Annotated in this window: 101 protein-coding genes and 2 pseudogenes (2 of these 103 only partly in view); 48 read left to right on the top strand and 55 right to left on the bottom strand. The window is 64.4% G+C overall.

Annotated elements, in window-relative coordinates; translation table 11 throughout:
* Positions 1-325 carry the 5' portion of an SRPBCC family protein gene (locus QZM67_RS08520; RefSeq protein WP_301801833.1) on the bottom strand. 98 nt of this gene lie to the left of the window's left edge, so the window shows 325 of its 423 coding nt (coding positions 1-325); the start codon lies at positions 323-325; its stop codon lies off the left edge, out of view.
* Positions 326-408: 83 nt separating this feature from the next.
* Here QZM67_RS08520 and QZM67_RS08515 point away from each other — a divergent pair, with 83 nt between their 5' ends.
* The 3 genes from QZM67_RS08515 (at position 409) to QZM67_RS08505 (ending at position 5,187) form a co-directional block, all read left to right on the top strand.
* Positions 409-543: a hypothetical protein gene (locus QZM67_RS08515; RefSeq protein WP_301801830.1), complete on the top strand. Its 135-nt coding sequence runs from the start codon at positions 409-411 to the stop codon at positions 541-543.
* A 590-nt stretch (positions 544-1,133) separates the two neighbouring features.
* Positions 1,134-4,460 (top strand): hybrid sensor histidine kinase/response regulator, encoded by a 3,327-nt coding sequence (locus tag QZM67_RS08510; RefSeq protein ID WP_301801828.1) that lies wholly within the window; start codon positions 1,134-1,136, stop codon positions 4,458-4,460.
* Between the two features lie 103 nt (positions 4,461-4,563).
* Positions 4,564-5,187 carry a response regulator transcription factor gene (locus QZM67_RS08505; protein WP_175025568.1) on the top strand — a complete coding sequence of 208 codons (624 nt, stop codon included), beginning with the start codon at positions 4,564-4,566 and terminating at the stop codon, positions 5,185-5,187.
* Between the two features lie 30 nt (positions 5,188-5,217).
* Here QZM67_RS08505 and QZM67_RS08500 read toward each other — a convergent pair whose 3' ends face one another.
* Positions 5,218-8,874 carry a transporter substrate-binding domain-containing protein gene (locus tag QZM67_RS08500; protein ID WP_301801825.1) on the bottom strand — a complete coding sequence of 1,219 codons (3,657 nt, stop codon included), beginning with the start codon at positions 8,872-8,874 and terminating at the stop codon, positions 5,218-5,220.
* A 66-nt stretch (positions 8,875-8,940) separates the two neighbouring features.
* Positions 8,941-9,846 carry an EAL domain-containing protein gene (locus QZM67_RS08495; protein ID WP_301801824.1) on the bottom strand — a complete coding sequence of 302 codons (906 nt, stop codon included), beginning with the start codon at positions 9,844-9,846 and terminating at the stop codon, positions 8,941-8,943.
* Positions 9,847-10,399: 553 nt separating this feature from the next.
* Between QZM67_RS08495 and QZM67_RS08490 the strand changes: the two genes are divergently transcribed.
* From QZM67_RS08490 to QZM67_RS08455, 8 genes are all read left to right on the top strand, one after another.
* Positions 10,400-10,897 (top strand): CS1 type fimbrial major subunit, encoded by a 498-nt coding sequence (locus QZM67_RS08490; protein WP_301801823.1) that lies wholly within the window; start codon positions 10,400-10,402, stop codon positions 10,895-10,897.
* A gap of 441 nt (positions 10,898-11,338) precedes the next feature.
* Positions 11,339-13,489: a TcfC E-set like domain-containing protein gene (locus QZM67_RS08485; RefSeq protein WP_301802202.1), complete on the top strand. Its 2,151-nt coding sequence runs from the start codon at positions 11,339-11,341 to the stop codon at positions 13,487-13,489.
* 22 nt (positions 13,490-13,511) lie between these two features.
* Positions 13,512-14,201 carry a pilus assembly protein gene (locus QZM67_RS08480; protein ID WP_301801822.1) on the top strand — a complete coding sequence of 230 codons (690 nt, stop codon included), beginning with the start codon at positions 13,512-13,514 and terminating at the stop codon, positions 14,199-14,201.
* Complete coding sequence (locus tag QZM67_RS08475; protein ID WP_301801821.1) at positions 14,189-14,665, top strand: hypothetical protein; 477 nt, start codon at positions 14,189-14,191, stop codon at positions 14,663-14,665. Before QZM67_RS08480 ends, QZM67_RS08475 begins: the two co-directional genes overlap by 13 nt.
* Before the next feature lie 14 nt (positions 14,666-14,679).
* Entirely contained in the window at positions 14,680-15,720 is a 1,041-nt protein-coding gene (locus QZM67_RS08470) for a hypothetical protein (protein WP_301801819.1), read from the top strand.
* 139 nt (positions 15,721-15,859) lie between these two features.
* A complete protein-coding gene (locus tag QZM67_RS08465; RefSeq protein ID WP_301801817.1) occupies positions 15,860-16,909 on the top strand; it encodes a hypothetical protein in 1,050 nt (349 codons plus the stop codon).
* A 32-nt stretch (positions 16,910-16,941) separates the two neighbouring features.
* On the top strand, positions 16,942-17,478 hold the full coding sequence (locus tag QZM67_RS08460) for a hypothetical protein (protein WP_301801815.1): 537 nt from the start codon (positions 16,942-16,944) through the stop codon (positions 17,476-17,478).
* Position 17,479: 1 nt separating this feature from the next.
* Entirely contained in the window at positions 17,480-18,136 is a 657-nt protein-coding gene (locus QZM67_RS08455; RefSeq protein WP_301801812.1) for a hypothetical protein, read from the top strand.
* A 384-nt stretch (positions 18,137-18,520) separates the two neighbouring features.
* Here QZM67_RS08455 and QZM67_RS08450 read toward each other — a convergent pair whose 3' ends face one another.
* A complete protein-coding gene (locus QZM67_RS08450; protein WP_301801810.1) occupies positions 18,521-19,363 on the bottom strand; it encodes a hypothetical protein in 843 nt (280 codons plus the stop codon).
* A 337-nt stretch (positions 19,364-19,700) separates the two neighbouring features.
* Here QZM67_RS08450 and QZM67_RS08445 point away from each other — a divergent pair, with 337 nt between their 5' ends.
* The 4 genes from QZM67_RS08445 to QZM67_RS08430 all read left to right on the top strand — a co-directional run bounded on the left by QZM67_RS08445 (position 19,701) and on the right by QZM67_RS08430 (position 23,097).
* On the top strand, positions 19,701-19,985 hold the full coding sequence (locus QZM67_RS08445; protein ID WP_301801808.1) for a hypothetical protein: 285 nt from the start codon (positions 19,701-19,703) through the stop codon (positions 19,983-19,985).
* Between the two features lie 191 nt (positions 19,986-20,176).
* Positions 20,177-20,440 carry a hypothetical protein gene (locus tag QZM67_RS08440; RefSeq protein WP_301801806.1) on the top strand — a complete coding sequence of 88 codons (264 nt, stop codon included), beginning with the start codon at positions 20,177-20,179 and terminating at the stop codon, positions 20,438-20,440.
* Between the two features lie 413 nt (positions 20,441-20,853).
* On the top strand, positions 20,854-21,168 hold the full coding sequence (locus tag QZM67_RS08435) for a hypothetical protein (protein ID WP_043183771.1): 315 nt from the start codon (positions 20,854-20,856) through the stop codon (positions 21,166-21,168).
* A gap of 558 nt (positions 21,169-21,726) precedes the next feature.
* On the top strand, positions 21,727-23,097 hold the full coding sequence (locus QZM67_RS08430; RefSeq protein ID WP_301801802.1) for an MFS transporter: 1,371 nt from the start codon (positions 21,727-21,729) through the stop codon (positions 23,095-23,097).
* 310 nt (positions 23,098-23,407) lie between these two features.
* Here QZM67_RS08430 and QZM67_RS08425 read toward each other — a convergent pair whose 3' ends face one another.
* Positions 23,408-23,596: a hypothetical protein gene (locus QZM67_RS08425; protein WP_043183775.1), complete on the bottom strand. Its 189-nt coding sequence runs from the start codon at positions 23,594-23,596 to the stop codon at positions 23,408-23,410.
* A 135-nt stretch (positions 23,597-23,731) separates the two neighbouring features.
* Positions 23,732-23,863 carry a hypothetical protein gene (locus QZM67_RS08420; protein WP_301801800.1) on the bottom strand — a complete coding sequence of 44 codons (132 nt, stop codon included), beginning with the start codon at positions 23,861-23,863 and terminating at the stop codon, positions 23,732-23,734.
* Between the two features lie 119 nt (positions 23,864-23,982).
* Between QZM67_RS08420 and QZM67_RS08415 the strand changes: the two genes are divergently transcribed.
* Positions 23,983-26,094: a radical SAM protein gene (locus QZM67_RS08415; RefSeq protein WP_301801799.1), complete on the top strand. Its 2,112-nt coding sequence runs from the start codon at positions 23,983-23,985 to the stop codon at positions 26,092-26,094.
* A 108-nt stretch (positions 26,095-26,202) separates the two neighbouring features.
* Complete coding sequence (locus QZM67_RS08410) at positions 26,203-26,742, top strand: DUF4303 domain-containing protein (protein WP_175025996.1); 540 nt, start codon at positions 26,203-26,205, stop codon at positions 26,740-26,742.
* Between the two features lie 194 nt (positions 26,743-26,936).
* Here QZM67_RS08410 and QZM67_RS08405 read toward each other — a convergent pair whose 3' ends face one another.
* Together QZM67_RS08405 and QZM67_RS08400 are read right to left on the bottom strand one after the other, a co-directional pair.
* Positions 26,937-29,267 carry a bifunctional diguanylate cyclase/phosphodiesterase gene (locus QZM67_RS08405; protein ID WP_301801797.1) on the bottom strand — a complete coding sequence of 777 codons (2,331 nt, stop codon included), beginning with the start codon at positions 29,265-29,267 and terminating at the stop codon, positions 26,937-26,939.
* A 53-nt stretch (positions 29,268-29,320) separates the two neighbouring features.
* Positions 29,321-31,372 (bottom strand): bifunctional diguanylate cyclase/phosphodiesterase, encoded by a 2,052-nt coding sequence (locus QZM67_RS08400; RefSeq protein ID WP_301801795.1) that lies wholly within the window; start codon positions 31,370-31,372, stop codon positions 29,321-29,323.
* Positions 31,373-31,526: 154 nt separating this feature from the next.
* Here QZM67_RS08400 and QZM67_RS08395 point away from each other — a divergent pair, with 154 nt between their 5' ends.
* Positions 31,527-31,733 carry a hypothetical protein gene (locus tag QZM67_RS08395; protein WP_301801793.1) on the top strand — a complete coding sequence of 69 codons (207 nt, stop codon included), beginning with the start codon at positions 31,527-31,529 and terminating at the stop codon, positions 31,731-31,733.
* A gap of 100 nt (positions 31,734-31,833) precedes the next feature.
* On the opposite strand, the gene QZM67_RS08390 is transcribed toward QZM67_RS08395, so the two are convergent.
* From QZM67_RS08390 to QZM67_RS08380, 3 genes are all read right to left on the bottom strand, one after another.
* Positions 31,834-32,085 carry a hypothetical protein gene (locus QZM67_RS08390; protein ID WP_301801791.1) on the bottom strand — a complete coding sequence of 84 codons (252 nt, stop codon included), beginning with the start codon at positions 32,083-32,085 and terminating at the stop codon, positions 31,834-31,836.
* Between the two features lie 109 nt (positions 32,086-32,194).
* The gene (locus QZM67_RS08385; protein ID WP_301801788.1) at positions 32,195-33,892 is read right to left on the bottom strand and encodes a M4 family metallopeptidase; all 1,698 of its coding nucleotides are present in this window, start codon (positions 33,890-33,892) and stop codon (positions 32,195-32,197) included.
* A gap of 688 nt (positions 33,893-34,580) precedes the next feature.
* Complete coding sequence (locus QZM67_RS08380; RefSeq protein ID WP_301801786.1) at positions 34,581-35,795, bottom strand: MFS transporter; 1,215 nt, start codon at positions 35,793-35,795, stop codon at positions 34,581-34,583.
* Between the two features lie 461 nt (positions 35,796-36,256).
* On the opposite strand from QZM67_RS08380, the gene QZM67_RS08375 reads away from it, so the two are divergent.
* Entirely contained in the window at positions 36,257-36,787 is a 531-nt protein-coding gene (locus QZM67_RS08375) for a toxin (protein ID WP_175025999.1), read from the top strand.
* Positions 36,788-36,805: 18 nt separating this feature from the next.
* Here QZM67_RS08375 and QZM67_RS08370 read toward each other — a convergent pair whose 3' ends face one another.
* The 4 genes from QZM67_RS08370 to QZM67_RS08355 form a co-directional block, all read right to left on the bottom strand.
* A complete protein-coding gene (locus QZM67_RS08370) occupies positions 36,806-37,555 on the bottom strand; it encodes an SDR family oxidoreductase (protein ID WP_301801784.1) in 750 nt (249 codons plus the stop codon).
* Positions 37,556-37,750: 195 nt separating this feature from the next.
* On the bottom strand, positions 37,751-38,158 hold the full coding sequence (locus QZM67_RS08365) for a VOC family protein (RefSeq protein ID WP_301801782.1): 408 nt from the start codon (positions 38,156-38,158) through the stop codon (positions 37,751-37,753).
* Positions 38,159-38,367: 209 nt separating this feature from the next.
* The gene (locus QZM67_RS08360) at positions 38,368-38,862 is read right to left on the bottom strand and encodes a hypothetical protein (RefSeq protein WP_175026002.1); all 495 of its coding nucleotides are present in this window, start codon (positions 38,860-38,862) and stop codon (positions 38,368-38,370) included.
* Between the two features lie 85 nt (positions 38,863-38,947).
* The gene (locus QZM67_RS08355) at positions 38,948-39,748 is read right to left on the bottom strand and encodes a hypothetical protein (protein ID WP_301801780.1); all 801 of its coding nucleotides are present in this window, start codon (positions 39,746-39,748) and stop codon (positions 38,948-38,950) included.
* Positions 39,749-39,935: 187 nt separating this feature from the next.
* On the opposite strand from QZM67_RS08355, the gene QZM67_RS08350 reads away from it, so the two are divergent.
* Entirely contained in the window at positions 39,936-40,397 is a 462-nt protein-coding gene (locus tag QZM67_RS08350) for a hypothetical protein (protein ID WP_301801777.1), read from the top strand.
* Between the two features lie 296 nt (positions 40,398-40,693).
* On the opposite strand, the gene QZM67_RS08345 is transcribed toward QZM67_RS08350, so the two are convergent.
* Together QZM67_RS08345 and QZM67_RS08340 are read right to left on the bottom strand one after the other, a co-directional pair.
* The gene (locus tag QZM67_RS08345) at positions 40,694-45,049 is read right to left on the bottom strand and encodes a YadA-like family protein (protein ID WP_301801775.1); all 4,356 of its coding nucleotides are present in this window, start codon (positions 45,047-45,049) and stop codon (positions 40,694-40,696) included.
* 872 nt (positions 45,050-45,921) lie between these two features.
* A complete protein-coding gene (locus QZM67_RS08340) occupies positions 45,922-46,188 on the bottom strand; it encodes a hypothetical protein (RefSeq protein WP_175026006.1) in 267 nt (88 codons plus the stop codon).
* Between QZM67_RS08340 and QZM67_RS08335 the strand changes: the two genes are divergently transcribed.
* Positions 46,183-46,989, top strand: a complete 807-nt coding sequence (locus QZM67_RS08335) for a response regulator (RefSeq protein ID WP_301801771.1) — start codon at positions 46,183-46,185, stop codon at positions 46,987-46,989. The two genes, QZM67_RS08340 and QZM67_RS08335, sit on opposite strands and share 6 nt — an antisense overlap.
* Before the next feature lie 22 nt (positions 46,990-47,011).
* On the opposite strand, the gene QZM67_RS08330 is transcribed toward QZM67_RS08335, so the two are convergent.
* Positions 47,012-49,174: a TonB-dependent siderophore receptor gene (locus tag QZM67_RS08330; protein WP_301801769.1), complete on the bottom strand. Its 2,163-nt coding sequence runs from the start codon at positions 49,172-49,174 to the stop codon at positions 47,012-47,014.
* Between the two features lie 373 nt (positions 49,175-49,547).
* Between QZM67_RS08330 and QZM67_RS08325 the strand changes: the two genes are divergently transcribed.
* Positions 49,548-49,730 carry a hypothetical protein gene (locus QZM67_RS08325; protein WP_301802220.1) on the top strand — a complete coding sequence of 61 codons (183 nt, stop codon included), beginning with the start codon at positions 49,548-49,550 and terminating at the stop codon, positions 49,728-49,730.
* Here QZM67_RS08325 and QZM67_RS08320 read toward each other — a convergent pair.
* Positions 49,705-50,730 (bottom strand): annotated as a pseudogene (locus QZM67_RS08320) (AraC family transcriptional regulator). The gene QZM67_RS08325 and the pseudogene QZM67_RS08320 overlap by 26 nt on opposite strands.
* Before the next feature lie 352 nt (positions 50,731-51,082).
* On the opposite strand from QZM67_RS08320, the gene QZM67_RS08315 reads away from it, so the two are divergent.
* From QZM67_RS08315 to QZM67_RS08290, 6 genes are all read left to right on the top strand, one after another.
* On the top strand, positions 51,083-52,330 hold the full coding sequence (locus QZM67_RS08315) for a dienelactone hydrolase family protein (RefSeq protein WP_301801766.1): 1,248 nt from the start codon (positions 51,083-51,085) through the stop codon (positions 52,328-52,330).
* Positions 52,331-52,370: 40 nt separating this feature from the next.
* Positions 52,371-53,159 (top strand): SDR family oxidoreductase, encoded by a 789-nt coding sequence (locus QZM67_RS08310; RefSeq protein WP_175026012.1) that lies wholly within the window; start codon positions 52,371-52,373, stop codon positions 53,157-53,159.
* A 66-nt stretch (positions 53,160-53,225) separates the two neighbouring features.
* Positions 53,226-54,464 carry a styrene monooxygenase/indole monooxygenase family protein gene (locus QZM67_RS08305; RefSeq protein WP_301801763.1) on the top strand — a complete coding sequence of 413 codons (1,239 nt, stop codon included), beginning with the start codon at positions 53,226-53,228 and terminating at the stop codon, positions 54,462-54,464.
* A gap of 5 nt (positions 54,465-54,469) precedes the next feature.
* Entirely contained in the window at positions 54,470-54,997 is a 528-nt protein-coding gene (locus QZM67_RS08300; protein ID WP_301801761.1) for a flavin reductase family protein, read from the top strand.
* Positions 54,998-55,033: 36 nt separating this feature from the next.
* Positions 55,034-55,990 carry a transporter gene (locus QZM67_RS08295; protein ID WP_301801759.1) on the top strand — a complete coding sequence of 319 codons (957 nt, stop codon included), beginning with the start codon at positions 55,034-55,036 and terminating at the stop codon, positions 55,988-55,990.
* A 135-nt stretch (positions 55,991-56,125) separates the two neighbouring features.
* Complete coding sequence (locus QZM67_RS08290; protein WP_301801758.1) at positions 56,126-57,388, top strand: serine hydrolase; 1,263 nt, start codon at positions 56,126-56,128, stop codon at positions 57,386-57,388.
* A gap of 561 nt (positions 57,389-57,949) precedes the next feature.
* Here the strand turns inward: QZM67_RS08290 and QZM67_RS08285 are convergent.
* From QZM67_RS08285 to QZM67_RS08215, 15 genes are all read right to left on the bottom strand, one after another.
* A complete protein-coding gene (locus QZM67_RS08285; RefSeq protein WP_301801756.1) occupies positions 57,950-58,918 on the bottom strand; it encodes a type II secretion system F family protein in 969 nt (322 codons plus the stop codon).
* 36 nt (positions 58,919-58,954) lie between these two features.
* The gene (locus QZM67_RS08280) at positions 58,955-59,932 is read right to left on the bottom strand and encodes a type II secretion system F family protein (protein ID WP_301801754.1); all 978 of its coding nucleotides are present in this window, start codon (positions 59,930-59,932) and stop codon (positions 58,955-58,957) included.
* Positions 59,933-59,965: 33 nt separating this feature from the next.
* Complete coding sequence (locus QZM67_RS08275) at positions 59,966-61,333, bottom strand: CpaF family protein (RefSeq protein WP_122949891.1); 1,368 nt, start codon at positions 61,331-61,333, stop codon at positions 59,966-59,968.
* Positions 61,334-61,352: 19 nt separating this feature from the next.
* Positions 61,353-62,561, bottom strand: coding sequence for an AAA family ATPase (locus QZM67_RS08270; protein WP_175026019.1), 1,209 nt, complete (start codon positions 62,559-62,561; stop codon positions 61,353-61,355).
* A 22-nt stretch (positions 62,562-62,583) separates the two neighbouring features.
* Positions 62,584-63,027: a TadE/TadG family type IV pilus assembly protein gene (locus QZM67_RS08265; protein ID WP_175026020.1), complete on the bottom strand. Its 444-nt coding sequence runs from the start codon at positions 63,025-63,027 to the stop codon at positions 62,584-62,586.
* Positions 63,024-63,557: a TadE/TadG family type IV pilus assembly protein gene (locus QZM67_RS08260; RefSeq protein ID WP_301801750.1), complete on the bottom strand. Its 534-nt coding sequence runs from the start codon at positions 63,555-63,557 to the stop codon at positions 63,024-63,026. The genes QZM67_RS08265 and QZM67_RS08260 overlap by 4 nt, the downstream gene beginning before the upstream one ends.
* Positions 63,558-63,570: 13 nt before the next feature.
* The gene (locus QZM67_RS08255) at positions 63,571-64,842 is read right to left on the bottom strand and encodes a pilus assembly protein TadG-related protein (protein ID WP_301801748.1); all 1,272 of its coding nucleotides are present in this window, start codon (positions 64,840-64,842) and stop codon (positions 63,571-63,573) included.
* Positions 64,843-64,867: 25 nt separating this feature from the next.
* Positions 64,868-65,164 carry a hypothetical protein gene (locus tag QZM67_RS08250; RefSeq protein WP_089452634.1) on the bottom strand — a complete coding sequence of 99 codons (297 nt, stop codon included), beginning with the start codon at positions 65,162-65,164 and terminating at the stop codon, positions 64,868-64,870.
* Positions 65,165-65,184: 20 nt separating this feature from the next.
* A complete protein-coding gene (locus tag QZM67_RS08245) occupies positions 65,185-67,122 on the bottom strand; it encodes a type II and III secretion system protein family protein (protein ID WP_301801746.1) in 1,938 nt (645 codons plus the stop codon).
* Between the two features lie 104 nt (positions 67,123-67,226).
* Positions 67,227-68,066 carry a Flp pilus assembly protein CpaB gene (gene cpaB, locus QZM67_RS08240; RefSeq protein ID WP_089452632.1) on the bottom strand — a complete coding sequence of 280 codons (840 nt, stop codon included), beginning with the start codon at positions 68,064-68,066 and terminating at the stop codon, positions 67,227-67,229.
* 35 nt (positions 68,067-68,101) lie between these two features.
* Complete coding sequence (locus QZM67_RS08235; protein ID WP_089452631.1) at positions 68,102-69,502, bottom strand: ATPase; 1,401 nt, start codon at positions 69,500-69,502, stop codon at positions 68,102-68,104.
* A 32-nt stretch (positions 69,503-69,534) separates the two neighbouring features.
* Positions 69,535-70,074 carry a prepilin peptidase gene (locus QZM67_RS08230; RefSeq protein WP_301802201.1) on the bottom strand — a complete coding sequence of 180 codons (540 nt, stop codon included), beginning with the start codon at positions 70,072-70,074 and terminating at the stop codon, positions 69,535-69,537.
* 28 nt (positions 70,075-70,102) lie between these two features.
* The gene (locus tag QZM67_RS08225; RefSeq protein WP_301801742.1) at positions 70,103-70,309 is read right to left on the bottom strand and encodes a Flp family type IVb pilin; all 207 of its coding nucleotides are present in this window, start codon (positions 70,307-70,309) and stop codon (positions 70,103-70,105) included.
* Positions 70,310-70,400: 91 nt separating this feature from the next.
* Positions 70,401-70,583: a Flp family type IVb pilin gene (locus tag QZM67_RS08220; RefSeq protein WP_122949902.1), complete on the bottom strand. Its 183-nt coding sequence runs from the start codon at positions 70,581-70,583 to the stop codon at positions 70,401-70,403.
* 139 nt (positions 70,584-70,722) lie between these two features.
* Positions 70,723-70,914 (bottom strand): Flp family type IVb pilin, encoded by a 192-nt coding sequence (locus tag QZM67_RS08215; RefSeq protein ID WP_175020665.1) that lies wholly within the window; start codon positions 70,912-70,914, stop codon positions 70,723-70,725.
* A 1,050-nt stretch (positions 70,915-71,964) separates the two neighbouring features.
* Here QZM67_RS08215 and QZM67_RS08210 point away from each other — a divergent pair.
* The 5 genes from QZM67_RS08210 to QZM67_RS08190 are packed head-to-tail and all read left to right on the top strand — an operon-like array spanning position 71,965 to position 76,527.
* The gene (locus tag QZM67_RS08210) at positions 71,965-73,203 is read left to right on the top strand and encodes a glycosyltransferase family 87 protein (RefSeq protein ID WP_301801739.1); all 1,239 of its coding nucleotides are present in this window, start codon (positions 71,965-71,967) and stop codon (positions 73,201-73,203) included.
* Positions 73,203-74,582 (top strand): glycosyltransferase family 87 protein, encoded by a 1,380-nt coding sequence (locus QZM67_RS08205; protein WP_301801738.1) that lies wholly within the window; start codon positions 73,203-73,205, stop codon positions 74,580-74,582. Before QZM67_RS08210 ends, QZM67_RS08205 begins: the two co-directional genes overlap by 1 nt.
* A gap of 24 nt (positions 74,583-74,606) precedes the next feature.
* Positions 74,607-75,653 carry a glycosyltransferase family 2 protein gene (locus QZM67_RS08200; protein ID WP_089452626.1) on the top strand — a complete coding sequence of 349 codons (1,047 nt, stop codon included), beginning with the start codon at positions 74,607-74,609 and terminating at the stop codon, positions 75,651-75,653.
* 15 nt (positions 75,654-75,668) lie between these two features.
* Entirely contained in the window at positions 75,669-76,052 is a 384-nt protein-coding gene (locus tag QZM67_RS08195; protein WP_301801735.1) for a GtrA family protein, read from the top strand.
* 49 nt (positions 76,053-76,101) lie between these two features.
* Complete coding sequence (locus tag QZM67_RS08190; protein ID WP_301802218.1) at positions 76,102-76,527, top strand: hypothetical protein; 426 nt, start codon at positions 76,102-76,104, stop codon at positions 76,525-76,527.
* Here QZM67_RS08190 and QZM67_RS08185 read toward each other — a convergent pair whose 3' ends face one another.
* The 3 genes from QZM67_RS08185 to QZM67_RS08175 are packed head-to-tail and all read right to left on the bottom strand — an operon-like array spanning position 76,528 to position 80,111.
* Entirely contained in the window at positions 76,528-77,688 is a 1,161-nt protein-coding gene (locus tag QZM67_RS08185; RefSeq protein WP_175020669.1) for a thiolase family protein, read from the bottom strand.
* Positions 77,689-77,742: 54 nt separating this feature from the next.
* The gene (locus tag QZM67_RS08180; RefSeq protein WP_301801734.1) at positions 77,743-79,122 is read right to left on the bottom strand and encodes an MATE family efflux transporter; all 1,380 of its coding nucleotides are present in this window, start codon (positions 79,120-79,122) and stop codon (positions 77,743-77,745) included.
* Positions 79,123-79,133: 11 nt separating this feature from the next.
* Positions 79,134-80,111: an alpha/beta fold hydrolase gene (locus tag QZM67_RS08175; RefSeq protein WP_301801732.1), complete on the bottom strand. Its 978-nt coding sequence runs from the start codon at positions 80,109-80,111 to the stop codon at positions 79,134-79,136.
* 109 nt (positions 80,112-80,220) lie between these two features.
* On the opposite strand from QZM67_RS08175, the gene QZM67_RS08170 reads away from it, so the two are divergent.
* Positions 80,221-80,787, top strand: coding sequence for a TetR/AcrR family transcriptional regulator (locus QZM67_RS08170; protein WP_301802200.1), 567 nt, complete (start codon positions 80,221-80,223; stop codon positions 80,785-80,787).
* Positions 80,788-80,992: 205 nt separating this feature from the next.
* Here the strand turns inward: QZM67_RS08170 and QZM67_RS08165 are convergent.
* The 3 genes and pseudogenes from QZM67_RS08165 to QZM67_RS08155 all read right to left on the bottom strand — a co-directional run.
* Positions 80,993-81,425 (bottom strand): annotated as a pseudogene (locus tag QZM67_RS08165) (integrase core domain-containing protein); the annotation flags it as partial.
* Between the two features lie 60 nt (positions 81,426-81,485).
* Positions 81,486-83,231, bottom strand: coding sequence for a DKNYY domain-containing protein (locus QZM67_RS08160; protein ID WP_301801729.1), 1,746 nt, complete (start codon positions 83,229-83,231; stop codon positions 81,486-81,488).
* Positions 83,232-83,430: 199 nt separating this feature from the next.
* Positions 83,431-84,306 carry a LysR family transcriptional regulator gene (locus tag QZM67_RS08155; protein ID WP_301801728.1) on the bottom strand — a complete coding sequence of 292 codons (876 nt, stop codon included), beginning with the start codon at positions 84,304-84,306 and terminating at the stop codon, positions 83,431-83,433.
* A 164-nt stretch (positions 84,307-84,470) separates the two neighbouring features.
* Between QZM67_RS08155 and QZM67_RS08150 the strand changes: the two genes are divergently transcribed.
* Positions 84,471-85,415, top strand: coding sequence for a hypothetical protein (locus tag QZM67_RS08150; RefSeq protein ID WP_175020673.1), 945 nt, complete (start codon positions 84,471-84,473; stop codon positions 85,413-85,415).
* A 48-nt stretch (positions 85,416-85,463) separates the two neighbouring features.
* On the top strand, positions 85,464-87,167 hold the full coding sequence (locus tag QZM67_RS08145) for a hypothetical protein (RefSeq protein ID WP_301801726.1): 1,704 nt from the start codon (positions 85,464-85,466) through the stop codon (positions 87,165-87,167).
* Positions 87,168-87,375: 208 nt separating this feature from the next.
* Here the strand turns inward: QZM67_RS08145 and QZM67_RS08140 are convergent, their stop codons facing one another.
* Complete coding sequence (locus QZM67_RS08140) at positions 87,376-87,900, bottom strand: GNAT family N-acetyltransferase (protein WP_301801724.1); 525 nt, start codon at positions 87,898-87,900, stop codon at positions 87,376-87,378.
* 149 nt (positions 87,901-88,049) lie between these two features.
* Positions 88,050-88,832: a DJ-1/PfpI family protein gene (locus QZM67_RS08135; protein ID WP_301801721.1), complete on the bottom strand. Its 783-nt coding sequence runs from the start codon at positions 88,830-88,832 to the stop codon at positions 88,050-88,052.
* A gap of 195 nt (positions 88,833-89,027) precedes the next feature.
* Here QZM67_RS08135 and QZM67_RS08130 point away from each other — a divergent pair, with 195 nt between their 5' ends.
* The 3 genes from QZM67_RS08130 (at position 89,028) to QZM67_RS08120 (ending at position 93,274) form a co-directional block, all read left to right on the top strand.
* Entirely contained in the window at positions 89,028-90,230 is a 1,203-nt protein-coding gene (locus QZM67_RS08130) for an AAA family ATPase (protein WP_301801719.1), read from the top strand.
* A 4-nt stretch (positions 90,231-90,234) separates the two neighbouring features.
* Positions 90,235-91,938: a cobalamin biosynthesis protein CobT gene (locus QZM67_RS08125; RefSeq protein ID WP_301801717.1), complete on the top strand. Its 1,704-nt coding sequence runs from the start codon at positions 90,235-90,237 to the stop codon at positions 91,936-91,938.
* A gap of 244 nt (positions 91,939-92,182) precedes the next feature.
* Entirely contained in the window at positions 92,183-93,274 is a 1,092-nt protein-coding gene (locus QZM67_RS08120) for an alpha/beta fold hydrolase (RefSeq protein ID WP_301801716.1), read from the top strand.
* A 46-nt stretch (positions 93,275-93,320) separates the two neighbouring features.
* On the opposite strand, the gene QZM67_RS08115 is transcribed toward QZM67_RS08120, so the two are convergent.
* The 4 genes from QZM67_RS08115 to QZM67_RS08100 form a co-directional block, all read right to left on the bottom strand.
* Positions 93,321-95,090 (bottom strand): histidine kinase, encoded by a 1,770-nt coding sequence (locus QZM67_RS08115; RefSeq protein ID WP_301801714.1) that lies wholly within the window; start codon positions 95,088-95,090, stop codon positions 93,321-93,323.
* A gap of 79 nt (positions 95,091-95,169) precedes the next feature.
* Entirely contained in the window at positions 95,170-96,591 is a 1,422-nt protein-coding gene (locus tag QZM67_RS08110; protein WP_301801712.1) for an HD domain-containing phosphohydrolase, read from the bottom strand.
* Positions 96,592-96,728: 137 nt separating this feature from the next.
* Positions 96,729-97,178, bottom strand: a complete 450-nt coding sequence (locus QZM67_RS08105) for a GNAT family N-acetyltransferase (protein ID WP_301801710.1) — start codon at positions 97,176-97,178, stop codon at positions 96,729-96,731.
* Between the two features lie 83 nt (positions 97,179-97,261).
* Positions 97,262-97,699: a tol-pal system YbgF family protein gene (locus QZM67_RS08100; RefSeq protein ID WP_175020682.1), complete on the bottom strand. Its 438-nt coding sequence runs from the start codon at positions 97,697-97,699 to the stop codon at positions 97,262-97,264.
* Positions 97,700-98,004: 305 nt separating this feature from the next.
* Here QZM67_RS08100 and QZM67_RS08095 point away from each other — a divergent pair, with 305 nt between their 5' ends.
* Together QZM67_RS08095 and QZM67_RS08090 are read left to right on the top strand one after the other, a co-directional pair.
* On the top strand, positions 98,005-99,306 hold the full coding sequence (locus QZM67_RS08095) for a hypothetical protein (RefSeq protein WP_301801707.1): 1,302 nt from the start codon (positions 98,005-98,007) through the stop codon (positions 99,304-99,306).
* Between the two features lie 11 nt (positions 99,307-99,317).
* Complete coding sequence (locus QZM67_RS08090) at positions 99,318-99,941, top strand: ABC transporter ATP-binding protein (RefSeq protein ID WP_301801705.1); 624 nt, start codon at positions 99,318-99,320, stop codon at positions 99,939-99,941.
* A gap of 249 nt (positions 99,942-100,190) precedes the next feature.
* Here QZM67_RS08090 and pntB read toward each other — a convergent pair whose 3' ends face one another.
* From pntB to QZM67_RS08065, 5 genes are all read right to left on the bottom strand, one after another.
* Positions 100,191-101,603 carry a Re/Si-specific NAD(P)(+) transhydrogenase subunit beta gene (gene pntB, locus QZM67_RS08085; RefSeq protein ID WP_301801703.1) on the bottom strand — a complete coding sequence of 471 codons (1,413 nt, stop codon included), beginning with the start codon at positions 101,601-101,603 and terminating at the stop codon, positions 100,191-100,193.
* 13 nt (positions 101,604-101,616) lie between these two features.
* Entirely contained in the window at positions 101,617-103,218 is a 1,602-nt protein-coding gene (locus tag QZM67_RS08080; protein ID WP_301801700.1) for a Re/Si-specific NAD(P)(+) transhydrogenase subunit alpha, read from the bottom strand.
* Positions 103,219-103,505: 287 nt separating this feature from the next.
* Positions 103,506-104,060 carry a GNAT family N-acetyltransferase gene (locus QZM67_RS08075; protein WP_301801698.1) on the bottom strand — a complete coding sequence of 185 codons (555 nt, stop codon included), beginning with the start codon at positions 104,058-104,060 and terminating at the stop codon, positions 103,506-103,508.
* 415 nt (positions 104,061-104,475) lie between these two features.
* The gene (locus tag QZM67_RS08070; protein ID WP_175020688.1) at positions 104,476-105,279 is read right to left on the bottom strand and encodes a lipid II flippase Amj family protein; all 804 of its coding nucleotides are present in this window, start codon (positions 105,277-105,279) and stop codon (positions 104,476-104,478) included.
* A 110-nt stretch (positions 105,280-105,389) separates the two neighbouring features.
* Positions 105,390-106,295 carry a LysR substrate-binding domain-containing protein gene (locus QZM67_RS08065; RefSeq protein ID WP_301801694.1) on the bottom strand — a complete coding sequence of 302 codons (906 nt, stop codon included), beginning with the start codon at positions 106,293-106,295 and terminating at the stop codon, positions 105,390-105,392.
* 166 nt (positions 106,296-106,461) lie between these two features.
* On the opposite strand from QZM67_RS08065, the gene QZM67_RS08060 reads away from it, so the two are divergent.
* The 6 genes from QZM67_RS08060 (at position 106,462) to QZM67_RS08035 (ending at position 110,787) form a co-directional block, all read left to right on the top strand.
* A complete protein-coding gene (locus QZM67_RS08060) occupies positions 106,462-107,004 on the top strand; it encodes a sugar ABC transporter (RefSeq protein ID WP_301801692.1) in 543 nt (180 codons plus the stop codon).
* Between the two features lie 7 nt (positions 107,005-107,011).
* A complete protein-coding gene (locus tag QZM67_RS08055) occupies positions 107,012-107,338 on the top strand; it encodes a hypothetical protein (RefSeq protein WP_301801689.1) in 327 nt (108 codons plus the stop codon).
* Positions 107,339-107,356: 18 nt separating this feature from the next.
* Positions 107,357-108,202, top strand: coding sequence for an MBL fold metallo-hydrolase (locus tag QZM67_RS08050; RefSeq protein WP_301801688.1), 846 nt, complete (start codon positions 107,357-107,359; stop codon positions 108,200-108,202).
* 217 nt (positions 108,203-108,419) lie between these two features.
* Positions 108,420-109,166 carry an SDR family oxidoreductase gene (locus QZM67_RS08045; protein ID WP_301802199.1) on the top strand — a complete coding sequence of 249 codons (747 nt, stop codon included), beginning with the start codon at positions 108,420-108,422 and terminating at the stop codon, positions 109,164-109,166.
* Positions 109,167-109,319: 153 nt separating this feature from the next.
* Positions 109,320-110,174, top strand: a complete 855-nt coding sequence (locus QZM67_RS08040; protein WP_301801686.1) for a DJ-1/PfpI family protein — start codon at positions 109,320-109,322, stop codon at positions 110,172-110,174.
* A 130-nt stretch (positions 110,175-110,304) separates the two neighbouring features.
* The gene (locus QZM67_RS08035) at positions 110,305-110,787 is read left to right on the top strand and encodes a nuclear transport factor 2 family protein (protein WP_301801685.1); all 483 of its coding nucleotides are present in this window, start codon (positions 110,305-110,307) and stop codon (positions 110,785-110,787) included.
* A gap of 93 nt (positions 110,788-110,880) precedes the next feature.
* On the opposite strand, the gene QZM67_RS08030 is transcribed toward QZM67_RS08035, so the two are convergent.
* Positions 110,881-111,828 carry a GlxA family transcriptional regulator gene (locus QZM67_RS08030; RefSeq protein WP_301801684.1) on the bottom strand — a complete coding sequence of 316 codons (948 nt, stop codon included), beginning with the start codon at positions 111,826-111,828 and terminating at the stop codon, positions 110,881-110,883.
* Positions 111,829-112,082: 254 nt separating this feature from the next.
* On the opposite strand from QZM67_RS08030, the gene QZM67_RS08025 reads away from it, so the two are divergent.
* Positions 112,083-112,694, top strand: a complete 612-nt coding sequence (locus QZM67_RS08025) for an N-acetyltransferase (protein ID WP_301801683.1) — start codon at positions 112,083-112,085, stop codon at positions 112,692-112,694.
* A 579-nt stretch (positions 112,695-113,273) separates the two neighbouring features.
* Here QZM67_RS08025 and QZM67_RS08020 read toward each other — a convergent pair.
* From QZM67_RS08020 to QZM67_RS08010, 3 genes are all read right to left on the bottom strand, one after another.
* Positions 113,274-114,431 carry a cytochrome P450 gene (locus QZM67_RS08020; protein WP_301801682.1) on the bottom strand — a complete coding sequence of 386 codons (1,158 nt, stop codon included), beginning with the start codon at positions 114,429-114,431 and terminating at the stop codon, positions 113,274-113,276.
* Positions 114,432-114,669: 238 nt separating this feature from the next.
* Positions 114,670-115,044 (bottom strand): adenosylmethionine decarboxylase, encoded by a 375-nt coding sequence (speD, locus tag QZM67_RS08015; protein WP_301801681.1) that lies wholly within the window; start codon positions 115,042-115,044, stop codon positions 114,670-114,672.
* Positions 115,045-115,343 carry the 3' end of an MFS transporter gene (locus QZM67_RS08010; RefSeq protein ID WP_301801679.1) on the bottom strand. It continues 916 nt past the right edge of the window, so 299 of the gene's 1,215 nt are visible here — the last part of the coding sequence; its start codon lies off the right edge, out of view; it ends in the stop codon at positions 115,045-115,047.

The following is a 115,343-nucleotide window of genomic DNA, read 5'->3' as shown; positions in this document are numbered from 1 at the left end:
GTCCATCGACTTCGCAGCGATACGTGATCAGCGTGCCGCGCTCGGTCGGCGACAGTTCGTGACGAACGCGAACAACCACGCCAGCGTCAGGTACTTCGGTGACATCCTCGAAGCCCTTGTCAGCCTCAACCCACGCGAAGCGGAACGGCAACCTCGTCGAGTCCGGCAGAACCATCACAGCAGTCGTGCCAGCCTGAAACGCCCCGTGCATCTCGATTCTCAGGACACCTTCGTTCCATTCCGACCACTTCTCCGGCTCCGCCAGAACGCTGAAGACCCGTGCCGGTGTCGCGGCACATTCGCCTGTAACCTCAACTGTCCACATGCCCGCTCCTTTTTTTCTAAATAGTATGCGCACATACTATTCTGAGCCGGGTTCCGCCGTCAACCATCTCACGGCCAGCAGCCGTGAGCCACGGTACCTCGTTCATCAAGCGCACCATCTTCAGCGTGCCGATGCTGGCGTACTCCGACGGCTTGATGACGACCATGTTGCCGACGTGCAGTGCGGGCACGATCTCGTGGAAGCGGCGTGGCGCGTAGTGAGGAACGCTTGCATAAACAGTCGGTGGAATTGCCAAGAACGCCTTGTTTTTCGAGCTGACGTTAACTGAACCGTCCAGACCCAACGAGCCGCCATCAGACTTGTTCCGGAAAAATTGAGATATTTCCCGCTTGCACCAGGATCCGTCTCATTGACCCGGAATCCCGACCCACTGATCATTCAATCAATATTCTTCGGCGTGAACCTTCAAACGGGTTGGAGCGCAGAAGCGTGAGTGCAGCGAATCGGCATGGATGCCGCAGACATTCCGTGCCGCCGACAATTCGCTGGCCTGCCTGAATCGTCTACGAACACATCCACTCCCGACCTTGGGCGTGGCATCGCCGCGAGGCGACGGCATCGCGAACGAACCGATGGCTCATCGAGCAAACCGGCTTGCAACCGCCGCGATTTGCCCGGTCATCGGCGGCCGCCACGTCAGCCCAGTGTGTCTGGAGACGCGAAACTGTTCTCGCGAGTCACGAGCGACGGACTTGACGGCAGATCATGAACCTTACAAATATGTTACAATTGCCCGTTTGTAATGAGTGTTTGCGGGCGAAAGGGCACGTGATCAGAGGCGGTGCCCATGCAAAGTATTCGAAGTACCAATGTCCAGAAACTGGCGCAGAGCGCGCAGCGGCTGAACGTCGGCCTGCTGGTCGTCATCGTCCTCGCGTTCTTTTTCCTCGGCACGACCTATTGGGCCGTATCCCGCGTGTTGCAGGTGGAGCAGGCGAAGATCGATCGCCACTTCGAGCGGCTCATCGGGAATATCGTCGAGCATGAGCGCTTTCTGCTCCAGTACGTCCGTGCCACCAAGCCGGCGCCGCAATCGGCCTCGCAGACGGAGCGCCGGCAGCCGCGCGTGGACCTGGCTTTGCTTCAGGTCATGCCCCACGGCGACGTGGATGTCTATGAGGGGCAGCAGTTCGTCTTTTCGCAAAAGTTCGCGCTGGCGCTGCCCGGCGGCCCTTCCGTACCGTTGACATCCGAGGCGCGCGCGCGGCAATTCCAGCTCGGCGTGCTCTCGACCAGCTTCTACTCGGGCTTCTGGAGCGGTTCTCGATACCCCGCCCCGCAGATGCTGATGATCGACCTGGACAGCCCGGCCGGCATGGCGGTGCCGGCCATGGATGCCCGGCCGAACCAGCCGATCCCGGCGCGCGAAGGCATGCTGCGCGTGCTCAAGGGCATCCGCGATCGGTTGCACGACGATCCGCCGGCGCCCGGCATGCCGGAGGTCCACTGGCGCAAAGGCGGCGACTTCGTCCGCGGCACGACGCCGAAACTGCTGGCGTACGTCTACGATACCGTGCCGGAGAGCATGTGGTGGCAAGACGACTCGCCGCGTCGCATCGTCGCGGCGGTCGTGCTGGATCTGGAGAGTATCGGCCGGGAGCTGGGCGTGACGGCCGTTCCATCGATCGATCTGGCCGGTCCCGACGGCCAGGTCCTGTTGGGCGACGGCGATTACGTCCGGCAGTATGCGAACGGCATCCATCTGCTGGCCGATGGGCTCATCGTCAAGCGCACCGGCGGCACCGGACGGGGCTGGCAGGCGGTCTATCACATCCCGTATCAGCAACTGATCCTGGACGGGTACTGGTCCCTCGCCAAGCTGCTGCTGGCGCTGCTGACCGTCCTCGGATCGGGCTGGCTCCTCACGCGCTGGTACCGTCAGCACGTCGTCACGCCGGCCAGCGACGCGCATCAGGCACTGCAGGAAAGCCATGCATTCAATCACGCCATCATCCAGACCGCCCCGGTTGCGTTGTGCGTGCTTGGCGACGGGGGGCGCAAGGTCGTCACGCAAAATGCGCTGGCGACCGAATGGCTGGGCGGCCCCGACGACATCAGGACCCTGACGCGCCACTGGCACATGTTCGAGGACGGCGAACCGGTTTCCGGCGAGGCCTGCGCGGTCGTCGGTCCGTTGTTCCTGCACGCGCGTTACGCGCCCACGCAATACCAGGGCGCCAGCGTGCTGCTGTGCGCGTTCCACGACATCACCGCCCACCGCGTGGCGGAGTCCGCGCTGCGGCGCGCCAGCGCGGCGGCGGACGCCGCCAACGAGGCGAAGAGCCGCTTTCTTGCGACCATGAGCCACGAGATCCGTACCCCGCTGTACGGTGTGGTCAGCACGCTCGAGCTGCTCGGCCTGACGCAGCTGAATGTATGCCAGCAAGGTTACGTCCGGACCATCGGTCACTCGGCCGACATCCTGCTGCAGTTGATCAGCGACATCCTCGACATCTCCAAGATCGAGGCCGACCAGATGCCGCTCGAAGCCGAGGCCTTTTGTCCGCAAGACGTGGCGGACGAAACCTTGCGCAGCTACGCGGCCAGGGCGCACGAGAAGGGTCTGCAGTTGTACGGCTGCATCGATACCGACGTGCCGGCACGGGTGATCGGCGACAGCACGCGTATTCGCCAGATCCTCGGCAACCTTGTCGGTAACGCGATCAAGTTCACCAGCGCCGGTCGTGTGGTGCTGCGTCTGCGCCGGGTACACGACGATGCAGACGACGCGAAGCGCGAGGTCCGATTGCAATGGGAGGTGGTGGACACCGGCGCCGGCATGTCGAAGGCGCAACAGGCGCGGCTGTTCGAGCCGTTCTATCAGGTCGAGGACGGTCGCCCGCAGGTCGGCGGCACGGGGCTCGGACTGTCGATCTGCTGGCGCCTGTGCCGGTTGATGGGCGGCGCGCTCGACGTGGCCAGCGTGCCCGGCCTCGGCAGCCAGTTCAATTTCAGCGTCACGCTGGACCTGCCGCTGGCGGACACGGCACCCGCCGGGACGCCGTCGCCCGGCCAGACCATCTACGTGCGCGCCCCCACGCCGGAGCTGACCGATAGCGTTTGCCGCTGGCTCGCGAAGCAGGGCGGGCATGCCGTTGCCGTGCCGCCGGGCGCAGGAGACGGGGCAGCGGACGATACGGACCTGCTGCTGGAGCTGCTGCCCGAATGGCTGCCGCCGATGACGTGGCGGGGCGTTCGCGTGCGAGCCACGCACGACGCGGCACTCCGGCCGCAGCCGTGCGCCGAGGGCTGGCAGGTCAACCTGCACTGCCGGGCGGGCGTGCTGGAGGCACTGGCCGTGGCCGCGGGCAGTGCCTGGTCGGCCGACGAAGACGATGTGCCTGCGCCGGCGTGGCAACCGCTCGGCCTGCGTGTGCTGGTAGCCGAGGACAATCCGATCAACCGCATGCTGCTGACGGCCCAGCTCGAGCAACTGGGCTGCACGGTAACGGTGGCGGCCAACGGCGAAGAGGCGTTGCACGCTCAGCGATCCAGCCCGTGCGACGTGGTGCTCACCGACGTAAACATGCCGGTGCTGGATGGCTATCGACTCGCGAGCGCCTTGCGCGAGCAGGATGCCGCGCTGCCCATCATCGGCGTGACCGCCAACGCCATGCGCGACGAGGGCGAGCGCTGCCTCGCCGCGGGCATGAACGCGTGGCTGACCAAGCCGATGCGTTTGCAGACGCTGCACGAAAAATTGTGCAAGGTGGCACGCGCAAATGGCTCGGTAATCGCTGTACGGCCGGAAACGACGAACGCGATCGAGCACGGCTGCGTGCAACGCAAGGGCGGGTACGCGCCGGACGTGCGCGCCGTTCATGCACCGTCCGCCGACGGGCTGAAGGTGCCGGCACTCATGCGCGAGGTATTCCTGTCTACGATGCGCGAAGACCTCGATGCCGTTCGAGCTTCTATTCACCGCGACGATCCGGCGCAAGTGCGAGCCCTGCTGCATCGTATGCATGGCGGACTGTCGGTGGTTGGCGGCCAGGTGCTGGCAAACGCCTGCAGCAGACAGCAGGAGGCGCTGGCCGACGGCGCACCGCTGGCCGGTAATCAGGCACTGCGGACGCTGGTCGTGCGAATCGAGTCGGCGGTGATGCGCTTGTAGAAGTGGAGCCGGGGGCAAAGTCTCGTGTGCCGAGCGACAGGGAAAACGGGTTGGCCATGGTGCTGTTCGCACAGTTAAGAATATAGGAAGGAGTCCAAAAAAAATGAGCCGAATCATTATCGTTGACGATCATCCGGTGGTCCGCCTCGGCGTGCGTCTGATGCTCGAGAAGGAGGGGTACAGCGTCGTTGCCGAATGCGACAGCGGCACCGCCTGCATCCAGGCGGTGCGCGAGCACGCCCCCGACCTGCTGATCCTCGACCTCGCGATCCCGAAGATCGACGGCTTCGCGGTGATCTCGCACCTGAAAGCCACCGGACAAAACGTCAAGATTCTCGTTCTTACGTCGAGCAATGCTTACAACGCGATGCGCTGCCTGCAGGCGGGTGCAGCCGGTTTTGTCTGCAAGGACGATAACCTGGCCGAAATGGTCGGCGCGGCCCGCGCCGTCCTGTCGGGCTATACCTATTTCCCGGAAAGCACGCTGCTTCAACTGCAGGAGAGCGGCGTCAGTGCCAGCGAAGAACATGTGCTGGCCGGCCTGACCGATCGCGAGGTCTCCGTGCTGCGCATGCTCGCTCGCGGCATGCGCAACCAAGAGATCGCCAAGGACCTGATGCTCAGCCACAAGACCGTGAGCACCTATCGCGTGCGCCTGATGAGCAAGCTCAACGTACCGAACTTCGTCGCCCTCGTCGAATTCGCGAAGCGCAACGGCATCGCCTGATCGCTTGGCGCCGTCGGGACGCTCGCCGCGTCAGATAACGGGCAGGGTTGACCGGAGTTGACCGAGCACATCGTCGAGGGTGTCGATCTGCGTCCGGACCGCCGCGATGGCGGCGCGCACGTGCAGGGCCGACACCTCGGGCACGCGACACGCGACACGCAACTGCGAGCATGAGTTCGCCAGCGCGTCGGCCTTCAGTATCTCGGCGGCACCTTTGAGGCGGTGCGCGACGACGGCGAGCCCCGGTAGGTCGAGGGCGTCGCCGAGTACCGCCAGCGACGCCCGATCCTGGGCGTTGGCCCGCAGCATCTCGTCGATCAGCCGGCGCGTCATCTCCGGATTGCCGTCGGACATCTGCATCAGCTCGGCAACCGTGCGATTCGCGTCTTCCGCGCCGGGCCGCCGGGCGCGCAGTGCCTTGTCGAGGTCATCGAGGCCAACCGGCTTGATCAGGCAGTCATCCATGCCGGCCGCGAGGCTGTCGGCGATCTCGTCCTTGCGCGCGTCCGCAGTCAGGCCCAGGATCAGGCAGGGTGCAAGCGCGCGCCCGGCTTCCTCGCGGCGGATCGCACGCGCCAGGGCCGAGCCGTTCATGCCGGGCATGTGACGGTCGGTGACGACGATGTCGAACGGGTCGGCACGCCATGCCCGCAGGGCCTGGCGCCCGTCCTTGGCGGCGATGGCCTGATGGCCGAGGAACGCGAGTTGCTGGCACAGCAGCAGGCGGTTGACGCCATGATCGTCCACCACCAGCACGCGCAGGCTGCCGGCATGTGACTGTATGGGCGACGCGATGACGGTACCGGCGTCGGTGTCGGCGCCGTGGCTGGGTGGCAGCACGTTGAGCATGAGCGTCACGTCGACCCGGGTACCCTTGCCCTCCGCGCTGCGCAGCGCCAGCGTGCCGCCCATCATCTCGCACAGCGACTGGCAGATCGCCAGGCCCAGACCCGCGCCGCTCACCTGCGCACCGGTCTTGCGGGAGGGATTGACCTGCGAGAACGGGCGGAACAGATTCCGTTGGTCGGCCTCGGCGATGCCGATGCCGCTATCTTCCACCGACAGCGACACACGCATCTGCTCCAGGCCGGCGGGGGTGCCGCCGAGCCGGATACGCACGAAGCCGCGCTCGGTGAACTTGACCGCGTTGCTGACGAGGTTGGACAGGATCTGCTTGAAGCGCATCGGGTCGACGAGCACGTCGGCGTTGAGGCTCGAATCCATTTCCAGCGCCAGCGCAATGCCGTTCTGCCGCGCCGGTCCCTCGAAGACGCGTGCCACGGACTCGGCCAGATCGCGCAGCTTCGCCCGCGTCGGTGTCAGGCTCAGGTGGCCCGACTCGATGCGAACGATGTCCAGGATGTCGCTGATCAGCGTGAGCAGGCCGTTGGCCGCCGTGTGGGCGGTCTCGATCGCGGCATAGTCGAACACGCCGTTGCGCGCGTGTCGCAGCGCCAATTCCAGCGTGCCGATCACCGCACTCATCGGGGTGCGGATCTCGTGGCTCATGGTGGCCAGGAAGGTCGTCTTGGCGCGGCTTGCCTGGTCGGCCTGGCTGCGGGCCGTCATGAGTTCGTCGATGATGTGCCGTTGCCTGGTGATGTCCTGCCAGCCGCAGACGACGCCCTTCATCGCGCCGGACGCATCACGGAACGGTTGCACCCAATGGTCGATCCAGCGCTGCTCGCCACGCAGGTTGACGGCCAGCTCGCGGCGCAGCGGCTTGTCCTCGGCGATGGCGCGCAGATAGCAGGCCTGAACGTCGGGGGCAGCTTCGAACAGTCCCGCCGGCAACGCGGCCGCGGTCTTGCCCAGCGCGTCGTGCGCCGTGATGCCGAGCACCGCTTCGTAGCGGCGATTGAAGGACAGCAGCCGGCCCTCGGTATCGCGTACATAGACGGGGTCCGGCAACCCGTCGGTGAAGGTCCGCATGAACTGCAACTGGTCGGACAGCGCGCGCTCCGCGCGCAGGCGCTGGCGGATCTGTCGGCGCAAGTTGGCGACCCAGACCGCGAAGAGCGTCATCAGCGCCACGGCGCTGGCAACGATCGCGACAATGGTCTGGCGGTAGTCGCGCCAAGTCTGCCCCGTCATCGCGGCGTTGGGGCGCCAGCGGTTGGCAATGGCCTGCAGTTCGTACGGCGCATAGGCCTGGAGCGCCTTGTTCAGGATCGACTGCAGTTCGGTGTCGCCGCGCCGCATCGCGAACGTAAGCGGTGCGCTGTCGTCCGCGATCATGCCGCTGACGGACAGCTTGCCTTCGTAGAGCCGTGCGATGTAGTAGCGCGCCGTGATCAGCGACAGCACCGCGGCATCGGCCTTGCCATCGGCCACCATGCGCAACGCATCGAGCCCGGTCGACGTCTCGGTGATCCGGGCCTTCGGATAGCGGGCGCGGACCCGTTCGGCGGCAATGTGCCCCTTGGCGATCGCCACGCGCTTGCCCGGCATGTCGGCGAGGGTGTCGGCCGTCACCGGCGCCGACGTGCGCGCGATCAGGACGAAGGAGGTCGCGAGGAACGAGCGCGTGAAACGCAGGCGATCCTCCCGCTCGATGCTCGGGACGAGCACGGTGAGGTCGGCCTGGTCGGCAGTCAGCGACCGGGTCAGGCTATCGAAGCTGCCTGCGCGCTCGACCTTGAATCGCAACCCGGTGCGCAGCGAAATCAGCTGCAGCAGGTCGGCGACCACACCGTTGAAATGCCCGCCGGCATCGAAGAAGGCAATGGGCGCGAAGTCGTCGTTGACCATCACCCTGACCACCGGGTGGCGCATGGCCCAGCGCTGTTCGTGGGTATCGAGGCTCACGCGCTCGCCCGGCAGTATGACGCTTTCGCCGGTCCATCGCTTGGCGATGCGGTCGAGCCGCGCCTGGCCAAGCGACGCGATGGCGGCGTCGACGATGCGTGCAAGCGGCGTACCGTCCCGTCGCATGGCGAAGCCGAACCCGAACCCGCCCGGGGCGGGCGAATAGAAGCGCTCGAACCGGACGTAGTTGAAGAAGCTGCGGTTGATCAGCAACGACGCGGAGAGCGGATCGCCCAGGTACAGGTCGGCGTTGCCGAAAGCGAGCGCCGCCATGGCCTGATCGCGGGACGGATAGCGCACGAACCGCGCGCGCGGATGACGCGCGTGCAGCATCGTACTCAGGTCGCGCAGGTAGTCCTGCGGCATGGCGACGGTCAGGCCCGCCATGTCGGCGGGCAGGCGCCGGTCGTCACCCTGGCGCCTGAACAACGACGGCTGGTCCGACGCATAGGGACGGCTCACGACGAGCGACCGGCGAGGCAGATCGGCGCGACTGGTGCTGGCCAGCAGGTCGATCCGCCCGCCCTCGAGCGCATGCAATGCCTGCTCGCGGTCGGGGAAGACGCGGATCTCGGCATCCACGCCCAGTTGCTGCCGCATCAGGGCGATCACGTCGGCGGTGATGCCTTCGAATTCCGTGCCGTGGAGCATATCGAGCGGCGGTACACCAGGGGCCGTCACGCCGATCGCCAGGGTGTGCTTTTCCCGAAGCCAGTCCCGGTCTCGCGCCGACAGCGGGACCGCGGGGCTTTCGAGCTGGAGCTGGCTATCCAGCGGCTTTTGCACACCGTCCGCGCGTTGTGTCCACGCATCGGTCGTCAGCGTCGCCAGGACGCAGGCAAGCAATACGCGTAAAAGCAGGGCGCGGAAAGTGGACATCGCTCGGAATCGTGATGAAGGACGCGCGTCGTTGACGTGTCGCGACGCGCCGAAGGCAGGCGTGTGTCAGCTGGCCAATAAGCTGGCCGATAGAGCGGTCGTATCGTCGCGACGCAGGTGTGCCACAAGTTTGTCGTGCGGCAATGGAGGTGCCAGCAAGAAGCCTTGGCCCACCTCGCACCCCATGTCGATCAGGCACCGGCGCTGTGTGTCCGTTTCGATCCCCTCGGCGACCAGTTCGATGCCCAGCTCGCGCGCCAGGGATAGCGCTGCCCGCACCACGGCGCGACTCGTGCTGCTATGGTCGAGTGCGCGGACGAAGACGGCGTCCAGCTTCAACTGACTGAATGGATACCGGCACAGGCGAGCTAGCGACGAATGGCCCTGACCCAGGTCGTCCATGGCCAGGCCACAGCCCATGCTGCGCAGCCGCTCCATGTTCGCAAGGAGCGGGGCAAGTTGCGCGGGTGCAAGCCCAGGGCCGCTCTCGATCACTTCGAACGTGAGTCCTGCCGCCGGCAAACCGGTCTTCGCCAACGCCTCGCGAATGTCGTCAACGAAGGTCGCGCCCGCGATCTGGCCGAGCTGGACGTTGAATGCAAGGCGAACGGGCGGCGCCCGTCTCATCATCAATTCCTGCTGCAAGGCGAGACCTTGTTCGAACATCCGTGCGAACAGCCGTGCCAACAGTGCGTCGGCGTGGCGATGAGCCTCCAGCAACGGCAGGAAGCTGACGGGTGTCAGCAGCCCCAACCGAGGATGGGGCCAGCGTGCCAGGACTTCGGCACCACAAATGCAACCGTCCAGCAGACGGAAGATGGGCTGGTAGTAAGGGCTGAACGCGTTGCTGGCGAGGCCTTGATCGATTTCGCCGGAGGTTGGCCCAGGAAGCGAATGGTGATGCGCGATCCGGATGTCGCTGTCGGGAGGGGGAGAGTTTTGCACGGCGAGGCAATGTCCAAAAGAGAACATGATCCGTGGACTCAGCGTCCCACTGCCATGAGACACATCCTAAATTGGACGGGAAATATCTCAATTCGATTCAGATAAATCTGATCGAACCCGTCTGGCGGAAAGCAGGGTGGTGGATGGCTGTGAGCCGGCAGCCGCTTTCGTTGCCCCCCGCTACCGATCACATCGGGAACCTCACTCAGAAGTGCCCGCCCTCATTGCGGCCCAGACTTTCCATGGCAGATCACACCCGAAGCGCGTCGTCTTACCTTGCGCATCTTCCCGTGTCCCATGCATATCAACTCCGCATATCAGATACATCGGCGCTGCAATCAGATTAGTCTCATTTCGCATTTTCACCTCACCTCCGATAATGACGGCAAATAATAGAATTAAATAAAATAACAATATTTACCAGTCGAGAAATGGGCCGACCGGGAAATTGCCCCTCATGGCAAGCCGGATTAAAGGCGGACAAATTATTTCGTCTTGTTTTGTTATCGGAGGGATTGAAGAAATACTTTAAGTTCACGCTTTCTTGTTTTTTACAATTAATTTTTCGGGGTTTTAAAAAATGAATGCAACCAAAATCGTTCTGGCGCTGTGCATGGGCGCCACTCTCGTCGGTGCGGCCCACGCCGATCCGGTATCGAAGACGATCACGCTGACCGCGCAAATCAACGACGCCATTTTCGTCTCGAAGCCGGACGGTTCGACCTGGTACTCGACGGAAGAACTGAATGCCGATGACTACCACCAGAACCATTTCAGCAAGACGCTGCAGGTCCGTGTCTATTCGACGAAGGCGGATTTCAATGTCTCGCTCGCTCAGCCGCTGCAAATGACGAGCGGCAAGCACATGATGCTCAACCCGTCGGTCGTGCTGGGCGACAAGGATTTCTCGAAAGGCACCGCCAAAGTCACGCAGACGACCCCGGGCGCCGACGCCGGTACGTTCGACCAGACGTATGACCTGAAAATCGGTGTCGATAGCCCGACGGTGCCCGCCGGCGAAAGCCGCAACGGCAGCTACAGCGGCGACCTCGTGATGCTGTTCGAGCCGACGCCGTAACGGATGTGTCGTATCGGCGCTTTTCTCGCAGAAGCGCCGATACGGGCTGGCGGGTTCACGCCGCACCGACGGCCGGCTGTTTCGATGCGTCTGGTCGTCTGACACCCGATCCGTTGTTTGTGCACGGCTATCCCGGACAACCTGGTGCCGGATAGTCGTGCCTGCGATGTCGCCATTTCAAGAAAAGTCTTCCGAGGATTATCGGTTTCGACACGTCGGCGTGTGACTTGAACACTCGACCGGCGCCTCGTCTCGCGTTTCTTATTCATTTCAATTTAAAAAATATAATTTATCGTCCGGGGAATTCGTAGCGTGGCCTCTTGTCAAGCTCCATTCAAGTTTAATCCGATGTGGTTAAGCTTGGCTGCAATCCTTTCGTCGCACGCTTTGGCGGAAGTCAAGGTAACGTATGGCGTCCCCGACGGATTCAATGCCGTCGAAATGGATGGCAGCGCGAATTTCGTCGGGACGTTCAATGGCAAAACGCTGCCCGGGTTCATCCGCTACTCGTCGACGGAAGCCGCGCTTGATTTCGATTCCGTCAAATACGCCGCGAACGGTATTTCACCCGACGACGTCAATACGATCCGGCGGGTCATTTCCAGGATTGACTACAAACAATGCAGCAACGGCTGCGACGTCGAGATCGACGGCTACTACGTTTCAGTCGACAAGCTGAGGCGATCGATTTCGATCCGCGACTCGCGGGACGATTATCTCGAACCGGCCACGACGCTGGGCATCGTCCACAACCAGTCGGTGGACTTCCGCGCGTCCACCAACGGTTATCGCTCGCTCAATGTGAACGGCGCGAGCTGGGTCGGCCTGCCGTCGCGCAGCTTCGGCTACGTCAACTGGTATGCGAACCACACCGATTCGCGTGGCGCCGGCAGCGGCATGGCGGACGTATCGACGTATTACCTGCAGAAGAATTTCGCCGGCACCTACATCCGGGCCGGCCGCCAGGACAACATCGACTACACGTCGGGATCGGTCAGCACGCTGCTCTCGCCGAGTTTCGACCAGTTTGTCACCATCGGCAGCCAGGGCAACCTGCAGGGCGAACGCAATGCGGGCTCGTTGATTCTCTACGCGAGCGCGGAAGGCAATTACGAGTTCTATCGCAACGGCCGGCTGATCATGAGGCGGCCCGCTGTTCTCGGCCGCAACGAAATCAGCTTTGCCGATCTTCCCGGCGGCTATTACCCGGTCGAGATTCGCCTGGTCGATCGCAACGGCAATGTGATTCGATCCGAAACCCGCGATGTCAACAACGTCAACTTCGCCGCCGCGGGGGGCGGCAATATGTGGCGTATCACCGCCGGCCGGGAAATGGGCGAGGGCGGTGCGCTGCTGGAAGGCGCACTGAGCCACAATTTCAAGCAGTTCTACCTGAATGCCTCCGTGCTCGCCGGTCATGGCGGGAACTGGGCGTTCGAGGCCAATGCGACACGGCCCATGAAACTGGGCGCACTCGACCTCACGCCGACGATCGGCGTGCTCGGCGGGGAGCGAGCGGTCGGCGGCTACGCCAACCTCTCGATGGCAAGCGACATGCTCGGCAACCTGGCGGCCAGCGTCTACCTGCGCAATGACGTATCGCGGCTCTATCGGGGTACGCCAAGCACCAGCGTGTCCTACAGCCGCAATGTGGGGCGGGGGATGACCGTCGGCTACAACTTCCGCAAGTCGGATTTCGGCACGACGCAACAGCTCGAGTTTCGCTCGAACTATCGGCCGAACGGATTGTGGACCACCTATGCGCTCGGGGTTCAGAAAGGCAGCTTTACCCGCAACGACAACGGGTTCGGCGTGTATTTCAACATGACCATCATGCTCGAGAAGACCCAGGCGAGCTTCAACGTGGCCAATGCCGGCGGACAGTTGCAGGTGAGCGGCGATTACCGCAAGGATTTCCAGGACAGCTTCGGCACGACGAGCGTCGGGGTCACGGGCAGCCGCGTCGCGTCGAATTACGCGGTGAACGCGTACGCGAGCCGCTCCGGGACCCGCGGCGACGCGACATTGAACCTGGGGCAGGACAACACGGCCGGCAACCTCGCCTTCAACTATCGCGGCATGGTCGCCGCGAACCAGGACGGGATTGCCTTCGGCCGCTACAGCGGAAGCGGCAGCGCGATGCTGTTGACCACGCCGGACCTGCCCGGCACGCACTACGGTTTCATGGTCGAAGGGAGTCCTGTCGGCGGCAACAGCCGGTATGCGGTTCCGCTCAATGCCTATAGCGACGTGCCGTTCGCGCGCGTGCTGAGCAGCAGCGAGCAATTCGACATGAACGTCGAAGTACCGGCGAACATCGTGCGAGCCCACCCAGGGCAGGTGTATTCGGCCAAGGCGAGGGTCGACATCAACATGATCTACAGCGGATTCCTCAAGGATACCGAAGGAAAGCCGGTCAGCGGCAAGATCGTCGAGACCGGCGACACGGTCCATCGAAACGGCCTGTTCTCCATCGTCAGCAAGAAGCTGCTCGGCCGCATCACGGTCGACGGAAACGGGCGCCAGTACGCGTGCGACCTGAAGACGGAGGCGGGCAACGACTTCCCCTGCAAGCCGCTTGATATCCAGTGATTCGAAAAAACGAACGGACGACATGCATTTCAAACCCAAACACACCGCGATCATCCTGGCAGGGCTGCTGCTCACGGCTGCCCTGCAGGCCCGGGCCGAAGGCGAACTCATGGTCATGCCGGCCACGACCCGCGTTTTCCACCACTACGATCAAAAGGTCACGGTGAAGAACGCGGGTGACGCGCCGCTCTATCTGTCCATCTTCTTGCAGAAGGTCATGAACCCCGGCATCCGGCCGGAAAAGAAGGTCGACCTGGGCGAACTCGATCATCCGGGCGTGCTCGCGAGCCCGGACAAGGTGACGCTGGGCCCCAACCAGACGCGTGAGATCACGCTCACCTCGTTGGCGGAACCGGAAAGCGAAGCGGTATACCGGCTTTACGTCGTGCCGGTCAGGTCACTGAAAGTGGTCGATGCGCCAAAAGACAAGATTACCGCGCCGATGTCGGTCTCCATCGGCTATGGCGTGCTGGTTCATCACATGCCTCCGCCCGGCAAGCAGCGCTCGGGCTGGACCCATCGTTGCGAGCAGCACGGGCTGACACTGGAGAACACCGGCAACGTGCGCGAAGCGTTCACGGATGTCTCCTGGCAAAACGGGCAGCCGCCGCGATCCGTGTCCTTGTATCCCGGAACGCCGCAGCACTTCGATACCACGCGCATGACGCTGAGCGTAGACGGCAAGCCCCAGACGCTGGAATGCCCGCAATGACGCGCTGGCAGCGATGGGTGCCGGGCCTGCTCGTCGCACTGGGCTGCACGACCAGCATGGCCGCGGGCGTGCTGAAGCTGTCGCGCACCGAACTGACGCTGGAACCCGGCAAGCCGCGCGGCGAGTTGATCGTCGAAAACGTCGGGGACACGTCGCTGTACCTCGACGTGCTGCAGGAATGGGTGGCCAATCCGGGGCAGATGCCCGAGCGCCGGGTACCGGTCGGCAACGTCGCGTCGCCCGGGTTGCTGATCGTTCCCGATCGTCTCGCGCTGTCCCCGGGGCAGAAGTACCGGATGACGCTGAAGGAACTCCATACGCCGCCACACACGCAGGTGTGGCGCGTGACGTTTCGGCCCAGAGAGCGCATCAGCATCGACGCACCACCGACAGGCGATATGCCCGCTCCGGTGTTCATCACCGTGGGTTACGGCGTCGTGATTTATCAGCTGAGTGGAAATTAGACGAGGGAAAAACGATGGGTTACGCGTTTGGCAAAAAATGGAGCGTCGTGCCGTGGGGCAGGCTCGTGCTGCTGTTGTTGCTCCTGATACGGTCGGCATGCGCAAGCGCGTGGGTTCTCGAAACGGGCCCCGTGAGCAACGGCTACAGCCAGTGCTCGTGGACCGATAACGGCAACGGAACCGTCACGCTCGGCGTGACGATCGGTTTCAACCAGGCTTCATCCAAGGATGTGGCCACCTCTGGCAATGGCGGGAATGCCTATTTTTACTCGCGAGGGATACAGATCTATCTCTACGATAAAAACGGAAACATTCAATCGAGCAGTCTGGCGGCCAGTTCCGTGACGATGAACGGAGTAAAGTATGGCACCGCATCGCAACCCGGTAACTACGCGATCTACGAGAATCTGAATCAGGCTCCGTGGACGGACGGACGCCCGTTCACTGCGAACGTGACGGTAACGATATCCAAGACGAGAATTGGCGATTGGCCAGGCGTCTCCATTCGCGCAGCAAACTACACAAGCGGCAATGACGTTGGCGAAATCACGGGGGCAGCCTATGTCACGACAGACAGGACTGGGGGATGCACGTATCTCGATCCAACCGTAAAGCCCCCGCCGCCACCACCGCTGGACACGCTCGTGCTCAAGGTGACTGCGCCAGACTGGGACCTCGGTGAACTGCCGCGCGGCGACAGCCAGAAAATGTTCACCGATCCTGCGAGCCTGCTTTGTTTTGAAACCATGGGCGCGGCCGATGGTATCGATACCGTGCGGTTCGTCATCAGAGCGGATAACCAAAACGGCAAGGTCGGCGTCAACTATCTGTTAAAAAACGCGGCCGATGCTACCCAGGCGGTGCCGTACTGGATCAAGCTGTCCAACGCCGCTACAGGCACCGCGACGATGTTGCCGAACGACAGCAGTATCTCGGTCCCGCTCATCGCTGGGCGAAATTGCTTCATCCCAACCTTCTCGACGTCAGTAGGCAATGACGTAAAGGGCGGCAATTACAGTGATGTTCTGACATTCACGGTCGTTACAAAATCATAGGATTCCGTATGAAACAACGCATGGCAAATCGCGTGCTGATCGCGGCGTCGCAGGCCATATACCCGCGCCGGTGTTCATCACCGTGGGTTACGGCATCGTGATTTAGCAGCTCAGTGGAAATTAAGCGAGGGGAAAACCTATGGATCGCACTTGTGACAGCGTCGTGTCATGGGGCAAGCTGGTGCTGTTGTTGCTCGTCATAAGGTCGGCTTCCGCAGACGTGGGGCATATGGGCGTTGCCCATGTAAGCAGCGGATACAGTCAGTGCTCGTGGAAAGACAACGGCGACGGCACCGTCACTGTTGGCGTGACGATTAACTATGACTATATGCCTAACATCAACGGAACGGGAGGGCCAATGGTTTTCCAGGCACGAGGGGTAATGTTCTATTCCTATGACAAAACAGGAACCCCGAAACAGAACACTTTTGTGGCCGATTCCGTTTGGTTGAACGGGGTGGGATCTACCAACAGGGAGTCAACCCTCCCAGAGTATGCGATATATACGAATCGACAGTTCCCCCCGACGTCTCTCCCCAAGACGCCTTGGGTAGAGTGGCGCCCATTTGCTGCGACCGTGACGGCCAGAATACAGAAGGCGAAAATCGCCGAATGGCCAGCCGTGTCCATCCGCGCGGCAGACGTCACAAACGAGTTTGACATAGCTGAAATCACAGGGGGCGCGTATGTCAGTGCAGATACGACTGGAGGGTGCACGCTTATAGCGGATCCAATCGTCACCCCGCCACCGCCACGGCCGCAGATCGAGCTCACGGTGACGGCGCCCGACTGGAACCTGGGTGAGTTGCCGCGTGGCAACAACGAGAAAGTGTTTACCGCTCCCGCGGAGCAGCTTTGTTTTAGAACAACCAACGTGCTCGGGGATATCAATATCAAGAATGCGCGAGTCGTTATCGATGCACATAACGAAAACGGCCGGGTCGGCAACCGCTATCTGCTCAAGAATCTGGCAGACACCACGCAGACGGTGCCGTACGGGATCACCTTAACCAGAGCCGACATGGTGGCCCCCCCTACGATGCTGCCGAACGACAGCAGTACCTCGGTTCCACTCGGCGACGGACCAAGCAATTGTTTTATCCCAACCTTCTCGACGTCCGTGAGTGATGACGTCAAGGCCGGCAGCTACAGTGATGTGCTGACATTCACGGTCATTACAAAATCGTAGGATTCCGTATGAAATATTACTTGGCGAAGTGCGTGCTGATCGCGTCGGCCTTGCTCCCCCTCGTGGCGGCGTCGCAGGTCAATCCGCTGGTCATTTTGTACGGCAAGACCTCAAGCACGATCACGGCGACCGTTGCGTCACGCGACACGTTCGAGGTAACGGACAACCAGGGCGGGTGGTTCGGCGACGGACAGCTGAAAATGCAGCAGGCCGGCGCCCGGAATTCGCCCTACGAGGTGGCGGCCGGGTTGCGCGTGACCTCGTCCAGCGGTACGTTTCAGGTTCGCATGGATACGCCGCTGCAGATTCTCAATCAGGCGAACGGCAGTCTGGCGTTTCAGCCGCCGACCGTCACGCTGGCGGGGGCAAACGGCGCACCGATACCGCTCGCGGTCGGCCAAAGCAAGCCGTTCACGAACCCCGCGCCGAGCGCCCCCAATACCGATTCGATCGGCTATTACACACTGAAGGTATCTGCTCTACCGCCGGCCGGCGATTTCAAGAGCACCGTCGGCATCTACAGCGGTGTTCTGTCGCTCACGTTCGAACCGGTGGTGAAGGGGCCGTGATATGTCTCACGCTACGATCGGTGTGAGGGCGCTCGCGATAGCGATCGCATGCCTGTCGATGCCGCTGCCGGTTGCGGGCGCGATCGATCTGATACCGAAGGAGGCGGTCGTTCGCGACCGAACCGTGTTTGCCCGGGTGGTCAACAATGGCTGGCACCCGGAGTATGTCGAGATTTCGCTGTCGCGCCTGCTCAACCCCGGTGTTCCCCTGAAGGACGAAAGGCTGGAGGAGGTCGGCGATAGCGCGCATCCGGCGCTGTACGCATTTCCATTCCGGTTTAGTCTCGCGCCCGGGCAGACCAAAACCATCACGTTGAAACCCTTGCGCCCGGTCGCATCGGAAACCGTGTATCGGCTGAACGTGAAGCCGGTGGTCAGGATGCAGGCAGAGCGGACGACTGCGACCGCCGGCAGTGTTGTGATCAGCGTGGGATTCAGCGGACTCGTTCGCCAGATGCCGGAAAACGAACGCGAGGCACTGTCCGTGACGTGCACGGCGCCCGGTGCGGCGCGCCTCACGGCAACAGGCACGGTACGGTTCACGGTGAAGGGGGCGACCGTGGATGGTCAGCCGGTTGAGGACTTCAATGTGTATCCCGGCTTGCCGCTGCCTTTGAACGGGCGAGTCGTGGCGATTCCCGGCCATTCAGCTTGTTGACCGCTGCCAGGGTCTGCTTACATTTTCACTGGTTGTTTGGTCATCCATACGGTCTGTCGGGGTGACTATTCGACCGCAATTTCTTTGCATGGCTGAAAAGATGAATTCGGTTTGAGCTTGTATTGATGATCTGGCCAGTGACCCTGGCCCGCAAAACTGTCCCAGTTGAAAGTGGAAAATTCTGGCATGACGTCGTCATCGAAATCAGTAGTCGGCAAGCGGCTGATTCAAAAAGAGAATGATATGGGGCCGCAAGTGAGCCCCGCTACAGCCCCAGGTGTCCGTAACGGGAGAACGGCACAAAAATCAAAGACACCTCTGCGGTACGTGTGATGTCGTGGCAACCGGGCGCGCCGTGTTCCGATGCACGCCCGTTCGCGTGCATCAGGCGGTGAAAATCCGGCGTTGATAGTCGAGGATCAGCCGGTCGATGTCATGACCGGTACGCCGCGGCTGGCTTTTCGGCTCGAGCCAGATCCATCGCATCATCCGGTAACGCGCCTCGACGCACATCAGCCATGCGTCCCAGTCCGACCAGTGGCGCAGCAACGGGATGTTGCGAATGTCCCGCAAGCCGTCGCGAATCTCGTACACGTGGAAATGCTCGCCGGCGCGCTGGCTCAATTCGTCGAACGCGCGTGCGGCTTGCTCCGGGTCGGCAAGCAGGAAATCGTGGATTTCGATGATGACCTGGCTGCCGGAAAGCTGTTCCAGCAGCGCATTGTCGAACAGCTCGAACTCCGCACCCTCGATATCGCACAGGATGACCCGTTCGGCCGGATCGCCGCCGTGCTCCGCCAGGATGACGGGCAGGTTGCGATCGGCCTGGCCGAACACGGCGACCCGGTCCGCCAGCCCCATCTCCGCGGCCCGATGCTGGATGGCCTGGCGGCGCTGCTCGTCCATTTCAAAACACACGCTGCGGGCGAAGACGTTGTTCCGAACCAGGCCGATGCCGAAAATCCCGTCGGCGGCCCCCAGGTCGACCAGCACCTTTTCGGGCGATCCGAGCGCTTCGAGAATCGCGCAAACGGCGATCTCGTAGGTGCCGAGCAGGTAGCCGCCCACCGCGACTTCCGCCCAATGGCTGACGCCGATGGGTAGGCCCCGGAGGATGCCGTACTGGACGATCGAGCCTGTCTGCTCACGCAGTAACTGCGTCAGGTAATGCAGACGAAGGTTCGCGGCCTGAATCGAACTTTGGCTGAAGTACTGCGCGTGGTCCATTTTTCTCGGTCTCCCGGGGTGAAGAGGCGCGTCGGAAATACGGCGATGACGGGGTGTCGTCTGTCGATGCGACGCGTGTTGCTTTGCATTGCCTGGGAGGAGAATATAACGTGCTTGTTACGGCGGGAGGCGAGAGCGGTTGGCGGCTGACGTGGCATCGGTCGCGGACTCGAGAAGAGATGGATGTCCCGGCCTCCCTGAAAGACACCGCTGGGGATCGTGACGATTTCACTCATCAACCAAGTGTTTGGGTAAGCCAGAATGGATACGATGGAATTTTGGCGCCATTCGCCCGCCACTCGTGTGGTACCGATCCAATTTCATTTGGAGGATTCCAATGATTGAACTCGAGCAATACTACGGAGGAAACGAATCCTGGGAAAGGTTCTCAAGTTTATTTTCCAAATACATCGATCTCCCGGAAGTCAAGGAGTTGGCTGCCGATCTCAACGGCCACATTGATCTTGCTTATACAATCTATTGGGTGGCCGGCCCGAAATCGGCCAAAAAATGGATCGATTCGAATGTGCCGGCACTCGACGGAATTCGACCTGTCGATTGCGTCAACGATCCAGACCTTGTCAAGCGTCTGCGCGAGTGCCTGATGCGCATGCCTAGTTGAGTGGTGAAATGCATTTGAGCACTGGGGCCCATGAAACCGTTCGGGTGTGTAAGTTCGTCAGAGGGATCGTGCTTCGAGATTTCAGGTGCCCGTCACATGAATAGAGTTTCGATTCTTAATGATAAATTGCGGGCATAATATCCCCATTTAAATGCACAGAAAATCAAATTGACACCAGCTGAAGCGTACGCATGAAATTCAATGATATTTATTTCTCCTCGGAAGATAGATACTCGATAGGAGTTGAACTTGACTCAGGCGTGCACTATCTATCGATTCCAGTTAGCAATGGCACGATTGATTACGAGGAATATTATGAAATAACCGAATCCCAATTGAAGAATTTTCTCGAAGACAAAATACTTGCCAATGACTTCGCGAATAAATGCAGGAGTCAAATTATGGATGATTTTCTGATAATCAAACCTGGAGCAGATCGTGGAGTGCCATCCTGATGGGGATGAAATATGCTTTACCACCATCGCGAACAAGAGTCCGAACGGATCGCCTCGACCTGACGAGGATAGTGTGGAGGATCACTCGCCATGAAAAACATGATCCATGTTCACCACCTAGAATTTAGAGTCTCCTTGTTCGTGAGCAAACATTTGTGGGGGCGTCGGCAGCGCCAAAACATGATTTGACATAATACCTATGATCAACATTTTTAACGGGGTTGATACCTATCACTCTTGCGCCGCACCAGACTTAACTCTGAAGCGAACGAGTCGGACTCGTGGCCAGGAGATCTACGAGGATCGCCGCTGGTAGACTGCCTCGCAGCGCCGAGGCCATCGCACACCATGGCCGATTTTCGGTGGATCCTCGCGCGGCGTTAGAATAGCGCCCCTTCTCATAGGAGACGAAAATGTCCTGGTTCGTTTATGAAGTGCCTGAATACCATGAAGATGCTGCGCGCATCGAGCCCTTCAGCGACCTGCGTAGCCGCGTGCTGAAAGCCGGCGACCCGGCCATGGCCGACGAACTGGAAAGCGTTCGCGAGAACGCCGCCGCGACTGCGGATACGCCCGAGCGCCCGCTGCGCAGTCCGGAAAATCCGCATGTTTTTCCGATTCCTTACGCCGAATCCATGATCCTGGTTGGGTTCATCTTCGATCTGAAACGCGAATTCCGGCAACTGGTCGTGTCACCCGTGGAAATGCCCTGGCTCAAAGACGCGTAAATGGTGGTCGGAGCGGACGCCGACGGGAAAGTTGCTCCTGGTCTGGAGCCGGGTCCGAATATCCCGTGCACGCTTTCGGATATACATGCGTCGCGTTCGAACCGCGCGTCGGACTGAATCAAGCTGCAAGGCTGTTAAAACAGGGGCGGCGGCCGTGGATCTCGCGGGGTACCGAGACGCGTTCGACATCTTTCCCTACACGTTGCATCCAGGTTACGTTTTACGAGCAAAGTTGAAATTGTCGTAGCCCGAGGGTTTGAGTACATGCTGGCAGCGATTCGGGCCGTCTGAGCGCAGCGCGAACCGTAACGGCGTCAGGTGCGGTCGTCGAACGATCCGCGAAATCCCCGCTCGGCATCTACATGCGTCCAGTTCGAACATCACGCCAACCCGATCGTTTCCGCGTCGAATGACAATTAAATATCATATTATGATATTTAAGGATCGCTGAACAAAAGATCGGAACGCCGTGGTAGCCATTCTCAGCGCCCGCTTGCCGGAACCTGTCGCGGGGCGTATGGTTGATTTCTCTATCGCCCTTTTCCGGGAGATATCAAAATGGCTGCCATGCAATCCGCGGCCACGCCCCTCTCCGACGAGGAAGCCCGGCGCCAGTTACACCGCGCCGTCATCGCCAGCACGATTGGCACCACGATCGAATGGTATGACTTCTTCCTCTACAGCACGGTCACCGGCCTGGTCTTCGCAAAGCTGTATTTCCCGCAATCCCACCCGCTCGTCGGCACGCTGCAGGCGTTCCTGATCTATGCCGTCGGCTTTGTCGCACGGCCGGTCGGCGCGGCGATCTTCGGCCATTACGGCGACCGCATCGGACGCAAGGCCACCCTGATCGTGACCCTGTTGCTGATGGGGCTCGCCACGTTCGCCGTGGCCTTCGTTCCGACCTACGCCGCGATCGGCATCTGGGGCGCCGTTATCCTCACGATCCTGCGCTTCATCCAGGGCGTCGGCGTGGGTGGCGAATGGGGCGGCTCGGTCCTGATGTCGATGGAGTGGGCGCGCACCAATACGCATCGCGGTTTCGTCGCGTCGTGGCCGCAGTTCGGCGTGCCTGCGGGATTGTTCCTCGCCAACCTTGCCGTGCTGGCCATGAGCTGGCTTTCCGGCAACGCGTTCCTCACGTGGGGCTGGCGCGTGCCGTTTTTCCTCAGCATCGTGCTGGTTGCGATCGGGCTCTATATCCGCCTGAATATTCTCGAGACGCCGATCTTCGCGAAGCTGCTGGCCGAGCATCGGATCGAGAGGACGCCGATGCTCGAAGTGCTGCGCAAGCAGCCGAGGGATATCGTGCTGTCGGCGTTTGCGCGGATGGCCGAACAGGCGCCGTTCTATATCTATACGGCGTTCGTGTTCACTTACGGGATCACGGCGCTGGGCGTCACGCGCGAACTGCTGCTGGCGGCGGTGCTGGTCGCATCCGTGGTCGAGTTCTTCACCATTCCGCTGTTCGGGCACGTGTCGGATCTGATCGGGCGGCGGAAGATGTACATCATCGGTGCGGCTGCCGTCGGCGTGTTCGGATTCATCTACTTCGCGATGGTCGATAGCCGGAATCCGGTATGGATCTTCGCGGCCATCGTGTTGTCGCTGGTCCCGCATTCGATGATGTATGGGCCGCAGGCTGCATTGATTGCCGAGTCATTCACGGGGCGGTTGCGGTATAGCGGCGCGTCGATGGGTTATCAGCTCGCGTCGGTCATTGCCGGTGGCCCTGCACCGCTGATCGCAACGGCGCTTTTTGCCTACTACCACTCGGGCTATGCGATCGCGGCGTACGTGCTGGTGTGTGCGGTGCTGAGCGTGGTCGCCGCATCGAAGCTCGGCGACTATACGAACAAGGATATTTCGCGGGAATACGACGACGCTCGGGGCTTGGGGGATCATGGGCACGCGCCGCCGGTGACTTGACGAATTAGCCAGCTCAGGCAGGCAATGACGACCGCAGCCGCGATCCCATCGCGTCACGGGCGCATCGAGGCACCTTCGGTAGGCCGGTAAGCAGGGCTGGGCCGCGCCGCGAGACGGCGCCGGGCGACGCAAAACATCGAGCAGCCCAGTCCGGAACAGGTCCGACGACGGGGCGCGATAGGCGTGCTGCGCCGTTCGTGATTCCGCACCCGCCGTCCGGCGGTCGCCGAATCACATGGCTCGAAATGGGGGAAGCCGCCGGACGGTGAGAGCGCTGCTGTCGCGCAGCGGTTCGCCCGGCGTAACCGGCTTATCGCTCGCTGACCTTCGCGCGCGGCAGCCATTCCGCCACGGCGCCTTGCGTACCCTTCAGATGGGCGGGAGTCGCGTCCTGAACGTGCGCGTCGAAGCGGCGTGCCGCCTCGGTGTCGAGATGCCGGCCGTCGAACGTCGACTGGCGACGGGAAATCATGTTGATGCGAAGACGTTTTGCCGCCATGGTCGGTATTCCTTGAAAAAACAGCCCTCGCCAACTGGCGAAGTGCCATAGATTTACGTGAGAAAGATGTCGCTGCGATGACGCGGTGCGCAACGCAAATCCCTCGCCCTCACCTCTTTCCTCCGGCAATCCCCGTCAAGCATCCACCCATATCCTCAACAGGTTGCGATACGCGCCGGTAAGCCGCAGAACCGACTTCCCGCCCACGCCCTGCTGAGTCAATCGCTGGGTCGAAGCACCCCTACTGCGGCCGCGCTTGTCGGCCACCGACTACGCCGTGATAATTTCCTTTTCGCGCATAATGCGCTCAAGGAAAATACAGCAGTTTCCCACAGCGACACCGGATTCACGTTGACCGTGGACAAAAATAATTGAGGGCCTCGCCGATGCCGGATTCCACTGGTTTTGATCGCAATGCATTCAGGGAATATCCACTGGATGGCGCACTGCTGCGCTTTCACCCCGCGACAGGAACGCACATCCGGATCGAGCATCCGGCGACCCGCCACTTGCGGCGCCTCGCCCCTCGAGTCGCCATGTTCGGGATTACGAACAAGTGCAATCTGACTTGCGATTTTTGCTCGCGCGACGTGCGACGCGATAGCGCCTGGTCCGTCCAGTCGGCCGCCGACGTCCTTCGCGGCCTGAGCGCAGCGGGAACGCTGGAAGTCGCCTTTGGCGGCGGAGAGCCGTTCGCGTTCCGCGGATTCGCCGAGTTGATCGACATCCTCCATGACACCACGCCGCTTGCACTGAACGTCACGACCAACGGAACGCTGATCCGGCGCAACACGTTTGCGCCCTACGCCGGCCGTTTCGGCCAGGTCCGCGTCTCGCTCTACGACGAGGTGCGCTGGCGCGACGCGGGCACGGTCCTGTCGGAATTCGGACAAAGATGGGGGGCCAACCTGATCGTCGACGACACCGTGCTGCCGGGGCTTCCCGCGCGGCTGGCCGAACTGGCCGCGCTGGGTTGCGAGGATGTCTCGTTGTTGTCTTACATCGGCCCCGATCTGCGCAGGCACCTTTCGCCACGGGGACGGGCACAGCTTGCGGCGATCGTTCAGGACTCGCCGCTTGCGTGCCGACTGTCCGTGTGCTTTGGCGACGCGGTTCCGGTCCCAAGATTGTTCGATGGAGCCGATGGAAGCGGCGACTGCGGCGCCGGTCTGGACTTCGTTTCCATCACACCTGACCAACGCATGCAGGGCTGTTCGTTCCATGATGGCGGCCTGCCCGCGACCAGTGCGGAGGAAATCCTGCACGGGTGGCGGAATGAGCGTGCGCGCCTCGAGCAGCCAAGCGCACGGCGCGGTTGCGCACGTCGCAACGCAAGCGCCAGTCGAACCCGGTCCACGCCATCGGTCAGCGTGTGGCAGGCATTCTCCGGCAACAATAGCGGCGAATGCGTGATGGTCGCAAAGTTCGAGACCATCGCGGATGCGGACGCCTACCTCGCGCAACTGCTGCCGTCATGGGCACCCGATGCCGAGTACTCATCCGAGTGGAAGCGCCTGTTCAACGAAGAAGCGGTGGCGGGCCCGCAATTGTCCGGCGGTGGATCGCCTCGCGAGCTGGCGGCGATCGGTCGCTCGGTGATCGCGACGGGATACGACGCAGAAGACCTGTTTCCGGAGTTGCGCGCCCTGGCCTGGAAGAAAGGCGCATACGTGGTGCCTGACGGCGTCCACGCTCATCACGTATTCCTGCTGGCGGCGGTGCGTGCGTCAAGCGCAGATGACGCACGCACCCTGGCCAGCCTGACGCCCCATCCGGCCGCCAGGACCTGGCTGCATGGCGATGTCATCCTCGTCACGCTCGAATTGCAGGGGGATAGCGTGCCGGGTGAGCTTGTCGAGACTCGGCAATGGCTCACCGCCTTTGCGGCCGGCCGGCAGCTCGCCGCCGAGCTTGTGTTTGAGGACATGGATGATGCGGCCATGCTGTCCGTGTTGAAGCGGCTCGGTACGGAGATCGGCAAAACGCCACGGCTTGCGTTGCATTTCGGATGGCGTGATAAATCCGGCGAGCGAGCGGCTCGATTCGCGCAAATGATCGAAGACGGCCAGACCAACATCGCAGGCAAATGTGTCTTGGTATCGGGCCTCGAGCGGCGAAAGCGGCTCGCTGTGCTCGCCTATCGGCAGGGTGCGCATGTCCGCGCCATCGACGGATCGGAAGTGCGTGTCAGCGCCTATCTTTCCGTGCCTGATGTCAGGCCTCAACCGGGCCGGCGCGCAATACCCGGCGAGATTGATATTGGCCGGGTTCGCGAAGCACTCCGCCAACGGTTCCCGGGCGGTATACGCATTGATGTCAAGGCGGGATATCGCCGAGGCATGGCGTTCGTGGACATCGTCACCGCGGACCCTGCATACGCTTTCGCGCAACTCGAGCAGCTTGCCGCGTTGTTCGATGCCACGCTCTCCCTCTGGGTTCACGAGGTCGATCCGCTGGCATTTGCGGTTCGACGCGTGATCGCGGACGTCCGTGCCTGATCTGCCGCGCAACATGGCGGGTCGCCGGACCGATGTCCTGCAGATTGAACACGTCCATGCGATGTCCCTGGCTAAACACCTTAACGATACGGCGAGGTCAAGAAGAACATGCATCCTGAATTCGCGCGCGAGATTGCCGACGCGGCGAGCGTGACCTATCGAGCGCTTCTTGCCGCACATCCGGACGAACATTTTTATGCGTTCGCCCTCTACACCGACAGTGGCGCAATGACCGTCGTACCGGCCGCCAATTCCGAGGAAGGATTGAAGCGGGTTCGCGAACGGATGGAGATCGGCGACGACGAGAAGGCGCCGGAGTTCACCTGGGCAACCGGCGAATGGGCGTATGAATCTGCCGAGGCTGATTCGTTCAATCCGCTCTGCGAGCGATTGGCCGATACGGTGCTGGGTCCGGAGATTCCTGAAGCGAAGTTCGGCGAGTTTTTCAGGGATCTTCAGCGCGACATGATCGAGGCGCTCCGGCTGCTCGACCAGGAAGGATTGTTCGGAACGGGTGCGGCGCGCGAGAAGATCACGCTGTTCGTCACGATCAGCGATGACAACGGCGCCGAGGCACTGGAGAACGAATCCGCCAAGATCCTGAACCCGCCCGCCGTCTTCGATCGTTTCATCAACCGGTACGCGTAGCGGCGAAAAAGCCGCCACCGAGCATTCGAGGCGCGGCATGCGCCGATGCCAAGGGTCGTTCACTGATCGGCAGACTGCGCGAGTTCGTCGATTTCACAGACGACATCTCGTCGACCACGTGGCGATGGCGCCGGCCGATCCACGGCATGCTGGGGCAAGTGCCCTACCCGCTTCAGCGGGCGCGCATGCTGCACTCACGCCCGCGTGGTCGTGGCCTGCTCGGCCAGCGCGGCCCGCTCGATCCAGCGGATGGCCGGCGCATCGTGCTCGCCCGGCACGGGCCTGCCGATCAGGAAGCCCTGCACTTCACGGCAGCCGGCATCCGTGATGCACGCCAGTTGCTCCTCCGTCTCGACGCCTTCCGCGACGGTCGTCACGCCGAGGCGCTTGCCGAGATCGGCCACCGCGCGCACGACGGCCGCGCAGTCCGGGCGCGTGACCGCATCGCGCACGAAGCTGCCGTCGATCTTGATCTTGTCGAACGGAAACGCGCGCAGATGCGCGAGCGACGAGAAGCCCGTGCCGAAGTCATCGAGGGCGACGCGCACGCCCATCGAACGCAGCGCACGCAAGTCCGCGATCGCCTTCCCCTCGTCATGCAGCAGCGCGGTTTCCGTCACCTCGATTTCCAGCCGGTCGGGCGCGAGGCCCGCGCCGGCCAGCGCCGCCGCAAAGGCCGGCACGATCGTGCCGTGGCCGAGCTGCCCCGCCGACACGTTGACAGCAACGCGCGCGCCGTCCGGCCAGCGTGCCGCCTCCCGGCAGGCCTGGTCGAGCACGAATCGGCCGAGCCGGTCGATCAGGCCGCCGCGTTCGGCCACCGGAATGAAGCGGCCCGGCGAAATCCACCCGGCGTGCGGGTGATGCCAGCGCAGCAGCGCCTCGCGGGCGGTGATGCGGCGGGTCCGGGCATCGACGATCGGCTGGTAGAACACGTACAGCCCCTGGTTCTCGTCCAGCGCGAAACGCAGCTTCGATTCGAGCGCGATCCGCTCCTGCGCGCTCGTTTCCATGTCCGGCGAGAACATCCGGTACGTGCCCTTCCCGGCTTTCTTGGCCGCATAGAGCGCCATGTCCGCGCGTGACAGCAGCACGCCCGCATCGTTGCCGTGATGCGGCGCCAGCACGCAGCCGATTGACGCGCCGATGCGGAACTGCCGGTCGGGCGACGGCGCATAGGGGGCGGCGAGCGAGTCGACGAGCCGCGCGGCCGCGCCCATCGCGCCGTCCGCGTCAGTGTCGCGCAGCAGCACCGCGAATTCGTCGCCGCCGATGCGCCCGAGCATCATCCCCGGCTCGGGGCACTGCCCGCGCAGGCGTTCCGCGACCTGGCGCAGCACCTCGTCGCCCGCCGAATGCCCGCGGGCGTCGTTGATCAACTTGAAGCCGTCGAGGTCGATGAAGAGCAGCCCGAGCACCCTGTCCGAGCGGCGCAGGCTGGCGTCGAATTCGGCCAGGAAGGTCGCACGGTTCGGCAGGCCGGTGAGCGAATCGTGATGCGCGAGCTGGTGGATGCGCGCCTCCGCTTCGGCCTGCTGCGTGACGATCGACCACGACAGCATCGGGCCGATGTAGCGCCCCTGGGCGTCGCGCACGGCCGAGACCTGGATGTCGAGCACTTCCGGCCCGAGCCCGATGCGGGCGCGATGCGGCAGGTTCGCCGGATCGGCAAGCAGGCGGCGCTGGTGCTGCGGGTGCGGGTGGAAGAAGTCGATCGGCGCGCCGAGCGCATCGTCCGCACTGATCGGCAGCAGGTGCTCGATCGAGCGCAGCAGGTTGCGCGACGTCGCGTTCAGGTAGTTGATGCGGAACGTCTCCGGGTCGGCCGTCATCACGGCCACTGGCATGTCGTCGATCATCCGCATCAGCCGCATCTGCGCCTGCTCGCGCATCCGCGATTCGGCCTGGGCATCGACGGTACGCAGGAAGCCCCGGTAGTTGACCGAGATCACGGCGATCAGCGCCGCCGACACGAAGGCCATGTTGACCGCGGTGGCGACGAGCGTCGGCTGGCGCGTCGAGAGGAAGAACGCGATGAACGCGACGTTGACGATCACGGCCACGCTCAGCGCGGCCGTGCGCAGATACATCAGGCTGAAGATGCAGCCGATCACCGTGATCGCCATGTAGAACGCGACCTGGGCCTTTTGCCATGCGTCGCCGTACGGGAACAGCAGCAGCGCCCAGGCGGTGAACGTCACCGCGATCGGGATCACCAGCCAGTTCGTGACCGTGAGCGCGCGCAGCACGGCGTCCGGCGTCGGTTCCAGCAGCCGGGCACGGCGCCAGTGCAGCAGCCGCGCGAGCGACGCGAGCGTCATCGCGGCCGGCATCGCGACCGACAGCCACCACGGCGTGCTGCCCAGGTGCGTGACGGCGAGGCTCCAGGTGCTCGAGATGAGGATCAGGTACATCACCGGAAGCTGGCCGGCGAATACCCGGAATTGCGCCGCGAGCAGGTCCGGGTTCCGGGCCGGCGTCGCGATGCTTGCCAGTCTTGCGATCCGCGCGTAGTGGATTTTCATGTGAGCCTGCATGCTGCAACCCGGGTTCGGGTTGTCGTGTCCGGCGGCGCCGGTTACCCGCACGGGTCCGGCTCCATATCGGCCTTGACGGCCGATTCAGCCGCGGCAACCGGCGCACCGGCGCGGTTGCCGCCAGTCAGCGCGAGCTGCCCACTGCCGACGATCTCATTGAGTGGCGCGGGCCTGCCGAGCAGGAAGCCCTGCGCTTCGTCGCAGCCTTCGTTCGCCAGCAACGCGAGCTGGTCGCGCGTTTCGATGCCTTCGGCCAGGATCGGAATGCCGAGGCTCTTGCCGAGCGCGAGCACGGCGCGGATGATCGCGCGATCCTGCGGTTTCGCCTCCGCGTCGGCGACGAACGACTGGTCGAGCTTGATGCGGTCGAACGGGAACGAGCGCAACGTGTCGAGCGACGAATAGCCGGTACCGAAATCGTCGAGCGCGATGCTCACGCCCAGCGCCTTGATCTGCCGCAGTGTGTCCAGCGCGCGCTCGCGGCCGGCGAAGATCGTCGATTCGGTCAGCTCCAGCTGCAGGCGCGACGCCGGTAGGCCGGTTTCTTCGAGCACGTTGGCCACGAGCGCCGTCAGGTCCGCGTGCATGAACTGAACGGCCGATACGTTCACCGCGACGGCATAGGGCGGCTCCCACGTGGCCGCTCGCGTGCATGCCTCGCGTAGCACCCATTCGCCGATGTCCAGGATCACGCCGTTCTCCTCGGCGAGCGGAATGAACTCGGCGGGCGGAATCGTGCCGAGCGTCGCGTGCTGCCAGCGCAGCAGCGCTTCGTAGCCGCGAATCTCGCCGGTCGTGAGCGAAGTCTGCACCTGATAGTGGATGCTCAGCTGGTTGTCGGCCACCGCGCGGCGCAGGTCGGCCGCGAGGCTGCGGCGCGCGCGGACGATCAGGTCCATCGCCGGCTCGTAGAAGCAGACCGTTTGCGCGATGCTGCCCTTGGCGCGGTACATCGCGAGGTCCGCGTTGTTGATGAGGATGGCCTTGGTGGCGGCGTCGTCCGGGAAGATCGCGACGCCGAAGCTCGCGCCCGGCACGACCTCGTAGTCGTCCAGCCTGACCGGCTTGTAGAGCGCCGGCTCGAGCCGCTCGAGCAGATCCATCAGGCGCGTGCCGTCGTCCATCCGGCAAAGCGCCGCGAATTCGTCGCCGCCGATGCGCGCGACGAATTCGCCGTCGCGCAGCAGGTTCGTCATGCGCCGCGCGAGGATGCGCAGCACCTCGTCGCCGGCGTGGTGGCCGCGCAGATCGTTGATTTCCTTGAAGCGGTTCAGGTCGATGCCGATCAGCGCGAGCTTCGTGCCGTGTTCCTGCGCGAGCCCGATTTCGAGATCCAGCCGTTCGTTGAAGCTGGCCCGATTCGGCAGGCCGGTCAGCATGTCGCTCAGCGCCAGCCGGCGCAGGTGTTCGAGCGATTCGGCCCGCACGTTGCTGTCGATCACGTAGCTCACGAGCCCCGTGCAGACGATCACGAGCGACATGCCCGCGACCGCCAGCGCCAGCGGGCGCAGCGCGCTCATGTCGGTCCAGGTGCCGTCGAGCGTCAGCGGCGTGATGCGTAGCGCGGTCATCCCGGTGAAATGCAGCGCAAGGATCGCGAGCGACAGCACGCCTGCCATCTGGTTGACTGCGTGCGGCGAAGGCCGCATCGCGAGGTGCAGCGCGAGCGCCGCGAGGGTCATCGCCAGGAGCACCGACGCGATCAGGTAGCCGACGTCCCACGACACGATGCCCTCCACTCGCCACGCGAGCATGCCGGTGTAGTGCATCAGCACGATCGCCATGCCGACGATCGCGCCGCCGAGCGCGGGCGCAGCCTTGACGGTGCGACAGGTTGTCAGCGCGAAGCCGATCGTGCTGCCGCCGACCGCGATGAACAGCGACACGAGCGTAAGCGGCAGATTGAAGTGCACGGGCGCGCCGGCGTCGAAACCGAGCATCGCGATGAAGTGCGTGCACCAGATCGCCACGCCGGCCGAAATGGCCGTCAGCACCTGCCAGCCGAGCCGCTGCGTGCCGGACGTGTTCACCGTGCGCTGGAACAGGCGCGCGGTGACCCACGAGCCGGATCCGCACAACAGGGCGGCAAGCAATACCAGCCAGTGATTATGCCGATGAACGATGCACCCGAGAACTGTCGCCAAAACCTTCCTTCCCCTATCCGTCGCATGGGCTGATGCTGTTCCCGGTCGAAGCCGCGAGGCGATGCCGCTTCGATCGGGCGCGCCTTCCAGATATCGGCATCTGATGAATAAACTGAACGCCGCGCGGCTGCGCGCAAACGATTTCCTGGAAGATATTTTTTTGTGGAAAAAGTGCCGGAACGTGGCTGGATGGGGCATCGACGGATCGGCTGAGGGCTTGCCGATCACCCTGGTGGTGCAGGTGATGGATCACATGCGGTGGAGTTCCGCCTTGGTTCACCGTCAGCTTTTTGGGGGGCATCGCGGATGACCGGGGAGCGCGGTGCGGATCTTGAAGAAGATGTGTTGCTCGTCGCGGCGCCAGCGCCCTGCTGCTTCTCTTCCGAACTTCTACGTCGAGTGACGGCAAATCAATGAAACATGCGACGTCTGAATCCCGGGATGAGATTGATGACGGCGGCGAATTTGGCATGCCCATGCTTCGGCGCATCATCGGCCGATTTCGGATAAGCGCGATCGGTGATGGGCGCGCATCGGCGCGCAGATGGCTGCCGGCGCAACCGTGTCGGCATGCGGCGCCGATGAACGGGATAAGTGGCGGACGTCATGAAAGCAGCGTTCCAAAGGTCGACCGCCTGCAATCGCAGGCGGTCGATCAACATCTGCCCGTCATTCGCCTGAGCGTCGCGTGGCCTCGATCGGCACTCCTTGCTCCGACACGAAATACCACCACGCGATCATCGGGCATTCAACGCCCTCACACCGACGCGATCAATTCACCCCGACCGCACTCCACGCGCGAGCGACCGTTGCGCTTTCGGCCGAGTTCGCGCCGTACAGGTCGTTCGCCGCCTGGATCGATGCACGACGTGCGTTCGGGTAGCTGGAGTTGGCATTCAGATACACGGTCAGCGTCCGGTACCAGATCTTGCCGGCCTTTTCGCGGCCCAGGCCGCTGAAGGTCGTGTCGCCGTTGCAGACCAGCTGCGCCTTCGTCAGACCGGTATCGGTCGACGGCACCGTCGGGCCTTCCGCCAGCAAGTAGAACAGGTGGTTGCCGACGCCCGACGTGAAATGCGGATCGTGGCGCGGATTCGACCACGAGAATCCGCCGGACGGGTAACAGCTGAACGACCGGCCATCGAGATCCTGCTTGTACATCTTGCGCAGGCCGCCGCTCACCACGCGCGCACCGATCACGTAGTTGCCGGGATCGTTCGGATTGTTGGCGTAGTACTTCACGAGCGTGCCGAAGATGTCCGACGTCGACTCGTTCAGGCCACCGGCGTCGCCCGAATAGTTCAGGTTGGCCGTGGCCTCGGTCACGCCGTGGCTCATCTCGTGCCCGGCGACGTCGACCGACACGACAGGTTTCGGCAGGCTGGTGCCGGGTTGGCCGTCACCGTACACCATCACGTGCGAGGAGAGCCATGCCGCGTTCGCGCCGGTCGTGCCGCTGCCGGTATTGAATACAACGTGTGCATAGCTCTTCACGCCGCGGCCGTCGTTGAAGATGCCGTTGCGGTTGTGCGCCGTCTTGTAGTAGTCCCAAGTGAGCGCGAGCCCATAATCGATGTCGGCGGCGACCGTCTGCCGGTCGGTGGTCGTGTTGTTGCCCCACACGTTCGTGCTGCTCGTGAAGATCGGCAGGTCGGTCGCCTGCTCGACATCGTCCGAGGTCAGGCCGCGGCCGTCGTAGACCGAACCGGCGCCGCGACTCGGATCGAGCATCCGGTACGCGTTCATGCCCGTCTGGTCCGTGGTAAGCGTCAGGTCGCCGTAGTACAGCGAGCGGCCGGTGCCGGTCGCGGCGGCGGTCTTGATCAGGTCCTGTGCGTCGAGCACGGCGCCGGTGCGCGCGTCGACGTAGTACAGCACCGCATCGCCGTGCGCATCGGTTGCCTTGCCGTATACGCGCACGGCGTAGGCCAACGTCGGGTTGACGTCGCGTGCGAACACGACGAGCTCCGCGTCATCGACGCGGCGCACGTCCGAGTTGAACCGAGCGGCCGCGATGCGCTTGACCTTGGCCGCGCCAACGTCGGGTGCGTTGCGTACCACGGAGCGGTTTCCGACCTTGCCGATCGTGCCGGAGAGATTGATCGGCGCGAGCTGGGTCACGCTCGCCTGCTTCAACTGCCCCTTGCTCGAATGGACGACAACGTCGCCGCCGATTACCGGCAGCCCCGCGTAAAAGCGGTCGAAACGCACGTGCTCGGTGCCGTCGGGATCGACGATCACGTCGCGTACCTGGAACTGATCGCCGTCCGTCGGCGCGCCGGCCTGTGGCCCCGCGAACTTCAACGTGCGGGCTGCGCCACCGACTGCGAGACTGAAGGCGGACGGGTTCTGCTGGATCAGTTGCAGTGCCTTGTCGACCGTGGCCGACTGGTCGCCGGCTTGGGCAAAAGCACTGAGACTCGCGACGGTAATCGCGGTGATGGACAGCAGACGAGACAGTTTCTTCATGTAATCCCCCGGGTTATAAGTGGGTGATGTTCGAGGAATGCATCAAGGTCAGACTTTCAAGACATGTCACGAACAGCAGAGGGATCCTAGAAGGTCATTTTTATAATTACAAGATATTTTCTGTTAGATTAATTTTTACCTTCATCGAAGTTAATCGAGTCATGTTTTGGTGATGAATTTGAAATGATCTCGTCGGCCGAGGTGGCGGAATCGGCGACGTTGCATTGGCTGGATTTGCGGGGCGAGCCCCGTGTTACCTAGGGGAGGCAGCGTGTGACGCGAGTCGAGCAGGACGGACGATGTAAAACCGGAGTAAAGCGGCAGATGCTAATTGCTTTATTAAATATTGATTTTGATTGTTGCCATTCCGGGCGCGTCGGTGCGATTTTTCACGGCGATACGATTCTCGCTTTTGATGACGATGCCTTTTAATTCGTAGCGAAAGCCATACGAATGACGCACGAGATGATGCTTTCTACGAATCTCCCGCTTGAGCGGCGCGGCGCAACCCATCGCATGTACGCGTCACCCCTTCTCCTGCATCGGAAGGCCCGCGCTCCGACACCGGCTGCGCACGCTTCTGACCACCTGTCGCGCGAGTCATACGTGAAGCGGATGTACCGTGGCGTGCAGCTAGTTCCGACGGAGACGCATGGGGTCGACGAACCCTCCGTCGACGGTCGGCCGCCTACCCGCCCCTCACCTTCAACCGCACCACCAGCCACGTCAGCGCCCCCAGCACGAACACGGCGAGCGTCCACGTGCCGCCATGGTGCTGCAGCACCGCGGCTGTCGCGGCGACGCCCGCCAGTCCTTGCTGCAGGAAGCCGCACAAGGCCATCGCATGCGCGCCATGGTCGTGCGCATCGCTGACGGCGGTGGCCATGCTGTTCGGAAACAGCACGGCCTGGCCGAAAATCGCCAGGCAATACAGCGCGATGAAGATCCACAGGCCGGTAAAGTGGGTCAGCAGGCCGCCGTGCCACGACGCCAGCATCAACGTGGTTGCCAGCGCAACCAGCGCGGCGCCGGCATGCATCAGCCGCACGCCGCCGAGCCGTCTCACGAGGCGATTGACCAGCATCGCGCCGCTGAAATAGGCGACGCCGAGCAACAGGCCGATACTGCCGAAGCTCGTTACGGCCAGCTTGAAATGCTCCTGGAACACGAACGGACTCACTTCCTGCAAGGTCACGGTCGTCGCGAACCCCAACCCGCCTGCGCAGGCGGGCCACACGAAGCCCGGGCGCCGCAGCAGGACCCAGTACGTGCCGGCCATGCCCGACGTGACGGCGGTGCGGCTCCCCGCCTTCAACGGCAACATGGACGAGAGACCGATCGCCAGCGCGGCGATGATGGCCATCAGCACGAAACCCGTTTGCCAATGACTGTATCGGCCGATCAGCCCGCCGACGAACTGGCCGCCGCCCAGCGCCGTGATGAAGGCGATCGACAATACGGAGAGCCGTCGCGCCAGTTCGTCACCGCGCCAGTTGTCGCGGACGATGATTCTGGCGATGATCGCCGCGCCGCCGCCCCCGATGCCCTGGATGGCGCGCAACACGAGCAGTGCCGGTGCGACCGTGCAGCTGGCGAGCAACAGGCTGCTGGCGACGAACAACAGCAGCGAAATCAACAGCGGGCCACGCCTGCCCCAGCGTTCCGCAGCGGCGCCCCAGAATGGCACCGGCAGCGCCGCGCCGATCACATAGGCGGAGATGGAGAATTCGGCGCCGCCTTGCGTCATCTTCAATTCGCGCATGACGACAGGCAGCGACGGCAAGTACACCGTCGTCGCCATTTGCGCCATGAATACGATCAGGCACGCCAGCGCCATCAGGGGAACAGTCGACGCGGCAGGTTCGCACGGCGCGCCGGCGGCAAGAACGGGTTTGTCGCTCATGCGCGGTCACGATCCGATCGAGACGCGCACGCCGTCTTTACCCATTCGCGCACACATCGCGGGATCCTGTCGCACGTGCCGCCCGCTTGCATGCTCTCCCGCACCCCGAGTTCGGTCGCCATCGTTTCTCTCATTCGATCTTGTTGACGTTCGTTGCGGCCGTGTGCTGCCCGACCCTCGCGCGAGATTGTACAAAACGCGGGACGTGCCTGCACGAGCCCCCACGCGTGTCGTGGCCGTCGCAACGACGACCATCCGGGAGCGGTGTCGGAACGACGTCTCGTGCAACCGGTTTCGGGGAAATTAGAACCTGTCCGGAACGGCATGCGCCAATGCATCGAGGCCCCCGGGACGCGCATGACGACCCGAGTGCCACTTGCCCGAACCCGATCGAAGACACAGCATCGCTTCCGCGCATGAGGCACAATACCCGGCTTCCAAAATCAACCGCGGCCAAACCCATGCGCTTCATCGTCGTTGGAACCAGCGGAGCGGGGAAATCCACCTTTTCGAGCGCACTGGCGGCGGCGGCAGGCTGCCCGTACGTCGAGCTGGATCGACTCTACTGGGGCCCGGGCTGGACAGCCGTGCCACCGGAACAGTTCGAGAACGCCGTGCGGGCGGCGACAGCCGGCGACCGATGGGTCGCCGACGGGAACTACAGCGCCGTGCGCGATGTGCTCTGGTCGAGAGCCACGCACGTGATCTGGCTCAACTTCGGGCGACGGACGGTATTCTCCCGGGTGCTGTGGCGCACGTTGAGCCGCGGGCTCATGCGCACCGAGCTTTCGCACGGCAACCGTGAGTCGCTGCGGATGGCGTTTTCACGAGAGTCGGTGCTGCTGTGGTCATACACCACGTTCGCGAAGAATCGTGTCAAGTTCGCCGCCCTGCGCGACGACCCGAAATACGCGCACCTGCACTGGACGGAAATCACCGAGCCTTCGCGCACCCGCGCGGTCATCGCCATGCTGGCCCGCGCGGGCAGTTGAGCTTGCCCCAACGGCGCATCACTTCACGGCCGCATTGCCGCCGTCGGCGAACAGGGCCGAGCCGGTCACGAAACTGGCCATCGGGCTCGCCAGAAACAGCGCCGCGGACGCAATCTCGTCGGGGCGGGCGATACGCTTCATCGCGTGAAGCCCGGCCGCCCATTCCTTCTGCTCACGGTCTCCCCCCATCGCGGTATCCACCCCGCCCGGCAACAGTGCGTTTGCCCGAATGCCCCGTGCCGCATAGTCCGCGGTGATGCCCTTCACCAATCCCATCAAGCCGGCCTTGGACGCGCCATACGCGGCCATCCCGGGAAGCCCGACGCTGGTTCCGACGAAGCTGGACGTGAAGACGATCGAACCGCCTCCGCGTTCGAGCATCACGGGAATCTGGTTGCTTGCGCCCAGGAAGGCCGCCGTCAGATTGACGGACAGCGTCTGCTGCCAGTCGTCGAGCGAGAGCTCGGCGAGCGGCTTGAGCGGCCCGACCGTCCCCGCGTTGTTGATCGCGATGTCGAGGCCACCGAACTCGCGCAGGGCCGTCGCGACGAGCCTTCGATGCGTATCGGCGTGACCGACATCACCGGCGCATGCGCACGCCTTCCCGCCCTGACGACGGATCTCGTCGGCAACCTGATTCAGCGTGGCTTCGTTTCGCGCGCCCAATACGACCGACGCACCGTGCTCTGCGAACATCAACGCGATCGCGCGGCCAATGCCGGCAGAAGCGCCGGTGACGATGGCGACTTTCCCTTCGAGTAAGGTCATTTTTTTCACATCCCGTGAGTGAGGTTCGTCACGGCAATGTAGGTGACCGCACGCAGGCAGGCACTCCGTTTCTTGCTTTTCAAGTCCTGGTCGACAGCAAATCGCACGGTGGATTGCGGGTGGCGCGGGTCGGCCCTGTCGCGCACTGCAGCGATCTGCACTGGACGGAAATCGCCAGGCCGTCGCGTACCCGCATCAGTCGTCGAACGTGCCGCGATATTCCGGCGCGGCATCCGCACGCGTGTTCAGTTCGAACATCACGCCGCCCGGTGCGCGGCAGAAGAAACGCGAACCGCGCCCGTTGTTGAAAACGTCCGTCACCCTCTCGACGCCCTCTTCCCTGAAGCGCTCGAACAATGCGCGAACGGCATCGAGGCTCGGCAGCTCGAACCCGACGTGGAAATTCGTCGGCCATGCCGGCACGTCGTCGCTGACGTGGTCGATCACCACGTCGAAGCCCGCGCGCTTGAGGATCCAGGATTTTTCCCAGCTTCCCGCGATCGTGAAGCCGAGGTGCCGCTCGAAGAAGCGAGCCGTCGCCAGTGTGTCGGCCGAGGGGAAGCTCAGGTGATTGAGCTTCATGGTTTGCGTAATGGCAGTCATTGCGAGTCTCTGTCATGCGTCGATCGGCGGAGGCCCCATGCCGTTCCGCCCGACGAATTCAGAATACGAGCCGACGCTCACATTCGACAACTCGCATTGGACGCCCGTTTCGACCGCGCGCGAACCCGCGTGGCACCGCGGGCCGGGGCGCGGATGCGATCGCCGCGGATCGCGCTACTCGCATTCGGCCACGATTGGCCGCAACGACATCATTTCCGGCACCCGCCCACCTCCACCTTCGTGATGATGTCGGCATGGTTGGTCTTGATGGTGATCATGCACACATAATCGAGGACGGTTTCGTGGCCGTAATACCCCGTGGCTTCATAGTCGTCCTGGTACAGCGGGATCTCCGCCACGCCATTTCCTGCGGGATTCACCCCGGCAACATGACTGCCGACGTACCGGCTGCCGGTCTGGACGAACGTCAGGTTCGGGCTCACGTGAACCCGCGAAGTGTCCCAAAAGTAGTTCCCGGTATAGCTTGCCGACTCCGGCGACTGCCCTAGCGGCGGCTGATTGATGAACGGACGGCCGAACGCCTTGAACGCCACCGATATCGGCTGTCCGATCATGGCTTTAGCCGCCTTCTGAACCGGGCCGGGATACAGGGTCGCGCACACCGGGCTGGAATCCAGGACGGAGCAGACATTCGCGCAACCGGCGAAGAACGGGATCGCCGCACACGCCCACACCATCGACATGCTGTTTCTCGAGATAGACATCGCCATTCGATCCTCCCCGTGCACAAGTGGAACCCTCGTTGGACGCGACCTGCTGCGCGCCGCCCTACGTCTTCGCCGCTTCGTACACCCTCGTCTTCGGATTGAACCTGTATTCGACGACGTCCGCGGCGCCATAAGTCTTCTTCCGACCGGCGTTGTCGACGCCCGTCCCCTTCATCGCCACACGAAGACGCGGCCAATCGCGACCGTCGGTCGACACGAAGGTCAGGGTCGACGAGCCGGCCACACACGGGATGTGATTGCCGGTGCCGTCGGCATCGCATGCTGCGCCGTTATCGTCGCCGCGGAACACGTTGCCGGCATAGGTCCAGTCGGTATCGTCAGGATTACTTGACGCATTGGTACGCTGATAGACGAACATGCTGAACGACTTGATCCGGGTCCCGGAAGCCAGATGCCAGGTCGGGACCGCCAGCACGATCTGTCCGTCCGGCGTTGTCGTGCTCACGGCGGGTTCCTTGTCGTCGATCGTGTCGGCCTGCTCATAGCCGCCAAACTCGCCGATGGAGCGCTCCGACTCGACCATGTTCCAGCCGGCCACGCCCCCGTCCGTGGTCCATTCGAAGGTGGCCTCGGTGATCGTCACCCGGGCATCGGGCGCCGGGGCGGCAGTTTTCTCCTGTTCGGCGTACTTGTTCGGCGTGTCGTAAGCGAAGCCGGTGAAGTAGTGGTTGCCGTTCAGGTCGAACGCGTAGCCATACCAGTACGACGCCTGGCTTCCGTTGGCGATCTCCATCGTGTCCTCGCCGTGCGCGTCCTTCTGGTAAATGGCCTCGAGCACCTGGCCGGGCCTCGGCGGCACGGGTGCCGGGCGCTTCTCGCTGCCCTCGCCTTGCGCGGCCACGGCCTGCGTCGCCGACGCAGCGGCCGACTGCGCCTTCGATGCCGTATCCGCATGCCCGGATTTATCCCCGCATGCCGCGACCACAAGCGAAACGACAGACAGCCACGCAAACTTCCCGATCATGTGCCTTTACCCCTGTATGCGGTCCCGTGATGCGTCGTGACGTGACCCGATGCGATCTCGCGGGATGCATCAACTGATATCGCTGTTCGATACCGATTGCCCGGCCGACCGATTCAAGCGCCGGGCCGTGTTGAACAAATGGAGCGGATTGTCTGGGCGTTCAGCGCCGCCGGGCGTCGTAACCGGCGGGAAAAGCGGAGGCCATGAAGGCGGGCGCTGCATAGGCAGGCAGCCGAAGTTGACGCGGCAACGCGAAGCGCTGCTCGGGAAGCATCTTGTTGACGGGTTTCATCGTTTTCGTTTGTCGTTGTCGGCGCCAATACGGGATTGGAAGACGTGCTCGGACACGCTCAACGCGGGTTGCGTTGCACCAGTCGACGATTATCACCACTATCGGCAAATAAATCATCCATCGACGGCATTCGCGGACGTTGTTTCTCGCAGAGAAATGTCGACCGCATTTGACGATAACGCGCGAAATGCGCTGGCACTTGGCACCGGCAAACGCTTGCTTTCATACGACTGACACAATCTGCCGGGTCGCAAATCATGCTCACCGATTGGGCGCAGCCGGTTGCCCGGATCGATGTCGGCATCCTGCCGATGCCATTTTTCCAGTGTTTGCCGCGTGAGACGCGGGCGTGAGGCAAGCGATATCGCGTGCCGGACACGCCCGGCGCAGCCATGTCGATCGTCGAGACGCCTCAAGCGCCGATGGCCCGGGGTCGACAGACAGACCCCGGGCCCCGGATTTCCCCGCCGGTGCCGGGCATCACAACCGCTGCCCGGCACCATGGGTCGATCGATACTGCGCGAACGACGTCAGAACTGGTAACCGGCACCCACCACCGCGCCGAAGTCCGAACGCGTGTTGCCCGTCACCGACGCCTTGACGACCCAGCGGTTGCTTTCCGTCACGTACGAGTATCCGGCGGCGAAACCCTGCTGGCCGTGATAGTTCGACGTCGCCGCCGAGACCATCGAGCGGCCCGCGCCCGTCGGTTGCGGCAGGCCGGCGACGGCCATTGCCGATGCCACGCCACCGTACATGTCCTTCTTCAGGTCGTTGAACGAGTTGTACACCTGGCCGATGCGCTGGTCGGTGTAGCCCTTCGCCTGCGTCGTGGCGGTCGAGAGGTTGTCGTTCAACTGCTGCACGTTCACCGCGTCGGTCGGCGCCGTGCCGGCCGCGACGTTCGTGACCTGACGTTCGCTGCCCTTCGCACCGACCGAGAACGAATTGTCGCGATCGGCGACGGAGCCCTGGCCGACCGCCACCGCGTTCTTGCCGGTTGCGGTTGCCGTCGACCCGATCGAACCCGCATCGGCACGCGTGATCCACGTGGTGTTCGCATCGGTCGCCGCCGCGCGGATCTGGTCGTTGGCCGCCGCGTTCTTCAGCGCGGTGTTGAACTGGCCCATGTTGACCGCGTCGTTGTCCTTCACGCCCGCCGCGACCCCGGTCAGCACGCGGTCGCCCGTCGTGCCGGAGAAGTTCACGCTGGTGCCGCCGGAGTCCTTCCCGACCGTGATCGCGCCATTCGGATCCTGTTGCTGCACGAGGCCGGCCTTGCCGTTCGCGATGTTGGTGACGTTCCCCTGCAGGTTCGTGATATCGGTCGTGTTCTTCGCGACCTGCTGGTTGGTCGCGTAGAGCTGCGAGCCGTTCACCGCGTCCGTGCTGGTTGCGCTGAGCGTGCCGGCCTGCACGTTGGTGATGCGCGTGCCACCGGCGCCGCCGAGGGTGATCGAGCTCTTCGAGCTGTCGTCGTACTGCACCGCGAGCGCACCGAGCTGGTTGAGATTCGACTGCACGCTCTTCAGCTGCTTCACGTTCACCGCGTCCGTATCGTCGGTGCCCGCGGCGACGTTCTTCAGCACGACCGCCGCATTCGTGTCGCCGCCGATGAGCGATACCGAATTCAACCGGTTTCCGTTCGCGTCGACATCGTACTTGACGACGTTCTTCACGGCCTCGCCCGCCTGATTGGACACCTGCGTGATCTGCTGTTCGAGCGACGATTTCACGCCCGACAACTGGCCGCCGTTCACCGCATCCGTGCTGCCCGCGGCGATGTTGCCGTCGGCCACGTTGGTCAGCTTCGTCGGGGCGCCACCGCGCGCCGCGTTGTATGCGCCTGCCTTCGGGTCGAACTGCAGCGCGTCCTGCTGCAGCCCGGCGATCGCGGCCGTGTTGCCGGCGATGTTCGTTTCGGCAGTGTCGATACGCGTCTCGTGATTCCCGAGCGTCGTCGTGTTGCTGCCGACGCGGGTGTCGAGGTTGGTCAGCGCGTCGCCGACATTGTTGAACGAGCCGCCACCGACTTTATAGGCCGGCGCGCTGATCGTGCCGTCCGGATTCGCGGTCGCACCGCCGCCCAGTGCAGCCGCCGTACCGTCGGTCGCGCGGCGCAGTTGCGCGCCGTTCACCGCGTCCGTGCTGCCGGCCGCGACGTTGCCTTCCGCGACGTTGGTCAGGCGCACCGGGCTCCCGCCGTTGCCGGCGCCGAGCGAAACCTGCTTCTTGCTCGCGTCGTCGTACTTCACGGCGAGCGCATCGAGCTGGCTCGTGCCGTCCTGGATCGCCGCATTCAACTGGTCGACGTTGACTGCGTCCGTGCCGTTCTTGCCGGCCGCAACATTGCCGATGCGTTGCGGACCGTTGCCACCGTGGCTCGCATCATAGGTGCCGAGGTTCGCGTTCCACTGAAGCGCGTCCTGCTGGAGCGCGGCGATGTTGCCCGTATTCGTCGTCACCTGGTTGCCGAGCGTCGTCACGTTGTTGCTGACGGTCGTGATCGACTGATTCAGCGTGTCGGCTGCCTTGCCGAGCTGGCCGACATTCACCGCGTCGCTCGCGGCAACGCCGTCCGCCACGTTGTGCACGCCGACCGGCGACTGTGCCCCTTTGCCGCCGAGCGTCACGCCACTGTGTGCGTCATCGTCGTACTGCACGGCATTCTTCGTCGCGTTGCCGATCTGGTTGGTGATCGACGTGCTCAGGTTGCCGAGCGTCGTATTGATGTTGCTCGTTACGCTCGTGCTGAGCGACGACAGGCCACCGTTCAACTGCCCGACGTTCACCGCGTCGGTGTTCGCGACACCCGCTGCGACGTTGTGCAGCGTCGTGCCGTTCGTGCCGGCGAACGTCACCGAGTCGAATCCGCTTTGGCCGTCGTACTTCACGTTACGGGCGTCGGCCGCCTGCAGGTTGGTGATGTTGGTGGTCGCCGTGCTCAGCGATGCGTTGATGCCGGTGACGTTGCTCTGCAGGTTCGTGATGTTCGACGCTGCCGTCGAGATCGACGATTGCAGCGGCGCAATGGTTCCCGTCAGCTGACCGACGTTGACCGCATCGGTATTGGCGACGCCGGCCGCGACGTTGCCGATGCGTTGCGGGCCGTTGCCGCCGTGGCTCGCATCGTACGCACCGAGGTTCGCGTTCCACAGCAGCGCATCCTGCTGGAGCGCGGCGATGTTGCCCGTATTCGTCGTCACCTGGTTGCCGAGCGTCGTCACGCTGTTGCCGACATTCGTAATCGACTGATTCAGCGTGTCGGTTGCCTTGCCGAGCTGGCCGACGTTCACCGCGTCGCTCGCGGCAACGCCATCCGCCACGTTGTGCACGCCGACCGGCGACTGTGCCCCCTTGCCGCCCAGCGTCACGCCACTGTGTGCGTCATCGTCGTACTGCACGGCGTTCTTCGTCGCGTTGCCGATCTGGTTGGTAACCGACGTGCTCAGGTTGCCGAGCGTCGTGCTGAGGTTGTTCGTCACGCTCGTGCTGAGCGACGACAGGCCACCGTTCAACTGCCCGACGTTCACCGCGTCGGTGTTCGCGACACCCGCTGCGACGTTGTGCAGCGTCGTGCCGTTCGTACCGGCGAACGTCACCGAGTCGAATCCGCTCTGGCCGTCGTACTTCACGTTACGGGCGTCGGCCGCCTGCAGATTGCTGATGTTGGTGGTTGCCGTGCTCAGCGATGTGTTGATGCCGGTGACGCTGGTCTGCAGGTTCGTGATGTTCGACGCTGCCGTCGAGATCGACGTCTGCAACGGGGCGACGGTGCCCTTCAACTGACCCACGTTGACCGCATCGGTGTCGGCGACGCCAGTCGCGACGCCGCCGATCTTGGTGCCGTTGCTGCCGTCGAGCGCGATCGCCGCGTGCGAATCGTCGGTGTATTTCACGACGTTCTTCGTCGCCGTCACGATGCTGGTGCTGAGGCTGTTGCCCACGTTGGTCACGCGCTGGTCGACGTTCGAGATCGTGGTCGACAGCGAATTGCCGACCGACGTCACGCGCGCGTCGACGGTGGCAATGCTCGTGCTGAGCGTGCCGTTCACGTTCTTCAGCTGCTGGACGTTGACGGCATCCGTATCGGCCGCGCCCGCCGCGACGTTCTTGAGCTGGCGCTCCTTGCCGACCGCGCCGAACGATACCGCGCCGCCGACCGGCGCGGCCGTGCCGCCGAACACCGGTGTGCCGCCGTTGTTCGCGCCGGTGCTGCCCGAGCCGATCGCCACCTGATTGTTGTCGTTCGTCTGCGCGCCCGCACCGATTGCCACGGATTGCGTGCCGCCGGCGCGCGTTTGGGTGGCCGCGTCATACGTCGCGCCGGCCGACACGCCGTCGCTCGTCGTCGGGTTGGCGCCGCCGATTGCCACCGAACGATCGCCGCTCGCCAGCGCCGAGTGGCCGAGCGCGATCGAGCTCGTGCCGTGCGCATCGGCGACGTTGCCGAGCGCCATCGAGAAATCGCCGACCGCGGCCGACTGGCGACCGATGGCAAGCGCCGTATTCCCTTGCGCGACGGCGACCGTGCCGATCGCCGTGGCCGAGTTCGCCAGCGCCTGCGCACCGACGCCGACCGCAATCGCACCACCGTTGCTGGTACCCCCCTTGCTGGCCGCATTCGACTGGTCGCCGATCGCGATACCGCTGGCACTCGCCTTGGCATTCGTCCCCATCGTGACGTTATTGGCGCTCACCGCCACGTAGGTCCCGCTCTTGGTCGACACGCACTGCGGGTTGGTCCCGTCGATGCACTGACCGCTCAGCGCATTGTCCGGGTTGCCGCGGTCGACGAAATTGTCCGCCTGTGCGGCGCCCGCGATCAGGACACCTGCCCCCGTGAACATGGCGGCGGCCAGCGCCGAAATCTGCTTCCTCTTCATGGTCTTCTGCTCCGTTTTTAGCGTTTGGTTTAAATACGGACTACTTACTTTTGTTGAAGGCTTAAGCTGCGATTGCCATTACGACTTCAGTGCGGAACCCGATTCCCGCGCGGGCCTGAGCGTGCCGAAGGCGACACGCATCGTCCGCCCGTGGCGACGGGACGTTCGAAAGCCCGGGCACGCCGTTCGTGTGACGGCCCGTTCCGTTAATCCGGTTAATGCATTAGGAATGCATATTGGTTTGCATGGACGAATTCGCCCAGCGACTGAATCCGGAGATTCAACCCGCCGTTATGGACACCCCTGATTTGATGTCGCGCCGACCGCGACCAACCCCGCTTCTTTTATTTCATCCGCGGCAACCGGATTTCGCCTGCACGCAACAAACCTGCGTTCGGATACACATCAATTGATGCCCCGGATCCGAATCGCACAACGTCCGTCACAACCCGCCGCGCCTTGCGTTACCTTGTGCAACCCTGCATTCAAAGTTCGGACGAATTATGAGACACGATCTAAAATTATTGAAGGCGACATTCTTTATAGATTGTAAAATTCAATATATTCAATGCGTTACATTAACATTTCAAGTCTCGCAAACGATTTCCAGCCGACGAATTTAATCGAAATGTTTTGCTGAGCGGACAAATACTTTGCTGAAGCGGATTAAAGATAAATTCCGGAAAAGTTTTTATGAAAAAATCCGCCGGACTACGTGACTTCGCATGGGGCGAGAATGGGAGTGGCGGAAATGGACAGAGACCCCCTCCCGTTCCACGCAGCAAGCGCACGCCTCGACGCGCATTGAAAATCCCGAAAGACGGAATGAGCTGAATTGAGTCGATGGTTCTGGTCAGAATTGAAATAACCCCCTACAATGCGGCCCGCATCGATACCGGCAGCCACACTTTTTTCAGGGCACGACGACGGTAACGCTCCGTGTCTTTACCGGAACAGCGATCAAAACAAACCATGCCGGGTATTCCACCGACGGGTTGTGGGTCGCGTAGTTGGACGAAATCCGAATACCGATGCACTTGAGCGTCGCCATAGAGCGGCTTCCGACGATTATTTCGAACCGGGCAGGCCACCCGCAGGAACGCAGCCAGCAGCCATTCCAGAACAGGTGCACGATGCATCCATCGATCTCCGCATTGGGCGACGTCCATATCCTGATCGTCGACGATCAGCCCGACCAGCTTCGCTTGCTGATCGACATCCTGCGCGACACGGGGTGCCGGATCAGCATTGCATCCGACGGGGCGCAAGCGTGCCAGCGTGCGCAGGCGCTCATGCCGGACCTGATCCTGATGGATGTCCGCATGCCGCGCATGGACGGCTTCACCGCGTGCCGGCTGCTTGCCGCCGATCCGCAGACGTGCGCGATTCCGGTCATCTTCCTGACCGTGGCCGGTGCCTTGCACGAACGCCTCGAGGGGTTCGAAATCGGCTGCGTCGACTATGTCGTGAAGCCGTTCGAGCCGGCCGAAGTGCTCGCGCGGATTCGCGTGCAGCTCGCGCGGGCGAAGCGCGCCCGGCCCGTCGACACGGACAGCCCGTTCGTGGCCGGCAAGGAAGACGACATCATCGTGCGCGCGGCGATCCGCCACCTCGCGCGAACGCTGAACGATCCGCCGACGGTGGAGCAACTGGCCCGCGCGGTCGGCACCCATGAAAAACGGCTGTCGCGCGCGTTTCGCGACAATCTCGGCCAGACGGTGTTCGAGTATCTGCGGCACGAGCGGCTGCGGATCGCGCAGGATCTGCTGGATTCGACGTCGCTCAGCATTGCCAGCATCGCGCAGGAAATCGGTTTTTCCACGCCGGCGAATTTCGCGACCGCATTCCGCGAGCGTTTCGGCCTCACGCCGACCGAGTGGCGGCGCCAGCGCCACGCCGGCGAACGTGCCGTGCGGCGGGAACCGCAACGCGACGCTTGAGACGCGTTCCGCGCATTCGCGATTACCAGTTGTATTTCGCGCTGGCCAGCACGGTTCGCTCGTTGCCGAACACGCAGACGGCGTACGACTGGCAGCCGCTGACATAGCGCCGGTCGAACAGGTTCGCGACGTTCAGCGCGAACCGCCAGTGCGGCATCTCGTAGTGCAGCGCCAGATCGACCAGCGTCACGCTCGGCACGGTCAGCGAATTGTCGGGCGCGCCGGCCGACGCGCTCTGGTAGCGCACGCCGCCGCCGATCCCGACGCCCGACAGCGCGCCCGTGCGCCAGGTCCAGTCGGCCCACATCGACGCCATCTGCCGTGGCAGCGGCACGGCCACCGGCCAGTGGTTCAGCGACGCGTCGTTCGCCTGCACGTTCTTGACGTCCTGATAGACATACGACGCGACGACCGACAGCTCGCGCGTGACCTTGCCGACCGCGCTCAGCTCGATCCCGCGCGAGCGCACCTTGCCGGTCTGCACGGACGTCGTGCCGGTCGGGTCGAGATTCACCGGTGTCGGCGTCACGACGTTGGTCTGGTCGATCTGGTAGATGGCCGCACTCAGCATCAGGTTCCGGCCGGGCGGCTGCCAGCGCAGCCCGGCTTCCGTCTGCGTGCCGCGTGTAGGTTCAGGCAGGCCGCCGCCAAACATCCGCACGCCGATGACGGGATCGAACGACGTCGAATAGCTGACGTACGGCGACAGTCCGGCGTCCCCCTGATAGGTCAGGCCGACGCGCCCGGAGAACGCACTGACGTCCTGCCGCGCCTGCGTGCCGGCCGTCCGGTCGTCGAACCGCGCATTGACGAAGTCCTCCCGGCCGCCGAGCGTCAGCGTCCAGCGCTTCCAGCGGATCTGGTCCTGCGCGTACACGCCGAACGCGTTCATCGCCGTGTACTGGTCGACGTGGCCGAGCGACGTCGGGCCGGAGAAGATCGCGGCCGTGACGGGCCGGTAGACGGGTTGGTACAGGTTGAGCGACGGTGCCAGCGCGAGCCACGCGCTGTGAGTCGTCGTCTGCCGGTCGTATTGCACGCCGAGCAAGAGCGTATGGTCGAGCGGCCCCGTGCCGAAGCGCGCCTGCGCGTGGTGGTCGATATCGAGCCGGCTGTAGTTGAGCTGGAACAGCCCCGCGAAACGCATCATGTTGGTGGTGCTGCGGGGCACGAGGCCGTTGCCGAACACCGTCGCATCGTCGAGCGACAGGTGCGACCAGCGCACGTCCTGATGCAGCGACCAGATTGCATTCACGCGGTGCGCCAGCGTGTAGCCGAGCGACCACTGCTTCTTCCGGTAGTCGTTGAAGGCGGGGTCGCCCATGTAGAGGTCCTGCGACAGGCGGCCGTTCGGGTTCGGCAACACCGTGCCCGACGCGGGCAGGAAGTTCGACGAGATATCGCCGCTGTCCTGCAGGAACGTCGCCGAAAGCGTCAGCGACGTGTCGGCGTTCGGCCGCCACCGGAACGACGGCGCCAGCGCGACCCGCCGGTCGCCGTTCGGGCCGGTCACCGCGTTACCGTCGCGCGCCACGCCGACGAAGCGATACGCATATCGGCCGTCCGGATCGAGCGCATCGCCGACATCGACCATGAATTGCTTGCGCGCGTCATTGCCGACCTGCACGCCGGCTTCGCGGACCCGTTCGCCGTCGGCAAGCTTCGTGTGTGCGTCGACGATCGCGCCGGGCTCGCCCGCGCCGTACAGCACCGACGTCGGCCCGCGCAGCACGGCGATCGAGTCGATCGTGTACGGGTCGACGCGCCAGTTCGCGATCACGGCGGTGTTCGGCGCGGCCACGCCGTCGACGTACAACGTCGGCGTGAAACCGCGCAATGCCGCATACCAGTCGGTGCGGCTGTCGGCGCCGAACGTCGCGAATCCCGGCACGTAGCGCAGCGCCTGGTTCAGATCGGTCGCGCCGGTCATCTCGATCTGCTGCGCGGTGACAAGATTGATCGTTTGCGGGATCTCCGCCACCGGCGTGTCGGTCTTCGTGCCGGCCGTGGTGCGCAGCCCGACGAGCCCGCTCGACGCGCCGTCGGCCTTCCCTGTCACATCGATCTCCGGCAGCACGGCCGCCGCCGATGCCTGCGCGTGCACACCGCCCACTGCCGCCACGTACAACGCGCCGCCGGCTGCGATCGCCCTCGCGCGTCGCGCCGCCCCCGTCCCCGCTACCATCGTTCTGTGCTCCGTCGTGCTGCCGGCCGATTCGAGCCGATCGCGGCGCGACGCACCGCCTGCGCCCGCCCTGTGTTGTCGTGCTTGCGATACGGGTGGCGCGCGAGTCGGCATGCGCTGGCCCCGTGGTGCCGTTCGCGAGCGCAGCGATCATACCGGGCGAACGTCGCGCGGTCTTCAAAAAAGTGCGCGCACGGGTGAAACCGCCATCCGGCACGTGGGAGGGGGTGTTGGTTCGGGATCGATCCCGATCGGGAAAACGACGGCGCGATCGGCCGCCTGGCGAACCTCGTCATCGAGGCGGTCGGGCATCCTGCAAGCTTTGCGGCCATCACGCCGGCCAGGCAGAACCTGCTTCCGTGGACATTCCGCGATGAACTGCGCCGGGTCGAGTCGTCCTGCGTACGCTTTCACGACGATCATCGCACTGCGCCGCCCGTTCATCGAATGGCGGCTCGGCGGGGGTGTGACGGCAGTCTGGAGCGTGCCGCTGCCGTCGGCGATCCGCGTGCGGGTTGCCGCCTGCGACGCTAACCGCGCACGCGCCGCATCCTGAGCGTCGCCGAAGGCGATTCCCCGAACGCCCGCTTGTACTCGATCGCGAACCGCCCGAGGTGCGCAAAGCCCTATTTCAGCGCGATGTCCGTCACCGATGCGAGCCCCGGCGACTCGTCGGCCAGCAGTTCCTCGCGCACATGTTGCAGCCGCAACTGTCGCACGAAGCCCATTGGCGTGATCCCGTGGCGATGGCGAAAGCCGGCGAACAGCGTGCTCGGGCTGACGCCGGCGAGTTCGGCGAGCCGTTCGATCGTCAGCGGCTCGTCGAGATGCGCGCGGATGTAGTCCTCGACGCGTCGCACGTAGAACGGCGCGAGCGCCACCGGCAGGTGCCGCGTGCCGTTGCGCGCGCTGTTCGGGTGGCCATGCAGCAGCAGGTTGAGCAGCGTCGATTCGAGCTGCTCGAAGGCGAGTGGATGACGCAACGGATGCGCCTCCGTCGCGATCGCGCCGGCGAGGATCGGCAGCATCTGCGCCAGACACGTCCCCTGCGACGATGACAGGCTGAATTCCGGTTCGAATTCGACCGGCGCGCGCCGGTCGTCGCCGAAATGCCGCTGCGCGTGGCGCTCCATCACTTCGCGCTCGATGCGCAGGATGACTTGCGGGCATGCATCGCCCCAGCGCATCTTCAGCGACAGCGTCGGCGAGATCAACGACGCGGTGCCCGGCGACGACACGAAACGCGCCGCGCCGCACTCGATCTCCGCGTCACCGCGCAGCGGGATCTGCAACAGGAAGAAGTGTTCGAGCGGCCCGGGCTCGATGCTGACGCCACCGCCGTAGTCGAGCAGGTTCAACGACAGGTTGCCCCAGCGCGCATGATGCATGCAGCTGCGCAGCGCGCGCGATTCGCCGGTCGGCGTGAGCCGGTGCGGCTTGAATACGTCGGCGACGCGAGCGCGAACCTCGTCGACATCGTTGGACTGCAGCAGCAGGTTGTCGTGATTGAAACAGGCGGCGTCGGCCAGCCAGCCTGTTTCGGAAAATTGCGCCATCGATGTTCTCCCGTCATGCCCGATTGCACTCGCGCCGTGCATGCGTTCCCGGTATGGGGGCATCCGCCGCACGATCCGGATAGCGCCCGGCGTATCCGGACAGTCCGGCCGCCAAAGCACGCAAGTCCCGCGCAAACGACGCAAGAAGCGGACCGTTCGCGCATCGTAGAAAACTGTGCGGGACTTCCGCATCCGCACATACCCGCAGTTGGCCGTGCGCCTGCCCACGCGCGGCGGCCGGATCGTCAGGTTTCCGGAATTCGCGGATACCGGCCGAAGAAAGCGGATAGAAGTGCCCATTTCGTCCGCCAATACTGGGCTCGTCGAAGAGATGAACCATAAGGAGGGACACATGAAAGGACGTCACATCGAGATTCCGTCGCCGGATGGCGGCACGTTTCGCGCGTACCTGAGCACGCCGGCCGGCGGCACGGGGCCGGGCATCGTGCTGTGTCACGAAATCTTCGGCGCGAACGCGACGATGCGTGAGGTGGCCGACTACTACGCGGAGGAAGGCTATACGGTGCTCGTGCCCGACCTGTTCTGGCGCCAGGCGCCGGGCATCGAACTCGGTTATGCGGCCGCCGACGTCGAGCGCGCGATGGCGCTTTACCGCGAATACGACGAGAACAAGGGCGTCGAGGACGTCGGTGCCGCGCTGGACGCACTCAAGCAGTTGCCGGCATGCACGGGCGAAGCCGGCGTGCTCGGCTACTGCCTCGGCGGCAAGCTCGCGTATCTCGCCGCGTGCCGGCTGCCCGACGTGGCCGCGGCGGTCAGCTACTACGGCGTGGGCATCGAACACGCGCTGGACGAGGCGGCGCACCTGCGCGGCCGGCTCGTGCTGCAGATTGCGGGGCAGGACCGCTTCTGCCCGCCCGATGCGCAGCAGCGCATTGCCGCAGCGCTGTCCGGGCGCGACGGCGTCGACGTGTACGTGTATCCGAGTGTCGATCACGCGTTCGCGCGCGCCGGCGGCGATCATTTCGACCCGGCCGCCGCGGTGATGGCCCACCAGCGCGCGATCGCCGCATTCCGTGCCGCGCTCGGCCCGCATTACGACCTGTCCACGCTGTGGGAAGCGCATCTCAAGCACGAATTCGACACGCGCAACGTCGACGCGACGATGGCGACGATGGTCGCCGAGCCCTACGTCAACCATATTCCGACGCTGACGGGCGGCGTCGGCTACGACGAGCTCAAGCGCTTCTACACGCATCACTTCGTGCATGCGAATCCGCCCGACACGTCGATCACGCCGATCTCGCGCACGATCGGCGCGAGCCAGATCGTCGACGAGCTGCTGTTCTGCTTCACGCACACCACCGAGATCGACTGGATGCTGCCGGGTGTCGCACCGACCGGCAAGCGCGTCGAGATTCCGCTCGTCGCGATCGTCAAGTTTCGCGGCGACAAGCTCTATCACGAGCACATCTACTGGGACCAGGCGAGCGTGCTCGTGCAGATCGGGCTGCTCGATCCGGACGGCCTGCCGGTCGCGGGCGTCGAAACGGCCCGCAAGCTGCTCGACGTAACCGTGCCGTCGAACGGACTGATGCGCCGCTGGCAGGACAGCGAGCCGTCGACGTATGCACATTGACGCGTCCCTTCCCTCACACAACCATTTTCGGAGACACCCCATGACTGCCCTTGCTGGCAAAGTCGCGATCGTCACCGGCGGCGCCACGCTGATCGGCGCCGCGGTTGCGCAGGACCTGAGCCGCGCCGGTGCGTGCGTCGCGATCGTCGATCTCGATGCGGAGAACGGCGCGCGCGTCGCCGATTCGCTCGGCGAACGGGCGATGTTCGTCGCGCTCGACATCACCGACGATCGCGCGATCGAGCGTGCGATATCGGCCATCGTCGAACGGTTCGGTGCGATCGACGTGCTCGTCAACCTCGCGTGCAGCTACGTCGACAACGGCATCCAGGCGACCCGCAACGACTGGCTCGCCGCGATGGACGTCAACGTCGTGTCGGCGGCGATGCTCGCCAAGGCCGTGCATCCGCACATGATCCGGCGCGGCGGCGGCGCGATCGTGAACTTCAGCTCGATCTCGGCCCAGTGCGCGCAGACCGGCCGCTGGCTGTACCCGACGTCGAAGGCGGCGATCCGCCAGCTCACGCGCAGCATGGCGATGGATCTCGCGCCCGACCGCATTCGCGTCAACTCCGTGTCGCCGGGATGGACGTGGTCGCGCGTGATGGACGAGCTGACGCACGGCGACCGGGCGAAGACCGATCGCGTCGCCGCGCCGTTCCACCTGCTCGGCCGCGTCGGCGATCCGTCCGAGGTCGCGCAGGTCGTGACGTTCCTGTGCAGCGACGCGGCGAGCTTCGTGACGGGCGCCGACTACGCGGTGGACGGCGGCTATTCCGCGATGGGCCCCGAACAGGCGGTGCCGGCCATTCCGCGTCTCGCGGAATAGCCGTTCGTCGCCACCGCTTCCCGCACTATCACGCCAGCCGGCATCCGGCCAACCAAGGACATTCCCATGAGACGCATCGCTATCGTCGGCGCCGGCCAGTCCGGCCTGCAACTCGCCTTCGCCCTGCTCGACCAGGGCTACCACGTCACGCTCGCGACCAATCGCGACGCCGAGCAGATCCGCACCGGCAAGGTCATGTCGAGCCAGTGCATGTTCCACACGTCATTGCAGATCGAGCGCGACCTCGGCCTGAACACGTGGGAGGAAGCGTGCCCGTCCGTCGAAGGCATCGGCATCGCGGTGCCGCATCCGGACGGCCACGGCCGCAAGGCGATCGACTGGTCGTCGCGGCTGACCCGCTATGCGCAGTCGGTCGACCAGCGCGTGAAAATGGCCGACTGGCTCGATGGCGTGCGGCGCCGTGGCGCGGACGTGCGCATCGGCGACATCGGCGTGCCCGAACTCGAGGAGCTGACGCGCAGCCACGACCTCGTGCTGCTCGCGGCCGGCAAGGGCGAGATCGTCAACCTGCTCGGCCGCGACGACGCGCGCAGTGCGTTCGACCGCCCGCAACGCGCGCTGGCCCTCACCTATGTGAAAGGGATGACGCCGAGTCAGCCGTATTCGCGGGTGCGCTTCAACCTGCTGCCCGGCATCGGCGAGTATTTCGTGTTCCCCGCGCTGACCACGACGGGCCCGTGCGAAATCATGGTGTTCGAAGGCATTCCGGGCGGCCCGCTCGATTGCTGGGCCGACGTGAAGACGCCCGAGCAGCATCTGGACCGCAGCCTGTCGTTCCTGCAGCACTACGTGCCGTGGGAATTCGAGCGCTGCCGCGACGTCGAGCTCACCGATCCGAACGGCACGCTGGCCGGACGCTTCGCGCCGACGGTGCGCAAGCCGTTCTTCCGGCTGCCGTCGGGCCGCACGGTGTTCGGGATGGCCGATGCGGTGGTCGTCAACGATCCGATCACCGGCCAGGGATCGAACAATGCCGCGAAATGCGCGAAGGCCTATTTCGACGCGATCGTCGCACGCGATGCCGCACCGTTCGGCGAAGACTGGATGCAGCAGACGTTCGAAGGCTACTGGGCCTATGCGCAGCATGTCGTGCGCTGGACCAACTCGCTGCTCACGCCACCGCCGCCGCACATCCTCGAACTGCTCGGCGCGGCCGGTCAGTTGCCCTCGCTCGCCGCAGCGATCGTCGACGGCTTCGACGATCCGCGCCGGTTCTCGCCGTGGTGGTTCGAGCCATCGGCCTGCGCGGCGATGATCCGCGAGCACAGCCTGCGTGCGGAGTAACCGCCATGGAAACGACCGCCACCGATCGCCCGCCCCTCGACCCGATGCAATTGCGCGCCGCGTTCGGGCAATTCCCGACCGGCGTGACCGTGATCACCACGTGCGCGGCCGACGGACGCAAGGTGGGCCTCACCGCCAATTCGTTCTCGTCGCTGTCACTCGATCCGCCACTCGTGCTGTGGAGCCTGCGCAAGCTCGCGCCGAGCCGCCCGGATTTCGTCGCGGCCACCCATTTCGCGATCAACATCCTCGCGCACGACCAGATCGACCTATCGCGCCGTTTCGCGACGCCCAGCGCCGACAAGTTCGACGGCGTGCTGCACGTCGATTCGCAGGCGGGCGGCGTGCCCTGCCTCGACGGCGCGAGTGCGCGCTTCGTGTGCCGCAACGTCGGCCACTACGAAGGCGGCGATCACCTGCTCTTCATCGGCCAGATCGAACAGTTCGACGCGTTCGGCCATGCACCGCTCGTGTTCCATGCCGGTCAGTATCGCGCGATCGCCGATCATCCCGATCTTTTGCGCACCATTTGATTAGTTATACAGAAAAATATCCAGGAGGTGGTGAACATGACATTCGGCTCTCGCCTGCTCGTCGTCGCAGGCCTCACGATTGCCGGCATCGCCGCAAGCGCGCCGGCCAGCGCGACCGACCTGCCGGCGGTCAACCTCGGCATGACCAGCTTCCTCGACGGCATGCCGCCGGCCGGCTCCGGCTGGTACGGCACGCAATACCTGCAGTACTACACGGCCGGCCGCGTCAACGACAATGCGGGCAACAAAGTCGGGCTGCCAAAGCAGGACATCGACCTGTTCGCGGGGCTGAGCCAGCTCGTCTATCAGTCGCCGCTGACGTTCGCGGGCGTGCATCCCGGCCTCGACGTGATCCTGCCGTGGATCGCGTCGGCGCGAACCGACGACGGCATCGGCAACGTCGCGCTGAATGCGCGTGCCGGCTTCGGCGACCTGCTGATCGGCCCGTTCATCCAGTTCGACCCGGTGATGGGCGCACAGGGCCCGCGCTTCGCGCAGCGCGTGGAATTCCAGTTCATCGCGCCGACCGGCGCCTACGATCCGTCGCGCGCGATCAACCCCGGCAGCCATTTCTGGTCGTTCGACCCGTACTGGGCGGCGACGCTATGGCTCACGCCCAAGTGGACCGTGTCGTGGCGGCTGCATTATTTGTGGAACGCGACCAACCATCAGCCGGCCACGTCGCTCGGCCCGGACGTGACGTCGACGCAGGCCGGGCAGGCCATCCACGCGAACTTCGCGACCGAGTATGAAGTGCGCCCCGGCCTGCGGCTGGGGCTCAACGGCTACTGGCTGCGGCAGACCACCGACATGAAGGAAAACGGGCAGGACGTGCCCGGCACGCGCGAGGCCGTGTTCGCGATCGGCCCGGGGGCCATGGTTAGCTTCTCGCCGCACGATCATCTGATGTTCAACGCATACTTCGAGACCTATGCGCGGAACCGGCCGCAGGGCACGCGGATGGTGCTGCGGTACGTGCATCACTTTCAGTGACGGCTGCGATCGGGTGAACGCGCCCGATCGCTATCGTCAGACGAAAAATGCGGACTGCAGGCATGCGCGCGCCTGTCCTATAGTTTTGGAGAAGGCAACGCAGGCAATACGTCACGACCAAGGAGGGTCCGCGCCATGGCGACTTCAGCAACCTCCCGGTTTTTGTCGAACGTATCGCGGCGGCTGGTGCGCGGCATGGTTGCCGTCGCACCGGCCGTGGTCATCGGCCTCGCCGTTTCCGCGTGCGGCGGCGACAGTTCGCCGGCCTCGAGCACGCCCGCGTTCGCGAACGCGGCGCGCCCGCAGATCAACGCGCTGCTCGCGGACACGCTGACGCCCGGCGCGGTCGTCTATGTGCAATCGCCGCAGGGCAACTGGCTCGAATCGTTCGGCACGGCCGTGCGAGGCACGAATACGCCGATACCGACGAATGCGCACTTTCGCGTCGGCAGCGTGACGAAGACCTGGACCGGCACGGTGATCCTGCAACTCGTCCAGGAAGGCCGGCTGAGTCTCGGCGACACCGTCAGCAAGTTCGTCGCGAACGTGCCCAACGGCAACACGATCACGATCGAACAGTTGTTGACCATGCGCAGCGGCCTCTACAACTATTCGACGAATCTCGCGTTCAACCAGACGCTCGATGCGCAGCCGGACAAGGTGTGGACCACGTCCGAGTTGCTGGGGATCGCCGAAGGCCAGCCGGTCTATTTCGCGCCCGGCGCGGATTTTCGCTACTCGAATACGAACACGGTGCTGCTCGGGCTCATCATCGAGCAACTGACCGGCATGAGCGCGGCCGATGCGATGAACGCGCGCCTGTTTGCGCCGCTCGGCCTGGCCAATACCTTGCTCCCGCCGCAGCAGGATACGTCGCTGCCGGCACCGGCACCGCAGGGCTATCAATGGGGCACCAATGCCGAAACGACCGACAGCGACGCGCTGTCGCCCCAGCGCCAGGCCGACGCGAAAAGCGGTGCGCTGCAACCGACGAACGTGACCAGCGTCAATACGTCGTGGGCGTGGACAGCCGGCTCCGGTATTTCAACCGTGACGGAACTGGCGGCCTACGTGCAGCGGATGGTCGGCGGCGGCTACCTGAACGCCGACCTGCAGGCGCAACGGCTCGCCAGTTGCACGCCGATCGATGCGACCGACCCGATGTCGGCGAGCTACTGCCTGGGCCTGGCCAAGTTCGGCACGTTCTACGGACATACCGGCGAGATACCCGGCTTCAACACCTTCATGGGCTACGACCCGGTCACGAAAACGACGATCGTCACGTGGTCGAACACGGCTGCCGCGCCCGATGGACGTGCCCCGGCCAACGAAATCGCGCGGATCATCATGGGGGAACTCAGCAAGGCGGCCGAGGTGCCGAGCGAAGGTCGGCCGTGATGCGGTGAAGGCGAATTTCGCGACCGTGCATGAGGTACGCCGCTGAACGGGCACCGCGGTAAACACAAGCGCCACCACGACGATCAGCAGGCCGCCGCCTTTCATGCTGCGCAAGCGGGCGCGCTCGCCGGGCTCCAGCGGTTCGGTCGTCAAAGTCGGCATGGTTCTCCTGTCGCGTCTCGACCGGAAATGGCACGTGCAGCGCCGCGATTGCCGACCACGCTATCGCGCGGCGCCGCTCGTGTCATCGCCGCGATTGCGTCCGGGATGCCGCTGCCGCGACCGCCGCGTCATCGCGCACAACGTGATGCCGGCAAACTTCGCCGGCATTCAGGTTAGCAGTAGGGGGCAGCCGGTAAGGCGGTGGACTACGGCTTGTTCCATGGCCGACCATGGGTCCAGGATGCATTGACGCCGCTATGGTCAACCTGTCTCGCGGCGCCGCCTGGGGAGGGAGCCTCCATGAAGCCTGTTGCCGTGCCGGCCGGCGGGGGTGGCCGTCCGGCACGCAAAACCTTTATCGACGATTCCGTCGATCCCGGCGTGACGCCGGCTCGTCGCTCAATGCGACATCCCGACGAACGTCGGCAGCAGCACGCGGTACACGTGGATCATTGCCGGCCCGAGCAGCACCAGCATCAGCGCGGGGAAGATGCAGAAGATCAGCGGGAACAGCAGCTTCAGCGCGATCTTCGCGGCCCGCTCTTCCGCGCGCATCCGGCGCCGCGTGCGCAGCATGTCCGACAGCACGCGCAGCGATTCGCTGATGCTCGTGCCGAAGCGATCGGCCTGGATCAGCATCGTGCAGAACGATTCGATATCCTCCACACCGGTGCGCAGCGCGAGATTGCGCAGCGCCGTCTCCTTCGTGAAGCCGGAGCGCATCTCGAGCAGCAGCAGGTCGAGTTCGCTCGAGACCACCTCGCTGCTGAACCGCAGCTCCTCGCTCACCTTCATCAGCGCCGCGTCGAGCCCCAGTCCCGCTTCGACGCACACCGTCAGCAGGTCGAGCGCGTCCGGGAAATCCTCGAAGATCTTCTGCTGGCGCACCTTGACCCGCTGCGACAGCACGATGTTCGGGATGTAGTAGCCGATCCCGGCGAGCACGACGAGGATGACCGACAGGATCTCGCGCTCGTTCCCGAGCCGGGTCGTGACCAGCACCAGCAGCGCCGCGCACGGCAACAAGAGCGCGAGCAACGTCTTCGCGGTGAAATACAGCGCGGCTGCGCTCTGGTTGCGCCAGCCGGCATTCATCAGCCGGATGCGCAGCGGCGAACTCTCCCAGCCCTCCTTCGGCACCGACAGCTTCGAGATCGGGGTCGACAGTTCCACCAGCTTCGCGACCCAGCGCGACGTCATATCGTCGCCGTCGCCGGGGCCCGCGCCGACGACGGCGCCACCGGCCTGCTGAATCCGGCGCTGGATGTTGCGCGGCGCGAACAGCAGCATCGCGGCGAGTGCGCCGCCGGCCACGAAGAGGAACAAGCCACCCAGCATGACGGCGTGGACTACGCTCAGGTTTTGCATGACAGCCTCGCAACGGTTCGTTATTCGGCTCGCGCGTCAGACGCGAATCCGGACAATGCGGCGGATCCACAACAGGCCAAAGAGCATCGACACCAGCATCACGCCGACCATCCTGATCCCGGCCGGATCCTCCCAGAGCACCGACAGGAACTCGCGGTTCAGCAGCGCGATCGCGCCCGCAGTACCGAACGGCAGCAGCCCGAGAATCCACGCCGACAGCCGCCCTTCCGCCGACAGCACGCGCACCTTGTCGAACAGCTTGAAGCGCTCGCGGATCAGCCCGGAGATGCTGTCGAGCAGCTCGGCCAGGTTGCCGCCGGTCTCGCGCTGGATCAGCACCGCGATCACGAAATAGCGCAGGTCCTGCACCGGCACGCGCGTCGCGAGGTTCGTCAGTGCGTCGTGCAACGACACGCCGTAGTTGACCTCGTCGAACGTGATCCGGAACTCGCCGCCCATCGGATCGGGAAACTCTTCGCTCACCATCCCGAGCGTGCTCGTGAACGAATGACCGGAACGCAGTGCACGCGCGATCATGTCGCAGATGTCCGGCAACTGCCGTTCGAGCTTGCGCATGCGCCGCCGGCGGCAGCGCATCACGTACATCGTCGGCCAGCATCCGGCAAACAGCGCGATAGGCAGCACCGCCAGTTGCGGCAACGTGGCGAAGCTCAGCGCCAGCCAGGCGAGCGCCGGGAACACCACGCTGAGCACGACCAGCTTCGACAGCGTCCAGTCGAGGCCCGTTTGCTGGATCAGGAGATCGAGCGTCTGCACGCGCGGCATGCGCAGCAGCAACCGGTCGAACGGCTTCGACTCGTCGAGCATCCGCTTCTTCAGGATCGACAGCCGCTCCTGCTGCACGTTGCCGCCGGCCGACATCGCGCGGATACGCGACTCGATCCGGCGCACGGCGGTGCCATGCCGCGCGTTCCACCATTGATAGGCGCCTTCGATCGTCAACACGACGGCGACGAAGGTGAGAATCACAAAGGCGTAAAAGATCGTGTTCATGAGGCCTCCCCGGCAGCCAACGGCGCCCTGTCGTCAGTTCGTCTCGTAACGCTGCGACGGGTCGTAGAGCGAATCCGGCAAGTTGATGCCGAATGCCTGCAACCGCTCGACGAACTTCGGCCGCACGCCGGTCGCGCAGAAGTGGCCGCGTACCGAGCCGTCGCGGTCCACACCCGTGCGCTTGAACGTGAAGATCTCCTGCATGTTGATGATGTCGCCCTCCATCCCGGTCAGTTCCTGGATGCTGACGATCTTGCGCTTGCCGTCGGTCAGCCGCGCGGCCTGCACGACCACCGAGATCGCCGACGCGATCTGCTGGCGCATCGTCTTCGGCGGCAGCGTCAGGCCGGAGACGCTGATCATGTTCTCGAGCCGTGTCAGCGCGTCGCGCGGCGTGTTCGCGTGGATCGTCGCCAGCGAGCCTTCGTGGCCGGTGTTCATCGCGTTGAGCATGTCGAGCGCTTCCGCGCCGCGCACTTCGCCGAGGATGATCCGGTCCGGGCGCATCCGCAGCGCGTTGCGCACCAGCGTGCGCTGCGTGATCTCGCCCTTGCCCTCGATGTTCGGCGGGCGCGTTTCGAGCCGCAGCACGTGCGGCTGCTGCAGTTGCAGCTCGGCGGCGTCCTCGATCGTCACGATCCGCTCGTTGCGCGGAATGTAGCCGGACAGGATGTTGAGCAGCGTCGTCTTGCCGCTGCCGGTGCCGCCCGACACCAGCACGTTCACCTTCGCGCGCGACAGCGCGTCGAGCAACTCGGCCATCGGCGGCGTCAGGCTGTGGTAGCGCACGAGGTCGTCCATCTTCAGCGGATTCACCGCGAAACGCCGGATCGACATCAGCGGCCCGTCGATCGCGGACGGCGGGATGATCGCGTTCACGCGCGAACCATCCGGCAGCCGCGCGTCGACCATCGGGCTCGATTCGTCGATGCGGCGCCCGACGCGCGACACGATCTTCTCGATCACCTTCATCAGGTGCGCGTCGTCGTAGAACGTCACGTCGGTCAGTTCGAGCTGGCCGCTGCGCTCGACATAGACCTGCCGGTACGTGTTCACGAGAATGTCGGAAATGCCGGGGTCGCGCAGCAGCGCTTCGAGCGGGCCGAAGCCGAACATCTCGTCATACACGTCGATCGCAAGCTGCCGGCGCTCGATGTCGTTCGCCGGCATCCGTTCGTCGTCGAGGATGCGCGAGATCAGCGCGGCGATTTCCTGCCGGACCTGATCCTGCTGCAGCCGCGACAGACGCTCAAGCTCGACGCGCTCGAGCACGGCCAGGTGAATTTCACGGCGCAGCTTCTGGTACGCGTCGCGTACCGACGAATGAGCCGGGCCCGCCGGTTCGCTGCCCGCCGCCAGCGGCGGGGTCCGGTGCAACGACATCTGTTCGCGCAATGACATGATCGATTCCCCGAAAGAGTTACATGGACTTGAGCTTCGGCGTGGCCTTGCGGCCGAAGAACCTGGACATCAGCGGTTCGCTGCGCGTGGCGCCGTGTCCCGCGCGCACCTCCCCTTCGACCAGCTGTTTCGCGTAACCCTGCAGCGCACGCGTGACCGCCGTGCCGCGTGCGAGCCGCGATACCGGATGGCCCTGGTTGATCGCTTCGAGCACGGTGTCGGCGTCGTCGGGAATCGTGCAGGCGGCCTTCAGGCCGAGCACTTCCTCGAGCGCGGTGCGGGTCCGGTCGCTCGCGCGCGTCGCGCGGTTCAGGATGAGCCGCATCTGGTCGGTCGAGTAGCCGAGCGACACGAGAATCTCCAGCAGCCGGCGGCCGGCGCGCACGTGCGGCATCGTCGGCTGCATCACGAGCTGGATCTGGTCGCTGCGATCCAGCGCGACCATCGACAGCGGATTGATGCCGACGCCGATGTCGAAGATCACGAAGTCGTAGCGCGGCGCGGCGACACCCAGGATCCATTCGAGCGCGTCCTCGCGCATCTCGGCGGCCTTGACCGGGTCGCCGGCGCCCGCGAGCACGTGGAAGTTTTCCGTCACGTGCGCGACGCTTGCGTCGAGAAACGCGCTGTCGAGCCGCTCGATCTGCGTGCACAGCTGCGGCAGCGTCGACGGCGGGGTTTCGTCGCTGACGAGAAAGGCCGCATCGGCGAACTGCTGGTTCAGGTCGATCAGCAGCACGCGGCGCTTGAAGCCTTCCGCGATCTCGAATGCGACGTTGCTGGCCGCAAAGCTCGTGCCGGCCCCGCCCTTGCACGACATGAACGACACGATCCGCGTATCGTCGGTGTCGCGCCGCGTGCTTTGCGCGGCCGCGCGTTCGAGCGCGTGGCCGAGCGCCTGCGGGTCGAGCGGCCACTGCAGCACGTCGCGGGCGCCCGCGCGCATCGCGTCGAGCAGCACGTGCGGCGACGCGTCCGCGGTCAGGAGGATGCAGGTCAGCCCGGCGTGAGCCCGGCAGATCCGCTCGATCGCCGACAGCTCGGATGCGTCGAGCGACGTGCCGTCCACCAGCAGGATGTCGAACGCGTCGAGCCCGTCGGTGCGATGTTCGATCTGCGACGGGCGGCCGGTCGCGCGCGTCGCGCGATAGCGTCCGCAGTCGGCCACGAGGCGCGCGATCTGCGTGAGTCGCGCGGTGTCGTCGGAAGCTACGAGGATGTTGATCATGTCGTGTGCCTCGCCTGTTCGATCAGTTGCAGTTGGCGCCGCCGGTCGCGGAAGTCAGGCTTTCGCGCGGCAGCGTCGTCGTGAACGGCGGCATCGTCACCGTGACGTTCACGAACGGGATCATCGTCTTGACCGTGACGTTCGTGACGCTCACCGTCACGAACGAACACGAGGTCACGTCGCAGTTGGCCGGCGAGTAGTTCACCGACACGTTCGCGCTCGACAGCAGCGGCAACATCGCCGTCACGCGCTTCGCGACCCCGGCGGCATTGACGTCGCAGACCACCGCCGTGCGCGCGCCGAGGCGCACGGCTTCGCTTGCGGTGTTCCAGTAGAACAGCACGCGGCCGAATTCGAAGATGCCGATCAGCAGCATGATCAGGACCGATGCGATCAGCCCGAACTCGACGAGTGCCGCGCCGCGCTGGCCGCGCCGGCGCGATAGCGGGAAATGGCGCGCGTTCATGACACTTGCCTCATCACGGTGACGATGTTGCCGAACGTGATCGACGTGATCCCCGGATACACGGGAATCGGCTGGTACTTGTAGCCCGTGATCTTCACTTCGACGACGTTGATCGCGCCCGACGCCGAGCCGCTCGCCGCGTTGTTGTTCGCGTCGTAAGTCGGCAGGTTCGCGAACTGCGACGGGTCGGACGGGTCGCTGCAGCCGGTCGTGTGCTGCGCGTCGCAGATCGTCACCATCGACGTCGTGAGCCCCGGCACCAGCTCGGTGCCGGACGCACCGCACGTCGTGCTGCCGTAGACGACGAGGCACTGCGCCGCCGACACCGGATACGCACTGTCGGTCGGCAACCAGACCGACAGGTAGCGCGCCGCATCCCGCGTCGCCTTGGTCAGCGTCTCGTACTGGTAGATCGCGCGGCCGAACTCGGCCACGCCGGTCGCGAGCAGGATCATCGGCATCAGCACGATCGCGAACTCGACGGCGACGACGCCACGGGTGCGCGAACGGCGAAACGGACGGGTTTTCATGATCGTCTCTCCGCTATTGAACGAGCATCGGAACCTGGGTCCCGGACGCGCTGCCGCTGCCCGGCATCCCGTGCGTCGCGCACGGGTTGTTGCCGGAAACCGACGAGCCGAGATATTCGAGGTGCGCGACGACACCGCCGCTGCCGGGGCTGAACGGCAGCGGATCGAGCATCAGCACGCAATCCCATTGCGTGACGTGCACCTTGCCGCCGTTGCCGTTCAGCGTCGAGCAGTCGCCTTCCGGGGCAAGCGCGACGCGGCGGTCGCCACCGTTGGTCTGGTAATTGGCCTGCGACCACGTGCCGTTGGTCGCAACCCCGCTGCCCGACGGCGGCGTGCCGTCGCCCTGGTAGGACGTGAAGGTCGTGCGGTCGGTCACGAACTGCGTGTAGGCGTCGCCCTTGATGCCGGCCGTTCCGGGCGGCCCGTAGTTCGGGCCGACATACGCGTAACCGGTGAAGTCGGGCTGGCCGCTCGACCCGTTCGCGCCGTTCGTATAGATACCGAAGCGCGTATTCCAGGCACGCAGCGACGCCGATTTCAGGCCCGTGGTACTCAAGTCCGGCGGGCTCGTGATGTTGCAGGTATTGCCCGACAGCTCGCCGGCCAGGGTGGTTTCGTTCGTCGAGCCGTCGAGCGCCGCCCAGCCGAAGTTGCCGGGCCCGTAGGTCGACGACGACCCGGACGGCGACGTGATCCAGTCGCCGACGTTGTAGGACGGCGCGCCGGTTGTGCGGCACACGAACACCGGGATCGCGCAGGTGGTCTGGCCACCGCCCACCGTCGCGATCGCGCTGGCCGATACGGTCGCCGCGTTCGCCAGCTTCGCGCCCGGCAGTACGTTCAGCACCTCGATGAACCAGTGCGCGATGTTGCTCAGCGACGCGGTGCACTGCACGTACTTGATGTTGGCCGGCGTCGTGACCGAGTTCTTCGTCAGGAACGCATTGGTCAGCGAATCGCTGAACGTGACGTTCGCGTTCGTCGACAACTGCACCGACTTGTTCTGGAAGAACACGAAATTCAGGTGGCCGGCGGCGATGCCGTCGGCCTCGGCCACCGACAGGCTGATGGCTCCGGTCAGGTCACGCGCAGCGGACAGCGCGCACGCATCGGCGCTGTTCTGCAGTTCGCTGCGCGTGACGTACAGCTTGCCAAGATCCAGCGCGAGACCGACGAACCCGATCATCACCGCCAGTGCGAGACCGACGATGATCGCGACGGCACCGCGCTGGCGATGCAGGCTGCGACGCATGACTTTCGGATAGCGAGCTGCGCTGTTCATGGCGTTCTCCCTGAGCGTGCTGTCGTTACTGGTTGGCCTTGCCGATGCCGATCACGAACGCATTGGTGGGCGGATCGATCTGCTTGAACGACTTGTCGTAGTTGTCGAGCGCCGACGCGGCCGCGTTGCCGTCGACCACCGTCGTCGCGGCCGCGTGTTCGGCGGCATGCGGATCGATGATCTGGGCTTGTGTCACGGCGCGGACCGATTCGCCGAAGCGGGTGTCCCACACCGGGGTCGACGACATGCAACCGGCAAGCGCGAAGGCCAGCGGTACGGCGAGCGCCGCGCGGCGCACGAATACGAGGTAGGCGGATTTCATGAGTGTCCCCTTGGGTGGCATCAACGATCGGTGGACTCGGGTTCCGAGCGGGCGATCTGCGCGTGGGCAGGCGCCGGGATCCGGTGCTTCGGTCGCGCCGGCGTCGCCGGCTGGGCCGGTGCGTTGGAGCCGGCCGCGGCAAGGCGCGCGGCGGCGGCTTCGATGTGCGCGATGCGGGCCGCGTTGGCCGCGTCGGATTGCGGCACGGTGGCCGCCACCGGCGCGGGCGCCTTCTGCGGCTCGGCCGTTACCGGCGGCTGCGCGTCCGCACCGTGCGGCGCGCGCGGCGCGGGCAGCGCGGCGGCCGGGCCGGCCGGCACGTCCGATTGCGGCGCCGGTGCGGGTGCTTGAGCGGGTGCCTGAGCCGGTGCCTGCGGGGCAGCTGCTGCGCCGTTCGCCGGTTGTGCGCCCGGCTTGCGAACCCCGCCGCGGCCTTCCATGTTGCCGGTCGCATACACGTCGGCTTCGTTCGGCTTCGAGAAGCTGTCGGTCGGCAGCGGCACGTCGGCGGTCTGCAGCGGCTTCACGAGGTGCGGCGTGATCAGGAAGATCAGCTCGGTGCGGTCCTGCTGGAACGACGTGCTGCGGAACAGCGCGCCGAGCACCGGCACTTCGCCGACACCCGGGATCGACTTCAGCGCGCCCGTCACGTTGTCCTTGATCAGCCCGCCGATCGCGAACGATTCGCCGTCGCTCATCTGGACCGTCGTCGATGCGCGCCGTGTCGTGATCAGCGGCAGGATCGACGTGCCGCCGATGTTGGTCGCGCTCAGCGTGACGCCCGTCTGCGACAGTTCCGACACTTCCGGCGCGACCTTCAGGCTGATCCGGCCATTCGCCAGCACGGTCGGCGTGAACTTCAGCGCGACGCCGAATTCCTCTTCCTGCAGCGTGATCGACGACGTGCCGTTGCCGCTGCTCTGCGGGATCGGGATGAAGATCTTGCCGCCGGCGAGGAACGTCGCTTCCTGGCCGCTGATCGTCACGAGATTCGGTTCCGCGAGAATCTTGACGAGGTTGTCGGTGTTCTGCACATCGGCCGCGATGCTGAACGGCTTGTTGTTCGCCTTGTTGAAGACGGCCCCGCTCGCGACGCCCGCCAGCAGGTTGCTGACCAGCGCGCCACTCCACGAACCGAACCCGCCCTGGATGTTGAACGCGCTGCCCATCTGGTTCAACAGCGTCTTCGACACCTCGGCCACCTTCACCTCGAGCATCACCTGCTGCGGCGACGTGACGGCCAGCATGTTCAGCACGCCGCCACCGCCTGGCTTGCCGCCCGCGGCCGGATCGCCGGAGCTGTCGCCGTAGGCGTGCGCGATCTGCACGGCCTGTTGCGCGGCCTGCGAGCTCGACACGGTGCCCGACAGCACGATCGTGCCGGCCGCGGTCGTCACGCGGATGTCGCGTTCGTTCGGCATCAGTTGCTGCAGCGACGCCTGTAGGCCGCCGGCATCCGCGCCCACCGCCACGTCGATCACCCGACATGCACCGCTCCGGCCCTGCACGATCATGTTGGTCGTGCCGACCGACAGCCCGAGGATGTACAGCGTCTGCGGCGACACCATCGTGGCCTGCGCGACGGCCGGATTGCCGATCGTCCGATTGCGGACCGGCTCCGGCATCGGCACCAGCAGCGACTTGCCGAGCGGCACGCTGACGCTGGTCGATTCACGCACCGCGCCAACGCAGTTCGGCCCGCGCAGCGGTCCCGCCGACGCGGCGGGCGCGGCGGCCGCCACCGGCGCCATGCTGATCGTCATCTGCATCGGCCCCTTGCCGACCGCGGTCGGCGCGCTAGCGCCCCCTTTCGTCAGCACGGCCGACTCGACACCTTCCTGGGCCAGTGCGCCATAGACGGTCAGCCATCCGGAACAGAGGATCGCGGCCATCATCGTGCCCCGTGCGACGCGTGTACGCAGCGGGCCGGTACCTGTGCATTGCGGTTTGATCTTCATTTCGTCTGATCCCCCGAGAGACCGGCGCTGCGCCGGTTATCGACTTCCAAGGCCGCCGTGTCTCAATGACGGCCGATCTGTTTATCTGGATGAATAGGTCTGCTTCAGAAACATTCGACGCTGCCCCGCACGCCCGTCAGCACGCCGACGCAGTCGCGCCGCACTTCCGGCGCCGCGTGCGATGCGACGTGCACGCGTACCGTCCGTACATGGACCGGTGCCGGCGGCGCTTCGGGTGCGGGCTCCTTGCCGAGCAGCGTCAGCTTGGTCGCGCCGTCGGTGTTCAGCGTCTTCTGGTCGACCTGGTTGCGCAGCACGAGCGACAGCGTGCCGACGCTGCGTGCGAGGTCGAGCCGTTCGGCCTGGTCGGGCGTGACTTCCAGCGTGACCGCGTTGACGACCTTCGGCGCCGTGTCGTCGCGGCTGACCTGCTGCGCGACGGCGAGCACGAGGATGTGTTCGAGCACGATCTTGGAGATGCTCTGCCCGTCGGTCTTGCCCTGCTGTTCCTGCGTGTTGACGATCACGTCGACGTAGTTGCCCGGCAGCGCGAAGCCCGCGACGCCGACCACGTCGTTCACGCGCACCGTGATCGCGCGGCTGCCGTCCGAGATCACCGCGGACAGCCCGCCCTTCGTGCCGACCGGCGCGAGCTTCGACTCGATCACCGGCTCGTCCCGCGACAGGCTGGTGCGGACCACGCGCCCTTCGAGCGACTTGGTATCGGTGAACGCGCCGGTCGGCACGCTGCCCGACGGCCAGTTCACCATGTGGATCTGGTTCGGCCCGAGCGGTTCGCCCAGGTTCAGGTCGGTGGCCGCCACCGCAACCGGCGTGACCGAGCTCGTGGATGTCTGCATCAGCCAGTGGGACGCGAACAAGACCGCGGCAAGACCCGCGACCATCGCGACGACCAGCATCATGACCGCTCGACTGTTTTTCATGGCAATGCTCCTCGACGAATCGTGAAAGAAACCGCTCAACCGGTGACGCTGGTGCGCCCGCCGCGCTCGACGGGCGGCGGATGGCCGCCGTCCCGTTCAGGCGCTGAACCGAAATAGCTCGCCCAGGCGTCGTACAGCGCGTCGTGCGTCACTTCGGGCGGATCGCCGCGGTAACGCGCGCCGGCAGCCACGAGACGCAACAGGTCTGCCGGGAAACAGGCGAGAAACGCCTTGCCGGTCGGCAGGTGCAGCCGATGCAGCAGGTAGTCGAATGCGTCGTGTGCCGCGACGAGGCCCAGCGACGCGCAGGCCGCGTCGAACAACGCGCGATAGTCGTCGATCGACAGCGCGCCGACGTGCAGCTTCGAGCCGAGGCGGCGCAGGAACGCGTCGTCGCCCAGCTGCTCCGGCGACAGGTTGCTCGAGAACACCGGCCAGACGTCGAACGGCATGACGAAGCGGTTGCCGGATTCGAGCGTCATGAAATCGACGCCGCGATCGAGCGGGCGCAGCCAGCGATTGAGCAGGTCGCGCGGCTCGACGCGCTGGCGGCCGAGATCGTCGACGACGTACATGCCCATGTTCGCCTTCATGTGCGGCGGCGCCTGGTAGAAGCCGGCGGCCTCGTCGCGGCGCAGGTCGAGTTCGTCGAGCGTCAGTTCGCCGCCGGACATCACGACCGGCCGCTCGCACAGACGCCAGCGGCGATCGACCGACTGGCCGCCGGGTTGCGATGCCGCGTCGACATGCACGAGCGGATCGTAGATCTGGATCACTTCGCCAGCCGCGCAGATCGCGTGCGGCACCGGCACGTACCCGTGCATCAGCGAGCCGAGCCGCTCGGCGAGAAAGGTCTTGCCGCTGCCGGCCGGGCCGTAGATCAGCAGCGGACGGCCCGCGTTCAGCGCCGCGGCCGCCGCGTCGAGCACCGCCGTGTCGATCACGATGCCTTCGAAGGCGGCCCACACGTCGTTCTGGCCGATGTGCAGCTTGCGCACCGAATGCGCGGCCACGCATTCGAGATACGCGTCGAGCGTCACCGGCGCGGGCCCGCTGTAGCCGCTGCGCGCCCGTTCCTCGAGCGCCAGCACGCGGCCCGCGTCGGTCAGGCGGAACGTCACGTCGAGATCGGTCGCACCGCGATGGGTGAGTTCGACGAGGTGCTCGCGCACCAGGAATGCAAAGACGTCGTCGAGCACCGCGAGCGGCAGGCAGTGCCGCTCGACCAGGTCGCCGTATGACGGGCGGCCGAGCATCAGCGTCGACTTCAGCACGAGCCCGGCGACGAACGTCTTGCTCAGTCCCGTGTCGTCGAGCGAGCGCGGCGCCGCGGGCAACTGCGCACCCAGCTTCGTATGCGCCTCCCGCGACGGCAACGGATCGGGCAGATGGGCCACCTGCGCGTCGCGTCTCGGTTCGGTATGGTTCGTGTTCATGGTCGTTCCGTCCTCGTTGCGGATGCGTCGCGCTACGCGTACGACGCGAACAACATGGCCAGCGTGCCGGCCGCGATCGCTACGCCATATGGCAGCGAGCCGACCGACGCAATTTCCGCGGCGCCGTCGGCGGCCGCCGCACCCTTGCCTTGCGCATGCCGCGCGATCAATGCGCGGACGTTCTTCCCCATCTGGCGCATCCGCCCGCGCAACAGCACGACCGCGAGTGCACCGATCCCGCCGGCCACGAAGGTGGCCAGCACGATGTAAAACGTCATTTGCGCGCCGACCCATGCGCCGATCGCGAGCATCAGCTTCACGTCGCCGGCCGCCATTCCGCGCAACAGGTAAAACGGCAGCAGCAGCGCGAAACCGGTCGCGGCGCCGGCCAGCCAGCCAAGTGCGCCCGCCACGACGCCGTGCAGCAGGCACTGGGCGACCAGCGCGCCGGCGAGGCCGAGCGCGACGAGGCGGTTCGGGATGCGGCGGGCCGCGATGTCCGTGCCGGCCGCGGCGACCGCGAGCAGCGTCACGCACAACGGAATCGGGTAAGGCGGCGCAACGGGTAACATGGCGAACCTCACGGAGCGGATCGAAGGATCAGGAAACCATCGCCAGCGCGGTGGCTGCGGCGGCCATGACGGCCGTTGCGATCACCACGTACGTATCGGCAAGCGAGCCCCGCAGCGTGACGACGCTGCCCAGCACCGCGACAGCGAACATCGCGGCGAGGAACGCAGACTCGATCGACGTCACGCCCCGTTCGTCGCCGAACCTGGAGCTTGCGATACGCACCCTGGTTTGCATGATGGTCTCCGGTTCCGGGTGATCAGACGGGTGGGAGCGGCTCGAACGCTGCACCGGCCGAGCCGTCCGCACGCCCTGCTTGTCGACGGCCTCAAACGGCCGAGGTCAGATCGGCAGCGATCGTGGTGAACACGGTCTTGAGTTCCGTGCCGACCGCGGTGACTGCGACGATGATGCCGACTGCGATCAGTGCTGCGATGAGGCCGTATTCGATGGCGGTCACGCCGTCTTCATCGCGAACGAAACGAGCGGCTTGTTGAATGAACTTGGACATGATGATCTCCTTGCGTGGTTACTTTTAAAGCCCTCGGGTGCCGGCTGGTCGGATGACCATGCATCGATACGTCGAGGCAGGTGTTGATGCCGTGTGGTGCCGACGAGCGATTCGGATGCGCCGTTCGTCGTACCGTCCATCAAAGTGCTGTTACTGCCGAGTCCAGAGTCGAGGCGATCGTGCTGAACACGGTCGACAGATCCGTACCGATCGTCGTCAACGCGGCGACGATGCCGAGCGCGATCAGCGCAGCGATCAGGCCGTATTCAATGGCCGTCACGCCGTCCTGACCTTGAACGAACCAAGCGATCTTTTCGATGACTCTTTTCATAAGCACTCTCCATTCGGACTGCTATGTAATACCCTTCGTCTCTCATGACGTCGGGACGGGCACCACCGGCACTACTCGAAAAATCGGAACGCGCCGCTCAGCTGCGGGAACGGGGATGCACACCCCTGTCCGTGCGAACGGGTATCAATGAGGCAGAGAGCCAGAGAGGCGTGTACGGTGCGACCGGCCGGATGAACCGCGCGATCCGATCGACCGGAACGGCACGACTGCCGTTCGACGCATGGAATCCAGTTGAACGGGAGACAAACTCCCGGCAAAGCTGCAATGTGTCTTTAACGCGGTTTGCGAGCCGCACTGTGCTGTGGTCTTTCATTTTTATTCCCCATATGCTGCCATGCCGATTTCTTATTGCCCTGAAGAGACCGGGTCTCATTGGTCATTCGACGAACGCTGCGTGGTGAATCGACCTGGAGCTGCGTGTTCCCCGACGCGCTCCGGCCTTCCTTTCCGCAGGTGATTCCGAAGCTGGTTCCGTCTGTCTTTTGCCGGAACCGCCCGGTCGTCACCTCGTCGACTGCCGTGCCAACGCTTACGCAAAGAGCAGGCCACCCAGGGCGAAATCCAGGCGCATCAAGGGTTCCGGCGATGCCCGCGTTCGTCGGCCCACGGCCCGATGCGAGAAATGTTTCAGAATTGATATAGGTTTGTCCGCAAGCGTTGTAAGCCGGAACGCCCGCAGCCGCGCTGCGTCAAGGATCAAAAATTTTTACTCGGGATTTTCCCGAACGCCCGCAGCGGCCCGCATCTCACGCGATCGGCGGGACGCGGCCCCGGTCAAAATGACGGAATGTTTCAACGCAGAAACAAAAATACCGAACACGTCGATTACTCATACCTGAAAACCCGCTTTTCGCGCGTCTCGCCGGACAATCTAAATACCGGCTTTCAGTGCGTGGTTTGCATCACGCGATTTTTTCTTCAACAATGAATTCACCGGACAACGCCATTTCAGGGCGATTCGATCCGCAGGCACGACAACATGAAACGGCTGCGACAGACCACGCAGCCTCTACACACAGACGGGGAATCATGTACACAGCCAATCGTGGGACGCGCGTTCGCGCCATCCGCTGTGCTCAATGGCTGACAGCCGACCGGATCATTCCGTACAGCTGCATCGTGCTAATGCTCTTCGTCGCATTGCTGGCCGTATGGGGCGTCGTGACCGATGGCTTTACATCGAGCGACGTTACCCGTCCTGGTGTCGATTTCTCGGTCTTCTGGACCGCATCGCATCTCGTGTTGCAAGGCCATGCCGCATCGGCCTACGACCCTACGTCATTCCTGCAGGCCGAGACCGCGCACTTCGGTGCGTATCTGCAGCATCGGCCGCTCCCCTGGCTCTATCCGCCGACGATGTTGCTGTTCATCGCGCCGGTTGCCCTTGTGCCTTTCCTGCCCGCTTACCTCCTTTTTTCCGCGGGCAGTCTTTTATGCTACGCGTTCGCCGTCTCGCGGTTGTCGGGATTGCGCGCGCATCTTCCCGTGCCGCGCGCCACGGCGCTCGTCATGATCGCGTATTCGGCCGTGTGCCTGTCCGCACTGTTCGGCCAGAACAGCATCCTGACCGCCGGCATCGCCGCACTCGCGCTGCATCTGCTCGGCAAGCGCCCGATCGCGGCCGGCGTGTTGATCGGGCTGCTCGCGATCAAGCCGCAGCTGGCCGTGGTGTTCCCGTTCGCGCTGATCGCCGCGCGTGCGTGGCGCGCGTTCGGGGCGGCGGCAATCAGCGCGGCGCTGTTAGCCGCGGCCGGGATCGCGCTGACCGGTGCCGGCGCGCTGCATGGGCTGGGCGCAGCCGTGTCGACGGTGCGCGACCAGCATTTCATGCTGCCGTCGTACTGGCTCGCGTCGCCGACGCCGTTCGCCGCGCTGCGGCTCGCGGGCGCATCGGTGGCGGTCGCGCTGACCGCGCAGGCGGTGGTTGCGCTGCTCGCGATCGCAGCGACCGTCGACGTGTGGCGCCGCACGCCCGACATGCGCTTGCGTGGCGCGGTCCTGTCCGTCGCCACCTTGCTGATTACGCCCTATCTGTGGCACTACGAACTGACCTGGCTCGGTATCGCGATCTTCTGCCTGATCGCCCACGGCTTCGATGAAGGCTGGCTGCCCGGCGACCAGGGCGTGCTCGTGCTCGCCTGGCTGCTGCCGATCTTCGAGATGCTGAACCGGTTGATGAAGCTGCCGCAGATCGGTCCGATCGTGCTGCTTGCCGTGCTGTTCGTCGTCGTTCGCCGCACCGCGCAGCGCTCGCCGCAGAACGCGTGATGAAGACGCCCCTTTCCATTCGCCATGCCCATCCCGCGATGGATGTGCATCCGGAGCTCCCGATCGCAGGGCCCCGCCGCTATCCGCACTGGCTCAATCGCGATCGCGTGCGCGCCTACGCCACCGGCGTGTTGCTGACCGAGTTGCTGTTCATCGGCATCTACATTGCCCGGGTGGCCTTGCATCATGCCGCCGCGCTGGCCCCGCTGTCGCAGGATTTCTCCGCAATCTGGAGCGCCGCATGGCTCGCCGCGCACGGGCGTGCCGCCGACGTCTGGCATTTCGACGCGTTGTTCGCGATCCAGCAGATCGCCGTTCCGGGCATGAATCTCGAGAACGGCATGCTCCTGTGGCTCTATCCGCCCAGCATGCTGTTGCTGGTCTTGCCGCTGGGCTGGCTGCCGTATATGGCGGCGGTCGTGCTCTGGCTCGGGATCACATGCGTGCTGTTCGCCGCCGTCATTCATGCGACCGTGCAGCGCGGCACCGCGTGGCTGTGCGCGCTGGCCTTCCCCGCCGTCTTCGTGACCGTCATCGTCGGGCAAACCAGCCTGTTTACCGCCACGCTCGGCGGCCTCGGCCTGCTGCTTCTGAATCGCCGCCCCGTCTGGGCCGGGATCTGCTTCGGCATGCTGATGATGAAGCCGCAGGTGGCCATCCTGATCCCGCTCGCGCTGCTGTGCGCCGGCCAGTGGCGTGCGCTGGCCGCGTGGGCGGCGACGATTGCCGCCTGTGTCGCGCTCGCCACGCTCGCATTCGGCACCGACTCGTGGCTTGCGTTCGCCCACGCGATGCGCGAGGTCTACCAGGTCGTCGGCGCCGGCCACGCGAAGCTCGCGCGGATGCCCACCGTGTTCGCGCTGGCCGCGATGGCGGGCTGGCCCGCCTACGTCGCCAGCGGGCTTCAGCTGCTGTCGGCATCGATCGCGGCTATCGCCGTCGTCTATGCCTGGCGCGGCGCGTGCTCGTATGCGCTGCGCGCCGCGACGCTCGCCTGTGCCTGCCTGCTCGTCAGCCCCTATCTGTATGACTACGACCTGACCTGGTACGGCATCGTGATCGCGTGGTACGTGCGCTATGCGTGGACGCACGGCTGGCGGCGCTTCGATCGCGAATGGCTGGTGCTGCTGTGGCTGATGCCGTTCGCGGGCCTCGCCGTCGTGCCGCATCTGTCATTCCAGTTCATGCCGCTCGTCACGCTGGCGTCGCTCGGGCTGCTCGTCGGCCGGATCGCCCGGGAACGACACGACGTGCCGTCGATGCCGGACGCAAGCGACAACTCGACCGAAACCGCGTTCACGCATCAGGCCAGAACGCACCACCGCCCGGCGTACGGATTGCGCCGCACCGGCAGACCGACTATCGGCGCCCATCGGTGAAGCGACATCACAAGGGGAATCATCATGCGGGAACCACTCTTTACACCGCTCGTATCGCTGGTCGTGCCGTTCTATAACGAAGGCGAAGCCGTCGAACGCTTCTTCGACATCGTGATTCCGCTGATGACGTCGATCGACGCGATCCGTTTCGAGATCGTCTGCGTGAACGACGGCAGCCGCGACGACACGCTCGAGCGGCTGATCCGGATCAGCACCGGCGAGCGGCGCGTGCGCGTGATCGACCTCACCCGCAACTTCGGCAAGGAAGCCGCGCTGACGGCCGGCCTCGACGAAGCCGTCGGCGACGCGGTGATCCCGCTCGACGCCGACCTGCAGGATCCGCCGAGCCTGATTCCCGTGATGATCGAACACTGGCGCGACGGCGCGGAAGTCGTCGCCGCGAAGCGCAGCAACCGCGCGTGCGATTCGTTCGCGAAGCGCACGGCGGCCGCAATCTACTATCGCGTGCACAACATGCTGTCGGACGTGAAACTGCCGGAGAACGTCGGCGATTTCCGGCTGATGGATCGCAAGGTCGTGAACGCGTTGCGCAACCTGCCCGAGCGGCATCGCTTCATGAAGGGGCTGTTCGCGTGGGTCGGCTACCGGACCGTGATCGTCGAATACCAGCGCGACGCGCGCAGTGCCGGACACTCGAAATTCTCCGGCTGGAAGCTGTGGAATTTCGCGCTGGAAGGCATCACCAGCTTCAGCACCGTGCCGCTGCGCAGCTGGACCTACATCGGCGTCGGCATCGCCGCACTCGCCTTCCTGTACGGCTCGTTCATCATCTTCCGCACGCTGCTGTTCGGCAATCCGGTGCTCGGCTACGCGTCGCTGATCTCGGTCACGCTGTTCATCGGCGGCATCGAGCTCATCGGGATCGGGATCGTCGGCGAATACGTCGGGCGGATCTACGACGAGTCGAAGCAACGGCCCGTCTACCTGATCCGCCGCCGCTACCAGACGCACAGCAAGGTGATCGAGCTCCCGGTCGCACGCGATGCGCGCCGCCAGATCGCACGCCGGCGCGTGCAACCGACCCGTGCGCGGCTCGGCAGCGTACGCTGACGCGCACCGACGGCCATGATCGCCCTGCTTTATGCCGAGCGCACGCGGCTCGTGCGCTTCGGCGTGTCCGGGTTCTGCTCGACCGCGATCCACGCGCTGGTCGCGGCGGCAATGTTCGCGCGGTTCGACGCGACGCTGGTGACGGCGAACGCAATCGCATTCCTCTGCGCGACGGCGTTCTCGTATCTCGCGAATACGCTGTGGAGCTTTGCGTCGACGGTGCGCACGCGCAACATGGTGCGCTTTCTCGCGGTCACGCTGGTCGGCTTCGCCGAAACGCTGCTGCTCGCGCGGGCGGCCGAAGCGCTCGACGTGTCCCGCGGGATGAGCATCGTCGCGATCGCGCTGGTGATTCCGCCGACCACCTTCGTGCTGCACCGGCTCTGGACCTACCGGTAAGCGATCCCGCCCCGCTCCTGCATTCCCGGAAACAATCCGGCAGTCCGTCATGTTCACGCCGAACGCGCAGGGCGGCACGATCCGGCGCTACCGGCTGATGAAGGAGCTGCAGATCGGGCTGACGGTCGCGATGTTGCCGGTGGTCGGGATCGGCGTCGATGACGTGTTCCAAATCTGTAACCGGCTGCAGGCGCATCTCGAGGGCGGGCAGGACATTTGCCACCCCGGCACATTCATGCCGTTGGCCCGTGAGGCTCCACGTTCCTTTGCTCCGGCGCTCACTGGCGGGACGCGTTCATATTGTCGGAATGGCCGGCCTGCCGCCGCTTGCGGCGCGAGCCGCACGATGTCGCGGGCCGGGCCGAGTTGCGATCGAGCGTCGCAAACACAACCCGGATACGAGGCCGTGGACGTCGGTGTTCGGGTTCCGCCTTTTCAACGAGTTCTTCAGCGGGGTCGAACCTCCGAGCACTGACTACACCGCTTCGAGAACAGTCGCGATCCCTTGTCCGCCACCGATACACTGCGTGGCAAGTGCGTAACGACCATTGACACGGCGCAGCAGCGTCGCTGCCTTGGCCGTGATCCGCGCGCCGGTTGCGCCGAGCGGATGGCCCAGCGCGATTGCTCCGCCGTCGATGTTGGTTCGATCGGGATGGATACCGAGCTCGCGCATACATGCAATCGCTTGCGAGGCAAAGGCTTCGTTGATTTCGATCACATCCATGTCCTCGATGCGCAAGCCGGCGCGCGCAAGTGCCTTGCGCGTCGCGTGTACCGGCCCCATCCCCATGATTTCGGGTTCAAGGCCCGCAATTGCGGTCGACCGTATGCGGGCGAGCATGTCGAGCCCATGCTGTCGCGCGAATGCTTCCGACGTGACAAGTACGGCAACTGCACCATCTGTCAGAGGCGAAGCGGTACCCGCCGTTACGGTTCCGCCTTCCCCGAACGCAGGTTTCAGCGCAGCGAGTCCTTCGAGCGAAGTCTGCGGACGCAGACAGAGATCGCGATCGATCACGGTGCCATCGGGCGTGGTAACCGGCACAAGCTCATCGTCCAGACGACCTTCGGCTTGCGCGAGTGCAGCCTTGCGCTGAGACTCGGCGGCGAACGCGTCTTGTTGCTCGCGCGAAATCGTCCAGCGTGCCGCCACGTTTTCGGCCGTGATGCCCATTGGCGTGTACGCCTGGGTCGGCACGTCGGCATCGGGACGTTCTCTCGACGCGAAACGCGGATTCGGAGACGCTGACAAGCCGCCTTGCGGCACCATCGTCATGCTCTCGACACCGGCCGCGATGAACGCTTCGCCGGCACCGATGGCTATTTGTCCGGCTGCCATGTGGATGGCATACATCGATGAGCCGCAAAAGCGATTCACGGTCGCGGCACCGATTTGAACGGGCAGTCCGGCGAGCAGCGATGCGATACGTGCGACGTTGTCGCCCTGCGCGCCCTCGGGATAGGCGCACCCCATCAGAACATCCTCGATCAGGCGTGGATCGATTCCGCTGCGTCGGACCAATTCGGCAAGTGCGACGGCGGCGAGATCATCCGGGCGCGTTGCGTGAAAGGGCCCCTTGCGTGCAAATGCGAAAGGCGTGCGAACATAACCAGCGATGACGGTACGATTCATTTCACCATCCTCCAAATATGGCTGATCGATAAAGGCAGGTCGTTGCGTGGTCCGTCACGCCTCGACCCGAGTCCAGATACGTTTGGGCACCATCGTGGCCGCGCACACCAGCGCTGAGCCGACCGTCCCCGCTGCGATGAAGGCGGATAGCGTCTCCATGCCGCCACCCAGTTGATTGACGGCCAGCCATCCACCGCCGGCCGCAATGAGCAAGCGAGCCGTTCCACCCAGGATTGTCCAGAAAGGACGGCCGATACCCTGGGCTGCAAACGAGAGGATGAAAGACACGCCGACCAGACCGTAGAGTGGCGCGATGGTCCTCAAATAGAGGCCCCCGAAGTGGGTCGCGGCCGTGTCATGCGTGAACAGGCCCAGCCAGACAGGGGGATGGATGGCGACGACCAGCCCGACGATCTGCGTGAAGCCGGCTCCCATTGCAATACCGAGCCATGTGGCTCGTCTGGCCCGCGCGATGTCGCCCGCTCCCATGCACGTCCCGACGACGGTCAGCACGGCGGTACCCAGACCGAACAGCAGCGGGATCAAGACGTAGTCGAGTCGTGAAGCGATGCCGTAGCCGGCCAGCGCAGCCTGGCCGAAACGCCCGACCACCGCGGTCAGCAATACGACCATCAGATTCAGTTGCAGTGCGCCTATCGACGAGAGCGCCCCGACCCGAAGAATGTCCGCAAAGAAACGTCGATTCAGCGGCGCGCGCGTCAGGACCAATCCGGCGTGCCCCCTGGCCATGTAGACCAGAAGCGCGACGGCGGCAATGCTGTAATAGAGGGAGACGGCAATGCCCGCACCGGCAATGCCCAGGCCGGGTACAGGGCCGATGCCGAAAATCAGCAACGGCGAAAGCGGGATCAGCACCAGCGCACCGGCGAAAGTCGTGATCGCGGGAATCTTGACGTTGCCGCTACCTCGCAGGGCTGCACACAGCAAGTTGACGATCCAGACCGGTATGGCGCCGGCGAATACGTAGTTTGAATAGGTCACCGCCGCGGCAAGTCCCGATCCCCGGCCGCCGAGTGCGGCATACAGCTCGGGACCGCAGCACCACGCCAATATCGTGAAAAAGCCGCCGAGCGCCACGGCCAGGACAACCGCATGCAGGACGATCGCATCAGCTTCGAGCCGTTTGCCGCCGCCAATTGCTCGAGCCACGGCGGACGCAACGCCACCTCCGATGCCGCCGTTGGACATCATCGTCATCAACATCGAGATCGGGAAGACAAGCGACACGCCGACCAGCGAATCGGTACCGAGAAAACTCACGTACCACGTCTCCAGCACGCCGACGAATGTCTGGGCAATCAATACGGCTACGGTGGTTATCCCGAGCGACAGCAGGGTTTGAAACAGAGGGCCGCCCAAAATGCGAGCGCGACGTAGCGCACCGGCATCGGGCTTGTTTGAAGTCTGGTCCATATGCATCGTCCCTATTCCCGGTTGGACAGAAACGACAGCAACAACTGATTGACCGCATCGGGCGCTTCTTGTTGTGCGTAATGACCGATTCCGGCAATCAGGTGTTTTCCCGTCAGGTTGGGCACGTTACGTTCGAGCGTCTCGTATTCCTCCTTCGCCATCTTCAGCACGCCATCCAGTTCACCTGCGATGAAGACCGTGGGCTGGAGGATGCGCGCGCCGTCCAGGAACGGCGTCAGCGCCCAGTTCCGATCGAAGTTCCGATACCAGTTGATGCCGCCCCGGAAACCCGACATCTTGAACTGTGCCGCGAAGTAGTCGAGTTCCTCCGTCGTTAGCCACGCGGGTTGCTCGTCGGGGAACACGAGACTGTCGACAAGACGACTGGCTTTGTCGAAACGGACGAAGCTGGAATGGCGATGTTTTTCACTCAAGCGAGCCTGCCCCGAGGCCGAATACAGAATGCCCAGCAAAGCGCGTCGAACGTCGGCTTCCAGCTCGCGCTCTATCCGTTCGGGCTCCTGAAAATACTGTTGATAGAAATGCTGCTCGTGCACAAGCAATTGAAGGCGGACGGACGGCCGCAGTGTCTGGCGTGGCAGGTATGGCACGCTCAGTAAAGCCAGTTTGCGGAACATGTCAGGGCGAAGCAGTGCAGCGGGCGCTGCGACCATGGAGCCCCAATCGTGCCCGACGAGAATGGCGTGTTCTTCCCCCAATGCATGAACCAGCCCGACCAGATCCGCCACGAGATTCAGGACGTTGTATGCGTCGATTGTTTGCGGTGCATCGGTGTCGCCGTAGCCTCGCTGATCCATTGCGGCAACCCGGTACCCGGCCCGCGCCAATGGCGTGATCTGATGGCGCCACGAAAACCACGATTCAGGCCACCCGTGACAAAGCAGGATCAGCGGCCCCGAGCCCTGCTCCACGTAGTGCATGCGAATGCCGTTGGTATGGACGTATCCATGCTTCCAGTCCTGTTCCACTTCCGCCCCCTTGCACAAATAAGAGTATGATCGACATCCAATTAGAGTACGAATAAACTCTAAGTGTCAATGGAAAGTTTTAAGCGGAGCGCTCAGGCGCGTGATCGATATGAGAAAGTCCAGGGAAGAAGCAAACGAAACCCGCAAGCGGATCGTGGAAACCGCCGCAAGGGAGTTGCGCGAGAAGGGCGTGGTCGGCGCCGGGATTGCCGACATCATGTCGGCTGCCGGCCTGACCCCGGGCGGGTTCTATCGGCACTTCGAGTCGAAGGACCATCTCGTGGCGGAAGCGTGCGATGTCGCCAGCGCGACGCTATACGAGACGCTCGCGTCGTTCGTGCAGGGGAAGCCGCCGCGTGAGGCGCGCCAGGAGATTGCGGAGCGTTACCTGTCGGTCACGCATCGAGACAATATGTCGATTGGCTGTCCGTTTGCGGCGCTGGGCGGAGATATGGCGAGAGCCGACTCGCGCACACGGCAAGTCGCGACGGACAGGTTTCTGCGTCTCGCGGGTCTCTTTGCGGAACAGTTGGGGGGCACGGAAGCGAGCAAGCGTGGCAAGTCACTGGCGGCCGTGTCAGCGATGATCGGTGCGCTGATGATGTCGCGCGTCGTCGATGACGAAGCGCTGTCGCAAGAGATACTCCAGGCCGCTCGGGATGCGCTGTGCAAATGACGCGGCAATGTCTTTTCCGTATCCCGTGAGTCGATCCACGCGCCGCCCGTTCCGGTCGCACCGAGCATCTCCTCGAGCACGGTCGGCCTTCGGGCTCCTCGCGTTGAGTGACGATGTGCAAAATGCGCTCTATCGTCATCGACAATTGAAGGCTGCGTCGCGCGGTCATCCCCCCGTTTTCCACGGGGTTCAGAACTAGAAACCAAGCGGCCATGGCCAGCCGCTGTTTTGGCGTAAATCCGCCCAGGGCCATGTTTGGGCGGTCATGATTGTCAGTCCACATCCAGTCGGTCGCGAAACGCTGCACGGGGTCCAAGTCTTCCCAGTGGTACAGCGACAGCCATTCGTACCGCACGGTCCGGTCGAATCGCTCGACATACGCATTCTGCTGAGGCTTCCCCGGCTGGATGTCGTCACGCCTGATCGGCGTCCATCTTGCGCGGCCGGGCATGTTCGGCTGCCAACGCCTTCATCCGCGCGATCAGCGAGACGTCCATGCCGCCGTATTTCGGGCGCCACTCGTAGAACGTCGCCGTGCCGATGCCCAGTTCCCGGCACCGGTCCGGCACCGACGGCCCCGACTTCACCCGCTTCAGCGCGTCCATGATCTGGCTGTCCGTGAATCTCGACTTCTTCATTCCGGAGAGCCCCCTCAACGAGAAAATTCTACTTCCGATCCCGCTGGTTTTTCGGGGGGATTACCATTCGACCGGCCTCTCGAATTCATAGCGCCGGTGCCGGTCGTGAGCTGCAGTCCCACCGTCCGCGACAAAACTGGCCGCATCGGCGTCGGGAATCTGTTCGGCGCGGAAATAGACGACCTTTCCCTGGCGCGCGTAATCGGAGTCAGCCAGCACGTCGAATTTCGTCGGATCGGCATCCTGAATCAGCTTTTCGCAGTTATAAACGCGATTTCCGTCCGTCCAGAAGAACGAACCCATGAATTTGACGGCTTCGGGAGTCGAGCCCGGGATGACCTCGCCATTTAGCCAGACATGCCGCGTATCCGCACTGATCGTCGCGTTCGGCAGCGCGCACATGATCCGGAAATCTGCCGGCTCCGCATCCCGCAAGATATGCAGGTCGGGGCTGAACTCGTGGTCATCCGAACCATCGCGAAGCTGGTAAACGTGGCGATTGTCTGCATATAAATCGTAGCCAAGATACCGCAGCGTAGCGGCATCGAGTTGGCGCTTGATTGCATATCCATTACGGAAAAACTGTCCGTTGTTGCTGCTCAGCCCGCCCAAATACGTTGTCATTCCCGGAAGGGCGCCCTCCATGCGGATCAGGCCTCGATCCGTCTGAACATAGACCGACTTGCCATCTTCAAACAAGCCGTCTTTTACATGGACAAACGATGCGCCCTCCACCTGGGTCGGGCGAAGATATTCGAAGTTGTATATCTTTTCCCATACTGGAACGCCGCCCTGCGCTTGAATGATGCGCAAGACGCTCCTGACGTTGCCTTTGGTATTCCCGCCATTGGGGTAGTCCGCGTGACCGAAAATATTCCCCCCGTTGGGATAATCCACGTTCGCGACCGTCCACACGGTGTCGCCACAGCGCAATAGCGGCTCCCCATCCGAACTGAAGGGCCGCCAACCCTGCATGGATGCGCCCGATTCAAGCGATTGCACCGGCACGACGTCCACCATCGGCTGGTGATACCAGATCTGGCACGCGTCGGCATAAAAGGCCGAGTCCATGGCGTTGGCTGGCGTGACCCGGCGAAAGGTTTTCGGGTCTGCGTTTTTTACCACGGGGTCATCAGAAGAGCCGCCGTAAACGTGCTCGCCATCGGTCCAGAAGAACCGATCATAATCGTAGGGCGCTTGCGGGCTGGCTCGTAGCGCACCCAGTGCAACCTGCTTCTTCAGAGCCCGTGCCAATGGAGGGAACAGCGCGTCCACGAGTTTGTCCGGGTCGCCGAAGTTCTCTTGACCGATCCACTCATCGAACCATTCGGGGGATAACTGCGCATTGACAGGATCGGGCACGATCCGCGAGGCCTTTTGACTGATCTCGATGCACAGAATATCGGCGCCCGTGTCAAACAAGCGGATGAATGACGGCGTTTTTGCCGTGTATGTTTCCGCAATACCTCGCAGCAACGCGCAGAAAGACAGCGCCGACTCCATCACCCCCGCTTCATCGCCATACTGAAAGTACACCGCAAAACGAAGCGCTTTTGATTGTTTGTCGTAGTTGCAATGAAGGTGACTATCACCCAGCCCGAAGCTGTCCACACAATAAGCAACCAATCCGTCAGCGACGCTGAGGTCCGCCGACGTTGCCGCTTTGGAGATACCGGAATCGCCGCGATACACTGAACCTGGCCAATCGTCGAATGCCGTGGCAGAAAGTGGCACGGATTTCAGCCATCGACGCAACGCCGCCTCACTGATTTCGACATCGGCCAGTACGAAAAGTGGTTCAGCCATTTGTTTGCATTCCTTTAATAATTACGTGCTGTCGTGGACGTGGCACTCGCTATTCATGCGCACCCATCTCCACGGTCCGGCAACCGGCTGCCGCTTCGCCGATCATCGCGTCCCGGTGCAATAGCCCGGTTTCGCCGGGCATTCGAATCGGCTTGAACACCCGATCCGAAACCTCGATAGCGCGGCGCGCTGCGCTGCACTAGCGCGTGAGCAGCGCGCCAGCCTGCCGGCCGAGCACCGCGCGCAATGCGTCGAGTTCGGGCAGCACGGCCGCTTCTTCCGGCGTGACGAGATAGGTCGTCACGCTGTCGAGATCGTCGAACGCGTGTGCACGCAGTTCCTTGCGCGCCACATGCTCGGTCGTGATCCGCTTCGGCAGGATCGCGACGCCCATGCCGGCGGCCGCGCAGCCGAGGATCGCACCGAACGTGCCGAACGACGCCACCGACTCGATCGCGATGCCACGCGCCTTCAGCCAGTGCTCCGCCACCGCGCGATACGGGCAGCCGCCGTGAAACGCGAGCAGCCGCACCGTGTTGTCGGCCAGCACCTGCCGGCGCGTAACCGTGGCCGCGCTCACCAGCACCATCTCTTCGGCAAACGCCGGCTCGTAGCGCAACCCGGGCCGGACGACCGCACGCGCCGTGAGCGCGGCGTCGATCCGGCCGCGCAGCAACGCATCAGCCAGATCCGGCTCGCTGCCGATCTGCACCGCGAGGCCGAGCGCCGGATCGCGCGCCCTCAACGCAGCGGCGAGCGCCGGCAGCCGCGTGGCCGCCGTGCTTTCCATCGCGCCGAGCCGGAAACTGCGCGCGACCGGCGTCTCGCGCACCACCTGCGTCGCTTCGTCGACGAGGCGCAGGATACGGTCGCAATACGGGATCAGCCGGCGCCCGGCGTCGTTCAGCACCAGCCGCTTGCCGTACCGGTCGAACAGCGGCGCGTCGAGCGACGCTTCGAGCTGGCGCAACCGCGCGGTGACGTTCGACTGCGTACAGGCGAGCCGTTCGGCCGCGCGCAGCGCGCTGCCCTCCTGAACGACGGCCCGGAAGGTTTCGAGCAGCGGGATGTTCATATCACTTTCTCTTGTTACGGAATCAGCTTATATCATTTTACTTCGCTCATCATCCGGATTAGCCTGCGGATATCCGGTACCGGCCCGCCCTTTCGAGTAAACCGCATGCCATCCGCCGTCTGCCCCGGCTTCACCGCCGTTCACCACCGTCCCGAGGCGCCCCCGTGCGCGCGCTGATCGCCGCGCTGGTGCGGCGCGGCCCGACCGTGCTCGCATGCGGCGTCGGCCTCGGGCTGCTGGTGCCGCCGCTCGCGGACCTCGCGCGGCCGCTGATGCCCGTCACGGTGTTCCTGTTCGTGCTCGGCACGTTGCTGCGCATCGAGCCCGGCGTGGTGCGTGCGGTCGCGCGGCGGCCAGCCGTGTCGCTGTTGCTGCCCGCCGCGACGATGATCGCGTGCCCGGTCGCGCTCGGCATCGCCGCGCGGCTCGCCGGCATGCCGTACGACTGGGTCGTCGCGCTGGTGATCGCGTACTGCGCGCCGCCGTCGAGCGGCACGTCGACGATCGCGCGGATGCTGTCGCTCGACGCCAGCGTCGCGCTCGTCGCGACCCTCGCGTCGATGGTGTTCGTTCCGATCACCGCGCCGCTGCTGACGGCCTGGTTCAGCCACGATGCGGCCGTGTCGATCTCGCCGCTGAATCTCGCGTTGCGGCTCGCGTTGCTGATCGGCAGCGCCGAGGGTGTCGCGCTGCTCGTGCGGCGGTTCGCGGGTTCGCGGCTCGACCGCTATGCGACACCGATCGATGCAACCGTCGTCGCCGCGCTGCTGGTATTCGCGCTCGGCACGATGGCCGGCATGCAGCAATCGATCATCGACGCGCCGCACCGCGCGTTGAGCGCGATCGCACTCGCGTTCGCCGTCAATGCCGGGTTCCAGATCGTCGCGTACGGGCTCACGCCCGGCGACGTGCGCACGCGGCTCAATGTCGCGCTGATCGTCGCCAATCGCAACGTCGGCCTGATGTGGGCCGCGCTGGGGCTCGCCGCGACGCCCACCATGGCGCTCGTGTTCACGTGCGCGCAGTTGCCGATCTATACGCTGCCGCGTGTCGTCCAGCATCTGCTGCCGCGTCTCGAAGCGCAACGCCTGCGCCGGCGTGCGCGCTAGCCGGCATGCGCCGCGCGATTTCCCGACCCTTACCCGCCTACGTTCGCCATGACGACCCTGTTCTCCGCCGACTATCCGCGCACGCTGCGCACGTTGACCGACCGTTTCACGGCCGGTACCGCCACTCGTGTCGAGGCCTGGCTCTTCGAAGACGAAGCGGCGCGCCGCGATGCCGAGCGCACGCTGGCCGCCCGCGGCATCGACGCGGTGTTGCGCAGCGCGTACAAGCCGCTGGTGCATTTCTTCATCGAGGAATTCGCACCGCCGCGCGCTGGCCGGATCGTGATCCGCACGCCGGCGGGCGCACACCAGCGGTTCCGGCTCGAAGCGTATCCGCTCGCGGGCTGGCTCGCGCCGCTCGAATTCGCGTTCGAGCCCGGCGACGACCCGGCGCACTATCTCGTCGAAGCCGACGGAGCGACACACCGCGTCTTCGCGCCGAATGACGCGACCGCGTCGCCGTGCGGCTGGCTGCGCGTGTGGAACGGCAGCACATTGATCGAGGACGTCCCGCTCGTCACCGAATTCGAGGCGGCCGCCGCCGCGACGCTGGACGCGCTGCGCGCGCATCCGTGGCCCGACCATGCGCCGTTCTTCGACATCCTGCGGATCGCGATCGCCACGTCGGGCATCGAACGGACGCTGCCGTATGGCGAGGAACTCGTCAGCACGCTCGACGCATGGCACGAAGACGCATACTACGGCGCAACCGAATTCTTCCATGCGCTCGCGGGTCGCGACGCGTCCGACCGGACGCTGCAATCCGGGCAGATCGTGCCCGACATCACGCGCGCGCAGGGCGATACGACGCTTCGGATCACGCTTGAAACGCATGGGCGCGCGGCGACGGCCGAAGCCGCGGCCACCCCGGGCGAAGCGCTTGCGTCGCCGGACGCGCTCGCCGCGGTTGGCCAGCCGCTGTCGCCGCCCGACGTCGATCGCGCGCTCGACGCGCTGCCGGGAGAACGGTTCGCCGCCACGTCGCATCAGGGGCGCGGCGTGAACGGCATTCATGTCCGCGGCGCATTGCCCGGGCTCGTCATCACCGCTGGCCAGCATGCCAACGAGACGTCGGGCGTCGTCGGTGCGCTGCGGGCTGCCCATGCGCTGAACCTGCGCCCGGATGCGCATTACGCGCTCGTGCCGCTCGAGAATCCGGACGGCGCCGCGCTGCATCACCACCTGCGCGCCACGCACCCGACGCACCTGTCCCATGCCGCGCGCTTTACCGCGCTCGGCGACGACCTCGAAGCCCGCACGCAACCGCCGTTCGGCGAAAAAGCCGCCCGGCTCGACGCGATCGAGCGCACCGGCGCGCGGCTGCACCTGAGCCTGCACGGCTACCCGGCGCACGACTGGACGCGGCCGCGCAGCGGCTACATCCCGCGCGGCAGCGAACTCTGGTCGATTCCGAAGGGCTTCTTCCTGATCCTGCGTCACCATGCGGGCTTCGACGGGCGGCCGTTCCTCGACGCATTGACCCGCGCGTTGGCGCAATCGGATGAACTCGTGGCGTTCAACGAACGGCAAATCCACGCGTGGCACGCGCACGCAGGCGATCTGCCGTTTCCGCGCATCAACGGGATTCCGTGTCATGTGGTCGAGGATCATCGGTCGACCGTGCCGTTCACGCTCGTCACCGAGTTTCCCGACGAAACGATTCAGGGCGACGCGTTCCGGCTGGCGCACACGACGCAGACGCGTGCGGTCGAACTGGCCGCCGAGTTGTACTGGGCCGGCCTGCTTGGATGACCGGCACGTTCGGATCTTCGTCACACAGGAGACCCGGGGCGGAACGGCAGAAGCGGTACCCCGGTCCGCAGAAAGCCGCACGGAAATGGGCGAAAACCGGGTGCCGTGCTCGGCAGCGCTACACCGCCGCCCGGTACGGCGGCCCTTTCATGGGCGGTGAGTTGCCGGTCAGCTTACGCGTCGTACGCAAAATTGCGGACAGGCACCGTCACAAGTCACGCCCCAACAACTGCCCCGGCCAACCGTCCACGTCGAAGGTTGAAATGCGCTCATATCCGCAGGACTCGTAGAAGCGCGCCAGCGCGCCAGTCCCGCCGCCATAGCAGTCCACCCGCAAGCGCCCCACCCCGGCAGCCCGGGCGCGCTCATCCGCGAAGGCCATCAGACGCCGGCCGACACCGCGCGCCCGCGCATCGCGCGACGCAACCAGCACGCGCACATAGATTTCCGGCTCGGTCGCGGGCGGCACGTAGGGCATCGACTCGCCGAGGATCAATGCGCCCAGGACGCGGCCTTCCCGATCCTCTGCCACCCACGCGTCGGGCAGCGCACACGCTTCGGTCACGAGCGCAATCCGCTTGGGTTGCGTCGACCACGGCTCGCGGCCCCATTGCCCGTCGTTGCCGATGGAAACGAACCACGCAATCACGTCATCGAAAATCCCCAGCACGGCCGGAGCATCGAGCGCACTGGCACGACGAATCACGCGGTCGTCCGTTCCTGTCTCAGTCACGTTCCCCCTCCTGCGTCTGCGTCATCGACCGGCGCACGGTTGCAAAGCCCGGGCGCCCGTCGAGCGCCACGGTATCGACCCGGCTCTCGGCATCCGCATAGAGCGCTGCCACGAGCCAGGCCGTCCATTCGACACGGTGCTTCAGAACTTCAATCGGCTTTCTTCGAGAACGGATCCATCGTCGGATTGTCGTTCCATACGTATTCGGTTTCGCGTGCGATTTTATCGGCAGTCTGGCGGTTGTAGAGCTTTTCCACGAGGCCGATAGCCATATCGGTTCCCGCCGAAACACCCGACGAAGTGACATATTTCCCGTCGATCACCCAACGTGCGCTTCCTTGCCAAAGCACGCTACGGTCCTGATTGACGGCGAATTCATAAGCCAGTTTATTGGAGGTTGCTCGACGACCTTTGAGAATGCCGGCCTTCGCCAGAATCGCCGATCCGGTGCACACGGCGGTCGTCCATTCCGTTCCCTTGTCCTGCTTTCGAAGGAATTCGAGCAAGGCGGGATTGTGTACCTCTTTGCGCGCACCCATGCCGCCGGGCACCATCAGAATGTCGAATTGAGGCGCGTCGTCAAACGAATACGTCGCGTTCGTCTCGACGCCCTGTGCCGACTTCACCAGCCCGCCATGCTGAGAAACCATGACGATCCGATAATCGGGCAAATTGCCCCACATCTCCACCGGCCCGAAGACATCGAGCGTTTCGAATTCGTCGAATAAAACGATTCCGATTGTTTTCTTTTGCATCGTCGCGGTCTTCGATGTCTTGTTCGCATCCATCTGGGCAGCGGAATCCTGCGAACGATTGGCGGCTTCAGCGGCTTGCAGATTATTTACACCCACCATCCCGCCGAAGAAAATAACCCCGGACGCAACTGCGGCCGAAAATAGTCTGGAAGCAGCATGATGAAATACAGGTCTCATTCGCATTTTATTTTAAGGGGGCCTTTGGATCGCCGGAAGCTTACAAGAAGATTCATGGCCGTTCAATCGGGTAGCAAGCGCGACGCACCCGGCTGCGACAAAATACCGCGAATGCCGCCTTTCACGACAAAAATATACAATCGACGCGCTACATCGCAGGCACGAAGCGCCGGCCGCCCACTCTCGCTCGCCACCATGAACGCACCCGCTGATTCCCTCCCCTCCGCCTCGTCGGTACTCGGCGTCTATCGTCAACTGGCGGACCCGTCCGCCGGGCAATGGATCGTCAGCCGCTCCGAACGCGCGCACATGTACCGCATCCAGCATCACCGGCCCGATGGCAGCACGTCGGTCGATACGGTCGTCGATGCGGACAACCTCGATGCGAAGCTGCACAAGTGGATCCAGGAAGGCTTCGTCCGGCGCGAAGCCGGCGACCGTGCGGCGCCCGCTCATCGCGGCGAGTTCATGCAGGACCTGCGCCGCGCGCAGTCGTCGCGCCCCGTGACGGCTGGCAGCGCAACGCACGTCGCGCACGTGGGCGGCGTGCCGATGCCGCGCGGGCCCGGCGGGCCGCTCGTGCCGCCGCCGAACCCGGCCTACCTGTTCACCGCGCGTGCGACGAACGTGCTGGAAGACATCGTCGAGAACCGGCGCATCCTGTTGATCGGCCACACCGGCACGGGCAAGACGAGCCTCATCGAGCAGGCCGCCGCGCTGGCCGGCCACGGCGTGCTGCGTTCGAACATGAACGGGCAGACGACGGTCGGCGATTTCGTCGGGTTCTGGACCGTCAAGGGCGGCGAGACGATCTGGGTCGACGGCGTGCTGCCGACCGCGATGCGCGACGGGCTGTGGCTCATCGTCGACGAGATCGACTTCGCGGAACCGGCGATCCTCGCGGTGCTGACCGCCGTGCTCGAACCGGCCGGACGCCTGTTGCTGAAGGAGAAAGGCAACGAGATCGTCGTTCCGCATCCGTCGTTCCGGCTGTTCGCGACCGCCAATGCGGTGGGTGCGATGGGACAGTTCCGCCATCTGTACCAGGGCGCCAACGTGATGAACGAGGCGTTTCTCGACCGCTGGCGCGTGTACCGCCTCGACTATCTGCCGCCGCCCGACGAGGCGCGCGTGCTGCAGCGCACGTTCGGCGCGGCCATGACCGTGGCGATGGCCGACACGCTTGCGGCGATCGCCGCCGACTGCCGCGCCGCGTTCGTCCGCGAGGATCTGGCCAGCGCGTTCTCGACACGGCGCCTGATCGACTGGGCCGAGCTGATGCTGCGCACCGGCGATCCCGAGTCGGCCGCCGGCCCGACGATCTACGCGAAGGTCGGCGCGGACGACGCCGACCTGATCCGCAGCATCATTCGCCACTACATCGACGTCGAGGCCTGACGCGATGGACCGGGACGACGACGCGCGGTCGCTCCACCTGACCCGGCTCGCCCGCACGCTCGCGCAACGGCACGGCATCGAGGTGCGGTTCGCGCGCCACGGGCCGGTCGCGCAGCGCGACCTGCTGGTGCTGCCCGACACGCTGCTCGCCGGCAACGTCGACGACGACGCGATCATCGGCCTCGTCGACCTCTACGCGGCACGCACCCGCTTCGGCGCATTCGATGACATTGCCGCGCTGGCGTCGCCCGCGGTGCGGGCCATTGCGCAGGCGATCGACGACCGGCGCGCGGCCGCTCGCCTCGCGTCGATCTATCCCGGCGCAATGGCGTTCCTGCGGCGGATGCGGACGGCATCGGCCGCCGACACGCTTCCCCGGTGGCAGCGAATGGCGTGGCGCGACAGGCTGGTGTGGCGCATCGAACGTGCGCTGTGGGACGAATCGCCGTCCCCCATCGAGCGCGTGCAGTCGCTCGATGCGACGCTGGCCGCGTCGGGCGATCTCGTCGACGAAGCACATGCCGCGACCTCGACCGCCGACAGCATCCGCGCCGCGCACCGGATCGTCGAACGCGTGCGCGCGCTCGCGTCGGCCGGCGCGAACAACATGATGTTCACCGCCGATCCGGGCAGCACGATCGACAGCGACAGCATCGTCGCCGAATTCGAATCGGAAGGACCGGGCGCGCCGGACGACGCACGTGCGCCGGTTTCGGCCGAATCGAGCGCCGGTGCGATCGCCGACACGGAATTGTCGGCCGAAGCGCCGACGCCGGGCGACGCAACGCCCGGCACGATCCGTCTGTCCGTGGACAACCGGCCACTGCTGTCGGTCCCGCTGACCACCGCGTTCGACACGGTGACGGATTTCACCGGCCAGGGCGAACCGGCTCGCTGGCACCGCCTGCGAAGCGCGGCCCGCGCGCAAACCGAGCCGCTCAAGCTGCGACTCGAACGCGCGTTGAAAGTGGACGAGCAGACGCGCTGGAAGCGCGAACAGGAGCGCGGCGCGCTCGACCGGACGTCGCTCGCCCGCCTCGTCACCTCGCCCGGCTATCGCACGCCGTTCCGCGTCCGGCGCGCGGCGCCCGGGCGAGACGCGGCCGTCAGCCTGCTGATCGATTGCAGCGGGTCGATGGCCGGCAAGAAGATCGAGCTCGCCAGGCTGTGCGCGGCGGCGCTGTGCGATGCGCTGACGCAGCTCGGCTTCGCGTGCGAAGTGCTCGGCTACAGTTCCGTCGAGGATACCGCGATGCGCGCACACTACCAGCGCTGGATCGACGCGGGCCGCGACACCTTCGGCTATAACCGGTTCGTCGAACGGCTCGACCTGCGCGTCTACAAGCGGTTCGATTCCGACAATCCGAGCGGCCTCGCCTGCATCGAATGCGGCCACGAGAATCCCGACGGCGAGGCGTTGAGCTGGGCCGCCGAGCGGCTGCTCGCGAAGCGAGCGCAGCGGCGCATCCTGATGGTACTGTCGGACGGCTATCCGGCAACCGGCGACGGCAACCCCGCGATCCTGCGCACCGACCTGCGCGCACGCGTCGATGCGCTGCGCGAGCGGCGCGTCGAACTGATCGGCGTCGGGATCCTCGACGCTTCGGTCGAAGCGTTCTATCCGGTCAGCAGCGTGGTCGAGCGCCTGCACGAGCTGCCGGGCGCGGCGTTCAATGTGCTGAGCGATACGTTGCTGGACCGGCGCTAGAGGCTCGATGCAGACTTCGATTCGCACGGGCGTCACATCGGACGGTGAACATCGCCGATGGCAGACTCGAATCGCTGCCGTCAAGCAGGCCCCTGCGTTCCGTCGCATTCGATCTGCCGACCGGTTCCGGTGCGCACGCGGCCGGCAGCACGAATCTTGCTCCGCGCCCCATTTCGATTTTCAACTCGACGGCGGATTCGGCTGCATCTTCCTGCTACGGTCGGCCGCCGGCACGAAACTGCACATGTCCAGGAAAAAAACCAGCCTCTGGTTGCGGCCTCTCGACCTGCTCTCCGTCGCAACCGGCACGCGCCCGGCGAAGCGCACGAACAAGCCACGACCGGCCGCCAAACGGGCGGTCAAGCCCGCCGTCGTCGCCCGTACCGCAACACGCCCGGGCACCGTGCATCCCGCCCGCGCACGGACGGACAAGGCGCCCGGCACGTGGCTCCGGTCGTTTCATTCCGCCGGCCCGAGTGCCGGCCGCTACGTGAACCACCTTGCATACGCGCTGTATCTGCCCGCCGCGCCCGCGACGACAGCCGGCATGCCGGCCGTCGTCATGCTGCACGGCTGCAAGCAGAGCGCCGAATCGTTTGCCACGGGCACGCGCATGTGCCGTCTCGCCGAGCGGTCGGGATTCGCCGTGCTGTTTCCCGAGCAAGCCAGGACGGCCCATGCGCACCGCTGCTGGCACTGGCATGGCGACGCGACGCAGTCCGAAGCCGCGGCCGTTGCGTCGCTGGTCGACGCAGTCGTGCGACAGCACGGATTCGACCGCGACCGGATCTACCTGGCCGGCATGTCCGCCGGTGCCGGGCTCGCCGCGGCACTGGCAATACGGTATCCCGATCGCTTCGCGGCAGTCGGACTGCACTCCGGCCCCGCCATCGCCCCGCCGTCGTCGACACTGGCGGCAATGAACCTGATGCGTCGAGGCCTGCGCGACGACCCGATACGCGCAGTCGAGGCCTGCGCCGACGTCGCCTCCTATCCCGGCATGCCGGCCCTTGTCATGCACGGCGCACTCGATACGGTCGTGACCGACCGAAACGCAACGCAGCTCGGCATCGCGTTCGCCCGGCTCAACCGGCTCGTCGATGAACACGGCGCGATGCGCGTTGGCGAGCAACGCGTCCATGCGCGCGACGATGCCGACTATGTCGACTATCTCAAGGCCGGACGTCTCGTCGTCAGGGTCTGCATCGTCCGCCGGCTGCCGCATGCATGGAGCGGTGGCGACCCGCGCGAGCCGTTTCATTCCGCCACGGGGCCGGACGCCGCCGCGATGTTCTGGCATTTCTTTCGTCGCCAGCGCCGCAAGCGACTGCGGTGACGTGCGACAACCGCGCCGGCCCGCGGCGCACGACGCCGTCATGCGATCACGCCCGTTGCGCCAGCGCTGCCGCGTTCGCGCGATCGCCGGCCCGCCGGATCGGTATGCGGACGCAGAACGTCGTGCCGTGCCCGGGCTCGCTCGTCACGTCGATGGTGCCGCGATGGCGCTTGACGATCCCATGTGACACCGACAAGCCCAGCCCCGTGCCCTGCCCGACCGGCTTCGTCGTGAAGAACGGATCGAAGATCCGCCGGACGACATCGGGCGTCATGCCCGTTCCGGTGTCGCTGATCGCGATCGACACCTGCTCGCCATCGCTCGACGTGCGGATCGTGATCACGCCGCGCTCGGGAATCGCGTGCGCCGCGTTCACCAGCAGGTTCATGAAGACCTGGTTCAACTGCGACGGCAGACATTCGACCTGCGGCACGTCGCCGTAATCGCGCACGATCTCGGCCTTGTACTTGAGTTCGTTGTGGACGACGTTGAGCGTGCTTTCCAGGCCCGCGCGAAGATCGACCACGCTCCATTCGCCGCTGGCCGGACGCGAGAAATCGCGCAGATCCTGCACGATGCGCCGCACACGCAACGCGCCGTCGATCGATTCGTCGATCAGCGTCGCGATCTCGTCGCGCACATAGTCCAGATCCGCCGCGCGGCCCGTCGCCGTCAGCGCGTCGCGCGTGGCCGGGTCGAGCTGCGGCAGCGCGGCTTCATGCGCGGCGATCACGTCGAGCAGACTGCGTACCCAGATCTTCAACGTATTGAGGTTCGCGCTGACGAAGCCGATCGGATTGTTGATCTCGTGCGCGACACCGGCCGCGAGCTGGCCGATCGACGCGAGCTTTTCCGACTGCAGCAACTGCACGTGGGTTTCCTCGAGTACCTGCAACAGGCGCCGCTGCTCGTCCTTCTCCTGTTCGAGCCGCGCCTGCGCGGCCTTGCGTTCGTCGATCTCGGTCGCCATGTTTTCGCGCGTACGCTGCAGCATCGTCGTCGTCTGTTCGTAGCGGTGCAGCGCGCGTTCCAGTTCGGCGGTGCGCAATCGCACGAGCCGCTCGAGCGTATCGGTCATCCCGCGCAGGAAGGTTGTGCGCGCATCGAATCGGCTCAGCAGCAAAGTGACGACCAGTGTCCCCGTCGTAAACAGCGCGACGGTTGTTGCGAGCCACGGCGTATCGACTCCGTTCGCGGCTCCGCATCGCGCGTCCGGCGCGAAATGGGCGGCCGCCATCGCCGTGTAGTGCATGCCGGTAATGGCGATGCCCATCACGAAGGCCGCGCCGACCCGCTGGGCGGTCGCATGGCGCGCCTGCTGCACGCGCAGCGCCTGTGCGATCCACAACGCGGCCGTCGACGCGATCACCGCGATGCCGATCGACGCGGCGAACAACGCCGCATCGTAGCGAATGTTGGGCTGCATGCGCAGCGCGGCCATCCCCGTGTAATGCATGCCGGCGATCCCGCCGCCCATCAGCGCGCCGCCCGCGAGCAGCCGCCACCAGCCCAGCCGCGCGCGCGTGACGACCGTCAGCGCGAAGTACGACACGAGCACGGCAATCGCCAGCGACGCGCCCGTATCCGACAATGCGTAGCCGAGCGGAATCGGCAGCGAGAACGCGAGCATGCCGACGAAATGCATCGACCAGATGCCGGTACCCATCGCCATCGCACCGCCGCCCAGCCACGCCCGCTTGAGCTTCGGGTTGTCGAGCAGCGAAATGAAGGCGGCCAGGTCGAGTGTCGTATAGGAGGCCAGCGTCGCGATCGCGAGCGACAGCAGGACGAGCGGGAGATCGTAGGTGCCGTACATGATGAGCGCCCGAATCGAAGTGAGTGCGTTGCCGCGGCGCGCGATCGCGCACCGCGGCCAACAGGCCGCGCGCCCGGGCTCAGGCAGGGGCCGCGCCCGCGTTCGGCGCGTTCGGCACCGGCTTCGCCGCGGCCTGGCCGGCCAGCACGAGGATGTCGAACGACGTCCCCTCGCGCGTCTCGAAGCGGCGCACGAGCTCGATCTGGTGCGCCGACATCACGCTGCCCTTGGTCATCAGCAGCACGCCGCGATGCGTGCGCAGATCGTCGGCGAGCTGCATCCCTTCGCGCAGCTGCGCGGACTTGATCTCCGCGACGGATGCCGCGATGCCGAGACTCGCCGGGTCCTGCAGCAGTTCGATCAGGCGGTCGACGATCCGCGGGTCGTAACGCACGCCGGCCTGCGAGCGCAACGCGTCGATCGCCTGCTCGACCGAATGCGGCGCACCGATGTCGCCGTTGCGCAGCCCTTCGAAGTCGCGCATGATCGCCACGATCCGCGAGCCGAGCGGAATCGAGTCGCCCGCCAGGCCGTCCGGCGTGCCGCGTCCGTTGAAGCGTTCGTACTGGTGCAGCACGATCGACGCGACCTTGTGCAGTTGCGCGACCGGCGTCAGCACCATCTGCGCGCGCAGCGGATGCTGCTGGAACAGGCCGTGCTCTTCGGCCGTCATCTTCGCGAGCGGCTTGCGCAGCAATTCGTCCGGCAACGACAGCTTGCCGATGCCGTGCAGCAGCCCTGCGAAATAGACGTCCTGCGCATGCAGCTCGCTCATCCCGGATGCCAGCGCGAGCCGCCGCGCAATCTCGCCGACCCGCATCGCGTGACCGCTGGCCGACCCGCAGCGCATCTCGATCATGCTCGCGCAGACCTGGACCATCGCGGTGAAACTGCTTTTCAGGTCGCGTTGCGCGGCTTCGAGGAACATCACGGTCTGGCCGAGTTCCTCCGTGCGTGCGCGAACCTGCGTTTCGAGTTCCGTGTTGAAACGGCGCAGCGCTTCGTTCTGTTCTTCCGTCAGCGCGGCCAGCCGGGCCGCTTCGCGCCGCAAATGCCGCTGCTCCAGCGCGTGTTCGATGGTCAGCAGCAGGTCGTGATCGTCCCACGGCTTGTTCAGGTAGCGATATACGCCGCCTTCGTTGACGGCCTGCACGACCGACGCGATCTCGGCATAGCCGGTCAGCAGGATGCGCATCGTATCCGGGTAGCGCGCCCGCGCACGGGCCAGGAACTCCGCGCCGCTCATGCCCGGCATCCGCATGTCGGACACGATCAGGTCGACTTCGGTCGACGCCAGTATCTCGACGGCGGCCTCGCCGCTTTCCGCGGTCAGGATCGCGTAGCCCGCGGGCCGGAACACGCGCTTGAGCGCCGACAGCACGCTCGGCTCGTCGTCGACCAGCAGGATCGACGGCACGCCACCCGCATCGTCGGATGTCGCTGCCGCCCCGTTCGTTTCAGGCGATACCGCATTCGGTCCGTTTGTTGCAGATGTCGTCATGATGAGCCTCGGAGCATGTATTTATAGTCTCTCTGCATCAACGGCACGCGCCGCGCATTCCGTATCCGGGAAAACACTGATGCGCTCGCCCGGATCGCACCGCGGATGCGTCGCCGCAGTGCGTGGCCGCATGCGGCCTACACGGTTGCCGAACCCGGTTCGCGCACGTAGTAGATGTCCCACTCCGCTTCGTCGGCCTGCACGAAGCCGTGCCGCGCATAGAAGCGGTTCGACGCGCTGCCGCGCAGCGCACCGACACGAACGGTCACGCGCTTCTCATCCGCCTCGGCAAGGATCCTGCGCAGCACGGCCGCGCCGATGCCCTTTCCCTGATGCTCGGGCGCAATATACAGATGGTCGAGCTGCCAGTGGTCTTCCTGCGGCCGAACCACGAAAAAACCCGCATTCACACCATCGGCTTCGATGAAGCGGCATAGCGCCGGGTCGAACGACGCGAGAAAGCGTTCGCGCGCACGCTGGGGATCGAAGCGGCCGACACGCTCGAGGCTGTCGCGCATTGCGGCGATGCGGATCGCGACCAGCGTTTCGGCGTCGGATCGGGTGACGAGAGGAAAGGTCAGGTTCATGGGCGGGTTGCGCTCGTGCGAAGAAAACGCCCGGCATCGCGGCGCGGGCGTCGAAGCCTGCTCGCGCCGCCGGCACGCGTGCGTCAGGGCGTCTCGATGCCTTCCGCCCGCGTCGCCAGGAATCGCAGGTACTTGCCGTCCTCGTCCTCGAACAGCTCCGGCCCGCCGCCCATGTACGCGCGCATCAGCTCGTCCGCCGCGCGATCGAGATTGCCCAGTTCGAACTGGCATTGGCCGAGCCGCAGGTGCAGGAACGGGTTGCCGATCGCGTTGGGGAAATGCATCGCCTCGCCGAGCGTGTCGCGTCCGGCCGCGTAGTCTTCCAGATAGAAATTCGCGTCGCCGATCGCGGCCATCAACCAGGTTCCGGCTTCCCAATTGGTCTTGGGTTCGGGAAGCAGGTCGAAACCCGCCCGGAATTTCGCCAGCGCGCCTGCGTAGTCGCCGTCTTCCATCAATGCATCGCCCGCGTCGCTCAGCGCGCCGATCCGTTCGTACAGCGCGTTGTCCAGTTCTGCCATGTCGAGTCCCTGTTCCGGAGTTGAAAGCGGCCCGGTGCGGCCGGTGGTTGCGATACGATCGCGGCGATTGTGTGCAGTTTTGCCGTCCTGCGCGTTCACCCGGCCGGCATTCATCCAGCATACCCGAGCCGTATGACGCGCGCGTCTCGACTTTCGGCGCATCTCTGCGGCGTCGGCTCGTGAACCCAACAAGACTCGTATCAGGATGCTACGCTGACGGATGCCTTGAGCCGCCGTGCCCCACCCGTTTGCGCAACCGGCGCGATCATACGCGGCGACGGTTTTTCATATGCCGTGGCGATCTCATGCGTGTCGCCACGCCCAGCGAAGACGGATGTGGTTGTGGCGCGGCGACCGCCGTGGCACGATGCCGGGTTCGATTGCGCAGTGAAAGGGAGCTGGAAGCGATGTTGTCTTGCCGACTGAGGTGGTACGCGCTTGCGACGTCCAGCCTGCTGCGCAGGCATTGGCAGGCACTGTTCCTGTTGATTCTGCTGTTGCTGCCGGCAATGCCGGTGTTTTCGCAGACACGCATCCTGGGCGCCCCCGTACTCGAAGCGCTGGCCCCATCGCATGGCATCGAATGGCGGTTCGCGTGGGTGCACCTGCTCGAAGCCGTCGGCATCGTGTGGGTATTGGCGCAGCGCACCGCGATCACCGGCGGGCCGTTCGTCACCTTCCTTGCATCTTTGCCCGTCCCCGACAGCCGCCGTCGTCTCGTCGACACCCTCGTCGTGATCATCGCGAGTACGCCGCTGTTGCTGCCCGTATTGGCGGCCGCCATCGCGCTCGCCTTCGTGCCGCAGAAGGCGGTCAACTACCTGTTCGTGTTCGACCTGTTCCTGATTACGCTGGGATGGCAACTGACCGCGCTGTCGCGCAATATGCGCGACGCAATCGCGTTGATCGTTGCCAATGCCTTCCTCGTCGGCGGCTTCCACGCCGAGGGTGCGTTGCGTCCGGTGTTGCTGATCGTGGCATTGTTGCTCGCGGCGTTCACGATTGCGCATACCGCCGCCGCGTCGTCCGCTCGGTCGAGAACGCCGGGCGCATGCGCGCGTCGCGTCACGCATGCCATCCGCGCCCGTGTGCGGAATGGGCTTTCGCCTATCGCCACGCTGCAAATCGGCATCTTGCGGGACCGTGCCGCGAGCACCGTCGGACACTGCCTGATGATGGGTGCGGTCGCCGCCGCAACAGGGTTCCTGCTTGCACTCTGGGATTTCGACAAGCGCGCCGTGCCGCTGACGCTGATGGCGCAGGCCGTCATTGCCCTCATCGCCGCGACGACCTATCGCGATTTGCGGGCGGCTCACCAGCGTGCGTCTCACTTCATGCGGTCGCTGCCGCTGTCGGCCTTCGCGAAGCGCCGCGCCGACTGGCTGACCGTTGTCGCGCTGGCGCTGCCGTTCGCCGCGATCGCACCGCTGCTGCAGGTGCTGCACGGCGTGCTGTCGTCGCAGATGGCGGCAGCGCTCGTCTGCTCGGGCGCACCGCTCGTCGCATTACACTATCTGCCGCAACGCTACGCGTCCCGACAATCCGTGTTGCTGGGCGTCCTGCTGACCGTGATCTGGGTCACGCTCACCTGGCCAATTTTCATTTGATCGACTGATTCATGCTCCGCTTCGACAATCTCGGCAAACGCTACGACAAGCGCGTCATCTTCCAGAGACTCCACTACGCATCCGGTGCCGGATGTGTCGCGCTGTGCGACGAAAACGGCAGTGGCAAATCGACGTTGCTCGCCATTCTCGCCGGCACGATCGACGCGGACGAAGGCGAGGTGTGGCTCGGCGGCCATTCGCTGCGCACCGCGCCGCTCGATGCGAAATCCGCACTGGCGTACGTGCCCGACGATTGCCTCGCGTATCCGTTTCAGACCGGTCGTGAATTTCTCGACCTCGTGGCGGCTGCCAAGAAGACAGCTGTCGATACCCGCACGCTCGAGCTGGCGGATCGATTCGGGCTGGCCCCGCATATGGAGAAGCGTTTTGAGCAGATGTCGCTCGGCACGCGCAAGAAACTGTTCCTGACGGCGACGACGCTCGGTGCGCCCACCGTCGTGATCGCCGACGAACCGGGCAACGGGCTCGATGCGGCGTCGCGTGCGGTGCTGATCGATCTGTTCAAGACGTTGGCCAAGGACCGTGCCGTCTTTTTTTCGAGTCACGATCCGGCGCTGGCGCGCGCGTGCGACGCCAGGATCACCAATTTCGCGGAGCTTGGATTCGCTGGATAGACGGTATCGTCACCGGCTCAGTCACGGTGATGAATCGGGTGTGGCTGCTGTACGGAGGGGGATCTGCACACCGACAATCGATCGTCGTCATTTTCCGGAAGGAAGGAAGTGCGAAACAGAGCCTGCCGCCTCGCACTTCCGTGACCTTCCCGATGCAGATGTCCGGCGTGCCGGGCCCCGATCAACCGACTGTCCGATACCCCAGCCGCTTATCGTTCGACCCGCGCACGTGCCCGAACACGCGCCCCATCAGGCCTTCAACGCCCCAAACACCTCGTCCAGCATCTTCTTCGCGTCGCCGAACAACATCCGGTTGTTGTCCTTGTAGAACAGCGGATTGTCGACACCCGCATAGCCGGACGCCATGCTGCGCTTCATCACGATCGAGGTCTTCGCCTTCCACACCTCGAGCACCGGCATGCCGGCGATCGGGCTGCCCGGATCTTCCTGCGCCGCCGGGTTCACGATGTCGTTCGCGCCGATCACCATCGACACGTCGGCTTCGGGGAAATCGCCGTTGATCTCGTCCATCTCCATCACGATGTCGTAAGGCACCTTCGCCTCGGCGAGCAGCACGTTCATGTGCCCCGGCATGCGACCGGCCACCGGATGGATCGCGAAACGCACGTCGACGCCCTTTTCGCGCAGCACCTTCGTGAGTTCGTGCACGGTGTGCTGGGCTTGCGCCACGGCCATCCCGTACCCGGGCACGATGATCACGCTCTTCGCGTCGCGCAGCAGTTCGGCCGTTTCCAGCGCGCTCACCGCCACCACTTCGCCGGCCGGCTGCGCACCCGCGCCCGACGCCGCGGGCGCACCGCTGCCGGTACCGAAGCCGCCCGCAATCACGCTGATGAAGTTGCGGTTCATCGCGCGGCACATGATGTACGACAGGATCGCACCCGACGAGCCCACCAGTGCGCCGATCACGATCAGCAGGTCGTTGCCGAGCATGAAGCCGGTGGCCGCCGCCGCCCAGCCCGAGTAGCTGTTGAGCATCGACACCACGACGGGCATGTCCGCGCCGCCGATCGCCATCACCATGTGCACGCCGAACAGCAGCGACACCACCGTCATCACGATGAGCGGCGTCAGGCCGTCCTGGACCGTCTCCGCATGCAGGAACGCGCGGCCGAACACGATCACCACCACCAGTACGGCCAGGTTGAGCCAGTGACGTGCCGGCAGCAGCAGCGGCTTGCCGCCGATCTTGCCGGAGAGCTTGCCGAACGCAATCACCGAGCCCGCGAAGGTCACCGCACCGATCAGGATGCCGACGTAGATTTCCACTTCGTGGATCGCGTGCTCGGCACCCGTGAACTGCACCGACGTATCGATGTAGCTCGCGAAGCCCACCAGACACGCGGCCAGACCGACCAGGCTGTGCATCAGCGCAACCAGCTCGGGCATCTGCGTCATCTGCACCTTCTTCGCGGCGATGAGGCCGACCGCGCCGCCGACGACCAGTGCCGCCACGATATACGGAATGCCCTCGGCCGACACGCGCGGGCCGAGTACGGTCGCGAGCACCGCGATCAGCATGCCGATCATGCCGAGCAGGTTGCCGCGGCGCGCGGTCTCGGGGTTGGCCAGCCCGCCGAGGCTGAGGATGAACAGAATGGCCGCGCCGATATAGGAGACGGTAGTCAGATTGGAAGTCATGGTTGTCGTCTCCTTACTTGCGGAACATCGCCAGCATGCGGCGCGTCACGGCAAAGCCGCCGAACATGTTGACGGCCGTGAGCGTCAGCGCGCCCACCGCCAGGCCCAGGATCAGCCCCGACGGGCGGCCCTCCGCCGCCGCGTCGCCCAATGGCGGCGCGACCTGCACCAGCGCGCCGATCGCGATGATCGACGAGATCGCATTGGTGACGCTCATCAGCGGCGTATGCAGCGACGGCGTGACGTTCCAGATCACCATGTAGCCGACGAAGCAGGCCAGCACGAACACCGTGAAGTGCGACAGGAACGTGGCCGGCGCGAACTGGCCGACCAGCAGGAACGCCAGTGCGCCGACGGCGAACGTGATGGCGAGCGACTTGGCCGACATCGGTGCGCCGCTGCCGTGGCCGTGGCCTTTCGACTTCGCGGGCGCGGCTGCCGCGGGTGTCGCCGCCGCGGGCTTGGGCGCGACCACCGCCTGCTTGATCGGCGGCGGCGGCCAAGTAACGTTGCCTTCCTTGATGACCGTGAGGCCGCGGATCGCGTCGTCATTGAAGTCGACGTTGATCGTGCCGTCCTTGTTCTTGCACAGCTCCTCGGCCACGCGCAGCAGGTTGGTCGCATACAGCGTCGACGACTGGCGTGCCAGGCGCGACGCGAGATCCGTATAGCCGACGATGGTCACGCCGTGACGCACCACCGCCTCGCCCGGCACCGTCAGCTCGCAGTTGCCGCCTTGCTCGCCGGCCATGTCGACGATCACGCTGCCCGGCTTCATCGATTGCACCATCTCGGCCGTGATCAGCTTCGGCGCCGGCTTGCCGGGAATCAGCGCGGTGGTGATGATGATGTCCGCCTCCTTGGCCTGCTGCGCGTACATCGCGCGCTGCGCCTGCTGGAAGCCTTCGCTCATCACCTTCGCGTAGCCGCCGCCGCCCGAGCCCTCTTCCTCGTAGTCGACCTTGACGAATTCGCCGCCCAGCGACTTGACCTGGTCGGCGACTTCCGCGCGCGTGTCGTTGGCGCGCACGATCGCGCCGAGGCCAGCGGCCGTGCCGATCGCCGCGAGACCCGCGACGCCCGCGCCGGCGATGAACACCTTGGCCGGCGGCACCTTGCCCGCAGCCGTGATCTGCCCGTTGAAGTAACGGCCGAATGCGTGGGCCGCCTCGATGACGGCACGGTAGCCGCTCACGCCGGCCATCGACGTGAGCGCATCCATCTTCTGCGCGCGCGACAGCGTGCGCGGCAGCGAATCGATCGCCAGCACCGTGGCGCGCTTGGCGGCCAGCTGCTGCATCAGTTCAGGGTTCTGGGCCGGCCAGACGAAGCCGATCAGCGTGCCACCCTCACGCATCAGCGCGACTTCTTCGCTGCTCGGCGGGCGCACCTTGAAAACGATATCGCTGCGTCCCCATAGATCGGCAGCCGTCGCCACGACTTCGGCCCCGGCCGTACGGTAGTCGTCGTCGCTGAAGTTCGCGCCGGTGCCGGCACCGCTTTGCACGGCCACCGAGAACCCGAGCTTGATCAGCTTTTCGACCACGTCGGGAACGGTCGCTACGCGCCGCTCCTCGTGGGCCGTCTCCAGAGGGACCCCAATCAGTAATGTCATATCCTGAACTGTCAGTAGTGGCCGTCGCAAGGAATTACGGCCTGCGTTTCACGTCACCCAACTCAATCCATCCGTGTACGACTTTGCTTCGCGCGCAGCTTGGCACTGCCGCGCGGATTTCACAAACGGTCCATCCTCTAATCGATCGTCTTGTCAGATCAACCCGGTTCATGCTGTTGTCTGATTTTCCTGACGAATATCCGGCCTCTGTTCCGATCGGATAAGAACTGCGAAGCATATCCCGTGCCAGTGTCTTTCCGAAATTTATATTTTGAATCGACGCGCATTCAATCCATGAATCCCCTGTCTGGACACGACGGGCCGGCCACCTTCCGTCCATTCTCCGGGGCCGTCCCGCTCGCGGTCCAGCCCCGCGCCAACCGTCGCTCCATCTTCACGATCTCGAGCTCGACCTGGCTGCGCCCGTGCGAAAAACGCCCCTGCCCGACGACCTCGAACCCGTGTCGTTCATAGAACGGCCGGGCGTTCGTGGTGGCTTCGAGATACGCGCGCGCGTGGCCGCCGTTCGCGATCTTGGAGACCGCGTGCGCGAGCAACATGGCGCCAACGCCGCCCCCCGCCGAATGGCCGCGGACGAACAGCTTGGTGACCTCCTCGCCCGCCGTCTCGACGAAGCCACATATTCCGCCGTCGTCGGCGACCCAGATCGCGCCATCGGCGACGGCGGCCAGGTACATCGAAGGATCCCGCCCGTCCAGCCAGCCCTCGATCTGTTGCTGCGTGTAATGGCCGGCGCAAAGATTGACGACCGAGTCGCGGTGTACCGCGTAGATGTCTCCAACGTCTTTTGCGACGGCGGCCCGAATCACCGGGGAATTCATTCGATTGACTCCCTGAGGCACGTAGTTCGAGTTGTACAAGACTGCTGATTTTTTGAGGCCACGACAGCGAGACCTGGCGGCAGGAATCGGTTTCATCGCGCATCCCCCGCTCGCCGGCACGATGCGATGTGTCGCGTCACGACGACGCATGCCGCGTCGCCGGAGATCTTCCGTGCAACCGAGTTTAAACGAGGATGTGGCGTATTCCGGTTAAACCCTGCAACGCTCACCCGCGCGCAGCGTCGACATGCGCACGCATGCGGCGCGCACCCGCCTCCGGCATGCATGTCGACATGGGGATGCGCATCGCGCAAAACCGCGAGCAAGCCGATACGCGAACCGGGATCACGCCATTCCGCCACCTCGAACCGATCTCGCCCGCTCGCGCCCGTTCGCGCCGTTCAGGCCTGCCGCACTAGATCAGCTCGGCGACGCGCACGATGACGAGCGCGGCCGGAACGAGCAGCGCCTGCGCGCACAACGTGCCGAGCACGCGCGCGCCCGCGAGTGTCGTGATGGCCCGCCGGAAGCTGTTTTCCGAGATTCGCCCTTCGATGACGTCGTCGGTCATGACGGACACCTGCGGGTCGATGACGACCGCCAGCACGACGGTCGCGAAACCGTTGATGACAGACGACAGGTTCGCGCATGTCACTCTCAGATCGGGCTTCAGGTAGCCCGCATACAGCGACGCGAACACGCCGACCGTCCAGATCGCCATCGCGGCAACGTTCAACGCGATGACGCGCCACGACACGCCCGTATTCGCGGCCAATTGCGTGACGTTCTGGCTCGAGGGCAGTCGTGCGCCGACGCGAAGCGTGTTGATCCCTGCGCGACTGCACGCGTCCAGCAGCAGGCGCGGAATCGAGCGGTTCGCCTGGAAGTGTTCGACGGCGCGACTGAAATAACGCTGGAACGTCGGGATCAGGAATGTCCCGACAATGGTCGCTACGGTTGCCGACAGCAGGAACCACCGGAAGTCGGCCAGCAACCCGCTCCCCATCCGATGCGCGATGTCGATTTCAACCCGTTTCGCGATGAACGGCCCCTGAAACGAATTGGCCGTTCGGGACACCAGCGCGATGATCCCGAACAACGAGAACGACAACGCGATGCGACGCGTTCGAACGCCGGCGATCCGCACCGCATACGCGAGTGTCGCGATCACATGGATGACGAAGGTAAGCCCGCAGATGATCCAAAGCTGACTGTCCATGCTGGTGCCGCGTGCGTGACGGGATCACGAGTGTACCCGAGCCCTGCCCGCGCCCGGCGCATCGGCCGGGTGAGGCCGCCTTCGCAGGCGTAACAGTTGGGCGACGCGCGTCAGGCGCTGCCGCGCGGGGCCAATCCCCGCGCCTCATTCAGCATCCATGTCGCGAATGCCTGCAACGGACCCTCGGCCAGTTCGATCGGCTCGGGCAGGACGAGGCAGAAGTTTTTCGTAATCGACTTGCCAGCCGGCCAGGGCGCGACCAGCCGGCCCTGCTCGAGCTCCGCGTCGATGTAAAGGCGCGGCACCAGCGCGACGCCCAGGCCGGCCAGCGCCGCTTCGATCAGCATCGAATGGAGATCATAACGCGCGCCGACCGCCGAATTGGTCAGCACGATGCCGGCCTCCTGCGCATAAGCCTGCCACGCGTCGGGGTTTTGTCGCCGGTGCAGACGCGGCAGTGCATCCAGCGACGGGTTCGCCCCGGCGCCGGCGAGCAGCGCCGGGCTGCAGACGGGCACCAGCACTTCCTCCAGCAGCGGATGCAGATGCATCCCCGCCCATGCCGGATGCTCGAAATGAATGGCGGCGTCGAAACCGCTCCCGGCCAGCAGGAACGGTTCCATCCGCTCGGCGATATGCACTGTGATATGGGGATGCCGGTCTTGAAAGTGCTTCAGCCGGGGGATCAGCCAGCGGGTGGCAAAGGTTGGAATGGCGGCGATATCGATGCTCGCGCCTTCGATGGGCTGGCCCATCAGGTACAGGCTGTCCCGTTCCAGCCGATCCAGAATCTCGCGCACCTGCACCGCGTATCGCGCGCCGTTCGGCGCCAGCCGTACCCGATTGCCGATCCGCTCGAACAGCGTGACGCCCAGGAACGCCTCCAGCCGGCCGATCTGACGGCTAACGGCGCCCTCCGTCCGCGCCAGCTCTTCGGCGGCTCGGGCAAAGCTGCCGTGTCGGGCCGCGGCTTCGAACGCCTGGAGCGCGGAATTGCTTGGGATCTTGCGGGGCATGGGCGTCTCGACGGTCAGGGTGTGCTTGCCGTCAGCTTGAGCAAATATCACTGAAGGCTGACTTTATTTCGTTTTATCGGGTGGAAATGCGAGCTTAGCATTACGTTACCGCACTGAACATCGACGGTTCGCAGATGGATGTGCATCCTGTTCAAAGGACAACGTGATGATCTACACCGTGGAATGCAGCTTCGCCGACCTTGGCAGCGAAGCCGAATGGAACGACTTCTACAGCCTCGAAAAACTGCCCGCACTGATCTCGGTAACGGGGTTTCACACGTCGCAGCGGTTCAAGGCGATCAGCGGTGGTTGCCCTGTCTATCTGGCGATCCACACGATCGACGGGCTCGATGTGCTGACCGGCGATGAATATCGCCGGAAAGGCGGTGGCAATTTCGCGAAGTGGCAGCAGCACATCACCGACTGGCATCGGAATCTCTACAGCGATATCGGTTTTGCGCCGGCGGTAAAGGACGGCGAATACCTCGCGCTGTGTGCAGGCGGCGCGGATCCGCTGATCCGGTTGGGCCTCGAACCGCTGGCCATGCAGGCCGTTGCGCTGGAGAAGTTTCCGGAGCGCCGGTGGCTCGCCGTCCTGCCACGCGACAGCGCTCGGCTTGTCGAGAATCTTCCTGAAGGCATTCACCTTTACGCGCCGATGACGCCGCAACTGACCAGCGCGCACGCCCTTTCCGCTGCGCAGGAGTAAGCGCGCGATGCCGAACGTCACTTTCTCGATCGATGCGAACCGGATGCCGGCTGATGACAGTCTTGCCGAACTGTCGCGCGACTGCGTCGAGCTCTGTACGCAAGTGCTTGAAGCGGCGCCCAAGAACGTCCACGTCATTTTTCTGGAAGCTCGGCATGGACATGGACATCCCGTCTTCGCAGACATCCGGTATCGCGTAGGGACGTCTCGCACGCCGGCAGTCATGAACCGCTTCATGGAAGCGCTGGATCACGCGATCGTTCGCCGCACCGGTCTCACCGCGCGCATTCGGTGTTTTGGTTACACCGCGACGAACCTTCACGCCCGCAACTAGCCGATCCGGAGAAACACGATGTCCACACTCAATTTTCCCGGTCAGCAAGTCGGGGATTTCACGATCACGGCCATCAGCGATGGCTACCTCACCGCCAGCCTCGACTTGCTATCGAACATCGACTCGGCCGACTCATCAAGAATGCAGCATGAAGCCGGGCAGAAAGCGCCAGACACCGTGCATATCAATTGCTATGTCGTACGCGGCGCGGGCCGTACCGTCCTCATCGACGGGGGCGCGGGCGGGTTCAAGCAATGGGGGGGCCAACTCCGGACGAACCTGGTGCTTGCCGGTATCGAACCCGCTGCGATCGACACCATCCTGCTGACCCACGCGCATCCCGATCACGTGGGAGGGCTGGTGAATGATGCAGGGCGGGCCGCGTTTCCGAATGCGGAGCTGGTGGTGCATCGGCGCGAGGTCAGGTTCTGGCGGGACGACGGCAATCTGAGCCGCGCCAGCGAGCGGGCGCGCGGTAACTTCTTCAAAGCGCGTCAGGTGTTCGATGCCTATGGCGACACGCTCCGTCTGTTCGACTCGGGTCAGGTGCTCCCCGGCATCAGCGCGCTGCCGCTGCCGGGACATACCGATGGACACACCGGATATGTGCTCGAATCCCGCGATCAAAGCCTGCTTGTGTGGGGGGACGTGGTTCATTTTCCGCATATCCAGGTTCAACGGCCGGAGGTATCGATTGCGTTCGATCACGATGCGTCGCTGGCGGTGGCGACGCGGTCTCGGCTTCTCGATCAGGTCAGCGCGGAGGGGCTGTTGATCGCCGGCATGCATCTGGGGGAACTCGGGTTCGCACGCATCGAGCGGACGAGTGACGGGTATGGCTTGCTTTACGAGAACGAAGGCTGACAGCACCGGTGTACTGACGTGCGATGCCACCACCTGGCGTCGAAATGCAAGAGTCGCTCGTTTAACTGAGTGGCGCTTTTTGAGGGTTATACGACCTTTGCGCCATCCGCTTCGCGTTCCATACTTCGCGTGGAAGATCGAGCCGAGCAACGCACATCGACGCAATTGCGCCATGTGCCTTCGGCCCGATCCATCACGACGGAGAAAGGAGCAGAAGATGAGACTTGAAAACAAGGCGGCGTTGATCACCGGCGGCACCAGCGGCATCGGTCTTGCAACCGCGAAGCTGTTCATTGCGGAAGGCGCTCGCGTAGCAGTGACGGGGCGCGACGATGCGGTGTTCGAACGTGTGAAGGCCGAACTCGGCGAGCATGCGCTCGTTCTCAAGGGCGACGTCCGTTCGATCGAGGACATGCGCGCGATTGCCGCCGAGGTCAACGAGAAGTTCGGTGGCCTGGATGTCGTGTTCGCGAACGCCGGCTGGGCTTTCCCGTCCGCAGTCAACGACATCGACGACGCGCTCTATGACGAGATCATGGACATCAACGTCAAGGGCGTGGTGTTCACGCTTCAGGCGGTGCTGCCGGACTTGCGAGCAGGCGCGTCGGTCATTCTCAATACCTCGTTCGTCGCGCAGACCGGCAAGCATGGCATCTCGTTGACTGCGGCAGCGAAGGCCGCCGTGCGATCGCTTGCCCGCAGTTGGTCCTACGAATTTCTCGACCGGAAAATCCGCTTCAACGCGATCGCGCCCGGCCCGATCGACACGCCGCTGCTCGGCAGATGGGGCATGCCCGACGAATGGGTTCGCGACCGCAAGGCCGCGTTCGCCGAAGCCATTCCAGTGGGCCGCATGGGCACGGCCGACGACATCGCCTACGCGGCACTCTATCTCGCCAGCGACGAATCCTCATACGTCGTCGGCACCGAGCTGATCGTCGATGGCGGCGCCTCGCAGCTTTGAGCCTGCGGCGCCCGTTTCCAGAGCCCTGCACGTCATCCCGGCTCATCCACCCATCCGATCTCACGCCCGCCACGCTTTTCGTCGCGGCGGTGATTCCATCCGGCCCAGCCTGCTTGCGCTCGCAGCGGGGCCGACATGCAAGGAGAAGCGATCTTGACCGACCGTAGCGAAAACCATGCTTCCGGACAGCCCCTCACCCAAGCAGGCCGCTCGCGCCGCGATATGCTCAAGTTTGGCGGCGTCGCGACCCTCGGCGCCGTCCTCGGTGGCGGAGCCTTGCTGGGGCACACAACCCCTGCGCTTGCGCAGACAGGCAGCGCAGGCGCACTTTCCCCGAATGACCCGCTCAATATCCTGATCGTCAATTACGATGGCGGGACGCTGCTCGACTTCGCCGGGCCCTGCGAGATTTTCCATCGGCTACCGAATACGAACGTTCGCTACGCGAGCCTCGATGGCGGCAACGTGACGCTCGAATTCGGCGTCGTGTACGGCAACACCGAACGACTGGCCGATATCGACAAGACCGACGTGCTCCTGGTCCCCGGCGGGTCCGATTTGTCGGCGCCGATGCGCCCCGCGTATCAAGCGCAGATCCGGCGCCTGGCAGAAAGCGCCAAACACGTGACGTCGGTTTGCAACGGATCGCTCGTGCTCGCCGCGACGGGCGTTCTCAAGGGAAAGCGCAGTGCCTGCCATTGGGCGTTCGTCAACAAGCTGGCCGAATATGGCGCCATCCCCGTGCCCGATCGCTTCGTGGAAGACGACAACGGCCGGTTCATGAGCGGTGGCGGCGTGACGGCGGGCATCGACTTCGCACTGCGCGTGGCAGCGAAGCTGCGCGGGCAGCAGGCCGCCGAATTCACGCAACTCGCGATCGAATATGATCCCGCGCCGCCGTTCCACTCCGGTCATCCCAGGGACGCGCGGCCCGAAATCATCGCGATGGTCGACAAGAAACTGCCCGGTGCATCCAGGGGGCTCGCACGCGTCCCGGGCGTTCGTTGAGCCACTTGCAGGCGATGTAAGCACGACCAGCTTCAGGTCTCGATGATCACCGCCGCCGACGTTGCCGGCCCCAACCGGCAAACTTCGCAGTCCTCTTAATCAAATCAAATTCACGATCGGAAATCACTCGATGCAACCAATTCGTATGTGTACCGCTGCGCTTGCAGCCAGCGTCACCTTTTTCGCGTTTGCCGCGCCGGCGACTGCCGGTGGTGTGCAACGTCCGCCCGAAGCGGCCATCAAAGCCGAGAATGCGCGATGGGCGGATGCCTTCGCGCGAGGCGACTACGAGGCGATCGGCCGCCTCTACACCCACGACGGCACGCTCTTGCCGCCCGGTGGCGACAAGGTAACGGGAAGCAGCGCGATCACCGCGTACTTCACCAACGGGTATGCCGGCTCAAAGCCGGCCAGCGTATCGTTCAGCAATTACGAGTTCTACGGTAACGATCGGGTCGTGACGGAGGTTTCGGATGCGGAGATCCATGACCACGATGGAAAGCTCAAATACCGCGGCAAGCAGACCCTCGTCTTTCTGAAGCAAGGCGGTGCCTGGAAGTTGCATCGCGACATGTGGAACGACTACGGGCCGCTGAAAACGGATGACCATTGATCGACTGGCGAAACGGATCGTGACCTGCCCACAGCGCCACTAGCCCGTTCGACGGACGTTGACCGGGCATCGCGCTGATCGGCCAGCAGTCGATCAGCGCGCCCCGTTCGATCGACTCTCGCGTCGAATCGCTTGCGGCGGGTGCCCATGCAGTTTGATGAAGGCCCGCCGCATCCGTTCCGGATCGGTGAATCCGACAGCCAGCGCAATCTGTTCGATCGGTTCGCTACCGCCCTGCAGGCGCAGCCTCGCCGCTTCGACTCGCAAGCGCTCGACCGCCTTCGCAGGTGTTTCACCGGTTTCGCGGCGAAAGGCGCGTCCGAACTGTCGCAGACTCAATCTGGCGGCATCGGCGAGCCGTTCGACAGGCAACGCTTCGGCCAGATGTTCCCTCGCAAAATTCAGCGCGATGCGGATGCGATCCGATTCCGGCTCCATCTGCGACATCGCGGAGAATTGGGACTGACCGCCTGGCCGACGATACGGAACAACCAGAAGCCTGGAAACAGCGCGCGCAACCTCCGCGCCCATATCGCGTTCGATCATGCCGAGCGCGAGGTCGATTCCGGACGCGATGCCCGCCGACGTCCAGATGCGGCCCTCCTCGATATAGATACTGTCGCCCTCGACCTTGGTGCGCGGGAAGCGCGACTGCAATTGCGCGGCGTATCGCCAGTGCGTCGTGGCTCTCAAGCCGTCCAGCAAGCCGGTTTCCGCAAGCAGAAACGCCCCCGTACACACGCTTGCCACTCGCGCGGCCCTCGCGCCCAGTTTCCTGGCGGCGGCGATATTCTCGGGTGTCTGCATCGGATCGACATCGCCGCCCACGAAAATGACGGTGTCGAACGTGCGCCTTCCGATCGGCTTCGTTTCGACCGACAGGCCCGTATTGCCCGGAACCGGGCCGCCGGACTGCGAGATGACATGGAGATCATAGGGCGTGTGGCCCGCCGCTGTGGTCACCTGATTGAAGGCCGACAGTGGCCCGCCCAGATCAAGCACATCGTAGCCACGGCAAACGAAGAATCCGATTCGATGCATGACGAAGTCGTTAACTGAAAACCGTGGAAAGTCGTATTTTATCGAGAACCCTCAAATAGCGCCATTCGGCCTGAAATGAGGGAAAAGGTCGTTTACGCGCTGATCGATTGTCCGTATGGCCGCTCAGACCCGACGCACACATCGCAATTTCTTCAGCAAGCCTGCACCTTTCCTGTAGAGGAATCGAGTCATGCGCTACGCTGCAAGTTACGCGAACGTTCCCCCCGCAACTTTCCATCCGGGCCGCCTCGACCATGCACGGTACAGAATTGAAGGTAGCCTCGCTGCCCCCTCGGTTTCTCGACGCAGCGCTGGCGTTGCTCGATTCGGCATTCGAGCAGGACCCGACGCTTGGCTGGTGCCTGTTCGCCGAAAATCCCGGATTCCACGAGCGCCGCGCCCACTATCTCAGGCGCTATCTGAAGTATCACTACGATGCATGCCTGCCGGCTTTGGGCGCGTGGCGCAATGACGATCTCGTTGCAGTCAGCTACTTTGCGCCAGCATCCTGCAGCGAATCACCCCGCATGCTGGCGGAGCTGGGGCGCGACATCGCGATCGGTTGCGGCGCGTCATCGTTGAGCCGGATCGATTTGCTTCGCGCGACGCCTGCCGCGAGTGCGCCGGACGCGGCGTGCAGCCGGATCGAATTCATCGGCGTATCCCCGGTTCGGCAAGGCGAAGGCATCGGATCGGTGCTGCTCCGTGCGTCGTTGTCACATCTTGGCGACACCGATCCGACGGCGAAAATAGCGCTGGAGACGGGCGAATCGCGCAATCTCCCGTTCTATGAACGCCATGGGTTGTCGGTCACAGAGCGCATGGAACATGACGGACTGACGCAATACCGATTGCAGACCGTCTAGCCGACGACATCAGCCGGTCCAAGATCGGAACCCGGCTCGCCCTACTCCGCATTCACCTTTCGCCATTGCATCGGCGACATCTCATACCGTCCGCGAAACGCCTGACGGTGCTTGTCCTGACCATGTTGGCCGGGGTGTTACACGGATCCAGCGTGCATGCGCAAAGTCGGACGGCCGTATTCGGATTCGGCAACCCATCGCTCCGATATGCCCTTGCGCCAGACAGCTATAGCGGGTGGCGTAATAACCACTGGCCCCGATGTCGACAGTTTGGACTCGGCATGCTCGAAGATCTTGGCTCTCACTTCCAACCTCATTTTTTGTGGGCAGCCGATCCAGTCTGGCGCATCGATCCTTTAATCGCCCGTGCGCGCGGCGAAGCAGGCAAGGGGGTGCATCGACGATTTTTTCGATGCCACCGCTGCCGCGGTGTTGAAGCGTCGTGCATGATCCGTCAATTCGACCACACCCCGATACGCGGCATGCGGATCGACGTGGCCGATGTGGGCCGTGTTGTCGCAACAAGACCCGCCAGCGACAACGCCCTTTACGCGCCCCTCCGAGGGCTGCGATGTCGCCTCAACGACGCCCCAGAGAGAAGCTGGCCGCCTTCAATCCGCGCGCAGACAGGCCGTGATCAAACCGGGTCTGCTCGTTGTGATAGTGCACGCGCGAAAAGCGCGCAAGGAACGCAGTGAGGTATTCCGTTGCGCACGCGGCCGCGAATTCCGACCCGACGCATCGCGTGGGTCCCCACCCGAATCCAAGATGCATCGGTTGCCGGTTCTCGTCAAACACGTCCGCGTTGGCGAACACTTGATCGTCCCGGTTAGCGGCACCCACATGCAGATAGACATGCTCGCCCTTTCGAACCAGGTAGTCACCGATTCGGGCATCATCGAGCGCGACGCGACCGCTTATCTGAACGGGCGAATCGTACCGCAAGGCCTCGGCGATGAACGAGCCGAGACGGGGGACCAGAGCATCGTCGAGGCCGCCTTCTCTCATCGAAAGGTGGCACAGGCAGATATAGAGCAGATATGAAACACTCTCGTGAGCGGCCACGTAGAGCAGGACGAGATCGGCCAGTATCTCTGCGTCGTTCGCGCGCGACAAACCGCGCTCCGTCGCCAGCCAGTCCGCCAGGCGATCGGTTGCCTCCATGGCGGCAATCAGATCTTCTCGCTTGGGCCTTTTCCCGTCGAAGAAGTACGTGACGGTCACGGCGTCCTCGGTGACGTATGCAGGAACCTCTTCCATTTGCAGCACGAGAAGATTGGCACACCGAGCCACGAACGGTCGCAACGAGGTCAGGAACACCTCGGCCGGTTCGTCGGCAGGAAGAAGGTCCATCGATTTCGACGCCGCCCCGCGGATACGATCGAGGCCGGGATCATGCCTGGCGTGACCGACAGCTTCCAGGAGTCGCTGACGTCGTGCCGCATAAGCGGAGCCCGCAGGCAAGAAAATGGACATCGCCTGCATGACTTCGTATCCCGATCGGGCTTGTCTGCTGTCGCTAAAAAGGTCGGACGGCAACGACAGACTTCTGCGCCCAAACTCGTCGATGCGCCGGGCCACTTCCTTGCAATTTTCGTAGCCGATAACGACGTGACCATCGAGATACCTGTCGAAAAACACGCGTTGGCCCCCGCCGAACGAGCGTAGCGTCTCGTAGTAGATCCGTGAGTCGTAAAAGCCATTCTTTAGCGCCGTCAAAATGGTTTGCTCTTGCACGTTATGCCCTCAGATCCGGATCGGGAATGCCTCATCGAACGCGGCTTCAATCGCATCGAACATTTTCGCCCGCTCTCCATTCGATACGACACGCTCGCCGCCTGCTATCTCGCCTTCGTAGCGTTCGTTTGTGCCGTGGGGCCACCTGGGTCGCTAGTGAGAATGTAAACGGAACCTGGTGTCCGTTGCCGATGAGTCGGAAGCGGACAACGATACGTGGCGCTCAGCAGTCGTATCGTCACTTCGTACTGCACTTATCCCCTCGCTCGCACTGAACGATCCGATAGGATCCGACAGCGCTAGCCCGAGCGAAGCCGTGGAAAATATTGGCTGGTTCGAACTGCACACCGCACGTGAACGCATCAAAGAACGCTTTGCCCTGCTCGGGATAGGTGTGCAACGATACGTGGGACTCGGCGAGGAGCAAAAGGATGGTTACTCCGCTTGGCTGGAACGCATGCCGGATCACCCCGAGAACCGTCACCCCTTCCGTGATGGCCGCCTCCGTCAACGCCCGTTCGAGCGACGACAGATCATTCAGCACCTCGGGGTTGGTATCCGATATGTCGACAAAGACGTGGCGACCGCAAGCCAGATACGATGGCCCGTCCATTCAAACCTCGACCCGAATCTTGCCGAGATAGGCGACCGACGCAATCAGCAGCCCCGTGATCACAAGACTGCCACCAACAGGTGAAATCAGCGTCAGCAATCCGGCCAGGCCACCAGACAACGCTTCACTCGTGTTCGCCAATGTAGAGAACAGGCTGAAGTTCTTGCCGACGTTCGCGTCGGTCGAGAGATTCTGAATGTTGGTCGGCAAAATGACGTCGGCGAAGGCGCCTACCGCGCCCAGCAAGAAGCATCCCGCAAAAATGGTCGGTGTACTAACCACGCAGGCCGGCAGGATCG

The organism is Burkholderia sp. AU45251, from assembly GCF_030482905.1.
GTDB lineage: Bacteria > Pseudomonadota > Gammaproteobacteria > Burkholderiales > Burkholderiaceae > Burkholderia > Burkholderia aenigmatica.
Note: the sequence above shows the minus strand (reverse complement) of the source record. Positions and strands in the feature narration are given on the sequence as shown.

Coding starts and splice junctions, on each gene's coding strand:
- QZM67_RS08510 (WP_301801828.1), top strand. CDS start 1,134: ATGCAAAGTATTCGAAGTACCAATGTCCAGAAACTGGCGCAGAGCGCG.
- QZM67_RS08505 (WP_175025568.1), top strand. CDS start 4,564: ATGAGCCGAATCATTATCGTTGACGATCATCCGGTGGTCCGCCTCGGC.
- QZM67_RS08500 (WP_301801825.1), bottom strand. CDS start 8,874: ATGTCCACTTTCCGCGCCCTGCTTTTACGCGTATTGCTTGCCTGCGTC.
- QZM67_RS08495 (WP_301801824.1), bottom strand. CDS start 9,846: ATGTTCTCTTTTGGACATTGCCTCGCCGTGCAAAACTCTCCCCCTCCC.
- QZM67_RS08490 (WP_301801823.1), top strand. CDS start 10,400: ATGAATGCAACCAAAATCGTTCTGGCGCTGTGCATGGGCGCCACTCTC.
- QZM67_RS08485 (WP_301802202.1), top strand. CDS start 11,339: ATGGATGGCAGCGCGAATTTCGTCGGGACGTTCAATGGCAAAACGCTG.
- QZM67_RS08480 (WP_301801822.1), top strand. CDS start 13,512: ATGCATTTCAAACCCAAACACACCGCGATCATCCTGGCAGGGCTGCTG.
- QZM67_RS08475 (WP_301801821.1), top strand. CDS start 14,189: ATGCCCGCAATGACGCGCTGGCAGCGATGGGTGCCGGGCCTGCTCGTC.
- QZM67_RS08470 (WP_301801819.1), top strand. CDS start 14,680: ATGGGTTACGCGTTTGGCAAAAAATGGAGCGTCGTGCCGTGGGGCAGG.
- QZM67_RS08465 (WP_301801817.1), top strand. CDS start 15,860: ATGGATCGCACTTGTGACAGCGTCGTGTCATGGGGCAAGCTGGTGCTG.
- QZM67_RS08455 (WP_301801812.1), top strand. CDS start 17,480: ATGTCTCACGCTACGATCGGTGTGAGGGCGCTCGCGATAGCGATCGCA.
- QZM67_RS08450 (WP_301801810.1), bottom strand. CDS start 19,363: ATGGACCACGCGCAGTACTTCAGCCAAAGTTCGATTCAGGCCGCGAAC.
- QZM67_RS08445 (WP_301801808.1), top strand. CDS start 19,701: ATGATTGAACTCGAGCAATACTACGGAGGAAACGAATCCTGGGAAAGG.
- QZM67_RS08440 (WP_301801806.1), top strand. CDS start 20,177: ATGAAATTCAATGATATTTATTTCTCCTCGGAAGATAGATACTCGATA.
- QZM67_RS08435 (WP_043183771.1), top strand. CDS start 20,854: ATGTCCTGGTTCGTTTATGAAGTGCCTGAATACCATGAAGATGCTGCG.
- QZM67_RS08430 (WP_301801802.1), top strand. CDS start 21,727: ATGGCTGCCATGCAATCCGCGGCCACGCCCCTCTCCGACGAGGAAGCC.
- QZM67_RS08425 (WP_043183775.1), bottom strand. CDS start 23,596: ATGGCGGCAAAACGTCTTCGCATCAACATGATTTCCCGTCGCCAGTCG.
- QZM67_RS08415 (WP_301801799.1), top strand. CDS start 23,983: ATGCCGGATTCCACTGGTTTTGATCGCAATGCATTCAGGGAATATCCA.
- QZM67_RS08410 (WP_175025996.1), top strand. CDS start 26,203: ATGCATCCTGAATTCGCGCGCGAGATTGCCGACGCGGCGAGCGTGACC.
- QZM67_RS08405 (WP_301801797.1), bottom strand. CDS start 29,267: ATGAAAATCCACTACGCGCGGATCGCAAGACTGGCAAGCATCGCGACG.
- QZM67_RS08395 (WP_301801793.1), top strand. CDS start 31,527: ATGAATAAACTGAACGCCGCGCGGCTGCGCGCAAACGATTTCCTGGAA.
- QZM67_RS08390 (WP_301801791.1), bottom strand. CDS start 32,085: ATGTTGATCGACCGCCTGCGATTGCAGGCGGTCGACCTTTGGAACGCT.
- QZM67_RS08385 (WP_301801788.1), bottom strand. CDS start 33,892: ATGAAGAAACTGTCTCGTCTGCTGTCCATCACCGCGATTACCGTCGCG.
- QZM67_RS08380 (WP_301801786.1), bottom strand. CDS start 35,795: ATGAGCGACAAACCCGTTCTTGCCGCCGGCGCGCCGTGCGAACCTGCC.
- QZM67_RS08375 (WP_175025999.1), top strand. CDS start 36,257: ATGCGCTTCATCGTCGTTGGAACCAGCGGAGCGGGGAAATCCACCTTT.
- QZM67_RS08370 (WP_301801784.1), bottom strand. CDS start 37,555: ATGACCTTACTCGAAGGGAAAGTCGCCATCGTCACCGGCGCTTCTGCC.
- QZM67_RS08365 (WP_301801782.1), bottom strand. CDS start 38,158: ATGACTGCCATTACGCAAACCATGAAGCTCAATCACCTGAGCTTCCCC.
- QZM67_RS08360 (WP_175026002.1), bottom strand. CDS start 38,862: ATGTCGATGGTGTGGGCGTGTGCGGCGATCCCGTTCTTCGCCGGTTGC.
- QZM67_RS08350 (WP_301801777.1), top strand. CDS start 39,936: ATGCATCAACTGATATCGCTGTTCGATACCGATTGCCCGGCCGACCGA.
- QZM67_RS08345 (WP_301801775.1), bottom strand. CDS start 45,049: ATGAAGAGGAAGCAGATTTCGGCGCTGGCCGCCGCCATGTTCACGGGG.
- QZM67_RS08335 (WP_301801771.1), top strand. CDS start 46,183: ATGCATCCATCGATCTCCGCATTGGGCGACGTCCATATCCTGATCGTC.
- QZM67_RS08340 (WP_175026006.1), bottom strand. CDS start 46,188: ATGCATCGTGCACCTGTTCTGGAATGGCTGCTGGCTGCGTTCCTGCGG.
- QZM67_RS08330 (WP_301801769.1), bottom strand. CDS start 49,174: ATGGTAGCGGGGACGGGGGCGGCGCGACGCGCGAGGGCGATCGCAGCC.
- QZM67_RS08325 (WP_301802220.1), top strand. CDS start 49,548: ATGAACTGCGCCGGGTCGAGTCGTCCTGCGTACGCTTTCACGACGATC.
- QZM67_RS08315 (WP_301801766.1), top strand. CDS start 51,083: ATGAAAGGACGTCACATCGAGATTCCGTCGCCGGATGGCGGCACGTTT.
- QZM67_RS08310 (WP_175026012.1), top strand. CDS start 52,371: ATGACTGCCCTTGCTGGCAAAGTCGCGATCGTCACCGGCGGCGCCACG.
- QZM67_RS08305 (WP_301801763.1), top strand. CDS start 53,226: ATGAGACGCATCGCTATCGTCGGCGCCGGCCAGTCCGGCCTGCAACTC.
- QZM67_RS08300 (WP_301801761.1), top strand. CDS start 54,470: ATGGAAACGACCGCCACCGATCGCCCGCCCCTCGACCCGATGCAATTG.
- QZM67_RS08295 (WP_301801759.1), top strand. CDS start 55,034: ATGACATTCGGCTCTCGCCTGCTCGTCGTCGCAGGCCTCACGATTGCC.
- QZM67_RS08290 (WP_301801758.1), top strand. CDS start 56,126: ATGGCGACTTCAGCAACCTCCCGGTTTTTGTCGAACGTATCGCGGCGG.
- QZM67_RS08285 (WP_301801756.1), bottom strand. CDS start 58,918: ATGCAAAACCTGAGCGTAGTCCACGCCGTCATGCTGGGTGGCTTGTTC.
- QZM67_RS08280 (WP_301801754.1), bottom strand. CDS start 59,932: ATGAACACGATCTTTTACGCCTTTGTGATTCTCACCTTCGTCGCCGTC.
- QZM67_RS08275 (WP_122949891.1), bottom strand. CDS start 61,333: ATGTCATTGCGCGAACAGATGTCGTTGCACCGGACCCCGCCGCTGGCG.
- QZM67_RS08270 (WP_175026019.1), bottom strand. CDS start 62,561: ATGATCAACATCCTCGTAGCTTCCGACGACACCGCGCGACTCACGCAG.
- QZM67_RS08265 (WP_175026020.1), bottom strand. CDS start 63,027: ATGAACGCGCGCCATTTCCCGCTATCGCGCCGGCGCGGCCAGCGCGGC.
- QZM67_RS08260 (WP_301801750.1), bottom strand. CDS start 63,557: ATGAAAACCCGTCCGTTTCGCCGTTCGCGCACCCGTGGCGTCGTCGCC.
- QZM67_RS08255 (WP_301801748.1), bottom strand. CDS start 64,842: ATGAACAGCGCAGCTCGCTATCCGAAAGTCATGCGTCGCAGCCTGCAT.
- QZM67_RS08250 (WP_089452634.1), bottom strand. CDS start 65,164: ATGAAATCCGCCTACCTCGTATTCGTGCGCCGCGCGGCGCTCGCCGTA.
- QZM67_RS08245 (WP_301801746.1), bottom strand. CDS start 67,122: ATGAAGATCAAACCGCAATGCACAGGTACCGGCCCGCTGCGTACACGC.
- cpaB (WP_089452632.1), bottom strand. CDS start 68,066: ATGAAAAACAGTCGAGCGGTCATGATGCTGGTCGTCGCGATGGTCGCG.
- QZM67_RS08235 (WP_089452631.1), bottom strand. CDS start 69,502: ATGAACACGAACCATACCGAACCGAGACGCGACGCGCAGGTGGCCCAT.
- QZM67_RS08230 (WP_301802201.1), bottom strand. CDS start 70,074: ATGTTACCCGTTGCGCCGCCTTACCCGATTCCGTTGTGCGTGACGCTG.
- QZM67_RS08225 (WP_301801742.1), bottom strand. CDS start 70,309: ATGCAAACCAGGGTGCGTATCGCAAGCTCCAGGTTCGGCGACGAACGG.
- QZM67_RS08220 (WP_122949902.1), bottom strand. CDS start 70,583: ATGTCCAAGTTCATTCAACAAGCCGCTCGTTTCGTTCGCGATGAAGAC.
- QZM67_RS08215 (WP_175020665.1), bottom strand. CDS start 70,914: ATGAAAAGAGTCATCGAAAAGATCGCTTGGTTCGTTCAAGGTCAGGAC.
- QZM67_RS08210 (WP_301801739.1), top strand. CDS start 71,965: ATGTACACAGCCAATCGTGGGACGCGCGTTCGCGCCATCCGCTGTGCT.
- QZM67_RS08205 (WP_301801738.1), top strand. CDS start 73,203: ATGAAGACGCCCCTTTCCATTCGCCATGCCCATCCCGCGATGGATGTG.
- QZM67_RS08200 (WP_089452626.1), top strand. CDS start 74,607: ATGCGGGAACCACTCTTTACACCGCTCGTATCGCTGGTCGTGCCGTTC.
- QZM67_RS08195 (WP_301801735.1), top strand. CDS start 75,669: ATGATCGCCCTGCTTTATGCCGAGCGCACGCGGCTCGTGCGCTTCGGC.
- QZM67_RS08190 (WP_301802218.1), top strand. CDS start 76,102: ATGTTCACGCCGAACGCGCAGGGCGGCACGATCCGGCGCTACCGGCTG.
- QZM67_RS08185 (WP_175020669.1), bottom strand. CDS start 77,688: ATGAATCGTACCGTCATCGCTGGTTATGTTCGCACGCCTTTCGCATTT.
- QZM67_RS08180 (WP_301801734.1), bottom strand. CDS start 79,122: ATGGACCAGACTTCAAACAAGCCCGATGCCGGTGCGCTACGTCGCGCT.
- QZM67_RS08170 (WP_301802200.1), top strand. CDS start 80,221: ATGAGAAAGTCCAGGGAAGAAGCAAACGAAACCCGCAAGCGGATCGTG.
- QZM67_RS08160 (WP_301801729.1), bottom strand. CDS start 83,231: ATGGCTGAACCACTTTTCGTACTGGCCGATGTCGAAATCAGTGAGGCG.
- QZM67_RS08155 (WP_301801728.1), bottom strand. CDS start 84,306: ATGAACATCCCGCTGCTCGAAACCTTCCGGGCCGTCGTTCAGGAGGGC.
- QZM67_RS08145 (WP_301801726.1), top strand. CDS start 85,464: ATGACGACCCTGTTCTCCGCCGACTATCCGCGCACGCTGCGCACGTTG.
- QZM67_RS08135 (WP_301801721.1), bottom strand. CDS start 88,832: ATGAGACCTGTATTTCATCATGCTGCTTCCAGACTATTTTCGGCCGCA.
- QZM67_RS08130 (WP_301801719.1), top strand. CDS start 89,028: ATGAACGCACCCGCTGATTCCCTCCCCTCCGCCTCGTCGGTACTCGGC.
- QZM67_RS08125 (WP_301801717.1), top strand. CDS start 90,235: ATGGACCGGGACGACGACGCGCGGTCGCTCCACCTGACCCGGCTCGCC.
- QZM67_RS08120 (WP_301801716.1), top strand. CDS start 92,183: ATGTCCAGGAAAAAAACCAGCCTCTGGTTGCGGCCTCTCGACCTGCTC.
- QZM67_RS08115 (WP_301801714.1), bottom strand. CDS start 95,090: ATGTACGGCACCTACGATCTCCCGCTCGTCCTGCTGTCGCTCGCGATC.
- QZM67_RS08110 (WP_301801712.1), bottom strand. CDS start 96,591: ATGACGACATCTGCAACAAACGGACCGAATGCGGTATCGCCTGAAACG.
- QZM67_RS08105 (WP_301801710.1), bottom strand. CDS start 97,178: ATGAACCTGACCTTTCCTCTCGTCACCCGATCCGACGCCGAAACGCTG.
- QZM67_RS08100 (WP_175020682.1), bottom strand. CDS start 97,699: ATGGCAGAACTGGACAACGCGCTGTACGAACGGATCGGCGCGCTGAGC.
- QZM67_RS08095 (WP_301801707.1), top strand. CDS start 98,005: ATGCGTGTCGCCACGCCCAGCGAAGACGGATGTGGTTGTGGCGCGGCG.
- QZM67_RS08090 (WP_301801705.1), top strand. CDS start 99,318: ATGCTCCGCTTCGACAATCTCGGCAAACGCTACGACAAGCGCGTCATC.
- pntB (WP_301801703.1), bottom strand. CDS start 101,603: ATGACTTCCAATCTGACTACCGTCTCCTATATCGGCGCGGCCATTCTG.
- QZM67_RS08080 (WP_301801700.1), bottom strand. CDS start 103,218: ATGACATTACTGATTGGGGTCCCTCTGGAGACGGCCCACGAGGAGCGG.
- QZM67_RS08075 (WP_301801698.1), bottom strand. CDS start 104,060: ATGAATTCCCCGGTGATTCGGGCCGCCGTCGCAAAAGACGTTGGAGAC.
- QZM67_RS08070 (WP_175020688.1), bottom strand. CDS start 105,279: ATGGACAGTCAGCTTTGGATCATCTGCGGGCTTACCTTCGTCATCCAT.
- QZM67_RS08065 (WP_301801694.1), bottom strand. CDS start 106,295: ATGCCCCGCAAGATCCCAAGCAATTCCGCGCTCCAGGCGTTCGAAGCC.
- QZM67_RS08060 (WP_301801692.1), top strand. CDS start 106,462: ATGATCTACACCGTGGAATGCAGCTTCGCCGACCTTGGCAGCGAAGCC.
- QZM67_RS08055 (WP_301801689.1), top strand. CDS start 107,012: ATGCCGAACGTCACTTTCTCGATCGATGCGAACCGGATGCCGGCTGAT.
- QZM67_RS08050 (WP_301801688.1), top strand. CDS start 107,357: ATGTCCACACTCAATTTTCCCGGTCAGCAAGTCGGGGATTTCACGATC.
- QZM67_RS08045 (WP_301802199.1), top strand. CDS start 108,420: ATGAGACTTGAAAACAAGGCGGCGTTGATCACCGGCGGCACCAGCGGC.
- QZM67_RS08035 (WP_301801685.1), top strand. CDS start 110,305: ATGCAACCAATTCGTATGTGTACCGCTGCGCTTGCAGCCAGCGTCACC.
- QZM67_RS08030 (WP_301801684.1), bottom strand. CDS start 111,828: ATGCATCGAATCGGATTCTTCGTTTGCCGTGGCTACGATGTGCTTGAT.
- QZM67_RS08025 (WP_301801683.1), top strand. CDS start 112,083: ATGCACGGTACAGAATTGAAGGTAGCCTCGCTGCCCCCTCGGTTTCTC.
- speD (WP_301801681.1), bottom strand. CDS start 115,044: ATGGACGGGCCATCGTATCTGGCTTGCGGTCGCCACGTCTTTGTCGAC.